This is a genomic window from Bradyrhizobium zhengyangense, from assembly GCF_022012435.1.
GTDB lineage: Bacteria > Pseudomonadota > Alphaproteobacteria > Rhizobiales > Xanthobacteraceae > Bradyrhizobium > Bradyrhizobium zhengyangense.
Genome location: NZ_JAKLUA010000001.1, coordinates 1638259 through 1753601, shown reverse-complemented (window position 1 = coordinate 1753601; position 115343 = coordinate 1638259). Strand labels below are relative to the sequence as shown.

Below are 115343 nucleotides of genomic sequence, written 5' to 3'. Positions count from 1 at the left end.
CGTTGTGCCAGTCGAGCCGGGTCACGGCCTCGGGCGCGAGCCGCCGGCGATGATCGACGTCGATCACGCGCGGTTCGGGGGCGGCCAGTTCATAGATGTCGTCCAGGATCGGCTGGTAGACCTTCGCCGCCGGAATGATGCGTTCGCCGACGCGCTCGGCCAGGCCCGCGATGGCGCTTTCCTCGCCGTGGACCAGGAACAGCCCGCGGGAAATGGGGCGGCGTGCCGCGATCCAGCCAGCCATGCCCGCGCCGTCGGCATGTCCCGAATATTCATCGATCATGCGGATCCGTGCCGCGACCCGGATTTCCTCGCCCTGGATGCGCACGGCCTTCGCGCCGTTCTGCAGAAAGCGGCCGAGCGTGCCACTGGCCTGGAAACCGGCGAGCAGCACGGTCGCGCGCTCGTTCCAGAGCCAGCGCTTCAGATGATGGCGGATGCGTCCGGCATCGCACATGCCGCTGGCCGCGATGATGATGTGAAATCCGCTGAGCCGCATGATCGCCTTGCTCTCGTCGGCGGTCTCGGTGAATTTGAGATGCGGCGAGTTGAGCAGGCGGTCGGCGTCGACGCTCGGGTCGAGGCTCGCGGCGTTCCGGCGGAAGACTTCGGTGGCCCGGATCGCCAGCGGCGAGTCGAGGAAGATCGGCGCGGTCGGAATCTCGCCGTGCTCCATCAGGTCGACCAGGTCGACGATCAGCTCCTGGGTGCGCTCGACCGCGAAGGCCGGGATCAGCAGTGCGCCTCCACCCGCGGCGGCCTCGCGCACCTCGGCGGCAAGATGCTGGCGGCGGAGCGCAGGTGTCGTGGCGGCTCGCAAGCGGTCGCCATAGGTGGATTCGGCGATGACATAGTCGAGGTCTGCAGGCGCTTCGGGATCGGGCTGCAGCAGCTTGGCCTCGGGCCCGACATCGCCGGAAAGCAACACGCGAAGCGGGCGCGGCGAACCTTGCTCGGCGATTTCGAGCTCGATCGAGGCGGAGCCGAGCAAATGGCCGGCATTCCAGTAGCGCGCACGGACGCCCGGGATCACGTCGATCCAGTGTTCATAATCGACCGCGCGAAACGATTGTAGCGATGCGACCGCGTCGGCCTGTGTGTAGATCGGCTCGACTTCCTTGCGACCGCGGGCCTTGTTGCGCCGGTTCAGCTGCGCGACTTCCGACTCCTGGATGCTGCCGGCGTCCGGCAGCATGTAGGAGCAGAGGTCGATCGTGCCACGCGTCGCCAGGATCGGCCCCGCAAATCCTTCGCGCACGAGCTTCGGCAGCAGGCCGCTGTGGTCGATATGGGCGTGCGTGAGCAGGACCGTCCGGATATCGGCAGGACGGAACGGGAATGCGCCGTAATTGAGCTCCTTGAGTGTCTTCTGTCCCTGGAACAGGCCGCAATCGACCAGGAAGCGGCCAGCGGCGGTCTGGAACAGATAGCTGGAGCCGGTCACGGTGCGGGCAGCCCCGCAGAAGCGAACGGTGATGCTCATCTCGTCGTCTCCCGCGAACGTGTCGTGCCGAGTTCGGACCGCAAGGCGGCGGCGAGAACCTCGTCGAGCGCGATCGCATTGGTTGGATGCGGCACGCTGTCGGTCGAACGGATCGACCGGATGCCGGCGTCGTTGAATGCGGTGACCATTGCGGCCGGAAACAGCGCGTGCGTCACGACCGCATCGATGGCCGTTGCGCCCATCGCCCGCAGCGCCCGCGCTGCAACCGCTAAGGTCGCTCCCGAGGACACGATGTCGTCGACCATCAGCGCCGGCCGCCCCGCGAGCAGCATCGGATCGGCGAAATCGATGTCGACGGAGCGATCGCCATGCCGTGTCTTGCGGGCCACCGTATGCTGCAGCCGCAGCCGGCCCGCGAGATCGTTCACCCAGGGCTCGGACTCGGCGTCGGGACCGATCAGGACCGTCGCGGGATCGATGCCATCAGCGGCGAGGGCATCCGCGATCGCCGGCATCGCGGACAGGTTCTCCGCCTCGATATCGGGAAATACGGACCTGATGTCGGGCGTACGATGCAAATGAGCGTCCACGGTGACGACGCGGTCCACAAGCGTTGCGAGCAGGCGGCCCATGGCGCGCTGGCTGATGGCTTCGCCGGGATGAAACGCAATGTCCTGCCGCATGTAGCAGAGGTAGGGCGCGACCAGCACCAGCCGCCTGGCGCCATCGCGCCGCAGCGCCTCCGCGGCGAACAGCAGGGCGATCAGCTTGTCATTGGGTTGATCGAGCGAGGCGAAAAGGATGGTGGTGTCTGCTGCCGGCGCGACCGTGACGCGCAGCTCGCCGTCCGGAAAGCGGTGCAGGGCGATTTCGTCGAAGCCGAGCCCAAGCCCAACGCCAAGCCGCGCCGCAAGCCGCTTTGCCGCGCTGGCGCCGGAGGGCAGGGCTTGAAGGGCGATCGTGCTCACGACTGCGCCCTGCCTTGGAGCGCCTCATGACCGTTGAGGATGTAGCCGCTCTCCTGCCGGGCGGCCGATGCGGCCAGATCATGCTCGGGCCCGTCGAACGTGTAGACGCGATAGAGCGGCTCACCCTGCTCGACGCGGTCGCCTATCTTCTTGAACAGGCGGATGCCGGCCCCTTTGTCGAGCGGCGCACCGGCGGTGCGGGCGAGGCGGTTCAGTCGCAGGCAGTCGATCGCGGACACCACGCCGTCATGCGCCGCCTTGACGTCGAAGCTGATGGGTCCGAGGTCGGTGCTGCATTTCGAGGGGCCCTGGGCGTCGATGATCTTCTGCATCTGCTTCAGCGCGGCGCCGCTCTCCAGCAGTTCGCGCGCACGTGCATAGCCGGCGCCGCCACGCAGCTTCGGATCGTATTCCAGCAGATGGGCGGCGAGGCGGAGCGATTTCTCGCGCAGATCGCGCGGTGCATCGGCTTCGTTGCCGAGCACTGCCATCACGTCGTTGGCTTCGAGCACCGGCCCGATGCCGTTGCCGATCGGTTGGCGGCCGTCGGTTGTGATCACCTCGACCGAGCGGCCGAACCGGTCGCCGACGAATTCGAACAGCTTTCGCAGCCGCATCGCGTCGATCGCGGTGGTGACTTTCGCGGTTGGCCCGACCGGAATGTCGATCAACAGATGTGTCGATCCCGCCGCGATCTTCTTGGACATGATGGAGGCGACCATCTGTTCGCGGGTGTCCAGGCTGAGCGGGCGCTCGACCGAGATCAGCACGTCGTCGGCCGGCGACAGGTTCACGTGCCCGCCCCAGATCAGGCATCCGTTGCAGGAGGAGACGATCGACTTCATCTCCTCGACGCCGACATTCACCCGCGCCAGCACCTCCATCGTGTCGGCCGTTCCCGCCGGCGAGGTGATGGCGCGCGAGGAGGTCTTCGGGATCGGCAGGCCGTGGGCCGCGACGATCGGCACCACGACCATCGAGGTGCGGTTGCCGGGAATGCCGCCGATGCAATGCTTGTCGACCACGATCGGGTCCGGCCACACCAGCTGCGTGCCGACTTGGGCCATGGCGCCGGTGAGGGCCAGCAGTTCGTCACTGGTGATGAAGCTTGCCGAGCCGATCAGGAAGGCGGCGATCTCCATGTCGGAATAGCGAAAATGGGCGAGGTCGTTGATGATCGCGCTGATCTCCGCCTTGTCCAGTGTTCGACCGCGGATCTTCGCGCGCACCGCCTCGAGGCTTTCTGGTGGCGATGCCGGCGCGACCGTGACCAGGGCGCCGACCGGCTTGCCGAAGCGGTGGAACGCTGGCTCGGAAAGGCCGATTTCGTCCTGGGCCGCCAATGCGTCGTCATCGGTGATCAGCAGCGTTGCGAGCAGCGCCTTGTCGTCCAGCCGAAGCTCGACGCGGCTGAAGCCCCGAAAGATATCGGCACGCAACGCCTTAGATCGCCTGGAAATGACGACGACGTTCTCGCGGCCCGTATCGAGATGGACACGGCGTATTTTGAGCGGGGAGGGTGACAGATCGGGATTCATGAACGGACCGCAAGCTGGGTCCGTCATGCTTAGCTGCCGCCGTCTCGACGGGCTTGACTCAGATCATGGTCCGCGAGATCGGCTGCCCGTTGCGAGCCAACGGGGCCGCGCCTTGCGCGACCGGTGGCTAACAATGGCGAGACGTGATGACGAGACGTGGCCTTACTTCGTGGCCGCGCTGATCGAGTCGAATTTGTTGCTCAGGAGAACGCTGCCGGTGTTGGTCACGACGGTGATGATGGCGAGTGCGATACCGGCGGCAATCAGGCCATACTCGATCGCAGTGGTACCCTTCTCATCGGCAAGAAAAGACCTGAGCACAATCATCGCCAACTCCTGTTCATCCGGTCCAATGTAGGCGCGCGTCGTTATCAAACTGGTAAAGCGATCGATGAGGCGCTTGTCGCGCGTCAAACTGCAGGGCCGGCCGAGCCAGCCTGCAATGTCTTAACGTAACAGCCGTTAAACGAAGGTTTCATTATCCGCTTCAAATGAGCGGAAGCAGCCCGGCCTCAGCTGCTCGTGGTGTGTCCCGGCGCACCTTTGCGCGGACGTCCCAGCGCTGCCGCGAGGCGTCCGAACAGATCGCGCACGACATGCGGCCGCGTCCGCAGCACCGTATCGGCGATGCGCTCTTCCTCGGCCGTGTCACTCACGATGCCGATGTAGTTCTTCCTTGCGTCCTGCTGCGGCACGGAGGTGCGAACCCTGGCTCAATCGATGGCGAACCATGGTGCCCGCAAAGGCAATCAGCGGTTAATTTCGTATCCCGTAGGAATACCCGGTGCGGCAAGATGGCATCGTCGTGCCAAACATGACCCCGCCGCTTAAGGGTTTGTTGAGGCTGTTCGTCAACCGGTCGGCAAGCATGCCGATCACGGCTCAATCGCGCCTTCGGTCCGCATTCAACGCGCGCAACATGCCGATGCGGGCGAACAGCAGCCAGCCGCCGCCGGTCTCCGCTGCGTTGATTAGCATCTCGATTGCGGTCTGCCAGCGCGGCTCCTGCTGCTCGTCCTCGGGCAGCCGCATAATGAAGTCAGCGGCCTCCTGCAGCGTGCGCAGGCTGCGTCCGCCGCGCAAGCCGATCGGGTCGGCGAACGGCGTCGACCAGGGCATGTCAGGCCGCTCGATCAGAAAGGGAAGACGTCACGGCGCGGCCGGCGATGTGATGCGGTCAGCCGGCCTTCTTGGTTCGTGCCGTCGTCGCGCGCACCGGCTTGTCGACCTTCTTCGGCGGGGCTTCCTTCGCCGCTGCGTCTTTGCCGCCCTTGCCGGAGATCGGCAGCAGCATCTCGCGCTGGCCCTCGGCGCGCTTCTTCGGCTTCTTGGCCTTTGCGGTTTCCTTGACGGTCTCCTTGGCGACCTTCGCCGCGGGCGCTGCGTCCTTCTCGTTTGCGAGGCTCTTCTTCAGCGCGTCCATCAGATTGATGACGTTGCCGCCGCTCTTCGGCGTGGCCTTGGCCGCGATCGGCGTGCCGGCCCGCTTCTTGTTGATGAGATCGATCAGCGCGGTCTCGTAATGGTCTTCGAACAGCTCGGGCTCGAACGCGCCGGACTTCTTCTCGACGATATGCTTGGCGAGGTCGAGCATGTCCTTCGTCAGCTTCACGTCCTGGATGTCGTCAAAATATTCGGTCTCGCTGCGCACCTCGTAGGGGTAACGCAGCAGCGTGCCCATCAGCCCGCTCTCAAGCGGCTCGAGCGCAATGATGTGCTCGCGGTTGGTCAGCACCACGCGGCCGATCGCGACCTTGTCCATGCTGCGGATGGTCTCGCGGATCACAGCATAGGCGTCGTGGCCGACCTTGCCGTCGGGCACGAGATAGTAGGGGCGGATCAGATAGCGGTTGTCGATGTCGGCCTTCGGCACGAACTCGTCGATCTCGATCGTGTGGGTCGAATCCAGCGCGATGTCGTCGAGCTCGTCCTTGGTGACCTCGATATAGGTGTCTGTGTCGACCTTGTAGCCCTTGACGATGTCCTCGGAGGTCACCTCGTCACCGGTCTCGGCATCGACCTTCAGATACTTGATCCGGTGGCCGGTCTTGCGATTGATCTGGTTGAACGAGACCTTCTCGGTATCCGACGTGGCCGGATACAGCGCGACCGGGCAGGTCACGAGCGAGAGACGCAGAAAACCCTTCCAATTGGCGCGGGGGGCCATGGGCTACTCCAAACGCAACAGGGACAGACCTATGAGAATACCATCGGGGAACACCGAATCATACAGAGGTTCGGTCGGAATCTTGCAACTGCGTTAACCAGCCGCTCATCCCAGCTGATCGGGCCGATCCAGTCCTAAAAGCCGGAACATCAAATCGGATGGGGCGTTGGCTCGGGACATAGGGCCGTGAGGAGGTCGCGGCCATCGGAGGCGACATCCAGGATTGAGGTCACCATGGCAACCACGCGCGAGGACCGTCAGATCGTCGAAACAGCGACCGAGGCACGTCAGGCCGAACCTGGGCCGTCGGTGGCCGCGCTGCTCGCCATTTCGACCGGGCTTGCGATCCTGATCCTTGCCGTCATCTGGTTCGTGTTCTTCCGGACCTGACGGCTATGTCGATGGCAAATTGACAGGAAGGGCGGACCTTCCGAATAGCCGCGATACGCGGCAGATTGCGCCCGTCACGCCGCCGGTTGGTCCGGTGGCCTGACGGGCGCAGTCGCATTGACTGAGACCATCGGTATATGACCAAAAAGTAACGCGGGCGGTTCCCCGCGTTCATATTCAGTTCACGCCGGAATTGCTCATCTGGTGCGATGTTGATGCGGCCTATTTCTGGAGAGAAGCGTGCGCCTGCTTGTTGTTGAGGACGACCCTGATCTCAATCGCCAGCTCACCAAAGCGCTGACGGACGCCGGCTACGTCGTCGATCGCGCCTTCGACGGTGAAGAGGGGCATTATCTCGGCGACAACGAACCGTACGACGCCGTGGTGCTCGATATCGGTCTGCCGAAGAAGGACGGCATCTCGGTGCTGGAGGCCTGGCGCCGCAACGGCCGCACCATGCCGGTTTTGATCCTCACCGCGCGCGACCGCTGGAGCGACAAGGTGCAGGGCTTCGATGCCGGCGCCGACGATTATGTACCAAAGCCGTTCCATCTGGAGGAGGTGCTGGCACGCATCCGCGCGCTGCTGCGCCGCTCGACCGGCCACGCCCAGAGCGAGCTCTCTTGCGGACCCGTCACGCTGGACACGCGCACCGGCCGGGTCAGCGTGTCGGGCAATCCCGTGAAAATGACCTCGCACGAATATCGGCTTCTGGCCTACCTCATGCACCATTCGGGGCGCGTGGTGTCGCGCACCGAGCTGGTCGAGCATCTCTACGACCAAGATTTTGACCGCGACTCCAACACGATTGAGGTCTTTGTCGGCCGCATCCGCAAGAAGCTCGACGTCGACATCATCCAGACCGTCCGCGGCCTCGGCTATCTCCTGACCCCGCCGCCGGCCCCTGGCGCCTGAGGCGTGTGGGCTTGACGGGCGGCCCGACACGGGCCTTGGTCCTGACATGACCGCCGACGCCTTGCCACCACCTCGCGCTTCCGGGATCATTCCGATGCCCGCCAGCTCGCTTGCGAACCGCCTGTTCCTGTCGGCGACCGCCTGGCTCGTGGTGATCCTGGCCATCACAGGCGTGGTGCTGTCGTCGGTCTACAAGAACGCGACTGAGCGCGCCTTCGACCGCCGGCTCAACCTCTATCTGCGCACCCTGATCGCCGAGGTCGCCACTCCCGACGAGCCGCCGGATCGCCAGTTCCAGTCGCTCGGCGAGCCTCTGTTCGAGCTGCCGCTGTCGGGCTGGTACTGGCAGATCACCCGCACTGACACTGAGAAGCCGGAGGTGCGCTCCTCGCGCTCGCTGTGGGACAAGAAGCTGCCGAAGCTGGAAGATCAGGGCACCGAGCTCACGGCCGCCGGCATTCGCCTCGCTTATGTCGACGGGCCGGAGGGCCAAAATCTGCGTATGGTCGAGCGTCCGGTCGATCTCGGCGCCGACGGCAAATATCTCGTCAGCGTCGCCGGCGATTCCACCGAGATCTTCGACGAAACGCGTAGTTTCGACTATTACCTCGGCGGCACCTTCACCGCGCTCGGCATCGTGCTGCTGCTGACCACCGTGTTCCAGGTCCGCTTCGGTCTTGCACCGCTCAAGCGCATCTCGGAAGCCATCGCCGACATTCGCTCCGGGCGAGCGGAGCGGCTCGAGGGCGAATTCCCGGTCGAGATTGCGCCGCTCGCGCGTGAGACCAACGCGCTGATCGATGCCAACAGGGAGATCGTCGAGCGCGCCCGCACCCATGTCGGCAATCTCGCCCATGCGATCAAGACGCCGCTGTCCGTGATCGTCAACGAGGCCGGCACGCACGCGGCGGATCCGTTCGCGGCCAAGGTGATGGAGCAGGCGGACGTGATGCGCAGCCAGCTCGCGCATCATCTGGAGCGGGCCCGCATCGCGGCGAGGGTCTCGATCGTCGGCACCGTGACGGAGGTTGCCCCCGCCATCGAGGCGCTGCGGCGGACCATGGAGAAGATCTATCGCGGCCGCGGCATCGCGGTCGAGGCCAAGGCCGATCCGTCGGCGAAATTCCGGGGCGAGCGCCAGGATCTGGAGGAGATGGTCGGAAATCTCGTCGACAATGCCTGCAAATGGGCCGCCTCGCGGGTCTTCATCGAGGTTTTGGTCGAGCCGCCTGATCAGGCGGGCGCCGGCCCCAGGCTGCGGCTGATCGTCGATGACGACGGGCGCGGCCTCTCGGAGGCCGAACGCGCCCAGGTCTCCCGGCGCGGCCAGCGGCTCGACGAATCGAAGCCGGGTTCTGGGCTCGGGCTCTCGATCGTGACCGACCTTGCCGCGCTGTACGGCGGCAGCCTCTCACTTGGCAGCGCGCCGATCGGGGGCCTGCGGGCCGAGCTGGTGCTGCCCGGAATTTAATCCTCTGATTTGCCACGATTATTTGGGTTTCCGGCAGGAACCCAAGGGTTTCGAAGCGACTTCCTCAACGGCTTCTTAAGGCGCTCCCACCTATGATCGGGGAGGACGCATCTCACGTCTGCCATTTTACCGTGCATCACCCGGGCGCATGAGCCAGACATCGATCGAGCGGCTGAGGGAATATCTCGCGCAGCTCCCGCCGCAGGCGCAGGCGCTGCTGATGCGGGAGTTCGAACGCGCGCTTGAGCGCGGCCAGGACACGGCTGTCGCGACCCTCGTGCTCGATCAGTTGCGCAGGATCGTGCGCAAGAGCGAAGCCGACGAAGCCCCGCCGCCACGAACCGATGATCTGTCACGGTTGCTGTTCCAGGTGCTGGAACCGTTCCTGGTGGAGGCTGGCGTTCCGATCCGGGTCGGCCAAATTCGCCGCTCCTCGCTGCATCCGATCTGGCAATGGCTTGGCCGCGATGGCGTCCCCGACAAGATCAGCGAATTCGAGGCGGCGCTGGCGCGCATGCCGGCGACGGACAGTTCAGGGCAGGTCGAAGCCCTGGCACTCAAGCTCCAGGCCGTGGCCGCGGACGCCATCTTCGAGCTAACGGGCCCGGGCGGCGGCGACAAGTCACGTGCGCTCGCCCGCGTCGGTCCGCCCAACGTGATCGAGGACCTCTATTCGATCGGCGCAGTGCTCACCGTTCGCGAGGCCCTGGGCACGCTCAATGAAAAGCTGCCGCGCTTCCTGCGTGCGTTCGGCGATCCCCAGATCGCCTCGGTGACCGCTGCGCTCAACATTCCAGTGCTGCAGACGCCTCAGATGCTGCCCTTTGCGCTGACCGTGGTGGTCCAGCGCATGACCGCGCCGTGGCAGATCATTCGCCTCGCCATCAAGATCGCTGCGTCCGACGACGAGATCCGCGTCGCGGCGACCCCGTATGGCGTCGCGGTCACGATGGCGTTGCACGATCTGTCCCGCGTTGCCGCCAATTTGCGCATGGACATCAAGCGCGGCCATTTCGAGACCGTCGCCGACAATCTGAAGACGCTGCACGACGGCGTCCGCGGCCTGCGCACCGAGCTCGACCTGCGCAACGACTCCCCCTGGGGCAAGCAGCTGACCTCGATCCGGGCCGACATCTCCAATGCCCTGCAATCGGAGATCGACAGCGTTCCCGGCCGGGTTCGCCGTATCCTGCGCCAGCGCCCCGAAAAGGACATCCCGCCCGGAGCACGGATCGACACCACCGAAGTCGAGGAAACCGTGGCGCTGATCGATTTCGTCGCGACCTGCCGCAACTATGCCAGCGAACTTGCGATCAACGAGGTGACGCTGCGCACCTATTCCGACCTCCAGCAATATGTCGAACGCTCGACCGAGCAGGCGGTGCAGTCGCTGCGCGGTGCAGATCACAAGGTCCGCGCCTATCGGCAGCAGCAGGTGCAGGCCGCGATCCGCTTCTGCCAAGTGCTGTTCGGCGATGATTACGCCTCGCTGATGAGCCGCGCCGCGGAGAACGCCGCGACTGGCGAGCGCAAATCGACGCGCGCAAGCTGATTCAAGCGCATCCTTTCGTGATCACAATTTGTAGTTGACGGTGCGCGTTGTGAGCCCTACGCTCACCGTGCAAGTTTTTGGAATTCTATTTGTGGGCGCATGAAACCCATTATCAGCTCCATCGAAATTGAGAACCGCGTCATTGTTGCCAAGTATCAGAGGCTGATGGTCGGCGCGAAGGTCGTGCTGGTCGAAAAGGCGAGCGGTCGGCAACTGTCTGAGACGGTCACCCGGGTTGCGTCGCCTGTTCCCGTCGGGGCCTTGCGGATCAGATTGCCTGACGCCATCGAGCCGGGAACATACTTCCTGAGGGCCTTCAACGGGCACGGCGAGGACGCGGCTCAGAGCACCGACTTCGAGATCGGCTAAGCCGTTGGATTTTCACCAGTTCGGGACGGTGTGCGCTCGCGCTGAATTGACAATTGTCAATTGCCGCATCGTCCGGCCGTGGTGTAAAGCCACGTACAGGCGCGGTTCGCGCGCTGCCGGAAGCTTGCCTGATGACGCTATGGTTCGTGTTCGCGCTGATGACGGTCGCGGCGATGTTCGCCGTGCTCTGGCCGCTCGGCCGTGGCGGGCGTCCCGACAATCAGGGCAGCGAGGTCGCGGTCTACAAGGACCAGCTGGCAGAGATCGAGCGTGACCTTGCCGCGGGACTGATCGCCGCGCCGGAAGCCGAGGCCGCGCGAATCGAGATCAGCCGTAGGCTGCTTGCCGCTGACAGCAGCGAGACCTCGCTCGCGCCGAATTCCAGCCTGAAATGGCGCCGTGCGGCATCCGTTCTCGCGCTCGTCGGCCTGCCTTTGGTGGCGGTCGCGATCTACGTCCCGCTTGGCTCGCCCGCGCTTCGTGATTTCCCGCTGGCGCAACGACAGCGCGGCACGGGGCCCGGCATGGCGCAGTCGCTCGAGAATCTCGTCGTGCAGGTTCAGCAGCATCTGGAGAAGAATCCGACCGACGGCCGCGGCTGGAACGTGCTTGCACCTGTGCTGGAGCGGCTCGGCCGCTTCGACGAGGCGGTGCGCGCCTATCGCAATTCGATCACCTACAATGGCGAGAGCCCGGAGCGCCGCTCCGATCTCGGTGAGGCGATCACGGCCGCTGCCAACGGCGTGGTGACGGCGGAAGCCAAGGCCGAGTTCGAGCGCGCGCATGCGCTGAGCGCTGATGATCCCAAGGCGAACTATTTCCTCGGCCTCGCTGCCGAGCAGGACGGCCGTAAGGATGACGCAGCCAATATCTGGCGCGTGTTGCTTGCGAAAGCGCCTGCGGATGCGCCGTGGCGGCCGCTGGTGCAGGCCTCGCTGGCGCGGGTTGGCGGTGGCGGCGTGACGATGCCGGCACTATCCGACGAGACCGTCGCGGCATCAAAGGAGATGAACGACGGCGATCGCAACGCGATGATCCGCGGCATGGTCGAACGTCTTGCCACGCGTCTCAAGCAGAACGGCGACGACGTCGAGGGTTGGCTGCGCCTTGTGCGCGCTTATCTTGTGATGGGCGATCGCGACAAGGCGCTTGGTGCCACCACCGACGCCCGCCAGGCGGTCGCCAAGGATGCCGAGCGGCTGCGCCAGCTCAACGAAGGCCTCAAGAATCTCGGGCTCGACGGATGATTGTGGCAGCGCGAGCCGAGCGGAGAACGGATACGCCATGACGCGCAAGCAGCGACGTATGACCATCATCGGCGGCTCGCTCGCCGTGCTCGCGCTCGCCGCCGCGCTGGTGCTCAATGCCTTGCGCGACTCCATCGTGTTCTTCTCGACCCCGACCATGGTGGCCGAAAAGCATGTCGCTCCCGGCAAGCGCTTTCGCCTTGGCGGCCTGGTGCAGCCGGGTTCGCTCCAGCGCGGCGACAATCTCGCGGTGACGTTCGAGGTTGCCGATGGCGGCGCCAAGCTGCCCGTCGCCTACAAGGGCATCCTGCCTGATCTGTTCCGCGAAGGGCAGGGCGTCGTCGCCGAGGGCGCGCTCGATGCCCACGGCGTGTTCAAGGCCGACACCGTTCTGGCCAAGCACGACGAGACCTACATGCCCAAGGATGTCGCGGATGCCCTGAAGAAGCAGGGGCATTGGAAAGACGATTACGCTGGAAAGCCTGCGGCGACGACGGCGCAGGGCAATTCGCAAGGAGCAGTGCGGTGATCGCGGAAGCCGGACATTACGCGCTGGTGCTGGCGCTCGCGCTGGCGCTGATCCAGTCATTCGTGCCTGTCATCGGCGCGCGCTTGCGCGATCCCGCGCTGATGAACGTGGCGCGGTCGACCGCTCTGGCGCAGCTGCTGTTCGTCGGCGCCTCGTTCATTGCGCTTGTGACGTTGCACGTGAACTCGGATTTCTCCGTCGCGAACGTCTACGAGAATTCGCACTCCATGAAGCCGCTGATCTACAAGATCACCGGCGTGTGGGGAAACCATGAAGGCTCGATGCTGCTCTGGGTGTCGATCCTCGCCCTGTTTGGCGGGCTGGTCGCGGCCTTCGGCAACAACCTGCCGCTGTCGCTGCGTGCACATGTGCTGGCCGTCCAGGCCTGGATCGCGAGCGCCTTCTATCTCTTCATCCTGATCACCTCGAATCCGTTTCTGCGCATCGCCAATCCGCCGATCGAGGGACGCGATCTCAATCCGGTGCTTCAGGACATCGGTCTCGCCGTGCATCCGCCGATGCTCTATCTGGGCTATGTCGGCTTCTCGATCTCGTTTTCCTTCGCGATCGCGGCGCTGCTCGAGGGGCGGATCGACGCGGCCTGGGCGCGTTGGGTGCGGCCGTGGACGCTGGTCGCCTGGATATTCCTGACGCTCGGCATCGCGATGGGCTCCTACTGGGCCTATTACGAGCTCGGCTGGGGCGGCTGGTGGTTCTGGGATCCGGTCGAGAATGCCTCGCTGATGCCATGGCTCGCCGGCACCGCGCTGCTTCATTCGGCGCTGGTGATGGAGAAGCGCAACGCGCTGAAGGTCTGGACCATCCTTCTGTCGATCCTGACCTTCTCGCTCTCGCTGCTCGGCACCTTCCTGGTGCGGTCGGGCGTCATCACCTCCGTGCACGCCTTCGCCAACGATCCGACCCGCGGAGTCTTCATTCTGCTGATCCTCTGCCTGTTCATCGGCGGCAGCCTGTCGCTGTTCGCCGGACGCGCGACCTCGTTGAAGCAGGGCGGCCTGTTCGCGCCGATCTCGCGCGAGGGTGCGCTGGTGCTGAACAATCTGCTGCTGACGGTGGCCTGCGCAGTCGTGCTGTTCGGCACGCTCTATCCGCTGGCGATGGAAGTGCTCGCCGACTTCAAGATGTCCGTCGGTGCGCCCTTCTACAATCTCAGCTTCGCGCCGTTGTTCGTCCTGCTGCTGCTCGCGGTGCCGTTCGGGCCGATGCTGGCGTGGAAGCGCGGCGATCTGCTCGGCGTCACCCAGCGGCTGCTGGCGGCCGGCGTCGCCGGCCTTGTCGTGATCGCCATCGTCTGGGCCTGGACGCGCGGCGGCAGCGCGCTGGCGCCGCTCGCGATCGGGCTTGGGGTCTTCGTCATCGCCGGCGCCGTGACCGATATGGCTGAGCGAACCGGCCTGTTTCGCCTGCCGTTTGCCACGACGCTGCACCGTACGCGCGGCCTGCCGCGCTCGGCCTGGGGCACCGCCTTTGCGCATGCCGGTCTCGGCGTCGCGCTGATCGGGATCGTCTGCGAGACCACCTGGAACAGCGAATATATCGCGACGATGAAACCGAACGACGTGGCGCAGGTCGCTGGCTATGATCTGAAGCTCGACGGCCTGCTCGAGCGTCAGGGGCCGAACTACCGCGAGATGGTCGCGCAGTTCAACGTCAGCCGCGGTGGCGAAGCGCTCAGCGTCATGACGCCGTCGAAGCGTAGTTTTACCACGCGCGGTTCCTCGACCACTGAGGCTGCGCTTTTGACTCGTGGCGCGAGCCAGCTCTACATCTCGCTCGGTGACGTCACCGCTGACGGCGCGATCGCGGTCCGCATCTATCACAAGCCGTTCGTGCTCCTGATCTGGTGGGGGCCGGTGCTGATGGCGTTCGGCGGCATGCTGTCGCTGTCCGATCGGCGCTTGCGTGTCGGCGCGCCGAAGCCGGCGCGGGCCAAGCAGCGCCTGCAACCGGCGGAGTGATCGATGCGCCGGATGGTGGCCGCAATTGTCGCACTGATGCTGCTGGCAGTTCCTGCGGTGCATGCCGTGCAGCCCGACGAGATCATGTCGGATCCCGTCAAGGAAGCCCGCGCGCGAGAATTGTCGCGCGAGCTGCGCTGCATGGTCTGTCAGAACCAGTCGATCGACGATTCCGATGCGCCGCTCGCGCGCGACCTGCGGCTGCTTGTGCGGGAGCGGATCGCGGCCGGCGACAGCAATTCGCAGGTGCTCGATTTCCTGGTCGCGCGTTACGGCGAGTTCGTGCTGCTGAAGCCGCGTTTCGAACGGCAGACCATGCTGCTCTGGCTGCTTGCGCCGCTGCTGCTCGCCGGTGGTGGCTTTGCGCTGTGGCGGCAAAACCGCCGTCGCGCGCGGGACGGTGCGGATGTACCGACGCCGCCGCTGACACCGGACGAAGAGGCGAAGCTCGCCGCGTTGATGTCCGAAGACGCGAAGTCCTCTTGAGTCTACGTAGTGATACGTAGGGTCTCGGGCGGAGCGCGTTTCATGCTCTGTTGACCTTTGTCTGGAAGCTTGTCGCAAGATTCGATTCCAGATCTTGAGTCCTCAAGCTATGTTCACGAACAGCAATCTGACGATCCGCTTTCTGGTTGGCGCCGTCGTCGCTGCATTATTGTTCCTGCTGGGCATCGGCGGCGGCACCGGCTTCGTCGCCGTGCTCTATCTCAACAACGAGATCACCAGCCTGTCATCTGACTTTGCCGCGCTGAGCGGCCCTGTGCGCGACCACGCGATGCAGATCTACCAGCAGGCGCAGACCGCGTTCTCCTGGTTCCTGGTTGCCTGCGGCATGATCGCAATTATCGCCGTCGCGATCTGCCTTACCACATGGTTCGCCGTGCGAAACGGTATCCTCAATCCGCTGGCGGCGATCGTGCATGCCATGCGCGAGGTCGCCGACCAGAAGTTTGAGACACCGGTTCCGGGCCTCGGCGGCACCAACGAGATCGGGTTGCTCGCCGGAGCGCTCGAGGTGTTCAAGACCAACGGGCTCGAGCGGCGGCGTCTGACCGAGCAGCAATTGCACGAAGCGCAGCACCAGGCCAAACGGTCGAAATTCCTGGACGCGCGGATCAAGCGCTTCAACGAACTCGTCGCCAGCGTGGTCGACAGCGTGGCATCGTCGGCTGTGCACCTGAAGCGCAATGCCGAGACGCTGTCGCAGACTGTCAACGACACCAGCACAAAGGCCAATGCGGTCGCGAGCGGTGCGAGCCAGGCCAGCGCCAGCGTGCAGACGGTCGCGGGCTCGGCCGAGGAGATGACGACCTCGATCGGCACGATCAGCCGGCGCGTCACGGATGCGACCCAGCGCGCCGAGGGCGCCGCAACCCAGGCCGGAAAGAGCCGCGATACCATCCACGCGCTCTCGGATGCCGCCGACAAGATCGGCGAGGTCGTTCAGCTCGTGCAGGCGATCGCATCGCAGACCAATCTGCTCGCGCTCAACGCCACGATCGAGGCGGCGCGTGCAGGCGAGGCCGGCAAGGGCTTTGCCGTGGTGGCTTCCGAAGTGAAGAGCCTCGCGGACCAAACCAGCAAGGCGACCGAGGAGATCACCTCGCACGTCGCCAGCATCCAGGGCATCACCGCGGAGACGCGCGGCGCGATCGACGCCATCTCGAAGACGCTGTCGGAGATCTCGTCGATCATGTCCGGGATCGAGGTCGACACAGCCCAGCAGCGCAACGCCACGCAGGACATCAGCCGCAGCGTCCAGGACGCCGCGCGCGGCACGCTCGACGTCTCCAACCACATCGTCCAGATCACCTCGACGTCGGCGGAGACCGGCCGCATGGCTGCCGAGGCCCGGGATTCCGCCGTCGACCTGTCGCAGCAGGCCGAAACCCTGAAGCGTGAAGTTGATGAATTCATCGCCAGCGTTCGGGCGAGCTGAGAGCGCTTCGGCGCCGATCTCCGGAACCGTGTTAAGTTCCTGTCAGATCACGATTTTCGGTCTGCGCTAAACTGCCGCATGCCGGCACGGTGTTTATTACAAAAGTTTAACCCGCCCGTCAGCGCGCGGTAAGGCGCAAGTCCCCATGTTCAGGTCCGTAAAGGTGCCGCCATCAGGCACCACATGGATTTCTAGGCCCTGGAGACCTGCATGACCGACCGTCCCGACCTCACGAACCTTCCCTCCTACCGGCAGCCCCGCCGCTCGGTGTTGTCAGCCCGCAGGATCGCGCTGATGGCCTCGGTCGTCGCCGGTCTCGGCATCGCCGTCCACGGCTTCAGCCCGTCGACGTCGCCTGCGGACCTGTTCTCGAGCCCGGCGCACGCGCAGGTCAACAACGAAGTCAAGAAGGTCGAGCGTCCGATCGGTTTCGCCGACATCGTCGAGCGCGTGAAGCCCTCGGTGATCTCGGTCAAGGTCAACATCAAGGAGAAGGCCGCGAGCAACGATGACGGCGACGACGCGCAGTCGCCGTTCCAGCCGGGCTCGCCGATGGAGCGCTTCTTCCGCCGCTTCGGCGGTCCGGATGGCATTCCCGGCCTGAAGGGCGGTGGTCGTGGCCGCGTTGTGCAAGGCCAGGGCTCAGGCTTCTTCATCTCGGCTGACGGCTTTGCGGTGACCAACAACCACGTGGTCGACGGCGCCGACAAGGTCGAGGTCACCACCGATGACGGCAAGACCTACAGCGCCAAGGTGATCGGCACCGACCAGCGGACCGATCTCGCGCTGATCAAGGTCGAGGGCGGCTCGAACTTCCCGTTCGCCAAGCTCGCGGACAGCAAGCCGCGGATCGGCGACTGGGTGCTCGCGGTCGGCAATCCCTTCGGTCTCGGCGGTACCGTTACCGCGGGTATCGTCTCGGCCAGCGGTCGCGACATCGGCAACGGCCCCTATGACGATTTCATCCAGATCGACGCTCCCGTGAACAAGGGCAATTCCGGTGGTCCGGCGTTCGACACCAACGGCGAGGTGATGGGCGTCAACACCGCGATCTACTCGCCCTCCGGCGGCAGCGTCGGCATCGCCTTCTCGATCCCCGCCGCCACGGTGAAGAGCGTCGTCGCTCAGCTCAAGGACAAGGGCTCGGTCAGCCGCGGCTGGATCGGCGTGCAGATCCAGCCCGTCACCTCTGATATCGCGGACAGCCTCGGCATGAAGAAGGCCGAAGGCGCGCTGGTTGCGGAGCCTCAGAAGGATGGTCCGGCCGCGAAGGCGGGCATCGAATCCGGCGACGTGATCACGTCGGTCAACGGCGACTCCGTCAAGGATGCGCGCGAGCTCGCCCGCACCATCGGCGGCATGGCGCCCGGCGCGTCCGTGAAGCTCAACGTGCTGCACAAGGGCCAGGACAAGGTCGTGAACCTCACCCTGGGCCAGCTGCCGAACACGGTCGAGGCCAAGGCCGACACCGATAACGATAACGGCAAGGGCGCCAGCAAGGGCACCGACGTGCCGAAGCTCGGCATGACCGTTGCGCCCGCCAACTCCGTGGCCGGCGCCGGCAAGGACGGCGTCGTGGTCACCGAAGTCGATCCGAAGAGCGCCGCGGCCGAACGCGGCTTCAAGGAAGGCGACGTGATTCTCGAAGTCGGCGGCAAGAGCGTGAGCACCGCCGGCGACGTCCGCGACGCCATCAACACGGCGCGGACCGACAACAAGAACAGCGTCCTGATGCGCGTGAAGAGCGGCGGCCAGTCGCGCTTCGTCGCAGTGCCCATCGCCAAGGGTTAACGAGGGCTGAGTCTCAGGAAGCTTACGACGTGAAGGGTGTCGCCGGCATCAGTCGCCCCCGCCGCCGGCACTCTTCCGGGGAGCAGCGCAACGCTTGCTCCCCATACCTACCTTCCGGTGGAAATACGCCCCCCTCCGTCGGAAGGCCTAGGGCGGTGAGGTCCCCCCAGCTTCACCGCCCGCCTTTTTGACTACCCGGGTCTCGTTCACTCGGCTTGCATGCGATTGCCGCTCGCGCCATGTTTAGAGAAGGTTGACCTCCTTGACCGCCGCCGAACGCACGATGCGCCTCCTCATCATCGAAGACGACCGCGAATCCGCCGACTATCTCGTGAAGGCGTTTCGCGAGGTCGGGCACATTGCCGACCACGCCGCTGACGGCGAGGAAGGCCTCGCCATGGCCGAGGGCGGCGATTACGACGTGCTGGTGGTCGATCGCATGCTGCCCAAGCGCGACGGGCTGTCGCTGATCGGCGCGCTGCGCGACAAGGGCGACACGACGCCGGTTTTGATTCTCTCCGCGCTCGGTCAGGTCGACGACCGCATCAAGGGTCTGCGTGCCGGCGGCGACGACTATCTGCCAAAGCCCTATTCCTTCGCCGAGCTGCTGGCCCGCGTCGAGGTGCTGTCGCGCCGTCGCGGCGGACCCGCCGAGGACACGCTCTATCGCGTCGGCGACCTCGAGCTGGACCGGCTCTCCCACCGCGTCGCCCGCGGCAAGGACGAGCTGACGCTGCAGCCGCGCGAATTCCGCCTGCTCGAATATCTGATGAAGCATGCCGGCCAGGTGGTGACGCGCACCATGCTGCTGGAGAATGTCTGGGACTATCATTTCGATCCGCAGACCAACGTGATCGACGTGCACATTTCGCGGCTGCGCTCCAAGATCGACAAGGGCTTCGAGCGGCCGCTGCTGCACACGATCCGCGGCGCCGGGTACATGATAAGAGATGGCATTCGATAGAAGCCTTGAGCGCCGCTGCGGCGCACTGCATTCCTGCGCCCATGTGCTCGTCGGTGGGCTGCTGCGTCTCGGTGGTTGAGCATGGTCTGAAACCGCAATTGCCATTGCGGTCAGGGGCGGTCTACTTGAGAAAAGTAAAACATACCCCTTGAAGTTGTATGACGCTCGCTGCTATTGTTGGGCGATTTTAGATTTGATCTACGTCCCCGTTTTGTTTGAAGGGCAGCTCCCGTTAGATCAGTTCACCGGCTGGTTTTGCAGCCGATGTAACCCGAAGAACAATTGTGGGCGCGGCTCGAAATAGCCAGTCGTTTATTTGCTTCTCCGATCAGGAGTATGCGCATGTTGGATTCAATAACTGTTGAGGAAAAGAATTCGCTCCAGCGAGCTTGGTCTGGCGCTGCAATCACCGAAAGTACGCCAGCCGGTCCAGAGAAGGCGGCATTTCGCGGGGTCAACTTACGGCTTGACCTTTTGAAAGCTCTCCAAGCCACGTGGGAGACGATAAAGATCGCTGCCAAAGTCAAACTTGCCCTCTATACGGCGCCCGATTTGGCGACAATGCTAGAGATTGGAGTGGAATCGATCAGCGCGGCGCACACGATTCTTGAGTCGCTTGTTCAGACGATGCGTCCAATCGACTACGTCACCTACATAGTTCTCTCGCAAAAACCTGCTGGCATGACCCAAGCCGAGCTAGAGTCGGCTGTGAACGATTTGCTGGATCATGGAGAAAATCGCGATGAACTCTCCTGGTATCTCCGCATATCCGCTGATCGCTTCGCTCGAGCTAGCCAAGCCAGGCAAGGAAAATGGATGGACAAGGTCCTGGAAAAATTGTCCGACGTCGATATGATTGAGCGAGAGGGAGATCTCATAAGATTTAAATCGCGAAATTTCAAATTTGGTTGGCAGCCAGACTGAGGGACGGAACGGCGATGTTCAGTCCCAGTCTCATCTCTATGATGATTCACAGTCTTGGGCCGGGATCAAGCGAGCAATCTCTGTTCCCTCTGCCATTTCCAATTTCTCCAAAGCCGAAGTGTTTGGTTCGGTGTTCGTTGGAAGAAATAGCTAAAGAGCTGCTGTCCGTTATTCGCCACAGACCGGGTCCATGGCCCGCGCTTCCGGTCAATGGTCGTACGACTCGCTCCGTGGAAGAGTTGCTTGGAAGCGCTACAAAAGGTGCTATCGAGTATCGGAGATTTGAGACAGGACAGTTCTTTTGGGGACGGGTGCCGCTCGATCGGCTCAGCGATCTTTTTGCATCGTCGTACGCGGTTCCTTCTGATACCGAATATCTCGACCTGGGCACGCCGGTTCGTGCGTTAGGTAGCGGCTCAACATATGATCAGCGCTGTCGCGCCTTACTGGGAAAAGCTGCTGATTCGCCAAGCAATCTTGGCGGACGTCCTGCGAAAGTTGGCGCTGCCATAGTTGATATGGGGGTTACGTCGCTCGTCGCGCCCGATGACTATGGCGGAAAACTGCGGCATGCGGTGACTTCAGGAGTTGAGCTCTCGGACCACGCGGAAAAAGTGCTTTCCGTCCTGCTGGATCGCCTGGATCACAAAGGAGATTTGAAGGATACAACGATAAGCTGCGCCCTGGTCAAACCTCCTTCGCATCAGATCGGACTTGGGCGTCCATGCTTCGATCAAGCCTGCACGCCAGAAGTACTTAGCGCCTTGCAGGCTCTCGAGCCTCAACTGACCGCGGACGGGATTCCCGTTGCCGTCAATATGTCGCTAGGCACTCACGTAGGGCCGCACAATGGCTCTTCACCGCTTGAAGATTACATAGCCACGACATTCGTCACATCCGATCGTTACGTTGTCGCTGCTGCCGGTAATGAGGGGGGCAAGGGATGCTCCGGCAAGCGGACAATATTAGCAAATGAGCCTGAGTATCTCCCGCTACGCATCGCAGCGAATTGCAAGGAAGTCCTTGTCGAATTTTGGTGGGATGAATCTTCGGCCAAGGGGGTTTCGATCGACGCCGATATCTATGAAATCGTCGGAGGTGGTTCGCCCATCAACCATGGCACGCTGACGATCGATGGGTCGATCGCAGGCTCGCTTCTCACCACTGCTTCGATTGGCCTTCCAGGAACGCTCGCGACGCACTCCCTCTTCACGGCGAAATGCCAAAACAATTTCAGTTGCATTGCTTTCGCCCTGAGCGCGATAGGACTAGCGTCAGCATTGCCCCAGATGTTGGTGCGCTTCAAGTTGGAAGCGACACAGGATGTTGCGGTCAATAGCTGGATCGTGATTGCGGAGGATGCTTCTGGCGTTACAGCATTTGTGGAGGGGGGACCGGAGGGAAGCATCTCGGTGCCTGCTACAGAGGAAAAGGTTCTTAGCGTTGCTGGCCTGCGGGCTTCCGGTCAAATGTGGGAAGGTTCATCCCGAGGGCCGTCGGCCGAGTATGATAGAACGCGAAATCCTACCGGGTCTCCTTACATGGCGCACCTGGCCGATCTTGCCGGAGGAGAATATGGAACCAGCTTTGCGAGTCCTCGTGCATGCGCTGATGCTGTCGTGACGCTTAATTCGGCCAAGCGTTCAAAGTGCACGGATGTTGCTACGTTACTGGTCGAGACCTACGGACTTAAGGCATTGCCGAATTGGAATCCTCGGTTTGGATACCATAAGCAGAAGAGCTAAATTGCGGTACTCCGTAACCCGCACCGTTGCGTTCCTTCAATTCCGATCAGCTTTGCCGATTTTGGCTTACGAACGCCAGAGCCGCGGCCGAGGACAAGGCGGCATCTGCGGTAAGCATTCTTCAAGTGTGGCGGTCCCCCGCACCCGCCACTTTTCCGGACTGCTGGTTAGAAGGGCGGCGCGACCAGAGTAGGGCGCCAGCTTTCTTCGATTTAATTTGGTTAGAGCCCAGCAACACTGTATGGCATAATTAGCGAGACTAAATCATTGAAACAAAGTCGGAAATTGGGGCGCCGGCTTTCCTGTCGTCGCATCGGGTTCTGGACGGATGTATAATCGTGACGGCATTCGGTAAACTCGTCCGCACCACGGCATTCCGGCTGACGCTGGTCTACCTGTTCCTGTTCGCGATTTTCGCGGCCTCGCTGCTCGGCTATTTCGCCTGGAATACGCGGCGGCTGATTACCGAAGAGATCACGCAGACGGTGAATGCCGAGACCTCGGAGATCAACGAGATCTACGGCCGTCGCGGCCTGTTCTTCGTCGCGCGTGCAATCGAGTACCGGTCGTTGCGGCCGGGCGCCAATCTCTACCTCCTGACCTCGCCCACCGGCCAGGCGATCGCCGGCAATGTCGGCTCGCTGGCACCGGGCGTGATGGCGACCATTGGCTGGTCCGAGACCGCCTATCGGCGGATCGAGGATACGGATGACCGCGACCATCGCGCGCTCGTTCGGGTCACCGAATTGGAAAATGGCTTTCGCCTTTTGATCGGCCGCGACCTCGCCGAGCGGCGGCGGCTGTTCGGCATCGTCGCCAAGGCCGCGCAATGGTCGATCTTGATCGTCGTCGTGCTCGGCCTCGGCGGCGGCGTCTTCGTCGCGCGCAGGGTGTTGACGCGCATCGACGCGATGTCCGGCACGGCGCACCGCATCATGATCGGCGATCTCAGCGAGCGCCTGCCGGTCGGGCGCAGCGGCGACGAGCTCGACCGCCTCGCCGAGAACCTCAACGCCATGCTCGAGCGGATCGAGGCGCTGATGTCGGGGCTCAAGGAGGTCTCCGACAACATCGCCCATGACCTCAAGACGCCGCTGACACGGTTGCGCAACCGCGCCGAGGAGGCGCTGGCGAAATCCGGTTGCGAGGCCGACTATCGCGCCGCGCTGGAGCGGACCATCGAGGAGTCCGACGGGCTGATCCGCACCTTCAACGCGCTTCTGATGATCGCACGCGCGGAGTCCGGTCAGGCGCGCGGCAACATGGACGATTTCGATGCCGCCGACGTCGCAGGCGGCATTCACGAGCTCTACGAGCCGCTCGCCGAGGACGACGGCATGACCTTGAAGGTCAAGACGGAAGCAGCGCCCATCCACGGCAATCGCGAATTGATCAGCCAGGCGCTCGCCAATCTGGTCGAGAATGCGATCAAGTACGGCAAGCCGGCCGCGCAGCCGGCGGGGTCAGTGGTTAGCATGGACTCGAGGCAGATCACGATCGAGGCGAGGCGCGAAGGCGATCAGGTGCTACTCAGCGTCACCGATCGGGGCCCCGGAATTCCGGAAGGCGATCGCAAGCACGTCGTCGAGCGCTTCGTGCGGCTGGAAGCGAGCCGCACCATGCCCGGCTCCGGCCTCGGCCTCAGCCTCGCGTCTGCCGTGGCCACATTGCACGGTGGCGAATTGCGGCTGAGCGATGCCCAGCCCGGTCTTGTCGCCACGCTGGTGCTGCCGGCACGCGCGGGGGCCGGCGACAGGGTTGCTCCTCCAGTAGCGGATGTGCCACAGAAGGTGGCATGAACCACTCCGCGCCGGGAAACGCGGACAAGCATGGTGAGAGCCTGGCCGCGCGCTTCGCGGAGGCTCCCCATATTGCCGCTTCCGCATCAGACGAACGACGCTTTGAAGGCTGGCTGGCCGGGCTCGAGCCGGCACCATCAGCCCGTCTGGACGCGCTGCTGGTCCATCCGCTTGTCCGGACTATTCTCGCCGCCATCGCGGAATTCTCGCCTTATTTGTTCGATCTGGTGCGCGCCGATCCGATCCGCCTGATCCGATTGCTCGAATGCGATCCGGATGCGCATCTCGCCGCGCTGATCGCGGAGGCGAGGGGTGCCGTGATTGCCGCACCTGACGAGGCCGAGGTGATGCGGCTGCTTCGCCGCATGAAGGCGGAGGCCGCGCTGCTGATCGCGCTGTGCGATATCGGCGGGGTCTGGCCGGTGATGCGGGTGACGGCGGCATTGACCGATCTCGCGGTTTCCTCGGTGCAGGCGGCGCTCCAGTACCTGCTGCGTCAGGAAGCCGCACGCGGGAAAATTCTGCCGCCCGATCTGGAAGCGCCGGAGGTCGGCTGCGGCCTGATCGTTCTCGCCATGGGCAAGATGGGCGCCGGCGAGCTGAACTATTCCAGCGACATCGATCTTATTGTGTTCTTCGACCCCGATGCCACGACGCTTGTGCCCGATATCGAGCCGCAGCCGTTCTTCGTCCGGGTGACGCAAGGCATGGCGCGCATCCTCCAGCAGCGCACCTATGACGGTTACGTGTTCCGCGTCGATCTGCGGCTGCGGCCCGATCCATCCTCGACGCAAGTCGCGATCTCGCGCGACGCCGCGCTGAACTATTACGAGCGGGAAGGGCGCACCTGGGAGCGCGCCGCGATGATCAAGGCGCGGGCGTGTGCCGGCGACCCCAGAGCGGGCGAGGCGCTGCTCGCCGAAATCGCACCCTTCGTCTGGCGCAAGCATCTCGACTTCGCTGCGCTTGCCGACGTGCACGACATGAAGCGCCAGATGCAGACCTATCGCGGCCAGAGCGAGATCGCGGTCGAGGGTCACAACGTCAAGGTCGGCCGCGGGGGCATCCGCGAGATCGAGTTCTTCGCCCAGACCCAGCAGCTGATCGCGGGCGGCCGCCATCCGGAGCTGCGGGTACGGCCGACGCTGGCCGCGCTCAATATCCTCGCCGCTCGCAACTGGATCACCTCTGCGGCCCGCGACGAGCTGACCACGGCCTATGAATTCCTGCGCCGGGTCGAACATCGTCTCCAGATGATCGCCGACGAGCAGACCCATGCGCTGCCGGAGGACAAGGAGGCGGTCGAGCGCTTCGCCTGGTTCTTCGGTTATGCCAGCCGCGAGGCCTTCGCGCGCGACCTGTTGCGCCAGCTCGAGATCGTCCAGGGGCATTACGAAAAGCTGTTCGAGGGCGATGATCCCACCGGCACGGCAAGCCTGCCGGCGATCGACTATCGCGCCGGTCCCGATGATCCGCGCCTGCTTCAGCACTTGACGACGCTCGGCTTCAAGAAGCCCGCTGCCGTGGCCCAGACCGTCTGCGACTGGCTCACCGGCGACTATCGCGTATTCCGCAACAAGCAGACGCGCAGCGCTTTCGTCGAGTTCGTGCCGGCTTTGATAGAGGGCCTGGCGCATGCGGAGGAGCCGGACCGCGCGGTGACGGCATTCGATCACTTCCTGAGGGCGCTCCAGCGCGGCGGCAGGCTGATCACGCTGCTGAGCCAGAACCGCGATCTCGTCGCGCTGGTGGCGCTGGTGCTTGGCGCGGCGCCCCGGCTCGGCGAGATGCTGGCGCGGCAACCGCAGTTGATGGACGGTCTGATCGATCCGCGCTTCTTCGGCGCTATGCCGGATCGTCAGGAATTGTCGGCACGGCTTGCGACCACGGTGCAGGACGCGGGCTCCTATGAGGAGTTTCTGGATCGGCTGCGCCTGTTCGGACAAGAGAGCCTGTTCCTGATCGGCACGCGCATCTTGTCCGGCACCGTCTCGGCGCAGCAGGCGAGCACGGCTTTTGCCGACGTCGCCGAGGGCATCGTTCACACCGTGCACGGTCTCGTCGCCGATCGCTTTGCTGCCCAGCACGGCCGGATCAAGGGGCAGGAGACGGCGATCATCGCCATGGGCCGGCTCGGCAGCCGCGAGATGACCGCGTCATCGGATCTCGATCTGATCCTGCTGTACGATTTCGACAGCGATAATCCGGACTCGGACGGCGAGAGGTCACTGCAGGGCGCGCACTATTTCGCTCGCCTCACCCAGCGCCTGATCAGCGCCTTCACGACCCGCACCAATTACGGCGTGCTCTACGAGATCGACATGCGGCTGCGGCCCTCGGGGCGCGCAGGTCCCGTGGCATCGAGCCTTGTCTCCTTCGCGGACTACCAGGCCAATGAGGCCTGGACCTGGGAGCACATGGCATTGACGCGCGCGCGCGTGGTGTCGGCGTCGGGAGAATTCACGGCGCGCATCGAGAGCATCATCCGCGACGTCCTGACCCGCCGTCGCGATCCGGTCACCACCGCCAACGACGTCGCCGACATGCGCCGCGCGATCGCGCAGGAGAAGGGCGAGACCGATTATTGGGACTTGAAGTACGCGTCGGGCGGCATGGTCGATATCGATTTCATCGCCCAATATCTCCAGCTCGTCCATGCCCACGACAAGCCTGACATTCTCGATGTCTCGACGGTGCAGGTGCTGGAGAATGCAGCCAGACTCGGCGTTCTGCCGCAGTCGGAAGCGGAGATCCTGCGGGCGGCCGCGCGGCTCTACCACGATTTGACGCAGATCCTGCGGCTCTGCGTCAGCGACCGCTTCAAGCCGGAAACGGCGGGCACCGATCTTCAGCGCGTGATGGCGCGCGCCGGCGATGCGCCGGATTTTTCCTCGCTGGAGGCGCGCGTGAAGGAGACGCAAAGCGAGGTGCGGAGCGTGTTCAGTGCGCTTCTGGAAGGGAAGCCGTCTGCTTGAGCGAGGTGAGGGCTTCGAGCACGTTCGGCTCCAGGCCCGCGCCGCCGGCATCGAGATGTGCGAAGATCGCGCGCTTCATCCGGGGATCCCAGAATTTCTTGATGTGGTCGGCGATGCCTGGCACGGCCTTGTCGTGGCCCTGGCTGCGGAAGAAGGTGCCGATCTGGTTGGCCATGTAGACGAGGCGGTCAGGCGACGACATCGATGATCTCCTGAGCACAATGAGCCGCGACGCGGCCCTGGTGCGTGAACACTTCAAACCCGTCGCTGCGGGCAATTGCAATCAGCGTGATGCCGGCAGCCTCCGCGGTGCGGACCGCAAGCGCGGTCGGTGCGGAGACCGCGACCATCACAGGCGCACCGATCGCAGCCGTCTTCTGCACCATCTCGACCGAGACGCGGCTCGTCAGCAACACCATGCCGGCGCTTGCATCCGTGCGGCTGCGGGCCAGCGAGCCCGCGAGTTTGTCGAGTGCGTTGTGGCGGCCGACATCTTCGCGCAGCGCCACGATGCCGTTCGGCGGCGACCAGAACGCGGCGGCGTGAACCGCGCGGGTCTGCATGTTGATCGATTGAAGGGGAGCGATCGCCTGCATCGCAATCATGATCTGTTGCGGCGTGAATATCTGACCCTCTCGCACGATCGCCGCGGGCCGTATGGCCTCGGCGATGGACTCGACGCCGCAGATGCCGCAGCCGGTGGGACCTGCGATGTGGCGGCGGCGCTCGCTGATGCGCGCGGCGTTCTCTGACTCCAACCACATGCGCAGCTCGATGCCGTCATCGAGACGGACTACATCGAGCGACTTGATGTCGTCGACCGATTTGATGATGCCTTCGTCCAGGCTGAAGCCGACGGCGAAATCTTCGAGGTTCTGCGGCGTCCCCATCATGACGGCATAGGTGCCGCCATTATAGGTCAGCGCCAGCGGCGTCTCCTCCGGGACCAGCCGTGTCCCTTCCGACGTGACACCGTCGCGCCAGTTTTCGCGGTCGATAGCCTGGACCGGCACGTGCATGCGGTTACTCCGCGGCCTCAGCGGGCGCGATGCGGCGGGAGTGCCGGGCCTGCTCGTCGTAGCTCTTCTGCCAATCGGACGGCCCGTTCGAGGGCGAGATCTGCACCGCCGTGACCTTGTATTCCGGGCAGTTGGTGGCCCAGTCCGAATAGTCTGTGGTGATGACGTTGGCCTGCGTGTCCGGGTGGTGGAAGGTGGTGTAGACGACGCCAGGCGAGACGCGGTCGGTGATTTCAGCGCGCAGCGTGGTCTCGCCGGCCCGGCTCGTCAGACGCACCCAGTCGCCGTCGCGCACGCCGCGGAGCTCGGCGTCGTGCGGATGGATCTCGAGCCGGTCCTCGCCATGCCAGACCACGTTCTCGGTGCGCCTTGTCTGCGCGCCGACATTGTACTGGCTGAGGATGCGGCCCGTGGTGAGCAGCAGCGGGAAGCGGGGGCCGGTGCGCTCGTCGGTTGCGACATATTCGGTGACGATGAACTTGCCCTTGCCGCGGACGAAGCCGTCGATATGCATCACTGGCGTGCCTTCCGGCGCCTTCTCGTTGCAGGGCCACTGCACCGAGCCGAGTTCGTCGAGCTTGGCGTAGGAGACACCGGTGAAGGTCGGCGTCAGCGCCGCGATCTCGTCCATGATCTCGGAGGGATGGCTGTAGTTCATCTCGAAGCCCATCGCCTTGGCGAGGCCGATGGTAACCTCCCAGTCGGCCATGCCGTTCTTCGGCGTCATCACCTTGCGCACGCGCTGGATGCGGCGCTCGGCGTTTGTGAAGGTGCCGTCCTTCTCGAGGAAGCTCGAGCCGGGCAGGAAGACGTGAGCGTAGTTCGCGGTCTCGTTCAGGAAGAGGTCGTGGACGATGACGCACTGCATCGCCGACAGCGCCGCCACGACGTGCTTGGTGTTGGGATCGGACTGGAGAATGTCCTCGCCTTGCACATAGAGGCCCATGAACGTGCCTTCGATAGCAGCATCGAACATGTTGGGAATGCGCAGGCCCGGCTCCGGGTTGAGCTTGACGTTCCAGAGCGCCTCGAACTGGTCGCGCACGGCATCGCCCGAGATATGACGATAGCCGGGCAGCTCGTGCGGGAACGAGCCCATGTCGCAGGAGCCCTGCACGTTGTTCTGGCCGCGCAGCGGGTTCACGCCGACGCCGGGACGGCCGATATTGCCGGTCGCCATCGCGAGGTTCGCAATCGCGATCACGGTGGTCGAGCCCTGGCTGTGCTCGGTGACGCCGAGGCCGTAATAGATCGCACCGTTGCCGCCGGTGGCGTAGATGCGGGCGGCTTCGCGCAGCACGTTCGGATCGACGCCGGTCAGGATCGCGGTCGCTTCCGGGCTGTGCCTGGGCTGGGCCACGAAGGCGGCCCATTCCTCGAATTCGCTCCAGTCGCAGCGCTCCCGCACGAAGGCTTCGTTGACCAGCCCCTCGGTGACGATGACATGTGCCAGCGCCGTCACGACGGCGACGTTGGTGCCGGGCATCAGCGGCAGATGCAGCGCCTTCACATGCGGCGATTCCACCATCTCGGTGCGGCGAGGATCGATCACGATCAGCTTTGCGCCTTGGCGCAGCCGCTTCTTCAGGCGGGAGGCGAACACGGGGTGAGCCGAGGCCGGATTGGCGCCGATGATGACGGCAACGTCGGTGTCCTCGACCGAGTCGAAGTCCTGTGTGCCGGCCGAGGTGCCGAAGGTCTGGGACAGGCCATAGCCGGTCGGCGAGTGGCAGACGCGGGCGCAGGTGTCGACGTTGTTGTTGCCGAAGCCGGCGCGGATCAGCTTCTGCACCAGATAGGTTTCTTCATTGGTGCAGCGGGAGGAGGTGATGCCGCCGATGGCATCGCGCCCGTACTTCGTCTGGATGCCGCGCATCTTGGCGGCGGCAAACGAGAACGCCTCGTCCCAGGACACCTCCTTCCAGGGATCCTCGATCCGCTCGCGGATCATCGGCTTGAGAATGCGTTCCTTGTGGTTGGTATAGCCCCAGGCGAAGCGGCCCTTGACGCAGGAATGGCCGCGATTGGCCTTGCCGTCCTTGTACGGCACCATGCGCACCACTTCCTCGCCGCGCATCTCCGCCTTGAAGGCGCAGCCGACGCCGCAATAGGCGCAGGTGGTGACGACGGAGTGCTCGGGCTGGCCGATCTCGATCACGGATTTTTCCGTCAGCGTTGCGGTCGGGCAGGCTTGCACGCAGGCGCCGCAGGACACGCATTCGGAACCAAGAAAGCTCTCGCTCATGCCGGGCGAGACGCGGCTGTCGAAGCCGCGGCCAGAAATGGTCAGTGCGAAGGTGCCCTGCACCTCTTCGCAGGCGCGGACGCAGCGCGAGCAGACGATGCACTTCGAGGGATCGTAGGTGAAGTAGGGGTTGGACTCGTCCTTCGGCATCCAGGCGGGATTGACCTCGCCATGGGTCTTGGCGAAGACGTGGTTCTCGCCCTCATAGCCGTAGCGTACTTCGCGCAAGCCCACCGCGCCGGCCATGTCCTGCAATTCGCAATCGCCATTGGCGCCGCAGGTGAGGCAGTCGAGCGGATGGTCGGAGATGTAGAGCTCCATCACGCCCTTGCGCAGCCTCTTCAGCCGTTCGCTCTGGGTGTGGACGACGAGGCCGTTCAGCACGGGCGTGGTGCAGGAGGCCGGCGTGCCGGCGCGGCCCTCGATCTCGACGACGCAAAGCCGGCAGGAGCCGAACGCGTCGACCATGTCGGTCGCGCAGAGTTTCGGGATCTGGTGGCCAGCATCCATCGCGGCGCGCATGATCGAGGTGCCCTCGGGCACCGTGACCTCGTTGCCGTCGATGGTCAGCGTGACCATCGTGGTCGATTTGGAACGCGGCGTGCCGAAGTCGATTTCTTCGATCAGAGACATTGTCGTTCTCCTATTCCGCGGCCTGAAGCGTGGTCGGGGCCGGGATAAAATCTTCCCGGAAGTGCTTCAATGCGCTGAGCACGGGGTAGGGCGTGAAGCCGCCGAGTGCGCAGAGCGAGCCGAATTTCATGGTGTTGCAGAGGTCTCCGACCAGCGCGAGGTTTTCAGCCACGCGTTCGCCGTTGATGATCTTCTCGATGGTCTCGACGCCGCGGGTCGAGCCGATCCGGCAGGGCGTGCACTTGCCGCAGGATTCGACGGCGCAGAATTCCATGGCGAAACGTGCCTGCTTGCGCATGTCGACGCTGTCGTCGAACACGACGATGCCGCCATGGCCGATCAGGCCGTCGCGCGCCGCGAAGGCCTCGTAGTCGAACGGCGTGTCGAACAGGGCGCGGGGGAAATAGGCACCGAGCGGGCCACCGACCTGCACCGCGCGCACCGGGCGTCCCGTGAACGTGCCGCCGCCGATGTCGTCGACGAGCTCGCCCAGCGTCACGCCGAACGCCGTCTCGAACAAGCCGCCGTGGCGGATGTTGCCCGCGAGCTGGATCGGCATCGTGCCCCGCGAGCGCCCCATGCCGAAATCGGCATAGGCCTTGGCGCCTTCGGCGAGGATGAAGGGGATGGCCGCAAACGACAGCACGTTGTTGATGACGGTCGGTTTGCCGAACAGGCCGTAATGCGCCGGCAGCGGCGGTTTTGCGCGCACCAGGCCACGACGGCCTTCGAGGCTCTCCAGCAGCGAGGTCTCCTCGCCGCAAACGTAAGCGCCGGCGCCGACGCGCACTTCCATGTCAAAGCTATAGGTCGAACCGCCGATCTTGTCGCCGAGATAGCCGCCACGCCGCGCTGCCTTGATCGCGGCATTCATCGCCTCGACCGCATGCGGATATTCGCTGCGGATGTAGATGTAGCCTTTGGTGGCGCCGACGGTGATGCCGGCGGTGGTCATGCCCTCGATGACCAGGAAGGGATCGCCTTCCATGATCATGCGATCGGCAAAGGTCCCGCTATCGCCTTCGTCGGCATTGCAGACGATGAATTTGCGGTCGGCCTTGGCCTGCGCCACCGTCTTCCATTTGATGCCGGTCGGGAAGCCTGCGCCGCCGCGGCCGCGCAGGCCCGACGCCGTCACTTCGTTGAGGATCGCGTCCGGGCCGAGCGACAGCGCGCGCTCAAAACCTTTGTAGCCGCCATGGGCGCGGTAGTCGTCGAGCGAGCGCGGATCGATCACGCCGCAGCGGGCGAAGGTGAGGCGGGTCTGGCGCTTCAGCCAGGGGATTTTGTCGGCGATGCCGAGCCGCAGGGCGTGCGGACCATTGTTCGCCATGGATTCAAGCACGGAGGCGACGTCCTCGGTGCCGACGGGGCCGTAGGCAACGCGGCCCCCAGGCGTCGCCACCTCGATCATCGGCTCCAGCCAATGCAATCCGCGCGAGCCGGTCCTGATGATCTCGATCGACAAGCCACGCTGCTGCGCGATCTGTTCGAGCGCTGTGACGACTTCATCGGCACCGACTGCAACGGCCGTCGCATCCCGGGGAACGAAAATCTTCATGTTCATCGCTGCGCCTCCGCAACCAGCGCATCGAGGCGCTTCTCGTCGAGCCGGCCGACGAGGCGACCGTCGAGCATCGCCGACGGCGCGGTCGAGCACAGGCCGAGGCAGTAGATCGGCTCCAGCGTGACCCGATCATCCGCTGTGGTGTTGCCAAGCGAAACGCCGAGCTTCGATTCAGCGCGCGCGGCCAGCGCATCGCCGCCGGCGGCCTGGCAGGCCTCGGCGCGGCACAGCTTCAGCACGTGGCGGCCGGCCGGCTTGTGGCGGAAGTCATGATAGAACGTAAAGACGCCATGGACCTCGGCGCGCGACAGGTTCAGCGCCTGCGCCACCATGGGAATCGCGGCCTCCGGCACGAAGCCGAATGCTTCCTGGAGAGCGTGCAGAATCACCAGCGTCGCGCCTTCCTGGCTGGCATGTTCGGCGATGATCTCCGCGCCGCGCGTCTCGTCCCAAGGTTCAAAAACCGCTGTCATTCTTCGTTCTCAGATTGAGCGTCCCTTTCGCGCAAACTATTTGGAATCATTCGAAGATCAATAAAGCTGTCTCATGCTGCGATTGCGAATTCAGATCGATTGGAAAGTGCAATCGATCGATACGATCGCGTAATGAAACTTGTATCGAGTGCCGGTTTTTGCGTGTTGGCGCAGGCCCGGCGTGATAGCTTGCATGCCACGATGGAATTCGAGAGGACGGACGGTTGATCGACAAGCTTGAACTGCTGCTGGCGCTGGCCAAAGAGCGGCATTTTGGACGGGCGGCAGAAGCCTGCGGCGTCACCCAGCCGACCATGTCGACCGGGCTGAAGCAGCTCGAGGAGATCCTCGGCGTGATGCTGGTCCAGCGCGGCTCCCGTTTCCAGGGTTTCACCCCCGAGGGCGAGCGGGCGCTCGACTGGGCGCGGCGCATCGTCGGCGATGCCCGCGCCATGCGCGACGAGATCAACGGACTGAAGCATAAGCTCTCCGGCGAGATCCGCATCGCGGCGATCCCGACGGCGCTCGGCATGGTTGCGTCGCTGACGACGCCGTTCCGTGCGCGGCATCCCGAGGTGCGTTTCAGCATCCGCTCGACGACCTCATCGGAGGTGCTGGGACTTCTCGAAAATCTCGAGGTCGATGCGGGGCTGACCTATATCGAGAACGAGCCGATCGGCAAGGTGCGCACCATTCCGCTCTACAACGAGAGCTATCGCCTGCTCACCGCGCCCGACGGGATGTTCGGGGACCGCGAGACGGTGACCTGGACCGAGGTCGGGCAGGTGCCGCTGTGCCTGCTGACGCCTGATATGCAGAACCGCCGCATCATCGACCGTGCGCTGCGCTCGGTCGGCGCCGAGGCGACGCCGACGCTGACCTCGAACTCGCTGCTGGTGCTGTTCACCCACGTCAAGACCGGGCGGTGGGCGAGCGTGATGCCGGCCAAGCTCGCCGAGACGCTCGGCCTGTCCGACAAGGTGCGCACCATCCCGATCGTCGACCCCGAGGTCAATTACAGCATTGGCCTGGTGATCCCGCAGCGTGATCCGATGACGCCGCTGATTGCAGCACTGGTCAATATCGCCCGCGAAGTGGCGCCGACGTTGCAATCGTAAGATTCAGGCCGCCGCCGATATCCCGGACGCCGCCTTGATGGCGTCGCGCGGTAGCGTCACGCGGACGACGGTGCCGACTTCCAGCCTGGAGCGCAGCTTCATCGAGCCGCCATGGAGCTGTGCCAGCGAGCGGGCGATTGCGAGCCCGAGGCCGGAGCCGTGATAGGTCTTGGTGAGCTGGCTCTCGACCTGCTCGAACGGACGGCCGAGCCGCGCCAGCGAGTGCGGCGCGATGCCGATGCCGGTGTCGGCGATCATTAGCACGATCCTGTCCTCGAGCTGCCGGCTGCGCACCACGATGCGGCCGCCGTCGGGCGTGAACTTCACGGCGTTGGAGAGCAGGTTGACGACGATCTGCTTGGTGGCCCGGCGGTCGGCGACGACGGCGATCGATTTCTCGATGTCCGCATCCAGCGTGAGGTTCTTGTCCTGGGCCCGGCCGGCGACGACGCGTAAGGATTCGGCCAGCGTCCGCGACAGGTCGAGCTCTTCCATGTCGAGCTTCATGCGGCCGGCCTCGATCTTGGACATGTCGAGGATGTCGTTGATGACCTCGAGCAGGTAGTGACCGCTGGTCAGGATGTCGTGGCAGTATTCCTGATACTTCTCGCTGCCGAGCTCGCCGAACATGCCCGAGCCCATGATCTCGGAGAAGCCGATGATGGCATTGAGCGGCGTGCGCAGCTCGTGGCTCATATTGGCGAGGAACTTCGACTTGGTCTGGTTGGCTTCCTCGGCGCGGGTCTTTTCGCGCTGGTACTTCTCGGCGAGGTCGGCAAGCTCGATGGTCTGGCGCTCCAGCGCCGCCTGCGAGCGCTTGAGGTCGATGACGGTGGCGCGCAGGCGCAGATCGTTGTCGACGAGCTTCTGCTCGTGCTCCTTGATGCGGGTGATGTCGGTGCCGACAGAGACGTAGCCGCCGTCCTTGGTGCGGCGCTCGCTGATATGCAGCCAGCTGCCGTCGTCGAGCTGGGCCTCGAAGGTGCGGGCGCCCGGACCCTGGCTCGAGTTCTCGTTGTGGCGGGTGCGGACCTCGGGCATGCGGCCGACTTCCAGCACGGTCTCGTAGGAGGTGCCGGGGATCACCGCGGTGTCAGGCAGCTTGTGCAGGCGCTGGAAGTGCGAATTGCAGAGCACGAGGCGGTCGCTGGCGTCCCACAGCACGAAGGCTTCCGGAATGGTCTCGATCGCATCGCGCAGCCGAAGGTCGGCTTCCACGGTGCGCTCGGCGAGGCTCTTCTGCTCGGTGATGTCGACTGCGATGCCGATCAGGTGCATGCCGGCATCGCTGGCGCCGCGGGTCCGCTCGCAGCGGACGCGGAGCCAGATCCAGTGGCCGTCGACATGCTGCATGCGGAAGGTCTGGTCGATGTGGTCGATCTTCCCGGAGATCAGCTGGTCGGCGATCGCGAACAGGTCGATGTCGTCGGACTTCACCAGCGCGTTGACCTCGCCGAAAGTGAGCAGCTCGTTGCGGCCGTCGAGGCCGAGCATCGAGAACATCGATTGCGACCAGAAGATCCGGCCGCGCGACAGGTCCCAGTCCCACAGGCCGCAGCGGCCGCGGTTGAGCGCGGTGTCGATGCGGCCGCGCACCGCGTCGTTGATCAGGTCGCCTTCCCTGGCGCGGGTCGACTGCCAGTGGAATGCGAAGCCGAGGATCAGGACGACGAAGCCTGTCGTCGCCGACAGCGTCACCGACAGCGCCGCGTCCGAACCCCAGATCGGCTCGTTGCGCTCCTGGATCACCGTGACGAGACCCGGCAGCGACTTGATCGGCCGCGAGGTCGCCAGCGCCGCATTGCCATCGGGCAGTGTCATGTCCACGACGTTGTTGTCGCGCGGCGGCGCCGCGAGCAGCTGTGCGGTGGTGATCGCATCGAGCAGGCGGTCGTTGCCGGCTGGATCGCTGTCGATCGGAATGCGGGCGAGGATGCGGCCGTTGACGCCGGCCGAGGTGACGACGACATGGCGGCCCGAGAGCCTGGACTTCGTCGGGATCATGTCGGGCAGCAGCGTCGGCAGGTTCTCGATGGTCTTCAGCCGCTCGGCGCGGACAGAGGCGGCGCGGTCGATCCGCTCGGCGAGCAGTTCGGCGAGCATCGAGATGTCGTTCTGGATCACCAAGCGCTTCTGGCGCGTCTGGTCGACGACCTGAACGAACGCGCCGAGGCAGATCGTGATGAGGAAAGCGATGATGAGCGTCGGCACGGCGCGACGTAGCGCCGGCTCCGCGATCAGGAGCCGATGATAGGCAGGTTTCGCGATCGATTGCGCCAATCCCTTGATCGAATCGGATTGGACGCACGCGTTCGCGGCGTCTGCACGCGCCATGCCTTCGGCCCCCTGAAAACCTGTCTGCAACTAAGTTCGAAAGCAGCCCCACAACGCTTTCGAATCACAGCGATTTGAATCCAGTTTGCGCAGGCTGTCGAGAGTCAACGAAAGGTTAACGCGAAATAATTCTTATCCAATGCAGAGTTTGCGCGCGTTCTACTCCGCAAACTCACGTGCATCGGGAGTCCGAAACGAGAACGTGTGACTCCTCGCGTTCCGCCTCACGCGCGCGGCGGCTCGGCGTGGCTGATGACGCGCTTCACGCTCGGGAACGCACGGCGCAAGCGGCGCTCGATCGCATCGACATGCTCGTGCACCTTGATCACGCTCATCGACGGCGTGGCGCGGCAGTGGAAGTTGACGATCTCGCCGGCGTCGGTGTTGCGGACACGCACATTATGGATGTCGTGGATCTCGCCGCCGGCGGCATATTCGGTCAGCGCGGCGGCGATGGTCTGCACCCGCTCCGTCACGGCATCGACGCCGAACGGCAGTTCCGGTTCCAGCGGCTCGATATGGACGTCGACTTCGACGTCAGCGCCGAACTCCTCCTGGATGCTGCGTTCCAGCGTGTTGGCGATGTCGTGGGCGGCCTCGAGCTGCATGCCGGCGTCAACCTCGAGGTCGATGCTGACGATCAGCTTGGCTCCGAGATCGTGCACCGTGACGTGGTGGATGGCGAGGCCTGAATTATGTGCGATCACCATGATGCGATCGCGCACGGTCTCGTTGTCGCGCGCGACCGGCACCGCAGTGAAGGTGAGGTCGGCATCGTCGAACGCCTTGCTGACGGCGGCCTCTGCGTTGCGCTTGATCTCCTCGACGCGGTCGATCGGGTAGGTCCTGGGTACCTTGACGATGCTGTCGATGAAGGTGGTCGCCCCGACCATGCGCACGCGCAACCGGTCGACGTCGATCACGCCGGGCACGCTGCGAATCGCGGCGGTGGCCTTTTCCTGTGCCCCTTCCGGGGCGCGGTCGACCAGCGTGTGCACCGTTGAGCTTGCCATCCGCAGGCCGAGCAGGGCGATCATCACCGCCACGGCCGCGGCGGCGGCCGCGTCACCCCACCAGAAGCCGAAGGCCGCGAGAACGAGGCCGACGATGACGGCGCACGAGCCCATCACGTCGGACGCAAAGTGCAGCGCATCCGCAGCCAGGGCCTCGCTCCTCGTCTCTCGCGCGGCGCGGTGCAGGGCGCGGGCGCGCCAGAGGTTGACGAGGATGTCGATCACCAGCACCACGAACGGCACGGCCGAGATCGTCGGCGGCGGAGTTCCCTCGCGCAGCCGGCTGTAAGATTCGACCAGGATGCCGCCGGCCAGCACATAGAGCAGCGCGGTCACGCCAAGCGCGGAGATGCTCTCGAGCTTGCCGTGGCCGTAATGATGCTCGTCGTCGGCCGGCTTGTCCGACACCCGCACCACCGCCCAGGTGATGATGGTCGCGACCAGGTCGATCGAGGAGTGCAGTGCCTCGGAAATCAGCGCCAGCGATCCGATCGCAATGCCGACCACGAACTTGGCCGCCGCCATGCCGCCGCTGGCGAGGATCGAGATGGCCGCGACCGATGTCTTGTCATGTTGTCCGCTCATGGCGCAGGATTTAGCAGGGCATTCGCGAACATCAAGCGACGATCCACAGACGTAGTCGCGAGTGAGTTGCAGGAGCGAATGCGCCCTGAAGTCCCGTCATTCCGGGACGCCGCAGGCAAACCCGGAATTTCGAGATTCCGGGTTCGATGCTTCGCATCGCCCGGGAATGACATGATCCTACACGGTCACCACGATCTTCCCCAGATGCTTGTTGGCCTCCATGTGCTCGAACGCCTTGTCGATGTCGTCGAAGGCGTACACCTTGTCGATCGGCAGCTGGAGCTTTCGCGATTCCACTGCGCCCCAGATGTCCTTCCTGACCTCCTCGAAGATCGTGCGGACCTCCTCGATGCTGCGGGTGCGGAAGGTGACGCCGATATAGGAGATGCGGCGGGCGGCATGGAGGTCGAAGTTGAAGTCGGCATGGGTGCCGCCGAGCCGGCCGACATTGACGATGCGGCCCAGGATCTTCGTTGCAGCCAAGTTCTGGTTGGCGACCTTGCCCGAGACTTGATCGACGATGAGATCGACGCCTTCGCCGCCAGTCGCCTTCAGCACCTCCTCGACCCAGTTGGGATCGGAAGAATCGACCGCGAGGTCGGCGCCGTAGTCCTTCAGCCGGCCGCGGCGATAGGGATCGGTCGAGGAGCCGATCACGAGCTTTGCGCCCTTGAGCTTTGCAATTTGCATCGCCATCAGGCCGACGCCGGAGCTGGCGCCCTGGATCAGCACGGCCCGCCCGGGCTGCACCCCGCCCACGGTGACGACGGCATTGTGCATCGTGGCGAGCGCGACGGGCAGCGTGGCGGCTTCCTCGAAATTCATGTTCGAGGGCGCGCGGAACACCCGGCCGTGGTCGGCGAGCGTGTACTCCGCGAATGCCGCGCCGCCCGAACCCATGATGCGGTCGCCGACCTTTAAGCCTTTCGCATCCGGTCCGAGCTCGGCCACTTCGCCAGCCCATTCCATGCCGAGAACGGTGCCGGCGCCGCCGGCCGCGCCGTGGGCGTGACCCTTGCGCATGCCGGTGTCGGCGCGGTTGAGACCACAGGCACGGACCTTGACGAGGACCTGCGTGCCCTTAGGCTTTGGTTGAGCGACGTCGGAAATCCGAGCGCCTTCAGCACCGTAGACATAAGCCTTCATGAATTGCTCTCGCTTCTTGCAGTGACTATTCCGCCGCTTCGCGCTGTGGCTGAACGATCATCCCTTCGAGCCGGCCGCGAATGATCGCCTCTGCTTCGCGCACGATGCGGGAGATCAGCTCGCCGCAGCTCGGGATGTCCTGGATCAGGCCCTGCACCTGGCCGGCCGACCAGATGCCTTCGTCTGAATTGCCGGTGGCATAGACCATCTTGCCGCGGGCTCCCGCAACGAGCTCGCGGATATCCTCGAACTTGGCGCCTTCCTTTTCCATCGCGACGACCTTGGTCGAGATCTCGTTCTTGGCGACGCGCGAGGTGTTGCGCATGGTGCGGAAGATCAGCTCGGTCTCGCGCTCGTCATTGGCGACGATCTTTTCCTTGATGAGCTGGTGGATCGGGCTCTCCTTGGTCGCCATGAAGCGCGTGCCCATGTTGATGCCCTCGGCACCCAGCGCCAGCGCCGCGACGAGGCCGCGGGCATCGGCAAAGCCGCCGGAGGCGATCATCGGGATCTTGACCTTGTTGGCGGCGGCCGGGATCAGGATCAGGCCGGGGGTGTCGTCCTCGCCGGGATGGCCGGCGCATTCGAAGCCGTCGATCGAGATGGCATCGGCGCCCATGCGCTCGGCCGAGAGGGCGTGGCGCACGCTGGTGCATTTGTGCACGACCTTGACGCTGTGCTTTTTGAATTCGTCGACATGCTCCTGCGGCTTATTCCCGGCGGTTTCGACCACCTTGATGCCGGCCTCAATGATGGCGGCGCGGTATTCGGCATAGGGCGGCGGCTTGATCGCCGGCAGGATGGTGAGGTTGACACCAAAGGGCTTGTCGGTGAGGTCGCGGCAGCGCGCGATCTCCTTGGTCAGATCCTCCGGCGTCGGCTGGGTCAGCGCGGTGATGAAGCCGAGCGCGCCGGCATTCGCGACGGCGGCGACCAGCTCGGCGCGGCCAACCCATTGCATGCCGCCCTGGACGATCGGGTGCTCGACGCCGACGAGTTTTGTGAACCGTGTTTGCAGCATGACGTTTCCCCCTGGGTGGCCCGCAGGCTCTGTTATCGGTTGATGACGGAAGGATGCCGCTGAGGTCGGGAAATGTCTATCGGCGGGGCGTGCGGTGAGGGCGGGGCGGCATGCAGGCGATGAGGGTGATTCCGCAGGGCGGACAATTGGAGATCCGGTGCCTTTTGGTGCGAGCTCTTTCCTCGCACACGGTCGTCATACCCCGCGAAAGCGGGGTATCCAGTACGCTGCGGCTTCTCGCTTCTAGCCTCGCGGCCTCTGGATACTGGATTGCCCGCTTTCGCGGGCAATGACACCGAGTATGGAGGTATGGAGCGAACAGCTACTCCGCCGACAGCCGCACCAGCTGGCGACCGCCGTTCATTTCCTTGAGGGCGTTAACGAAGTTTTCCGGGCGCTGCCAGCGGTTGGGGACCTTGAGGCCCATGTACTCCGCGATGTCGCCGATGAAGCCGGTGCAATTGGTGGTCTCGGCATTCCAGACCGGCGAGCTTGCCTTCAGCTTCTCGATGTGGGCGAACACGCGCTTGGCGTCGGCTTCGTTCAGGTAGACGCGATAGCTCGCGGTCAGATAGTCAGGGTCGAGATCGCCGTAACTCGCGCCGGTCTCTGATGGCACCCAGGTGAAATAGCCGAGCACGTAGGACCAGGTGTCACCGGCCGGCGTCAGGCCTGCGACCTCGACGGCGCGCTCGCTGGTCTTGCCGTACCACACGAAGGCATGGCCCCAGCTCGCCGCCGTCCGCGCGCGGAAGTCGACGTAGTAGGGGCCTTTCTCCGCCCGCGTGACCGAGCGCCGCGTCGCTTGCGCTGTGGAGCGCGATGCGGTGTCGGTCGAGACAAGCGCACTGGCATCGGCCATGCGCTTGTTCGATTCGTGTTTCGCTTCTTGGGCCGAAGCCTGCGGCATCATGCATGCGATCATGGTCGCAAGCGCGAGGCCCGCAAGGATGCAGGATCCCGATCGATCACGTTTGTTGGTCACGCAACGCCCCTTCGACTGTCGGCCGCTTACGCAAATCTTGCGCGTGGTTCGCTGAGCGCCTCAGTAGCGCGCAGCAACCGGGCCCGGCGCCTTGCCGATCGGGGCCTTGCCAACAGGGCCCTTGCCGATGGGCATCTTGCCGATCGGGGCCTGCTCGGCCGGATAGACCGGCACGGGCTGGCGGCGCGGCAGGTCCGCAGCGCTTGCAGCCGTCACCAGAGCAAGCGTCGCACCCAGAACAAATACAATCTTCTTCACAGTCATACCCCTAGCAGGTTTGGTCCAAACACGGCCGAGCCGTGCCCCCAGACACGCCTTCCACATGGGCGGCCGAATGCGACCAAGTTGCGGCACATCAGCGACATGTTGGCGGCATCTCCTGGGCGCGCGCAGATGTGATGTGGGTCGGAATGTTTCGGGCGCGCCGCGCAATCGTCAGCGATCGGCGCTCAGCCGAAAATGCATCTCGATCCTTGCCGGCGATGGCTCGCTTCCAGTGCGCCACGGCGAGAAGCCGGGCGTGGGATCCGGATCGGACGGAAGATCGATCGACCAGCGTTGCGTGGGCACATCAGGCAGTGTCAGGCTGACGGCGCGGTGGCGCGTCTTGTACATCAGCGAAACAGTGGAAATGATCGCTTTGCGGTCACCGTCATGCGCGCGCCAGTTCGGCGGCAACATGGCGTTGGCATAGCCTGACGCTTCCTCGACCTCGATGTGCACGTCCTCTTCCTTGTCCGGCAGGGTCATGCCCGGGGGAAGCCGAAACTCGACCTGGAGCGTCATGAAGCCGTGGCTGAGATTGGGCGAGCGGATCAACTCGTACCATCCCCGATAGCCCAGCCCAGCCACGACGAGCAGCACGGTGACGGCGAACGGGAAGGAGAGCCGGGAGGCGCCGGGAGGCGCCGCATCCGGGATCTCTCCAGCAGGTGCCGGCGCTGTGTTGCGGACCAGGCCGAAGCGCACGAACAGCCAGACGCCGGCGATCAGGCCGACCACGCCTCCGATCGGACCGATGTCGAAGAAGGCCCCCATGGCGATGCCGCCGTCGCGGTCCGGTCCCGCCAGCATGACCACCAGGGCAGCCAGGCCGGACCAGCCGGCGAGAGCGCCGAGCAGGCCGGAGAGGATGCCGAGAATGATGCGCATGTGCACTTGGTCGCGCGCAGATTTATCGCGGTTCGAACCTGACAGTCATTTCAGCATTCACCCGATCCGGTTCAGGCTGTTGCGGATGGTCGAGAAGATGCCGCCGATGTCCTTGCGCAAGGCGTCAAGGGCGTTGAAATTGTCGAAGATGCGGGCGAGGCGGTCTTCGACCTCGCGCTTGCTCTTGGTAAGCGCATCGACGCGCGAGGTGAGGGTGACATCGCCGCTCGCCTCGATCTCGCCGACGGTCTTGGCGAGCAGATCGCGGGTGGCGCTGACCTCGGCGATCATGGCCTCGATGCCGAACACCGGCGCCTTCAGCGGCACGAGATCGGCCTGCGATTTCGACATTTCCGCCTTGAAGGCGTTCAGCGTCGCCAGCGTCTCCTGCAAGGCGCCGAGACGCTGGCGCGACTGGAGCACGAAATCGTTCAGCGCGTTCTGGCGGTCGACGAGGGTCCTGCCGTCAGTATCGGTCTCGACCTCCGCGAGCGAGCGTTCGAGCTGGGCCTGGCGCTGGGCGAGCTCCTCGAAATCGAGCCGGATGCTTTTCAGGATGTTGGCGCTGTCGTCGATGCGGGCGAGGCGCTGCTCGATCTCGTTCTTGTTTTTCGACAGCGTTTCGACGCGTGCGTTGAGCGGCGCCTCGCCGCCGGTCTCGATCTCGTCGACGGTCTTGGCGAGACGATCGTGGCTGAGGCCGAGCTCGCCGATCAGGGCGTTGATGCCGGCGTCGGACGAGCGCAGCGGCACCAGCTCGGCATGGGATTTCGCCAGATCTTCCTTGTACTGGTTGAGTGTCGCGAACGTACCCTGCACTGCGTTCACCCGGCCGAGCAGCGTCGATACGTCGCGCGCAATATCTTTCAGCCGGTCGGCGAGGTTGTTCTTGCGGTCGTCGGTTTCGAGGTCGAGCAGCGCGCGTTCGAGCTGGTTCTGGCGGTCGCGGATCTCGGTGAAGACGGGCTCGACTGCGCGGCGCTGATCGGCGACCTTGCCGACCATCTCGCGCACCGTCTGCTGGCGGCGGCGGATCTCGGCCAGCTGATCTTGCATGTCGGTGGACTGGTTGCGGCCCTGCTGGAGCAGCGCGCGTTGCTCGGTCTCGCCAAGCTTGTCGTGCAGTGCGGAGACAGCCTCCCTGGGATCGCTCTCGATCAGGTGCTGAACGGTGGCGTCGAGGTGATTTTGCAGGGCGTGCGCGACGACGACGTCTTCCCGGGTCTTCTTGAGGCGGTCGCGCAAGCTGTCGAGGCGGCGGTCCTGGCGTGAGAGCCGAAAGACCGAGGCGCCGATCAGCGCCAGTCCGACCACGACGATCGCGCCGGCCGCGATGCGCTGCGGCACCGGCAGCGCGATGAAGGCGGCGGGCAAATGGGTGACGTCGTAACCAAACGCCTGCGGGGCGAGGAACGCGATGGCGGCGAGCAGGACAAACCAGGCAACCAGGAAAAACAGCCACATGCCGACGCCCTCACGCCCGCGCACATTTTCGCCATAATTGCTATTGGAGAGCGCAACCGAGATCAAGGGGCGCGCGGGCTGCCGGACGCGTCAGAAGGCGCCATCCACAGCCGGGCGCGTCGATATCCTCCATCGTCATTCCGGGGCGGCGCGTAAGCGCCGAGCTGCGGTGCGCAATTGCGCACCGTAGTTCGCGACTTTGTCGCGCCCCGGAATGGCGGGGAGCTACAGCCGAAACTCGTTCGTCAGCTCGCCGATGCCGTCGATCGCCACCGTCACAATATTCACCGGCTCCTTCATCACGCCGACGCCGACCGAGGTGCCGACCGCGATGAGGTCGCCGGGGAGCAGGGTCATGTCGTGGGAGATCTTGCTCACCAGGGCTTGCGCGGAAAAGATCATGTCGGAGATCGGATAGTTCTGTCGCTCCGCGCCGTTGAGAATGGTGCGCACCGTGAGCTTGGCCGGATCGAGGCCGGTCGCGATGACGGGGCCGAACGGGCCGTAATCGTCGATGCCCTTGGCGCGGGCCCATTGCGGAAAGGTGGGGTCGCTGGTCAGGATGTCGTTTGCGGTGATGTCGTTGACGCAGGTGTAGCCGAAGATGAAGCGGTCGGCCTCATCAGGCGAGACGCGGGCGCAGGTCTTGCCGATGACGATGCCGAGCTCACCCTCATAGGTGGTCTTGCCGTCGTAGTAGGAGGGACGGCGGATCACCGCGCCTGGTGTCGTGATGGTGGTGGTGGCCTTGAGCAGATAGAGCGGCGCGAGTGGCTCGGGCTGATTGAGCTTTGCCGCGAGCGCGTGAAAATTATTCCAGAGCGCGACGATCTTGCTGGGCGCGCAGGGCGCCAGCAGCTCGACCTCCGACAGCGCAAGCGTCCTGCCGGTCGCCGCGTTGCGGCCAAACATCTCGCCTTCATGCACGCTGATGCCTGACGATTCCAGCGTGCCGAAGCCGGTGGTGCCAGCGTGGCGGAAGCGCAGCCATTTTGTCGTCTCGGTGCTCATCACGCCACCGCCAGCGCGCGAGGATCCGTGGGCGCGGAGATGCCGTCATAGAGGCCGGCGATGCGCGCGCGCTGGGTCACCATCGCCAGCACCGAGTCGAGGGCAGGCGTCGGAATCTTGGTCAGGCGGCCCATCTCCTGCACGACAGTGACGAGCGGGTCGATCTCCATCGGGCGGCCACGCTCGAGATCCTGCAGCATCGAGGTCTTGTGCGCGCCGACCTTGCGGGCGCCCTCGATGCGGCGCTCGACATCGACGCGGAACTTGACGCCGAAGGTTTCGGCGATGGCTTGCGTCTCCACCATGATCGCGCGCGATAGCGCCCGCGTGGCGGGATCGGTGCAGATCACGTCGAGCGTTGCGTGGGTCAGCGCACTGATCGGGTTGAAGCAGACATTGCCCCAGAGCTTCAGCCAGATCTCGTCGCGGATGCGGTCGAGCACCGGCGCCTTCAGGCCGGCCGCGACGAAGAGGTCGGCGAGGCGCTTCACGTCGGCGGTGATTTCACCGGAAGGTTCGCCGAGCGGAAAATTGTTGCCATAGACGTGGCGGATCACGCCGGGCGCCTCGATCTCGGTCGCGGGATAGACGATGCAGCCGATCGCACGCTCGGCCCCGATCTCGCGCCACTGCCGCCCGCCGGGATCGATGCTCTCCAAGGTCGCGTTCTCATACGCGCCGCCGTGCTTGTAGAAGTACCAATAGGGGATGCCGTTGACCGCGGTGACGATGCGGGTGTGCGGCCCGAGCAGTGGCTGCATCTTCTCGATCACGCCGGTGATCGAATGCGCCTTCAGCGTGACGATGACATAGTCCTGCACGCCGAGCTCGGCCGGGTTGTCGGTGCAGCGGGGATGGACGGTGTGTGTCTCCTCGCCGGCGAGCAAGGTCAGGCCGCGCTCGCGCATCGCAGCGAGGTGCGCGCCGCGCGCGACCAGGCTGACATCGGCGCCTGCGCGTGCCAGCTGCACGCCGAGATATCCGCCGATCGCGCCGGCGCCGTAGATGCAGATCTTCATGAAATCCTCCCGGGGGTACCGGAATTTTGGGACGAAGGATCCGGTCCGGCTCGGATGCGTCCGAGCCGGGGCCGGTAGTCGCAGGGGAAGTGAGACGTTTAGGCTGCCGCTTGCGGCGCGCCGTTGAGGGCCTCGTCAACGGCAGCGGCGATGTCGCGCATGCTGATGACGGAGACGAGGCTGTAGTCGTCGATCACGGGCAGGTGCCGGATGTGATTCCGGTTCATCAGATGCCGGACATGCTCGATCGTGTCTGAGGAGGTGCAGGAGACCAGCTGCTGCACCGAGACGAGCTGCGAGACCTTGACGTTGACGGCGTTCGCGCCGTGCTCGGCGACCGCCCGCACCACGTCTCGCTCGGTGAACATGCCGACCGCAGTGTTTCCTTCCGAGCGGACCACGTCCTTCACCACCAGCGCGCTGATGTTGTTGGCCCGCATCAGCTTGGCGGCAATACCCACCGTTTCGTTCATTCGCACCGTGACAACGCGCGGCGTCTTCTTGCGCAGAATGTCTCCGACCAGCATGGCAACCTCCCTGGGGTGAACGATGGGAGAAGTGTGGTATACATAATGCCAATCGTCAAGCGCTGGATTTGGTTGATCCGAAAAATCTTGCGGCAGCAATGCTGACATTTGTCGCTGCCAGCAGAAGAACGCGGCAAAGAAAAAGGGGCGCATCGCTGCGCCCCTCTTTAACCGTTGTACCAACGCGTGGCGGCTTACGCCGTCCCGGTCTTGGCGCGAGTCTCGGCATTGGCGGTTGCGGGGTTGGTGCTCTCGGTCTCGTTGCCGAGGATGAACGAGCGGCGCAGCGGCTTGATCACGAACAGCGCCATCAGCGCGGCCGTCGCGTTCAGCGCCACGGCCACCACGAACACGGCCTTCCAGCCATAGGCCGTCGAGATCACGCTGGCGAGCGGGACCAGCAGGGAGGCGGTGCCCTTTGCGGTGTAGAGCATGCCGTTGTTGGTGGTCGCGAACTTCGAGCCGAAGGTGTCGCCGCAGGTGGCGGGGAACAGCGAGTAGATTTCGCCGAACACGCCGAAATAGACCGCGGTCGCGAGCACGAACACGAGCGGAACGTGACCGTAGGCCGATAGCGTCAGCAGCATCAATGCGGCGGTGCCGAAGGCGATGAACATGGTGTTCTCGCGACCGATCGTGTCGGACACGAAGCCGAAGAACGGGCGGCCGAAGCCGTCGAAGATGCGGTCGAGCGAGATCGCGAAGGTCAGTGCCGCCATCTGGAAACCGGCAAGCGAGACTGGCGTGTCGGCGATCTTGAAGTCGTGCGCGATCGGCGCGATCTGGGCCGCAGTCATCAGGCCGCCGGAGGCGACCATGACGAAGACGAGATACATGATCCAGAAAATAGGGGCGCGCAGTACTTGCGGTGGCGTGAAGTCGATCTTGGTCTGCGGCAGATTAAGCTGCTTCTTCTTCGGCGGGATCGAGAGTCGCGGCGGCTGGATGAAGAAGGCGAGCACGAACACGATCACGCCCTGGCCGATGCCGAAGGTGAGGAACGCGTGTTGATAGCCTGAAGATGCGATCATGGCCGCGATCGGCACCACGGTGAGAGCTGCACCCGCACCGAAGCCGGCCGCTGTCGCGCCGGCGGCGAGGCCGCGGCGATCAGGAAACCATTTCAGCGCGTTGCCGACGCAGGTGCCGTACACCGCGCCTGCACCCATGCCGCCGACCACAGCCGCGGTATAGAGCAGGGGAAGGCTATCGGCGTAGGAGTTGAGCAACCAGGACAGTGCGATCATCACGCCGCCGAACATGATGACGATGCGCGGGCCGTATTTGTCGACGAACCAGGCCTCGACCGGCACCAGCCAGGTTTCGGTGACGACGAAGATGGTGAAGGCGAGCTGGATCGCCGCGCGACCCCAATGGTACTTCGCGTCGATCGGATCGACGAACAGCGTCCAGCCATATTGCAGGTTGGCGATCATCGCCATGCAGACGATGCCCATGCCGAGCTGGAGCCAACGGAAACCTGTGCGAAGAGGCGCGGCCGTGACGGCGCCATCCGTGCCTGAAATCATCAACAACCTCCCAAGCGCTTGTCTGGTGGCGACGTCTGCCGCCTATATGACGGAGTGTCGCAAATCTTGTGGCTTATGGTCGCAAGCGCGGCGGGCAGCTTGGTATACCATATTCCAGAATGCAAGCCCTATCTTCGGATCAAGCTCAAGAAAAGTGCAGGGTTCCTTCGGGTTTGCGGTATTAAGGTATTCGGGAAAACGAAAACGCCCGGCGGTGAGGCCGGGCGCGAGGCGCGACGTTAATGTTGCGGGTGCGAGGTCAGATGGCCGATTGCGCGACCACGACCTTGCGCCAGGGTTTCAGCACCAAGAGCGCCAGCAGCGAGGCCAGGATGTTGGCGCCGGCAGCTAGGATGAACACGTTGTCCCAATGGCCGGAGCTTTGCTGCACATAGTTCGCCAGCGGCACCAGCAACGCGGCCGTGCCCTTGGCGGTGTAGAGCAGGCCGGCATTGGTGGTTGCGAACTTCGCGCCGAACGTGTCGGTGCAGGTCGAGGGGAACAGCGAGTAGATCTCGCCCCAGGCAAAGAACACGAAGCCTGAGAGGATCACGAACCAGATCGGATCGTGGCCCCAGAGGTAGAGCATCCAGATGCCGAAGCCCTCCATGCCGAAGGCGATGAACATCGTGTTCTCGCGGCCGATCATGTCGGAGATCCAGCCGAAGAACGGACGCGTCAATCCGTTGAGCACGCGGTCGATGGTCGCTGCGAAGGTCACCGCGGTCATGGTCATGCCGATCAGCGTCACGGGCACGGCGTCGACCTTCCAGTCGACCGCGATCGGCTTCAGATTCGCCGTCACCATCAGCCCGCCGGCGCCGACGATCACGAACATGAAGTACATCAGCCAGAAGATCGGCTGACGCAAAACTTCCGTCGGCTGGTAGTTGCGCCGGGTCTGCGCAAGAGCCGCATTCGCCACCACCGCCGGCACCTGGCCCGGCTTCGGCGCCAGCAGGAAGAAGGCGAGAATGCAGATGATGATGCCTTGTCCGAGGCCGAAATAGAGGAAGGTGGTCTGGAAGCCGCTATCCTTGATCATGGCCTGGATCGGCGCGACGGTGAGCGCAGAGCCGGCGCCGAAACCGGCGGCGGTAATGCCCGCGGCAAGACCGCGCTTGTCGGGAAACCATTTCAGCGCATTGCCGACGCAGGTGCCGTAGACGCCGCCGGCGCCGATGCCCGCGATGATCATGCCGAGATAGTAGCCGTTGAGCGTGGTGGCTTGCGCGTTGACCGCCCAGCCGATCGCGCAGAGCACGCCGCCGACCAGCACGACGATGCGCGGACCGTATTTATCGACAAACCATCCTTCGACCGGCACCAGCCAGGTCTCGAACAAAACAAACAACGTAAAGGCCCATTGGATCGAGGCGCGATCCCAACCGAATGTCTTCTGGATGTCGGGGACGAAGAACGTCCAGCCATATTGGTAGTTGGCGATCATCACCATCGCCGCCACGCCGATCGCCAATTGTGCCCAGCGATACGTATCGCTGACGCGTGCGGCTGAAGGGGCTGTTGTGGCCTGCACCATGTCCGTCATGAATCCTCCAATGAGCGCTTCTGTTTTTTAAGCGAGCGTTGGCGGCATTCTTGTATTCATTATGCCAAGCATCAAGCGCGCGAGGCCCATTGTGCGCTTATGACGCAACCTCGTTGGCGAGGCTGCACGAATGTGCCTGATCCCAAATAGAAATGGCTCCGCAGCGCGGAGCCATTCTTCAAAAGTAGGAATTCGCAGAAATTACAACCGGCGCGACAATTCGACGCGCGGCGACCTCAGATGGCGCTTACAGCCCGAAGCGGGGCAGGTCGCCGTTCTGGTTGGAGATCTCCGCGCTGGCCATCAGGAAGCGGTCGACGGCGGCCATGAAGCGGGCGAACAGCGAGGCGGAGGGCGCCAGCGCGACGGAAGCGGTCTTGGACATCGGAATTCCCTTTCTCGAGACAGTCAGTATTGCTGTCTCATTTCGAAGGTTGTTCTATGTATACCAGATGCCAATGTCCATGTATGCCATCGCATAGCAGCATGGATGATACCGCATTGCAGCATAATGATGCGTTAAAGCGGCCGTTCTGGGGCTAAGACCTAAGGCTCGGCCATTATTCGTCTGGTTCCGTCTCAAGCCGGCGTCGGGTCGGGAACAGCGTCAGATCATATCGCCGGGAAAGAAGGCCCCAGAGCCCGCGAGGAGCGAGCAGCATGACGAGGATCCCGAGGGTGCCGAGAAGAATGAGGTACCACGCACCAAAATCGGCGAGGTAGCGCTGCATCAGGTAGAAGACGACGGCGCCGATGATCGGGCCCTCGATCGTCCCGATGCCCCCGATCACCGTGATGAAGATGACATAGGCGGTCCAATCGAGCACCGAGAAAGCGGCGTCCGGAGAGATGCGCGCCTTCTGAAGGTAGATCAGGGCACCGATCATGCCGGTCATGGTGGCGGTCGCAACATAGACGGCGAGCTTGATGCTGGTGATGTCGACGCCGAGGCTCGCGGCCGCAGCCTCGCGGTCGCGGATCGCACCCAGCGCCAGGCCCTGGCGCGAACGCAGCAGGAAATAGACGAAGGCGAGTGTGCCGACCACCAAAGCCAGCGCCAGCCAGTACGAGGCAATGTCACGCGCGGCCGGCGTGCGCACGTCGAGCAATGTCTTGATCCACTCAATCCCAGGCACGGACGCGGTGACGGATGGAGTAAGCGAGGTCCCGGTGCCGCCGCCAAGCGCCTTCACTTGCGCGAAACCAAGACGATAGACCTCGGCCACGACCCATGTGCCGATCGCGAAATAGGCGCCACGCAAGCGGAAGACGATCAGCGCCGTCGGCAAGGCGAGTGCCGCCGACACGATGCCCGCGACCGGAATCGCGAGCAGTGGATTAAGGCCGGCGACAAGCGTCAGCGCGAACAGGACGTAGCCGCCCAATCCGACGAACGCCTGCTGGCCGACCGAGATCAGGCCGGCATAACCCGCGAGCAGATTCCAGCATTGCGCCAACGCCAGCATGTAGAACAGGAAGATCAGATCCTGAATGAGATTGCGGCCGGCGAAGGTCGGCAGCAGGACGAGCCCGAGAAGGACAATGCAGGCGATGGCCGCGGCCGGGCGCGACACGCCGTGCGCGGTCGCGATACGAAAGATCTGCTTCGGCTTGGCCGTGCCTGGATCCATCATTCCGCGCCTCAATCGATCGCGCGCGGAAACAGTCCGCGCGGCCTGATCACCAGCACCAGGAGAAACGCGAGGTGGCCCGACAGGATCTGCCATTCCGGATCGATGCGCGCGCCGATGGTCTGGGCGAGGCCAAGAATGATGCCGCCGGCAAGCGTGCCCCAGAAGCTGCCGAGCCCGCCGATGATCACGGCCTCGAAGGCATACAGCAGTCGCGCCGGGCCGATGGTGGGATCGAAATTCGCCCGCAGGCCCAGATAGAGTGCCGCGATCGCGATGACGACGAACGCGATGCCCATTGCCATCGCGAATGTGCGGTTGACGTCGATCCCCATGAGCTGCGCGACGTCGAGATCGTCAGAGGTTGCCCGAAAGGCCCGGCCGATCGACGTCCGATAGAAGATGAAGTTGAGAGCCACGATCACGGCGATCGCGGACACCAGCGTCAGCAGTGGAACGACGCCCACGGCGATGTCTCCGCCCAGCGACACAGACGCGGTTTCGATCGCACCGGACCGCAGGCGGCGGCTGTCAGCCGAGAACATCTGCAACAGCCCGTTCTGGACGATGATCGAGAGTCCAAAAGTGACGAGCAGCGGCGGCAGAAGGTCGCGTCCCAGCGTCCGATTCAAAAGCACGTGCTGGAGGCCGAAGCCGATCGCAAACAGGATCGGGGCTGCAAGGAGCACTGCGGCAAATGGATCGACGCCGAGTTTTTCCGTCACCGCCAGAATGACAAAGGCTGCGAGCACGATGAGGTCGCCGTGGGCAAGATTGACCAGCCGCATCACGCCGAACATCAGTGAGAGCCCGGTCGCGAAGAGCGCATAGAGGCCGCCGAGCAGGATTCCCTGGATGATCGCGTCGAGAAGGCCGATCATTGCATCATCCGAAATAAGCGCGGTGAATCTGATCGCGCGAGAGTTCGCCGGGGCGGCCTTCGAGCGAGACCCGCCCCTCCTGGAAGCAGTAGACGCGATCGGCGGCCTTCATCGCCTGGACGATGTCCTGCTCGACCAGCACGACGCTGGTGCCCTCGGCCTTGATCTGCGGAAGTGCGGCGTAGATGTCGGCGATGACGATCGGCGCGAGCCCGAGGCTGATCTCGTCGCACAGCAGGATGCGGGGATTGGACATCAGGGCGCGGCCGATCGCGGCCATCTGCTGCTGGCCGCCCGAAAGAATCGGTGCGGCCGACGCCCGCCGCTCCTTCAGGATCGGGAACAGGCCATAGACCCGGTCGAGCGTCCAGGGTCCAGGAAGCTTGCGGCCGTGCCCGCCGATCAGAAGGTTCTCTTCCACGGTCAGCGAGGGAAACAGCCGTCGCCCCTCCGGCACCAGCGCAATTCCGAGCTTGACGATCTCGGCAGCACGCTTCGCCCCGATCGGATGGCCGTCGAGCAGCACGCTGTCCGGGCGAGACGGGATAAGGCCTGCGATCGCCTTCAGGAAGGTCGACTTGCCCGCGCCGTTCGCTCCGATGATGGCGATGGTCTCGCCCGCATCGAAGCTGAGATCGATGCCGTAAAGTGCCTGGAAGTCGCCGTAGAAGGCCGTGAGATCGTGTGTGCTGAGCAACGGCATGCGTCACGCCTCGATGCCGATATAGATCTGGTGCACGTCGGGTCGCTGCATGACCTCCTTTGGCGGGCCTTCCGCGATCTTGCGTCCAAAGTTGAGCACGACGAGGCGATCGATGACGGCAAACAAGGCATGCACAACGTGCTCGATCCACAGGATCGCGACACCGGATTTCCGGATCTCGCCGATCGTCGCGACGAGCTCGGCGCATTCGCCCTCGGTCAGTCCGCCGGCGATCTCATCGAGCAGCAGCAGCCTTGGGGCGCTGGCGAGCGCGCGAGCCATTTCCAGCCGCTTGCGCTCGAGCAGTGTCAGGGAGCCCGCGAGCACGTTCGCACGCTTGAGCAGGCCAAGCTGGGCGAGAATCTCGCCGCAGGCCTGTGCGGCCTCGCGCTCGCTCTTGCGCCGGCCGTGAACGGCGCCGACCAGGAGATTTTCGAACACGGTGAGATTCTCGAACGGCTGCGGAATCTGGTGTGTGCGACCAATACCGGCGCGGCAGCGTCCCTGCGGCGGCAGGCCCGCAAGGTCGCGTCCGTCGAAGCGCATGCGGCCGGCGCTCGGCGACAAGCCGCCGGCGATCAGGTTGAACAGCGTGGTCTTGCCGGCGCCGTTGGGCCCGATGATGCCGACGGCCTCGGAATGCGCGATGGTCAGGTCCAGATCGTCGGCCACGACGATCGCCCCGAAGCTCTTTCTGAGGCCGGCGATTTCCAGCAGCATGGGTCTTCAGCGCGCCGCGCGATCAGGCAATCGGCTCCATCTTGCCGCCAGCGGGAATTGCCGGCGCCGTCCTGTTGTCGGTGATGACGATGTCGTACTTGCCGTCCTTGAACCGCCACTGACCGCCGACGAGCGGCGTCTTGGCGACGTTCTTGGCGGCAAAGGGCGGCAGGCTCGAAGAGCCCCATTGCAGCTTGCCGACGACGGTGTCGAGATTGGTAGCGGCGATCGTTGCGGCGATCGCTTTTCCGTCGCGATCAGGAGCGCGCTTCAGGACGTCGACGGCGACTTCGAACAATGCATGGACGAAGCCGATCGGCTGCGTCCATTGCTTCTTGGTGGCGCTTTCATAGGCGCCCGCGAGATCCTTCGCGCTCATGCCGGTCAGCGACGACTTGAAGGGATGGTTCGGTGTCCACCAGACTTCGGAGGACAAATTGTGACCGTCCTTGCCCAGTGCCTCGACGGCGACCGGAAACAGGATCGCCTTGCCGATCGATGCAACCTTGGGCTTGAAGCCCTGCTGCAACGATTGCTTCCAGAACGTGGTGAAGTCCGGCGGCAGCACGACACCGGTGATGATCTCGCAATTGGCCGACTTGAACGCGCCGATCTGCGCGGAGAAATTGTCGGTGAGATTCTGGTAGCGGCCTGGATCGGTGAGCTTGTAGCCGCCTTTGTCGAGCGCCGGCGGGAATCCAACCACCTTGTCGCCCCAGGCGTTGCCGTCGCCATCGTTGGGAAACAGTCCGCCGACGGATTTATTGGTCGCGACCTGGCTCCACATGTTGGTGAAGACGGCGATGACGTCCTCGAGACCCCAGAAGAAGTGATAGGTGTAGTTGAAGCCCTTCCACGCCGGCGGCCCGCCACCGGGATTCTCCTGGCGACCGATGAACCAGGGTTGCCAGGGCGCGACCGTCGAGATGCACGGCACCTCTTCGATCTCGCATTGGGTCGAGACCGGATTGGTGGTCTCCGGTGTGGATGCCACCAGCATGAGATCGATCTTGTCCTGAACGATCAGATCCTTGGCGACCTCTGCGGCGCGGTTCGGATTGGACTGGCTGTCCTTGACGATCACCTCGACCGGGACCGTGGCGTTGCCGACCTTGATGCCCGCCTTGGTCGCCTCCTTGAAATTGGCGAGGATGAAATTGTCGGCCTCGGCAAAGGCGGCGAGGGGACCGGTCAGCGGTGAGACGTAGCCGAGCTTGATCGCGCGCGTCTGGGCGATCGCCGGCGACTTCAATCCGACCGAGAGCGCGGCCCCGGTCGCGGCCGAATATTTCAGGAGCGTGCGGCGATTGATGGAATGACGATCAGCCAAGCTGATCCTGCTGCGAGTCATCTGCGCGTCCTCCCCTATGGATGCGCCGGATTCTCAGCGTGATTTGACACACCGGCCGGCGTTCGATATTCGAACATACGTTCGTAATTCGACCAGTGTCTTCTAGCGCCCAAACGGAGTCAACAGGCCGCCGCATGACGCAGGCATCAGAACGCCACAAGGCGGATCCCGGGCATCGCAAAAGCGAGCCCGACGATAAGGAGTTCATGACCACGCTGGCCAAGGGGCTGGCCGTGCTCGGAGCCTTCGGTCGCCAGCGCCCGACCATGACTTTGTCGGAGGCCGCCAGCGTCGCAGATCTGTCGCGTGCCACCGCACGCAGGGTCCTGCGCACGCTGACCCTGCTCGGTTACGTCGTACAGGACGGCCGCACCTTTGCGTTGTCGCCGCAGATCCTGGACCTCGGCTTTGCCTATCTGTCGACGCAGAGCTGGATCGACCGCGCCCTGCCTCTGATGCGCGAGCTCAGCGAGCGGCTCGGCGAATCCTGCTCGGCGGCCATCCTCCAGGACGCGGACATTGTCTATGTCGCGCGCGTGCCGGCGCGCCGCATCATGTCCGCCGCATTGTCGGTCGGAAGCCGGCTGCCCGCGCTACACACCGCATTGGGGCGCGTCCTGTTCGGCTATCTCGACGAGGAGGAGATCTGGCGGCGGCTCAAGTCGCGGCGGATCGAGGCCTACACGCCGCAGACCATCACCGACCTGCAAGCCCTGTTCGACCGTATCCGCGCCGACCGCGCCCAACGATTCTCGATCGTCGACGAGGAGCTCGAGCGCGGTCTTCGCGCGCTTGCCGTGCCGGTGCTCGATCGCAGCGGCCAGATCGTCGGCGCCATCAATCTCTCGACGCATTCGACGCGAACGACCCGCAACGAAATGCGCGAGCATTTCCTGCCCGAGCTCAACCGCATCAGCGAGCAGATCTCGTCGATGACCATCTGAGGCGCACACCCCGGCTTCCGACCCTTGCCATTCAGCAGGAGCGGCCGTATCGTCGCATCAAGTTCGAAATACGGACATGAGTTCGATAATCGAACAAATTGAGGGGAGATTGCACGATGGCAGGCAAGGCGCAGGGCGTCGGGGCCGTTCCGCCGGAGCACACCGGCAACGTCAAAGTCACGCGTCCGCAAAACGGCGCGGAATACCTGGACTCGCTGCGCGACGATCGCGAGGTCTACATTTACGGGGAGCGGGTGAAAGACGTCACCACGCACCCCGCCTTTCGCAACACTGCGCGCATGGTGGCCCGCCTCTACGACGCGCTGCACGACGACAAGCACAAGGACAAGCTGCTGCTGCCGACCGACACCGGCAATGGCAGCATGACGCACGCCTTCTTCAAGGCGCCGAAGTCGATGCAGGATCTGATCGCCGGGCGCGATGCGATCGCGGAATGGGCCAAGATCACCTATGGCTGGATGGGCCGCGCGCCCGACTACAAGGCCGCATTCCTCGCGACGCTGGGCGCGAACGCCGATTTCTACGATCCGTATCAAGAGAACGCCAAGCGCTGGTACAAATTCAGCCAGGAGCGCGTGCCCTTCATCAATCACGCGATCATCCATCCGCCTGTCGATCGCGACCGTCCGCCGAACGAGGTCGCCGACGTCTGCTGTCATATCGAGAAAGAGACTGACGCCGGGCTGATCGTGTCGGGTGCCAAGGTGGTGGCAACGGGATCCGTGCTGACGAACTACACCTTTGTCGCGCATCACGGCCTGATCCCGCTGCAGGACAAGAAGTTCGCAGCCGTGTTCATGGTGCCGACCAACGCGCCCGGCGTGAAGTTCATCTGCCGCACGTCCTATGAGATGAGCGCGAGCGTGATGGGAAGTCCGTTCGACTATCCGATCTCGAGCCGGCTCGACGAGAACGATGCCGTGTTCATCATGGACAAGGTACTGGTGCCCTGGGAGAACGTCTTCGTTTACGGCGACATCGAGAAGGCGAACAATTTCTTCCCGCGCACCGGCTTCCTTCCTCGCTTCGTCGTGCATGGCTGCACGCGCCTCGCGGTCAAGCTCGACTTCATCAGCGGGCTGCTGCTCAAGGCAACTGAGGCCGCCGGCACCAAGGACTATCGCGGCGTGCAGGCCAATGTCGGCGAAGTGATCGCCTGGCGAAACCTGTTCTGGAGCCTGTCGGACGCGATGGTGCGCGATCCCAAGCCATGGATCGGCGACTACGTGCTGCCGAACATGGATCCCGGCAACGCCTACCAGATCATCGCCACCATGGCCTACACCAAGGTGAAGTACCTGATCGAACAGACGGTCGCCTCCGGCCTGATCTATCTCAACAGCCATTCCAGCGACTTCAAGAATCCCGAGATCCGCCCCTATCTCGATCGATACTTGCGCGGCTCCAACGGCTACAAGGCCGAGGAGCGGGTCAAGCTGCTCAAACTGTTGTGGGACTGCATCGGCAGCGAGTTCGGCGGTCGCCACGAGCTCTACGAAATCAACTATGGCGGTTCGACCGAGGAGATACGCCGCTATTGCCTGTTCGGCGCCCAAGCCTCCGGCAATGCCGATCGGTTCAAGGGGTTTGCCGAGGACTGCATGGCCGAATACGACCTCGACGGCTGGAAGGTGCCTGACCTCACCGATCCCGGCGAGCTCAGCTATCACATGCTGCGAAAGTGAGATCGATGCTGAGCGGCGCCGTCGATTCCAAGCGCTTCCGGTCGATGATGGGAACATTTCCGACCGGCGTCGCAATCATCGCGACCGAATGGAACGGCGAACTGTTCGGCGCGACGATCAATTCGCTGACATCGGTCTCGCTCGCCCCCTGCATGCTGCTGTTCTGCACGAATGAGGGGAGTGCGACGGGAGCCGCCATCCGGCGGCGCGGCCTGTTCTCGGTGAATATTCTGGGTCAGCATCAATCCGAACTGTCCCATCGCTTTACCGGGCAGTTGAAGAGCCGCTTCGATGATTTGGCCCCGGCGTTCAGCGCCGACGGCCTGCCGCTCTTGCAGGGTGCAGCGGCCCGGCTGTGCTGTCGCGTTGCCACCGTTCACAAGGCTGGCGATCACGACATCATTCTGGGCGAGGTGATCTCGGGCGAGGAGTCCATGTGCAATCCGCTCGTGTTCCACAAGGGGGCGTACGGGAGCTTTCAACGCGCTTGAGGCGATGAGGAAGGGGGCCGGCGCGGCGGATCAAGGCCTTGCCAGCGCTATGCAAAGCCGTTAGTGGTGCGCCCCCTTTCACCCAACTGTCAGCGTGGTTCATGTCGAGCGCCTCGCCCGCCGTCTCGATCGGCATCGATTTTGGAACCAGCAATACCGTCGTCGCCCTCGCGGCCGACGATCGCCGGGTCGAGGCCATCCGCTTCGAGCACGGCGGACAGCGCCACAGCACCTACGTCTCGGCGCTGTGCTTCTGGGAGGACCGGCCGGGCGCCGGCGCCCAGGCCGAGGGCGGGCCGTGGGCGATCGAGCAGTTTCTCGAAGGGCGCCACGTCTATCGCTTCCTGCAGTCCTTCAAGACCTTCGCGGCCAGCTCGAGCTTCAACACCACGCAAGTGTTCCGGCAGCGCTTCAAGTTCGAGGATATCCTGGCGGCGTTCCTGCGCACGCTGGCGCGCCATGGCGGCGACAAATTCGGCTTCGAGGCGGCGAACATCACCGTCGGCCGTCCCGTGCGTTTTGCCGGCGGCAATCCCGACGATGATCTCGCCATGCAGCGTTACCGCGCCGCCTTTGAGCGTCTCGGTGCCGGTCATGCCCGCTATGTCTACGAGCCCGTAGGTGCGGCATTCTCCTTCGCCCGAAGGCTCGAGCGCGATGCCACCGTGCTGGTTGCGGATTTCGGCGGCGGCACCAGCGATTTCTCGGTGATGCGCTTTTCCCGCGCCGGAGGCCATCTGCGCGCCGAGCCGCTCGGCCACGCCGGCATCGGCATTGCAGGCGACACGTTCGACTACCGCATCGTCGATCACGTCGTCTCGCCGCGGCTCGGCAAGGGCTCGAGCTTCCGCTCGTTCGACAAGGTGCTGCCAATCCCGAACAGCCACTACACCAACCTCGCGCGCTGGCATCAGCTCGCAATGATGAAGAGCAATGGCGACCTGCGCGAGTTGCGCGAGCTTGCGCGCACCGCGCTCAAGCCGGATCAGCTCGAGGATTTCATCACCATCGTCGACCTCGACCTCGGCTTTTCGCTGTATCGCGCAGTCTCCGACGCCAAGGTCGCGCTGTCGGCCAAGGACGAAGTGGATTTCCGCTTCAAGGGCGGCGGCGTCGACATCGGTTCGGCCATCACGCGCAAGAAGTTCGATTCCTGGATCGCCGACGACATCGCGCGGCTCGGCGCCACCGTCGACAAGGTGCTGGGCGAAGCCCGCATCACCGCGCGCGAGGTGGAGAAGGTGTTCTTGACCGGCGGCACCTCGTTCGTGCCGGCGGTGCGAAAACTGTTCGCCGACAGGTTCGGCAATGAGCGGCTGATGTCGGGCGACCAGTTCGAGTCGATCGCCTACGGCCTCGCGCTGATCGGGCACAGTCCCGAGCCGGATCGCTGGACCGCCGATGGCGGGCTGAAGGCGCGCGCATAACCTTTTGTCGGCGTTGCGAACCGTTGACGCAGATCAATGGTGATCGATCGGATCCGACTTTGACTTTCCCTGTCGCTACGGAAGGTCAGCCATGCATCGGTTCTTCGTCCTGATCGTGATTGCGTTCGGTGTAGTCGCCGATCCGGCGCGCGCGGCCGATTGTCGGGTCACGGGAGATCCATCCGCTTTTGGCGTGGACATGGTCGCTTTCTTTGCCGTCAGATCCGGTGAAACCTGCAAGTTTCCGATCAGAATTCCCGGCATGATGACGGCTTCAGGCATCGCGCAAAAGCCCGCGCAGGGAACGCTGAGGCAGGTCAACATCACGACCTTTACCTATACGGCTCCGCGCGGCTACAAGGGCAGCGATACGTTTTCCATCTACGGATCAGGAAAAGGTCCGTATGGCTCAGGGCGGTCGGTCATCACGGTGAACGCAACGATCGAATAGGCGAAGATGCGTCGTTCGCACTGGCCGGTCGATTTGAAATTCAGGATAGGCCAAGAGATGCGTCTGCTGCGCTGGATGATCCTGGTGGGTGCGACAACGCTCTTCGGCGCTGTCCCGGCCACGGCTCAACGTTACGATCCGCGCTTTCCGGTGTGCCTGCAGAGATGGCACGAGCGGGGCCTCATCACCTTCGACTGCAGCTATCATTCGATCGATGAATGTCGAGTGACGGCTTCGGGACTCTCGGCCATGTGCCAGGAGAATCCATATTGGCAGGGACCGTCTGGCCGCAACTCCAGGCGACGACAAGGCGGTCCCAGCTAGAGCGTGATCCCAAAAGGTGCGAAGAGGCGGCTCGCTCCACTGATGCGTCGAGCCGCCCATCGCGAGGCCGGAGCAGGGAGTTACGGCTTGATCTCGGGCTCGACGAGGCGCGCAAGGTTGCGCAGCGATTCCTGCCAGCCGAGATAGCAGGCCTCCGGCGGGATCGCGTCGGGAAGTCCGGCCTGTGTGATGTCGACCTCGGTGCCGACAAGGACTTTCTTCAGGATCACGGTCACCTCGATCAGGCCCGGCAGGTTCGGATCGTCGAACCTGTCGGTGTAGCGAAGACGTTCGCCAGCGACGAGCTCGAGGTATTCGCCGCCGAACGAATGGCCGTTGCCCGTCGTGAAATTCCGGAACGACATCTTGAACGTGCCGCCGACCTTGGCTTCCAGATGGTGGACGGTGCAGGTGAAGCCGTTGGGCGGAAGCCATTTCGCCAACGCATCAGCCTCAACGAAGGCCCGATAGACCTTCTCGGGGCTGGTGGCGAGAACGCGGTGCAGGCGGACAGTGTTGGGCATGGTTGTTATCCTCATGAACTGACGGGCCGTCGAGGTCTAGGGGCCGATCATGGCCCGAGGACGAACGAGGCGTCGAAGACCCGACATGCCGTCCCGGATTTTCTGGCGAGCCTCTGCGGCGCGTCTCTACGTCTGGTCGATGGAAGCCACAATTCCGCTATCGTTGCCCGCTCAACTCCTGCGCGAAATCGGGGGGACTTCCTTTGCACAGGACGATTTGGGCTTCCGCCATCGCGCTGCTGTGTCTTGGCGTACCGGGTCTTGGCGTACCGGGTCTTGGCGTGCCGGCCAGGGCCGCAGGCATTCAGCTTCTCGATTCCGATCCGGCGCTGTCAGGCGCGATCTGGTATCCTTGCGCGACCGAGCCGACGCATGTGGCGCTGGGCAAGCTTTCAGTGGGCGCCGAGTTCGACCTGAAGGGCGCGAAGGATTGTCCGGTGACGGGCGCCAAGCTGCCGCTGGTGATCTTCTCGCACGGCCGGGGCGGGTGGTTCGGTGCAAACCATGACACGGAGGAGGCGCTGGCCGAGGCCGGCTTCATCGTCGCCGCCATCAATCATCCCGGTGACACCACCAACGATTCGTCGCGGCGCGATACGCTGCCGGTGTGGGGATCGCGCCCGGCGGACATGGTTCGCCTGCTCGATTTCATGCTGAAGGACTGGAAGGACAGGGCGGTGATCGATCCGGCCAAAGTGGGCTTCTTCGGCTTCTCGCTTGGTGGCTATACCGGTCTGGCGCTGATGGGCCTCAAGCCGGATTTCGCCTGGCTCGCCGAGCACTGCAAGGAGACATCAGGAACATGTGCCCAGCTCCACAACGGAGAAACGCTGCCTGACCCGTCGCAGGACGCTCGAATCCGCACGGCGGTGATCGTCGATCCTGCACCGGCGGTTCTGACCCGCAAGAATCTTGCCGCGGTCAAAATCCCTTTCCAGTTCTGGCGGTCGCAGTTCGGCGGTCCCGGCGTGGGCGACGGCACGCCCGTGGCGCGCGTCGCGGGTTGGCTGGAGGGCAAGCCCGAGATGCACGTCGTTCCGGCCGGCCACTTCGCCTACCTCGCCCCGTGCACGCCGGAGCAGGCCGCGGCCGTCCCGCGCATCTGCACCGATACGCCGGCGGAGTTCGACCGGGCAGGTTTTCACCGCGAGTTCAATGCGGCGGTGGTGAAGTTCTTTCATGAGCAGCTCGCCGGCGGAGATCAGTGAGCTTCACGTTCGCGAGGAGGCGGGGATGAGGCAACTTGGCTGCGTGATCGGCTTGCTTGCACTTCTGCTGTCTCCGGCCGCGGCCGATCCCGTGCTACCGGGCCTCGTTCGGCAGGATCTGATGGTGCCGATCACGCTTGCTGATGGCAGTCAAGTCAGGCTCGAGACCATGATCCTACGGCCGGATCGACCGGGGCGGTTTCCGCTGGTGCTGCTGGTTCACGGGACAATTCCCGGCACTGGCGATGCCTTTCGCGCAGCGCTGGCGCGGGAAACGCCGACCAGTCTCCTTAATCCGGCCGTGGCGTTTGCCCAACGTGGTTATGCCGTTGCATCGATCATGCGCCGGGGGTTTGGACATTCAAGCGGACCGTTTGCGGAGACACTGTCCGGATCCTGCGACGATCGCGACTATCTCGCCGTCGCGCGGATCGCGGCCGAGGACGTCACCGGCGCTCTTGCCGCGCTCCGCGGCGAGGCCTGGGTCGAGCCTGATCAGATCGTGCTGATGGGGCATTCCACCGGGGGCTTTGCCGTGACCGCGACGGCGGCGGACAATCCAGCGGGCGTCATCGGTGTTCTCAATTTCGAGGCGGCTCACGGTTCCATCCCGGGTCGCACATGCAGTCCGGATCATCTCGTCGCGGACGCCGGCATCTTTGGCCGCACTGCGCGAATTCCGGCGCTCTGGCTTTATGCGGAAAACGATCGCAGTGCGCCGCCGGCGCTCGGCCGTCGCATGTTCGATGCTTACGTCGCGTCAGGTGCGCCAGCGCAGTTTCAGATCTTGCCGCCGTTCGGTGTCGACGGGCACGCCATGGTGCCGATGGGCCCTGCTGATCTTTGGTGGCCCGCGGTGGAGAGTTTCCTCAAGCAGTTGCATCTGCCGACATCAGTGCTGGTCGATCTGCCGTCGCCCGCAGCAATTCCGCCGCCGACACCGCTCAACGCGGCGTGCGCCGGCTATTTCGATGCCTATGTGAAGGCATGGACCGACGCCAAGGCCTATGCCTGGAATCGCGATGGTCATTGTACGTCGGTTACCGCTGCGCAGCGAACCGTCGATGATGCGAAGAACGAGGCGTTGCGGCAATGCGTGGCTGCCTGGAAGGAATGCTCGCTCTATGCGGTCGGGCAGGTTGTGGCCCCGGGGTAGATCGGAACGAAATGAATGGCATGTGGTGGTCCGTTCGGCCGGACAACATTCGCCGCTTGGCAAAATCCGTTCCTCGGCTGGTGCTGACGGATCCGCCGTTCGCCGTCGAGGTCGTCGCGAGGCTTTGACCTATGTCAAGCGCTTGATGGTGCGAGCTCCCCAAAAGGGAGGGCTTCTTCATGAACGGAAGGCGGCGTGCAATGAAATTACTCCTGACTTTCCGCAGGCTCATGAACATGCGCGGTGTGCCGCTGCCTATGTCGCAGGAGCGATGCATGTCCGACGTCATGCGCGCCTGCCGCTCTTTCGCCCGTCACTGAAGCGTCCGTTGTGAGGACCGAATACCTCGCTCATCTCTCGCCACGTGGCCGCTTGAGCCTCGCGATCGTCGTCCTGGCATCGATCGCTGCGACGATCTGGGCGGTGGTGCATGTTTGGCAGACCGCTCCGTCGCGCCACATCGTCCTGGCGTCCGGTCTGGAAGACGGCCTTCTGCACCAATATGCCAAACGCTACATCGAAATTCTGGCACGTTCCGGCGTCACGGTTGAAGAGCGGATCACCAACGGTGCAGAAGACAATCTGGCAGTGTTGCGAGATCCGAAGTCCGGCGTGGACATAGGCTTCACTCAAGGCGGCCTGTCGCAGGCGTCCGACGCCAGGGGCGTGGTCATGATTGCGAGTCTCTATTATGTGCCGTTGTGGATTTTCTACCGCAAATCAGAGCCGCTGAACTACGTCGATGAATTGCGCAATCGCAAGGTCGCCGTCGGTGTTCCCGGCAGCGGGGCACGTTCGTTCAGTGAGTCCGTTTTCGCGCTCAACGGTCTGACGCCCGACAATGTCACGATGGAGCCCTTGAGCAATCTGCCGGCGCTGATTGCGCTGCGCGCGGGCGAGCTGGACGCCGTCGTCTTTGTCGACGGTGCGGACAATCCTGCCGTCTGGAACGCGCTGCGCGATCCGACCCTGAGCGTGCTGAGCTTCGCGAGAGCCGAGGCCTATCGACGACGGCTCAACTTCATCAGCACGCTCAAATTGCCATCGGGTGTGATCGACCTGGCGGACCACCTTCCGGAAAAGGATATTGACCTGATCGGGACCAAGGTGATGCTTGCAACGCGCGAGGATCTCCATCCGGCCATCACACATTTATTGGTCGACGCCGCAAGGGAGATCCACGGTCGGCAAGGTCTTTTCGAGGAGGCAGGCGAATTTCCAAGCACCGCCCAGGTGGATCTGCCTGTTTCGACCGATGCCGATCAGCATCGACGCTTCGGCCGCACGATCCTCTACCAATATCTGCCGTTCTGGATCGCGGCGTGGGGCGAGCGTGCAATCATCATATTGTTGCCTCTGGCGGCAATCCTGTTGCCGCTTTTCCACTATTTGCCTCAATTGGTCCGCTGGCATGTCCGCTCGCGCATCTACCGGTGGTACGGCGAGCTGGCTCTGCTCGAGCGGGATGTCGCCGCGCGCACAGGCGATTTGCCGAGAGACAAGTGGGAGGCTGACCTCGCCCGCATCGAAGAGGCCGTTGCCAGAATACGCACGCCGGCCGGCTTCGCGAGCGAGGCCTATACGCTCCGTGAGCACATCCGCCTGGTTCGTCGCGCCATCATCGCGCGGGGCCACTCATCGTCCGCCGTGCAGCCGGAGGTTATCAGGGTATCATAGCCTGGGTGGATCAGAACCTGTTCGTGGGCGCGCCGTCGACGGCTTTTCGTCACGTCCCCGCAGCAGTCAACCCGAGTTGCGGTACGGCCTCTTGCCACCCGGCTCAACCTGGCGCCGGCTGCGCGGCAGCAACGATGCCCATTGTCGTGCCGGGATTCATGGCATCGATCATCGCCGTGGGAATGAGGATCGTGGCGCCACGCTCCTTGGTCGTCTCATAGATGATGTTCATGGCGCGCAGCTGAAGTGCTGCCGGACTACGCGCGTAGATGTCGGCGGCCTCCACGAATTTCTGGGCTATCTCCTGTTCGGCCTGGCCGAGCAGCACGCGCGCCAGTCTCTCTCGCTCGGCCTGCGCCTGTCGGCTCATCGCGTCCTGCAATCCAGGCGGCACGCCGATGTCCTTGATCTCGACCGAGATCACGGCTACGCCCCAATCAGCGGTCTTGCGCCCGATATCATCGCGCAGCAACTGATCGCCCTGCTTGCGCTCGGCCAGCAGCGTCGACAGCAGCGACGATCCCACCATTTCGCGCAATGAGGTTTGTGCGACCTGGGTGATGGCCTGACGGTAGTTCGCAATCTCGAGCGCGGCACGCTCGGGATCATGGATCTGCCAGAATACGATCGCGTCGATATTCACCGGCACGGTGTCCTTGCTCAGCGCCTTCTCGGCATTGATTTCCGTGGTCTGAATGCGCTGATCGAGCCATGAGGCCACCTCGTCGATGAACGGTACGATCACGAACAGGCCGGGGCCGCGAATTGCCGACAGCTTGCCGAGGCGAAGCACGACCGCGCGCTCCCACTGGCCTGCAACCAGGACGGCCTGTGGAATCAGGAATGCGACGATCACGAGGCCAGCCGCGACGGCATAGAGGCTGCGAGAACCTCCGTCGTAGGCGAGCGAGGCGACGAGCGCCGCAGCTGCGAGAGCCACTGCTGCAAGGAGTAGAGAGAATCGACTTCCGCCGCTTGCCTTAAAATAGTTGTGCATGACGACTATTCCTTCTGTCTTGCGAGGGCCTTTATCCGATCGGCCAGGGCAACGGGATCGATGCCCGCGGCGGCGGCCGTAGCGAGCGTCTGTTTCGCCAGACCGTCAATCTGCTTGGCTTGTTCACGTACGCTGGTTGCGGGCGGGGGCTCCGCGACAAAGCTACCCCGGCCCCGAACCAGGGTGATGGCGCCAATTCGTTCCAGCTCGTCGTAGGCATGCCGGACCGTATTGAGGTCGATCTTCAGGGCAACTGCGACTTCGCGCATCGTCGGCATCTGGTCGCCGCGAGCCAGCACGCCCGCGCCGAGATTGCGCAGGATCTGGTCCCGAAGCTGGATGTAGATCGGAACACCCGAATTATCGAGACGAAGCGATTCTAGTAGTGTATGCATTGACTAGTACACTATATATCAGTTACTATGCCGTCAATGCCTATTTCGTCCGCGCGAAGCCCGGACATTTCGCGCTGCTGCCGTGCCGAATTCCGAAACGACGAACCACTTCGTCAAGGAGGCGCTGCAATGACCACGACCTTCAGCACGACCGCCTTTTCCGCGACGACCCGAATGAGGCGGCATCTCATCAGCCTCTTCGGAAGATATCGTGACGAGTTTCAGGAGTGGCGCAGGCGCGGGAAGCTGCGCAGGGATCTGTGCGCTCTGGATGACCGGGAGCTTCAGGACATCGCCATCGCACGCGGCGAGGTCGACTACGTTGTCTCGAGCCACTTTGTCGATCCGCGGGAGGGTGCCATGAACTTCAAAGCCAAGATCCTGATGGCTGGCCTCGTTCTGTGCCTGTTGAATTTGGCGCCGGCCATCGGCGCCGATATCAAGCAGGTCAGCGTCAACGGAAAGCAATTCGCCTACGTCGAGGCCGGGCAGGGCGATCCCGTTGTTCTGGTGCACGGTGGGCTTCAGGATTACCGCTTCTGGAATTCGCATCTTCCGGTGTTCGCCAAAAGCCATCGGGTCATCGCCTATAGTCGGCAGAACCATTTTCCGAATGCGACGAGCAAGGACGGTCTGCCCGATGGCGCCGCAGACGTGCATGGCGAGGACCTGGCCGCCTTGCTGGCCGCGCTTGGCATTGCGAGCGCGCACATTGTCGCCCACTCCTCCGGCGCGCATGCTGCGCTGTTCTTCGCCGCCAACCACCCCGAGGCGGTGCGAACGCTCGTCATCAACGAGCCTCCTGCCGCGGCGTTGCTCGCCGGAGCTCCCGGCGGGAATGATGTTCTGAAGCAATGGGGCGCGAGGTTTGCTCCCGCGCGGCAAGCCTTCGAAAAGGACGATCTCGATGCAGGGCTGCGGTTCTTTGCAGAAGCCGTCGGCGGGCCAGGCACCTACGATCGGCGGTCCGAGAGCGAGCGCAAGATGATGGCGGACAACGCGTTGTCGGCCGTTGCGGATGCAATAGCGACCCGCCCGCGCCCGATGTTTACCTGCGACATGGCGAAGCGCATCTCGGCACCCACGCTCGTGACCAACGGCGATCACAGTCCGGAATTCTTCCATCGCATCGTCGACGAATTGGTACGATGCCTGCCTCGGCGAACTCGGGTGGAGATTTCCGGCTCATCCCACACGGTGCCGGGAGAAGCCCCTCAAGCCTACGACGAGGCCGTGCTTTCCTTCATCGCCAGCCACTAGAAGCGGCCAACAGGGGACATCAGGCCGCTATTGGGCGACGAAAAAGAAGTCGAGACCCCGTTAAGCCGGAGCCGGCACCCCTGGACGCTTCACCAGCGTAAAGGCCGCAGCGGCCAACAGGCAGAGGATCCCGGCGAAAAGGAAAGCCGGCACATAAGTCCCGAGTGCATCTCTGCTGACGCCAGCGGCAAATGCCATCAGGCCGACGCCGAGCTGGTGAGCGGCAAAGATCCAACCGAACACCACCGGCCCCATCTCCCGTCCAAACGTCCCAACCGTCAATCTGACCGTCGGCGGAACCGTCGCGATGAAGTCCAGCCCGTAGAGCATCGCAAACGCGCTCATCGTCACGATCGTCGCGTTGGATTCTACGAGCCAGATCAAGGAGAGCCCACGAAAACCGTAATAGATTGCGAGCAGCCATCTGTTGTCGAAGCGATCGGACAGCCATCCCGATCCGACCGTGCCGATCAGATCGAACACGCCGATCATGGCGAGCAGGCCTGCCGATGTCACGGCCGGCAAGCCGAGATCGCCGCAGAAGGGCACGAAGTGGGTCGATGTCAGCCCGTAGCTGGACACGCCACAGATCAGGAACGTCAGAGCCAACACCCAGAACACCAGGCGGGTCGACGCCAGGCGCAGGCCGTGAAAGCTGAGCGCCACAAAATTCCGTCGCGGCACCGCGGGGATTGGCGCCATTGCCGTCTCGCCGAGTGACGCCAGTCCCAATTCCTGGGGACGGTCCTTTCCGAGCAACAGAAAAAGGATGAGTGCGAGAAGAAGACCAAGTCCGGACGGAACAAGCGCGAGGCGCCAGCCCCAATGCTCGGTGATCCATGCGCCCATCGGCACGAAGATCAAGGTGCCGGTTGCGACCGATCCGTTCAGGAGACCGACGACCAATCCACGATGGGTCGTGAACCAGCGCACCGAAATGATCGTGGCGAGTTGCAGGGCGGTGAGCCCCGGCGCGATGCCGAGAATGAGCCCGAGTCCCAGCCACATTTCGAACCGGTTCGTCATGAAGATCGTGAGCAGCAATCCCGTCAGAGTCATCGTGCCGGCGATCGCCAGCATCACCCTGGGGCCATATCGGAGCATCATGCCGCCGGCGAACGGTGCCACCAATCCGAATAGTGCAAAACGAAGTCCTTGCGACGCAGACAGCTCGCTCATGCTGACGTGGAGGTCAGCCGCGATGTCTCGCATCAGGACACTGGGCACACCGAGGGCCGAGCTCGCAAACAGCCCATAGAGAAATCCCAGCGCGGCCATCACCCAGCCATAGTGAATGTTCCGGGCCGTGGCCTGTCGCGCAATGAACTCAGCAAGCAAGGCCAAATCCCTTCGGTAAAGATGAATTCTCTGGAAACGCCGAAGGCCAGGCCTGGGCTGGTCCCGCTCAAGGTGAAACCAAGGGTAGAGGAGACCAGCCCCGGGGCCAACAAAAAAGCCGCCGAAACCGGCGGCTTTTCGAACTTGCTTTCTTCGGGCCGGACATGCCAAGCGACTGGCGTGGCTCCGGCCCGGTCAACGAGCGGTCTGCCCGCCCACTATTGCTTGTTTCGGTTCTTGCTGGCCCCTCTGAGCGGCGGCGTCGATGCCAGCGCAGTTGCGGTCTCGGTCATCTGGATGCAGGTGAGCAAATCGACATAGCTTTGAGTTCCGCCTGCTGTGGCCTCACCTTCGCAGGCGTCGCGGACAGCGGGCTTGGCTGACGACCACACGGTGCCGAGTTGCTGCTGCGCTGTCGTTTCATCACGCATGCAATCGGTAAAGCTTTGAGCCAACGCCAGTCCCATCGACTTGTCCGTTTCCGACGTCGCCTTGCAAAGCGCTTCGACCTTCAGTTCGGGAACGCGATCAGAAGCCGGTATGGCCATTGAACCCGCAAGCAGTGCAAGTGAAAGCAGGGCGCTGTTCATCTGTGTCTCCTTGCTAGAATTGCCCCGGTTGCGCGGGCGGTGAGGGCCAATCGGACCTGAGATTGTTTGGATTGGCACGATCAAACAGATCCTGTCGCAACACGAAGCCGCGCCTGGCTGGAGAGGCAGGGGACGGTGAACGCAAGACCTGAGCCTTTGCACCAGTTAGGCGATCGTGATTGTCCGTCGCATGGACTGGCGGAGCGAGCCCAATTTGAAAAGTCGCAAGCACGGCAAGAAAGCGAACGCTTGTCATGGCTGTACTCAACGATCGAGAATAAGGGGCGGATCGCTTGACAGTGCCCGCGCCGCCCGGACGCTGCAACCAATATGGGTCCTGCGCAGGGAGCCACGGTATTTCGGGATCGACGTTGATGCAGATCAACCCAAACAACGCCTGGCGATGCCGCGCCTCTCACTTCGTGATGACGTGCTTTGTCGGCGTCACCGCCGGGGGCGGTGCTGCAGGCGAGATGACAAAGGTCACCCAGGCATTCCAGCCCTCGGGCCGGTTTTCCGCGGCGAACTCCTTGTAAGCCTTCAGGTTCAGATAGCCCTGCATGTCGCCCACCGGGAAGATGAAGCCAACCTGCGGGCCCGCGGCCGCGACCTGCGAGCGGAAGCAACCGACGCGATCGCCGGAGCCGCTGTCGCAACCGAGTTGCTTGTAGACGTAACCTACGAGACCGACCTGGACTTGCTTGGTCAGGAATTGTGAGGCGCCCCAGTCGAAATGCATGTCGACGCCGCTCTGATACTGCGTGTCGGTGTTCTTGAAATTGTAGGTGAAGCCGAGCACGCCGGACAGTTCATGCCCGGTCTGCGGATTGAAATAGGTATAACCGCCACCCGTATCGATCGCTCCATGCCCGAGCCCGATATTAGCGAGGCGGGTCGACTGGTAAGCCCCGACCGGGATGTCGCCCATGACATAGGTCATGTAGTTGTTGACACCGGCATTCCAGCGCAACGCGAACTGCGGTATCAGATCGCCGAAGGCCATCACGGAATCACTGATGGAATCGGCGCGCGAGAAGGGAATCGTGCCGCCGCCCGGCAGCGTCAGCGTTCCTGTCACCGTTCCGTTAAGCGAGGTGGTGTTTGCGCCATAGATTCCTATGAGACTGGCAGACGCCTGACCGCCCAGCACCGGTGTTGCAAAAACGTAGGTCGCGTTCAACAACCCGAGATCCACGTTCGCATTGACGTTTGCGCTCAAGGTCGCCGTCAAATTCACGGGAATGCGGCCGATCTGAATTTCGCGGGCGCGCGCCACGTCGCCGCCGGCGGACACCGAGGTGTGATAGTAGATCGCGGCTGCCGTCCAGCCTGGCTGCTGAGGCGTGGCAGCGAGGCTGCCAAATGTGCCCGGAATCCAGAAGCTGATGCCGCTCTCATCGGCCGCGACGATCGTTGGTGCTGCTGCAACGGCCGCAAATGCAATGGCGGCAAATGCTCTCGTCATTCGCATGGCAATCCCCCGCCGAACCACGAGCCTCGCTCGCGTGCGCGCCCAATATGATGCTGACAATATGACAGGGCGCGCCGCGCCGGGCGATAGCCGTCATGATGGCGGGAATATTTGGCAACCAGATGTAGCAAAAGGGGCACAATACCACGCTGTGCTATCGCTTGTGCGGGTACCATCCTACGGGAAAATCCTGTCGCTGTGATTTTGAGAGCCGCTAGATACCGATTATTCCTTTACTGAACTTCACGCCGGCCGGTGGGCAGGAACACCTCGAGCTTGATCATCAGAGAAACCAAGACAGTCCTTGCCGCCGTTTGGGTGAATGTCCTTTGGTCTCTCGTCTTTCCCGCGGCAGCTGCCAACCACATCCATAGGGCCACGCAGTCTGCGTACAGCCATTCCCCAACTCACGGCGATCGCTCTGCTCCAGACGATCGCTCTTTATCCCAAGCCTAGGCTTCGCAGGAAGCTTCGGCCAAGGAACCAGTGAAATTGCTGCGACCAAGGTGATCGCGAGCACGGCGCCGGCGACCGGATGATTGAGCTTGTGAGCGAGCATGCTGTCGATCCAAGGTGAAGACCCGGAAGCTCGTTATTTGAAGTGTGAGCTCCAGACATTTCTTCCCGTTGATTTCGCTCAAGGTCCGCTGTTCGACTTGTCCGTGCAGCACGATGACGAGTGTGAGCGCATGTTCCGCTCTTCAATATTGGATGACTTTTTGCAGATGCTTGATCGGAGTGACGCCGGCAGATCCCTAGATAAGATGAGCGTGCGCCGCCGGATCGCGCAGCCAGGCGATCCAATCTGCCCTTAGGTACCTTTCGTTGCATAGGTTGATCTGCGTCAACGTCGATCCTTGCATCGTCCTTGAGAGTGATGAACATCTGCGTGATTGCGCGCGCCTCACGGGAGGGCTGCAATGAATTTTCGTGTGATTGCTTCCATACTGTTTTTGACATCGGCGCTATCCGCCCCTGCGTTTGCTCAGCAAGCGCAACCGACCACGCCGCCGCCGGGCTCGCCGGCAGCAACCATCACCATTCCCGGCGATCAGCTTCCACCACCGCCGCAAAAATTCGGTGGCAAGATCGAACGCGATGCGACGAAGTCGACACCATTTTGGCCTGCGCGTGTCGTTCCGCCCAAAGGCGCGCCGAACGTTCTTCTGATCATCACCGACGATTCCGGCTACGGCGTGCCGTCGACGTTCGGCGGAGTGATCCCGACCCCGGCGCTCGATCGGATCGCGAAGGACGGCCTGCGTTATACCAACTTCCATTCGACAGCGCTGTGTTCGCCAACCCGTGCGGCACTGATCACCGGCCGCAATCATCATTCGGCTGGCTACGGCGTCGTTGCCGAACAGGCGACCGGCTATCCGGGCTATGACAGCGTCATCACCAAAGACAAGGCCACGATTGGACGCATCCTGAAGGAAAACGGCTACCACACCGCGTGGTTCGGCAAGAACCACAATACTCCGGAATACCAGGCAAGCCAGGCCGGACCGTTCGATCAGTGGCCGACCGGCATGGGCTTTGAATATTTCTACGGCTTCATGGGCGGCGACACCAATCAGTGGGAGCCAGGCAATCTCGTCCGCAATACCACGCCGATCTATCCTTACGTCGGCAAGCCCGGCTGGAATTTGATGACGGCGATGGCCGACGAGGCGATCGACTACGTCAACCGCATCAACGCGCTCTCGCCGGACCAGCCCTTTTTGATCAAGTTCGCGCCGGGCGCCACCCACGCGCCGCATCATCCGACCAAGGAATGGGTCCAGAAGATCAGCGAAATGAAGCTGTTCGATGCCGGCTGGAACAAGCTGCGCGAGACGATCTTCGCCAACCAGAAGAAGCTCGGTGTCATTCCGCAGGACGCCAAGCTGACGCCCTGGCCGAAAGACCTGATCAAGGAGTGGGACCAGCTCAACGCCGACGAAAGGAAGCTCTTCATCCGGCAGGTCGAAATCTTCGCTGCTTATGTCGCCTACGCCGACAACGAGATCGGCCGCGTGATCCAGGCGATCGACGACCTCGGCAAGCTCGACAACACGCTGATCATCTACATCAACGGCGACAACGGAACGAGCGCCGAAGGCCAGCCGAACGGCACGCCGAACGAAGTCGCGATGTTCAACGGAGCCAATCCCGGGGTCGAGGAGCAGCTGAAGTATTTTTATGACGCCTGGGGCACCGACCGCACCTACAACCACATGTCGATCGGCTGGGCCTGGGCGTTCGACACGCCGTTCTCCTGGACCAAGCAGATCGTGTCGCATTTCGGCGGCACCCGCCAAGGCATGGCAATCTCCTGGCCGAAGGTCATCACGGACAAGGGCGGCATTCGCAGCCAGTTCCACCATGTCATCGACGTCGTGCCGACCATTCTCGAAGCCGCGCACATCAAGCAGCCCGACATAGTGGACGGCATCAAGCAGAGCCCGATCGAGGGTGTCAGCATGATGTACACATTCGACAAGGCCAACGCGAACGCACCCTCGACGCACAAGACCCAGTATTTCGAGATGTTCGCCGATCGCGCGATCTACGACGACGGCTGGATCGCCAGCACCAAGGTATTGCGGCCGCCGTGGGTGACGGCTGGAATCAAGCTGCCGGACCCGGCCGAATATCCCTGGGAGCTCTACGATCTCAAGAACGACTGGACGCAGTATGAAGATATCGCGGCCAAGAATCCTGCCAAGCTGAAGGAGATGCAGGATTTGTTCTGGAAAGAGGCGCAGAAATATCAGGTCCTGCCGCTGGATTCCTCGGTGGCTGGCCGGCTGGTCATACCGCGGCCGAGCCTAAGTGCTGGCCGCACCTCTTTCACCTGGACGCGGCCGCTCACGGGCACGCCGAACGGTGACGCGCCGAGCATCCTCAACGCCTCCTATAATTTCAAGATCGATGTCGAGATACCGCCGGGCGGCGCCGAAGGCATGCTGATTACCCAGGGCGGACGTTTCGGCGGATACGGTTTCTATATTCTCAAGAACAAACCGGTGTTTACGTGGAACTTGGTCGACCTCAAGCGCGTGCGCTGGGAGGGACCGGAGCTGACGCCGGGCAAGCATGTCATCGAGTTCGATTTCAAGTATGACGGTCTCGGTGCGGCAACGATGGCCTTTGGCGACTATAGCGGTATCGGCCGCGGTGGCACTGGCGTCCTCAAAGTCGACGGCAATGCGGTCGCAACCGAGACGATGGAGCACACGCTTCCTTTCATCCTGCAGTGGGATGAGGCGCTGGACATCGGGGCCGACACCGGCACCCCGGTCGACGACAACGACTACAGCACGCCGTTCACCTTCACCGGCACGCTCAACAAGATCTCGCTGAATATCGACCGGCCGAAATTGAGTCCGGAAGACATCAAGCGTCTTGAAGCCGCAGCAAGGGCCGCGGGGGATGGGCCTTCCGCCGATGCCGGCAAAGCCGCTGCCGAGGGCGCTGCGCCGCAAGTCTCGGGCGATATCGGCCTCAGCGTGCTGCAAAAGGTCGAGCTGCGCCTCGATAAGCGCGAGGGCTGTCGCAAACAGGCAGACGCGCTGGGTGTGGGGATGATCGAGAGGATCCAGTTCGTCCGAAACTGCATGAAGTGAGGCCGCGGCTGTAAGACGGCGCGGGGAGTTCATCAACTCCCCGCACCCGATCGCGTCCCAAAAGCGGAGCAACGAACGTCATGTTCAAACCGATGGCTTCGGCGCCGCTGACCGCCGTAGTGGTATTGTACAGTGCTGCGGCTCAAGCGCAGCAGGCAACGGTTGCAAACGAAACGCTGCAAACCATGCTCGCCGCGCAGATTCGCGCCCAGGGCTTTGTCTGCGACAAGGCGCTCGGCGCGCTGAGAGACAAGAAGCGCTCCAGGCCCGACCACGCCGTATGGACCCTGACGTGCGGCAATGCGACCTACCGGATCAGCCGTGCGCCCGACATGGCAGCAAAGGTCGAACCCGTCCCATGAGAAAGCACCACTCAGGCGGGAACTGCAAAGCGGATGTCGCCGATATCCGGAAGCTCGAGAAGGCGCGGCAGGCCGCCGCTGCGCGTGAGTGATTGTCATTCAGGTCGCGGAACAGATCCCCTGCGCCGCTACTCGGCACCAACGGAGGCTTTCAGAACTTCCGCCGCTTCGGTTTTCATGACCCGCGCGCGGTCGCAAAGATGTGGAGGTCAGTTATGCTTTCTACCGAACAGGGACCGATTTCCCTTCGTCGCCGCAATCTGATCGCAACCGCGCTCGGTGCCGGGCTGGGCGCGGCATTGTCGCCAGCAACGAGCGAAGCGGCGGGCCCGCTGCTGCGCGGGCTCGGCGAGCTGAAGGGCGATGCCGAGGAAGAGCTGGCGTATGTTCTTGCATTGGAATGCTATGTCTATGGCTTTCCGCTGGTCATGATGGATGCAACGCGAGCCGTGATGACGGCCACCTCGAAGTCCGAGCAGTACAAGGCGCCCATCAACCAGTTCGGCAGGATACGGACCTATGTCGATCCGGATTTCAAGGATTGCGTCCGCATCAGCGTCAATTCTCTCTGGGCGTTTTCGTTCATCGACCTGGACAAAGAGCCTTTCGTCTATTCGCAGCCCGACACCCAGGGGCGCTACATCGTCATGCAGGCACTCAACATGTGGACCGACGATTTCGCCTCGGTGGGCAGCCGGACGACGGGGACCGGCGCCGGAGACTTCCTCATCGCCGGCCCGACATGGAATGGTGTCGCGCCCAACGGCATCAAGCAGACGTTCCGTTCGACAACCCGCTACGCCTCGGTGCTGGTCCAGATCGCGTGCCATAGCCCCGCGGAGTTTGCTGCGATCAACAAGCTGCAGGATCAATTGCAACTGACGCCGCTCAGCGCCTGGGGCAAGCCCTACACGCCGCCTTCGGACGTACCGATCGACACCAGTGTCGATACAACGGCGACGCCGTATGATCAGGTGCGGCTCATGACCGGCGAGATGTTCTTCAAGCACCTCGCCGCAGCGTTGAAGGACAATGCGCCCTACCGCGACGACACCAAGACCATCGACAAACTCAAGCGTATCGGGATCGAGGTCGGCAAGGACTTCGACCCGTCCAAGATCGATCCGGCCGTTCTGCGTGGAATCAACCGGGCGCCGGCCGAGGTCTGGTACAAGCTGGAAACAGGCCCCTACACTGCGCCGACCGTGAACGGCTGGCAGGGCGCACTGAATATCGGTCGCTTCGGTACCGACTACACCACGCGGGCATTCATCGCCTGGTTTGGATTGGGCGCGCTGACGTCGGATGATGCGGTCTATCCAACCGCATTTGTCGATGGCGACGGCAACGTGCTGGACGGCGCGGCGAAATATATTCTCCATCTCGAGAAGGACGAGATATTCCCTTCCGAAAGCGGGGTTTGGTCGATCTCGCCCTATCGCGAGAATTTCTATGTTCGCAACGCGATCAACCGCTACGGCATAACTTCGGCGATGCCGATCAAATACAATCCGGACGGCTCGCTCGATATCCATATCCAGGCGCAATCGCCAGGCGCGGACAAGGAAACCAATTGGCTGCCGTGTCCGCCGAGCCTGCCCTTCAATCTCAGTGTCAGGGTCTATCAGCCCAAGACGGCCCTCAAGGACGGCACGTTCAAGATCCCGCCTATTCGGCGCGTCCGGAGCAGCTGAACGACGTCGAGCCTAAGGCCGGCGAGGACTTGTCCTGGCCAGCTCGGAATTAGAACCGCGACGGAAATGGAGCTATGGAACATGACCAAGATATGCGCTGGCTTGTTGCTGATCCTGGCCACGCTCGGTGTTGCGAGCGAGGCCAATGCTGTCGTCTGTGCACGCGGTGTGGTTCGTGCGGGATGTGCCGGTCCCAATGGCGCGGTTGTCGCCCCCCGTCCGGCCGTCTCGGCGCCAGTCGTCGCACCCGTGGTGCGCCCGGCATGCGCGATTGTAAACGGGGTGCGCGTCTGCCGCTGACAGAGCGCGTCGGTCGAGGTCATCCCGGCCGTTCACGCTGCGGCCATCCTGGCTTTTCGGACAGGAGAATTGCGACGATGAAATCCATAACACGGAGAGCTTTTGCCTGCGGGATGGCCCTGCTCCCGTCGTTCCGTCCGGCGCTTGCGCGCGCGCAGACCGCCGTCAGTCCCACCGAAGCCGGCGCAATTGCCAAGGAAGCCTATATCTACGGCTTCCCAATGGTGGACAGCTACCGCATTCAATATGCCTATTTCGTCGATGCGAATGGCCCCGAATATAAGGCGCCATGGAACCAGCTTCGCAACTTCTCGCGCGTCTTCACGCCGGAAGACAAGGCGGTCCAAACGCCGAATTCGGACACTCCCTACTCGTTTCTCGGTATGGACTTGCGTACAGAGCCCATCGTGCTGACCGTTCCGGTCATCGAAAAGGAACGGTATTTCAGCATTCAGCTCATTGACGCCTACACGTTCAACTTCGACTACATCGGTAGTCGCAGCACCGGCAACAACGGCGGCAGCTTCCTCATCGCTGGACCTCATTGGAACGGCTCACCCCCGAACGGTGTGACGAAGGTGATACGTGCCGAGACCGAAATTGCGCTGGCCGCGTACCGCACGCAACTTTTCAACCCCGCTGACATTGACAACGTGAAGAAGGTGCAAGCCGGCTACAGGGTGCAGACGCTTTCGGCTTTCCTTGGCGCGCCAGCGCCGAAGGCCGCGCCGGCGATTGATTTCATCAAACCGCTGACGCCCGAGACCGAAAAGACCTCGCTTGAGTTTTTCAACATCGTCAACTTCCTCTTGCAGTTCTGTACGACGAACCCCTCCGAGAAGGAGCTGATGGCGCGGTTCGCCAAGATTGGCGTTGGTGCTGGCAAGACCTTCAACGCCGGCAATCTCACGCCCGAACTGAAAACTGCCATTGAACAGGGTATGGCCGATGCCTGGCAGGCATTGGCCCAATTGCAGAAGCGAATGGATGCCGGGGAAGTGACCAGCGGGGATACTTTCGGCACCCGCGCATATTTGAAGAACAATTATCTCTACCGCATGGCCGCTGCCGTTTTCGGAATCTACGGCAACTCCAAGCAGGAAGCGATGTATCCGATGTATCTTGTAGATGCGGACGGCAAGAAATTCGACGGGGCGAACCGTTACACCGTCCGCTTTGCACCGGGCCAGTTGCCACCGGTGAATGCCTTCTGGTCGCTGACCATGTACGAACTGCCGTCGAGCCTGCTCACGGCCAATCCGATTAACCGCTATTTGCTCAATTCGCCGATGCTGTCAGAGTTCAAGCGCGACGGGGACGGCGGAATTACTTTCTATATCCAAAACGAGGCTCCGGCAGCAGACAAGCAGCCCAATTGGCTACCCGCACCCAAAGGGGGCTTCTTTGTCGTTATGCGTCTCTACTGGCCGAAAGCTGAGGCGCTCGAAGGGACGTGGAAGCAGCCTCCGATGCAGCGGACCGTTTAGTTTTCATTCGGGCCACCGGGAGAATCGAGCGACGATGGAGAACGTAATCCAGTTGGTGCCGGTAGCGCCTTCAATCGACCAACTGGCACGGATCATCGGCAACGTGGCGGCCCCGGCTTTCCTGCTGGGTGCCGTCGCGTCCTTCATCTCGGTCCTGATTTCCCGCATCAACCGGGTCGTCGACCGGGCTCGGTTGCTTCACGACATCACCGATGATGATGCCTCAAAGGCTTACCTCAAGGCGGATATTCCCCGGCTGCGACACCGGGCGTTGCTCTTGAACAGATCGCTGTTCTGCTCCATCCTCTCTGCGATCCTCACGGCGCTCATCATCATCGTTGCCTTCATCAGTGCGCTGTTCAATGTCGCCCATGAATATGGCGTCGCACTGCTGTTCATGGCCGCGCTGCTGACGTTCTGCGCCTCTCTCATCGACCTCGCCCGCGAAACCCGAATTGCGCTTCACGACAACGATCTGCGCGTGTAAGTCTTCCGGGGGCAGTGCGTGGGGTGGTTGGACGTGACGAAAGGTTCTCGGAAGAGCCGCAGGCGTCAGGAGGCCCAGGCCCGGCCCGAACAAGACCGTTCGGCTCCTGCTCAACGCCCCGCGCCAACTTTCCGATGGCGAACTGCCGCGCTGCTGGCAATCGGCGCCGGCGCGCTATTTTTTCTGCTGGCAAGCGGGCTGTCCTGGTTCAAGACGTCCGGCACCTCTCAGCCGACCCGCGAGGCAGGGCTGAGCTTTGTCGGCAGCCAGGCGTGCAGCGGCTGCCACCAGGCGGAGACGCGGCTGTGGCAAAGCTCGCAACATCGTCACGCCATGGATCACGCGAACGACACGTCCGTCCGTGGCGACTTCAACGACGCGGCCTTTGAATATGCGGGCACGCGCTCGCGCTTCTTCCGGCAGGACGGGAGATTTTTGGTCGAGACAGACGGCCCGGACGGCAAGCTCGCGACTTTCGAGGTGAAATACACTTTCGGTATCGATCCGCTGCAGCAGTACCTGATCGAATTTCCCGACGGTCGCGTCCAGGCCCTGTCCATCGCCTGGGACACGCGGCCGAAGGAGCAGGGCGGTCAGCGCTGGTTTCACCTCTATCCGGACGGCGCCATTACGCATGACGATCCGCTGCACTGGACGAAGCTGAACCAGAACTGGAATTTCATGTGCGCCGAGTGCCACTCGACCGGCGTACTCAAGGGCTACGATGCCGGCAAGGATACGTTCGCCACCACATTCTCCGAGATCAGCGTCGGCTGCGAGGCGTGCCATGGTGCCGGCTCGCGTCATGTCGCCTGGGCGCGCGGAAAGCCGGCGTCGCGCGGCGTTGACGACGGCCTGCTTGTCGCCTTTGACGAGCGCACGGGCATCACCTGGTCGGCCTTGGCTGGAACAATGACGCCGACACGCAGTGCGCCGCCAGCGGCGCTGCGGAAGGAGGTCGAGACCTGCGGGCGCTGTCATGCTCGTCGCGGTCAACTTTCGGAAGACTGGACGCCAGGACGGCCGCTCTCGGAAACCCACCAGGTCGCGCTGCTCGATCGCCAGCATTTTCATGCCGACGGCCAGATGCGCGATGACGAGGAGACATACAATTACGCGCCCTTCAAGCAGAGCAGGATGTTCGCCAAAGGCGTGACCTGCAGCGACTGCCACGACCCGCACAGCGCGACTCTGAAGGCCCCCGGGGATGGCGTCTGTGCGCAGTGCCATGCACCCGAGAAGTATCAATCGACTGCGCATCGACACCACGCCGACGTCTCGCCACCGCCCGGCTGTCCGTCCTGCCATATGCCGGAGCGGCGCTACATGGTCGTCGATCGCCGCCACGATCACGGCTTCCGCATTCCGCGTCCCGATCTCTCCGTGCAGATCGGCACACCGAATGCATGCAACGAGTGTCACCGCGGCAAGTCTGCGATGTGGGCGGCCCGGCAAGTCGAAACCTGGTTCGGCATGGAGGGGCGCGGCCACCAGACCTGGGCGTCGGCCTTTCATGCCGTCTGGAGCGAAGCCGCCGATGCTCAGGCGCTGCTCGCCGCAATCGCCGGATCGGGCGACGCTCCCGGCATCGTCCGCGCCAGCGCACTCGCCGAGCTTCCGGTACCGGATTTCGACCTGATCCGGCGTGCGCTATCCGATCCCGATCCGCTTGTGAGACTTGGTGCGCTCGACGGGCTGGAAGGGGTAGCGCCCGAACAGCTCTGGTCGCTCGCCTCCCTGCGGCTCAGCGATCCCGTGCGCGGCGTGCGCATTCGCGCGGCCGATCTTCTTGCCGCGGTGCCATCAGCACAGCAACCAGCAGCCGATCGCGATAAGTTCGCGTGGGCCGCGGCCGAGTTCGTGGCTGCACAGAGGCTGAACGCAGACAGGCCTGACGCCCGTACCGCACTCGGGGGCTTCTTTGCCCGTCAAGCCAATGCCAGCGAGGCGGAGATCGAATATCGTGCTGCGCTTCGGCTGGATCCCTCGTTCACAGCCGCCGCCGTCAACCTGTCTGACCTCTATCGGCAACTTGGACGCGAAAGCGATTGCGAGCAGGTCTTGCGCGAGGCTCTCGCCACGTCGGCGCAGGATGCATCTCTTCACCATGCACTTGGTCTGGCGCTCGTACGCAAGCAGCGCAACGAGGGTGCGCTCGATGAACTGCGTCAGGCCGCGTCGCTGGCGCCGGGTCAGGCGCACTACGCCTACGTCTATGCCGTCGGGCTAAACGCGAATGGCCGGCGCGACGACGCGCTTGCGGTGCTGAAGGAAAGTTTGCGTGCGCACCCCAATAGTCCGGAGTTGTTGTCCGCTGCGCTGAACCTCAGCCGCGAGAAGGGAGACGTCGTGGCCGCGCTCGCTTATGCCGAGCGACTATCGAAGCTCATGCCGGACGATTCGCGTCTGGCCGATCTTGTCAAGGAGTTGAAACGATAGCAGACAGGAGCCCTGGGTATCCACGCCTGCGGGAATGTCGAGCCGACTGCAGGCGTCACTGCCGATGGACGGCGCGATAATGACATACTACGCCTGTTTTGCCCGACGCTTCAACAAAAATTCGCTAAATACGAAATTTGCTCCTCGGCCAACGAGGCAGGCTACTGTGCATGGGGTTGTTTTTGGTTTTTGGCTTGTGCTCGCAGCCGCACGGTCTTGCTGACGCAAAAGGGCCGCCTCGATGGGCGGCCCTTTCGTCTTGGTCGAAGGAATGCCGTTTACTCGGCGGCCTGCTTCTGCGGCGGGTCGAGCGCGCCTGACTTGTGGATCTCGGCGACCTGATGGTCCGAGAAGCCGAGCACGGCGCGCAGGATCTCGTCGGTGTGCTCGCCGAGCAGCGGCGAGCGGGTGACGTCGCTCGGGCTATCCGACAGCTTGATCGGGTTGCCGACCGAGATGTACTTGCCGCGGGTGGGATGATCGACCTCGACCACGGTGCCGGTCGCGCGCAGCGACTGGTCCTCGGCGATCTCCTTCATCGACAGGATCGGGCCGCAGGGGATGTCGTCCTTATTGAGGATTTCCATCGCCTCGAACTTCGTCTTGGTCATCGTCCACTGCTCGATGCGGCCGAAGATCTCGTTCAGGCGCGGCAGGCGGGCCGCCGGCTTGGCGTAGTTCGGATCGGTCTTCCATGTCGGCTCGCCGATCACGTCGCAGATCTTCTCCCAGACCGGGGCCTGGGTGATGAAGTAGATGTAGGCGTTGGGATCGGTCTCAAAACCCTTGCACTTCAGGATGCGGCCGGGCTGGCCGCCGCCCGAGTCGTTGCCGGCGCGCGGCACGGCATCGCCGAACGGAATGCCTTCGCCGAACTGGCTGTATTCCTTGAGCGGGCCGTGGGCGAGGCGCTGCTGGTCGCGCAGCTTGACGCGGGCGAGGTTGAGCACGCCGTCCTGCATCGCGGCGGTGACGCGCTGGCCCTTGCCCGAATGCGTGCGCTGATAGAGCGCGGTGACGATGCCGAGCGCCAGATGCAGGCCGGTGCCGCTGTCGCCGATCTGCGCACCGGTGACGAGCGGCAGACCATCGCGGAAGCCGGTGGTGGAAGCGGCGCCGCCGGTGCACTGCGCGACGTTCTCATAGACCTTGCAGTCTTCGTAAGGTCCCGGGCCAAAGCCCTTGATCGACGCGACGATCATCTTCGGGTTGATCGCCTGGATCTTCTCCCAGGGGAAGCCCATGCGGTCGAGCACGCCAGGGCCGAAATTCTCGACCAGCACGTCGCATTTCTTGATCAGCTCGGTCAGGACTTCCTTGCCCTTCGGGTTCTTGGTGTCGAGCGTGATCGAACGCTTGTTGTGGTTGAGCATGGTGAAATACAGGCTGTCCACGTTCGGGATGTCCTGCAGCTGGCCGCGGGTGATGTCACCCACGCCCGGGCGTTCCACCTTGATCACGTCGGCGCCGAACCATGCCAGCAGCTGCGTGCAGGTCGGTCCTGACTGGACGTGGGTGAAGTCGAGAATGCGAACGCCCTCGAGCGCTTTGGTCATCGTCTATGCTCCGTACTCTGTGTCTGCCCCTGCGAACCACAGGGAATAAGGGTTGAGGGGGTGGACTTACTTCTTCTTCTGCAGAACGCTCTGCGGATTGAGGTTGCCGATGCGGCCGCTCTCCGAGCCCGCGGCCGGATCGATCACCGCGTTGATCAGCGTCGGCTTACGGGATGCCATGGCCTCGTTGACGGCGCGCTTGAGCTCGTCCGGCGAGGTCGCATTCACGCCGACGCCGCCGAAGGCCTCCATCATCTTGTCGTAGCGCGCGCCCTTGACGAACACGGTCGTCGCCGGATCGGCGTTGACGCTGTTGACGTCGGTGCCGCGATAGATGCCGTCATTGTTGAAGATGACGACGCAGATCGGAAGGTTGTAGCGGCAGATGGTCTCGACCTCCATGCCGGAGAAGCCGAAGGCCGAGTCGCCTTCCACTGCCAGCACGGGATGGCCGGTCTCGAGCGCAGCGGCGATCGCCTGGCCCATGCCGATGCCCATTACGCCCCAGGTGCCGACGTCGAGACGCTTGCGCGGGCGGTACATGTCGATGACGCCGCGGGCGAGGTCGAGCGTGTTGGCGCCTTCGTTGACGAGGATCGCCTCGGGGTGATCCTTGATCACGTTCTTCAGCACGCCGAGCGCGCCGTGATAGTCCATCGGCGACTTGTTGTTCATCAGCTTCGGCGCCATCTTGGCGACGTTCTCGTCGCGCTTGGCCACGATGGCCTTGGTCCATTCGGCCGGCGGCGCGGTCCAGCCCGTTCCCATCGCCTGGTTGAAGGCGGAGACGACCGAGCCGATGTCGCCGACGACAGGCGCGACGATCTCGACGTTGGAGTCCATTTCCTTCGGCTCGATATCGACCTGGATGAACTTCTTCGGCGCCTCGCCCCAGCTCTTGCCCTTGCCATGCGAGAGCAGCCAGTTCAGCCGCGCGCCGATCAGCATGACGACGTCGGAGTCCTTCAGCACGGTCGAGCGAGCCGCGCCGGCGCATTGCGGATGCGTGTCGGGCAGCAGGCCCTTGGCCATGCTCATGGGGAGGAACGGCATGCCGCTCTTCTCGACGAAGCTCTTGATCTCTTCATCGGCCTGCGCATAGGCCGCGCCCTTGCCGAGGATGATGAGCGGACGCTTGGCGCTCTTGAGCACGTCGAGCGCGCGCTTGACCGACGCGGGCGAAGGGATCTGCGCGGGCGCCGCATCGATCACCTTGACCAGCGACTTCTGGCCGGCCTCGGCGTTCATCACCTGGCCGAACAGCTTGGCCGGCAGGTCGAGATAGACGCCGCCCGGACGGCCCGAGACCGCAGCGCGGATGGCGCGGGCAAAGCCGATGCCGATGTCCTGGGCGTGCAGCACGCGATAGGCCGCCTTGCACAACGGCTTCGCGATCGCGAGCTGGTCCATTTCCTCGTAGTCGCCCTGCTGCAGGTCGACGATCTCGCGCTCGGAGGAGCCCGAGACCAGGATCATCGGATAGCAGTTGGTGGTGGCGTGGGCGAGCGCGGTGAGACCATTGAGGAAGCCGGGCGCGGAGACGGTGAGGCAGACGCCGGGCTTCTTGGTGAGATAGCCGGCGATGCCTGCGGCGTAACCGGCGTTCTGCTCGTGGCGGAAGGAGATCACGCGAATGCCGGCGGCCTGCGCCATGCGGCCCAAATCCGTGATCGGGATGCCCGGCACATTATAGATGGTGTTGATGCCGTTCAGCTTGAGCGCGTCGATGACGAGATGGAAGCCATCCGTCAGTTCCTGCTCGGTGCCCGGTGCTTCGGACTTGGTCGCGGTGTTCAGCATGGGCCTTGTCTCCCTGGTCTCAAGGTAGGTGGGGCGAATGGTTCGCCCTTCTGGTGAATGTTGCTAGGTGAAGAGTTCCTGGCCGTGCGCTTCGACGTAAGCGGCGAGGCCAAGGGTGTGGTCGCGGGCGCGCTTCTCGGCGAGCTCGGTGTCGCGCGCTTCCAGTGCTTCGATCATGCCGAGATGCTCGGGCAGGGAGGTCGCAGTGCGGTCCTTGCGCCCGATCGTCAGCTGGCGATAGCCGCGCACGTGCAGCAGAAGGTCGTTGGTGAGATCGACCAGCACGGGGGATTCCGACAGCGAGATCAACGCCTGGTGGAAGGCGATGTTGGCCTTCGAATATTCCTCGACGTGATCCTCGGGCAAGCGGTCCTTGCCGAAATCCTTGAAATAGTCGCGCAGCGCCGTGATGTCTTTCTTGCGCGCGGTGGTGGTGATGAGGCGGGCCGCCATGCTCTCCAGCGCCGCCCAGGCGCGGATCATGTCGACGATCTCGCTCTTGGTCCGGCGCACCACCATGATGCCGCGGCGCGGCACGGTCTTCACGAAACCGTCCTGCTCGAGCATCGCGATCGCTTCGCGGATCGGCGTGCGGCTGACGCCCAGACGTTCGGACAATGCGCGCTCGTCCAGCATGACGGGCTCGGGCGTCGAATAGATGTCCATCTTGAGGATGGCTTCCTTCAAGGCGTCATACGCCTTGTTCTTGAAGCTGCTCTCCGGGGCAATACGAACGATTGCGATGTCTGCCTCGGCCATGTTCGGCAACGCCTTGGTTGGTTTCCGCAGTGACACGACGATTCTCCTCTGATGGGAGTCGTCTTTTACAGGAATATTTACTGGAAAGTTTTTGGCATACCACATGCCAGAATGTCAAGCTGGCTATTTTTTACGGCGTTATCGGTCCTGCTCTGGCTTGACAAGTTGGCTTCTGGCATACCAAATGCCATCGCTAGCCATTTTTGATCCAAGCTGGCGGAGTAATCAAGGCCTTTCGCCGCTCCGTTCCGCTAGGTGGAACAGAGCGCGGCGATGGCAAGTATCACGGGCAGCCGCATATGCGCGCTTTGCAAAGCAAGAACTGAAGGTCAAGGGAGAAGCTCATGTCCAATTCCAAAGACGTCGTCCGCAAGGTCCTTGACCAGGTCAAGGCCGACAAACGCACCAGCCTGACCGCCCCCGAAGGTAAGGTGGTCTGCGACGCCTACGGCATTCCGGTGCCGAAAGAGGGCGTGGCGAAGTCGGCCGGCGAGGCCGGCAAGATGGCGTCGTCGATGGGCTTCCCTGTCGTGATGAAGATCGTCTCGCCGGACATTCTCCACAAGACCGAGGCCGGCGGGGTCATTGTCGGCGTCAAGACGGCGGAGGATGCCGAGAAGGCCTATGAGACCATTCTCGGCAACGCCAAGAAGTACAAGGCCGATGTCAAGATCGAGGGCATCCAGGTGCAGCAGATGCTGGCCGGAGGCACTGAGGTCATCGTCGGCTCGATCACCGACGGCTCGTTCGGCAAGCTGGTCGCCTTCGGCCTCGGCGGCGTGCTGGTCGAGGTCTTGAAGGACATCACCTTCCGCCTCGCTCCGGCGACCAAGGAAGACGCGCTGTCGATGCTCGACGGCATCCAGGCGCACGAGATTCTGAAGGGCGTGCGCGGCGGCGAGCCGGTGAATCGCACCGCTCTGGCCGGCGTCATCGTCAAGGTCTCGCAGCTCGTCACCGATTTCCCTGAAATCGTCGAGCTCGACCTCAACCCTGTCTTCGCCACCGCCAAGGACGCGATTGCGGCTGACGTGCGCATCGTCGTCGACTTCGCTTACAAGCCCAAGCCGAAGCCGCGCCCGACCGAAGAGATTGTTGCGGCGATGAGCCGCATCATGCAGCCGAAGGCCGTCGCCGTAGTCGGCGCTTCAGCCGAGGATGGCAAGATCGGCAACTCCGTGATGAAGAACCTCATCAACGGCGGCTACAAGGGAGAGATCTATCCGATCCACCCCAAGGCCTCAGAGATCCTTGGCTACAAGGCTTATAAGAGCGTCAAGGACGTGCCTGGCGTGATCGACACGGCTGTGTTCGCGATTCCCGCGAAATTCGTGGCCGCGGCGCTCACCGAATGCGGTGAGAAGAAGATCCCCGGTGCGGTGCTGATCCCGTCGGGCTTCGCTGAAGCAGGCGCGCCGGAGCTTCAAGCCGAGATCGTCGAGGTCGGTAAGAAGTACGACATTCGCCTGATGGGGCCGAACATCTACGGCTTCTATTATACGCCTGCGAACCTCTGCGCGACCTTCTGCACGGCCTACGACGTGAAAGGCCACGCAGCGCTGTCGTCGCAGTCGGGCGGCATCGGCATGGCCATCATCGGCTTCTCGCGTTCGGCCAAGATGGGCGTCTCCGCGATCGTTGGTCTCGGCAACAAGTCCGACATCGACGAGGACGATCTGCTCGCCTTCTTCGAGCAGGATCCGAACACCAACTTGATCGCGCAGCACTGTGAAGACCTCAAGGACGGCCGCGCCTTCGCGGAAGCCGCCAAGCGCGTTTCCAAGAAGAAGCCTGTCGTCGTGCTCAAGGCCGGCCGCACCTCGGCCGGCGCCAAGGCGGCCTCGTCGCACACCGGCGCGCTCGCCGGCAACGACAAGATCTATGAGGACGTGCTGGCGCAGTCCGGCGTGATCCGCGCCCGCAGCCTGCGGCAGCTGCTCGAATTCGCTCGCGGCGTGCCGGTGCTGCCAACGCCGAAGGGCGAGAACGTGCTGATCATCACCGGTGCGGGCGGCTCGGGCGTCCTGCTGTCGGACTCCTGCGTCGACAACGGCCTGTCGCTGATGTCGATGCCGCCGGATCTGGACGCGGCCTTCCGCAAGTTCATCCCGCCGTTTGGCGCGGCCGGAAATCCTGTGGATATCACCGGCGGCGAGCCGCCGATCACCTACGTCAACACGGTGAAGCTCGGCCTGTCGGATGAGCGCATCCACTCGCTGATCCTCGGCTACTGGCATACCATCGTCACGCCGCCGATGGTGTTCGCCCGCAATATGGTTGAGGTGAAGAAGGAGATGGAGGCGAAGGGCTTTGTGAAGCCGATCGTCGCCTCCCTCGCCGGCGACGTCGAAGTCGAGGAAGCCGCCGAATATCTCTACCAGAACGGCATCCCGGCCTATGCTTACTCGACCGAACTGCCGGTCGAGGTGCTCGGCGCCAAGTACAAGTGGGCGCGCGGCGCAGGGCTGCTCTGAGACGAGATGCCGCTTCGGCATGATCCGGAGCGGATGGTTGTTCGCCTCTCCCGTACGCGGGGAGAGGTCGAATTGCGAAGCAATTCGGGTGAGGGGGAATCTCCGCGAGTTTCTTTGTCACCGTCCCCGTGGAAGCTCCCCCTCACCCCGATCCTCTCCCCGCAAGCGGGGCGAGGGAGAACGGTCAGGTCGCGATGAGCAAGAACGTGATCCGGCGCAAATCGCTCGAGCCTCGCTCTCCATCGGAGGCCGAGCCCGACGCGCGTGACGGCGGCGTGCAGTCTGTCGACCGCGCGCTGTCGATACTCGAAACACTGGCTGAGGACGACGAAGGCTATCGTCTCAGCGATCTCGCGGTCCGCACCGGGCTGTCGGCCTCGACCGTGCACCGCTTGCTGGCGACGCTCGAGAGCCGCCGCTTTGTGCAGTTCGACCGCGCCGAATCCAAATGGCATGTCGGCGTCCGCAGCTTCACCGTCGGCGCGAGCTTTGCGCGGCGCCGCAATTTCACGGCGCAGGCAATTCCCTATTTGCGCAAGCTGCGCGATCTCACCCGCGAGACCGCCAACCTTGCCGTGGTCGACGACGAATTCATCATCGTGCTGACCCGCATGGAAAGCCGCGAGATCATGCGCTCGCTGACCAAGGTCGGCGGTCGCGTTCCGATGGTGACGTCAGGCGTCGGCAAGGCGGTCCTTGCGACTTATTCCGACGATGACGTCGGCGCCGTCATCCGTCATCACGGCATGCCGAGACTCACGGAAAAGTCCATCGTACGGCCGAGCGATCTTTTCAAGGAGCTGGCAACGATCCGTAAGCAAGGTTACGCGGTGGATGACGAAGAGGCCGAGATGGGGCTGCGCTGCGTCGCGGCCGTAGTCTACAACGCGCTTGCGGAGCCGCTCGCCGCGATCTCGGTATCCGGCCTGACCAGCCGCGTCAGCGACGCTCGCCTGCCCGAGATCGGACGCGTCGTACGCGAAGTCGCGGCGGAACTGACGGTTGCGCTCGGGGGTGTCACCCCGGTGGTGAAACCGGCCTAAGCTGGGTTGGTGGTCCACCGTGCCCGTTGAAGGAAATCAGCTCTGGCGGCGGGGGCCTCGACATCGGTATACCAATCCACCGTTGTCGCGTCCTTTTGGGGAATGTCATGCCTTCCGAGCTCCGTTCGCCCCGTCTCGCTGTCCTGATCGATGCCGACAATGCTTCCGCAAAGATCGCGGATGGACTGTTCGCGGAGATTGCCAAGATCGGCGAGGCCAGCGTTCGCCGCATCTATGGCGACTTCTCCAATGCGCGATCCAGAGGCTGGGCCGACATCCTGTCGAAGCACGCCATCATACCGCAGCAGCAATTCGCCTATACGACGGGAAAGAATGCGTCGGACATAACCCTGGTCATTGACGCGATGGACCTGCTTCACAGCGGCCGGTTCGATGGCTTTTGCCTGGTGTCGTCCGACAGCGACTTCACCCGGCTTGCCGCCCGCATCCGGGAGCAGGGCGTCGATGTTTTTGGGTTCGGCGAACAGAAGACGCCGGAAAGCTTCAGGCAGGCCTGCCGGAGGTTCGTCTACACGGAGAACCTGCTTGCTGGCGCGGCGAACTCCCAGGATGCCGCCTCGAAATCCACGCCGCTCCAGCCCCCTGATGCGGCTGCGCCCATTATTAAGAAGGTCATCACCCAGATGGAGAGCGAAGACGGCTGGGTCACCCTTGGGGAAGTTGGCCGGCAGCTCGCAAACCTGGCCTCCGATTTCGATCCGAGGACCTTTGGCTTCCGCAAGCTGAGCGACCTTGTGCGAAAGACGAATTCGTTCGAAATCGATGAGCCGAAAGGCCGGTCGATGCGGATTCGGGTCAAGCCCGCTGCCGCAACACCGCCGAGAACGCGGAACCCGCGCAGAGCCGCAAGGTCGCGGACGGCAGGCGGCTCGCCGCCTAAGGCGTAAGCAGGGCGTGCCGTTATATTTGGGCTTGCCCGGCGTTTCGCAGGGCGTAACCATCGCTGGGCCGTAACGTTACGCGAGAGCCCCGATGTCCAAACTCACCCGATTTGCCGTTGCGCCGCTGCACGCAATGACACGCCGTCTCGCCGGTGTCGCCTCCGGGCGGCTCGCGCCCGACCTGGTCATCTCAGGCGCGCGGGTGCTCTCGACCTATTCGGAGCGGATCCATCCGGGACGCGAGGTCTGGATCACCGGCGGTCGGATCGCCGCGGTGAAGCCATCGGGCACGGCGAAAAGGATGTGGAGCGACGTGCCGCAGTATGACGCCGCCGGCGGCATCATCGCGCCGGGGCTGGTCGATCCGCACATCCACATCGAGTCCTCGATGGTGACGGCCTGTGCCTATGCCGAGGCCGCTTTGCTGAACGGCACCACCACGATATTCTGCGACAGCCACGAGATCGGCAATGTCATGGACGTCGCCGGCGTCGAGGCGATGCTGGAGGACGCGCGCGAGGCGCCGCTGTCGATCTTCTTGACGGTGCCGAGCACGGTGCCGGCGACTTCGGCGGAGCTGGAGACCGCCGGGGGAGACCTCACGCCCGACAAGATCGCCGGCCTGTTCGACCGCTGGCCTGAAGCGGTCGCGCTCGGCGAGAAGATGGATTTCGTGCCTGTCACGATGGGCGACGAGCGCAGCCACGCGATCCTGGCGGCGGCCCTGAAGCGCGGACGACCGGTGTCCGGCCATGTTTATGGCCGCGAATTCGTCGCGGCCTACGCGGCGTCGGGCGTCACCGATACGCATGAGGCGATCGACCGCGACATCGCCGACGATCTGCTCGATGCAGGCGTCTGGATCTTCCTGCGCGGCGGGCCGCCGACAACGCCCTGGCATTCGCTGCCGCAGGCGATCCGCACGATCACCGAACTCGGGGCCTCGCACAAGCGCACCGCCGTCTGCACCGACGACCGCGACGCCGACGACCTTCTGCTGTTCGGCCTCGACTGGGTGGTGCGCGAGGCGGTGAAGGCGGGGATGTCGCCGGAGCAGGCCTGGTCGATGGGTTCGCTGCACGGCGCCACCCGCTTCGGCATGGAGGGAGATATCGGCGGGCTCGGCGGCGGCCGCCGCGCCGATCTCGTGCTGATGGATGACAATCTCACGCCGCAATCGACCTGGTATGGCGGCGAACTCGTGGTCGAGAACCGCAAGATCACGCCGCGTCTCGATCAGGCGCTATCGCAGCGCTATCAATATCCGAAGGCGGCCTACGCGACCGTGAAGCTGCCGAGGAAAATCAGGCTGACGCCGGAGCTGCCGGCGAAGGCCTGCACCGTCAACGCCATCAAGACCGCGCTGCCGGGCATTACGCTGATCCATGAGAAGGTCGCGATCGAGCCCGCCAAGGACTGGCCAGAATTGTTCGCGCGCTACGGCATGTGCTTCGTCACCGTGGTCGAGCGCCACGGCAAGTCGGCCGGCAACGTCGCTTACGGCCTGCTGAAGGATTTCGGCTTGAAGCGCGGCGCGGTCGCCTCCAGCGTCGGCCATGACAGCCACAACCTCATCGTCGCCGGAACCAATGAGGCCGATATGCAGGTGGCGATATCAGCGATCGAGGAAAAGCAGGGCGGCGTCTGCGTCGTCGCCGACGGCGAGGTGCGGGCGCTGGTGCCGCTGCCCATCGCGGGACTGTTATCCGACAAGCGCGTTATCGAAGTGGCTGAAGAGGTCAAGGTGTTGAAGAAGGAATGGGCCGGGGCCGGCTGCACCATTCCCTACATGGGCTTCAATCTGATTCCGCTATCGGTCATTCCGGAAATTCGCATCACCGACAAGGGCCTCGTGCTGGTGCCGCAGATGGAGCTGGCGCCGCTGTTCGAGTAAGCAGCTTTCACGCATGGCTCGATCTAACCGATTGAGACCGCCGTGTTTTTCCAGCGGCTGCCGCATCGTGGAAAATATAATCGATCTCGTTGAGATCGCATCCCGCGCGTCCGATGATCTCGCTCGCTGACGCAACTTGAGCGAGGTCCGATATGGCGAAGATGCGAGCCGTCGATGCAGCCGTGCGAATCCTGGAGAAGGAGGGCATCTCGACCGCCTTCGGTGTTCCCGGGGCTGCAATCAATCCGCTTTACTCGGCGCTGAAGAAGCGCGGCTCTATCCGCCACATCCTGGCGCGGCATGTCGAGGGTGCCTCGCACATGGCTGAGGGCTATACGCGGGCCCAGGCCGGCAATATCGGCGTCTGCATCGGCACCTCGGGGCCGGCCGGCACCGACATGATCACGGGGCTCTATTCGGCGATCGCCGATTCCATTCCGATCCTCTGCATCACCGGACAGGCGCCACGCGCGCGGCTCTACAAGGAAGACTTTCAGGCCGTCGACATCGAGTCGATCGCAAAGCCGGTGACGAAATGGGCAGTGACCGTGCGCGAGCCGGCACTGGTGCCGCGTGTGTTCAGCCAGGCCTTTCATGTGATGCGCTCGGGCCGGCCGGGGCCGGTGCTGATCGACATGCCGCTCGACGTGCAGCTCGCCGAGATCGAGTTCGACGACGAAACTTATGAGCCGCTGCCGGTCTACAAGCCCACCGCCACGCGCAAGCAGGTCGAGAAAGCACTGGAGATGCTCAACGCCGCCGAGCGGCCGCTGATCGTCGCGGGCGGGGGCATCATCAATGCCGACGCTTCGGACCTGCTGGTCGAATTCGCCGAGATCGCGAATGTCCCGGTCGTGCCGACGTTGATGGGATGGGGCGCGATCCCCGACGATCACGTGCTGATGGCTGGCATGGTCGGCCTCCAGACCAGCCATCGCTATGGCAACGCCACGCTGCTGGAGTCCGATTTCGTGCTCGGCATCGGCAATCGCTGGGCCAACAGGCACACCGGCTCGGTCGAGACCTACACCAAGGGCCGCACCTTCGTGCATGTCGATATCGAGCCGACCCAGATCGGCCGCGTCTTCAACCCCGATCTCGGCATCGTTTCGGACGCGAAGGCCGCGCTCGAACTCTTCGTTTCCGTCGCCAGGGAGTGGCGACGCTCCGGCAGGCTCCGCGAGCGCCAGGCGTGGCCCGCGGCCTGCCGCGATCGCAAGAAGACCATGCTGCGCAAGAGCCATTTCGACAACGTCCCGATCAAGCCGCAGCGCGTCTACGAGGAGATGAACAAGGCGTTCGGCCGCGACACCACCTATGTCACCGTGATCGGCCTGTCGCAGATCGCCGGCGCACAGTTCCTCGGTGTCTACAAGCCGCGCAACTGGATCAATGCGGGGCAGGCGGGGCCGCTCGGCTGGACCTTGCCGGCAGCGCTCGGCGTGCGCGCGGCGTGCCCGGATCGTGACATCGTCGCGCTCTCCGGCGACTACGATTTCCAGTTCCTGATCGAGGAGCTCGCGGTCGGGGCGCAGTTCAATCTGCCCTATATCCACGTCGTCGTGAACAATTCCTATCTCGGCCTGATCCGCCAGGCCCAGCGCGGCTTCGAGATGGATTATCATGTCCAGCTCTCGTTCGAGAACATCAACGCGCCGGAGATCGGCGTCTACGGTGTCGACCATGTCGCGGTCGCCGAAGGCCTCGGCTGCAAGGCGATCCGGGTCACCGATCCCAAGGACACGCAGGCCGCGTTCGCGACCGCGCGCGAATTGATGAAGAAGCATCGCGTGCCCGTGGTGGTCGAGTTCATCCTCGAACGCGTCACCAACATTGCGATGGGCACCGAGATCGACAACATCGTCGAGTTCGAGGAAGTGCTGGACTTGCCGCTCGATGAGGTCGGGGTTACGCGGCCCGGCGTTTTGCAGCCGGCAGAATAGGGGACAGTAACATGCCGAAATTCGCGGCTAACCTCACCATGCTCTTCAACGAGATGCCGTTCATCGACCGCTTCGCCGCGGCGAAGGCGGCAGGCTTTGCCGGGGTCGAGTATCTCTTTCCCTACGACTTCGACAAGGCGCAGCTCCGCGAACAGCTGGAGGCTCACGGACTGAGCCAGGTGCTGCACAATCTGCCCGCCGGCAATTGGGCCGCCGGCGAGCGCGGCATCGCGATCATGCCCGATCGCACCTCCGAATTCCGCGATGGCGTGTTCCGTGCCATTGACTATGCCAAGGCGCTCGATTGCGAGCAGCTCAATTGCCTCGTCGGCATTGCGCCTGTCGACGCCGATCCGCGTGAGCTGCAGGAGACCCTGGTCGGCAATCTCCGCTTTGCCGCCTCGACGCTGGCCCGCGAGAACATCAAGCTGCTGGTCGAGCCGATCAACACGCTCGACATCCCCGGCTTCTTCCTCAATGGCACCGAGCAGGCGATCCAGCTCATCTCCGAGGTGCGGTCGAACAATCTGTTCGTCCAGTACGACATCTATCACATGCAGATCATGGAGGGCGATCTCGCCCGCACCATGCAGGAATATCTGCCTGAGATCGCCCACATCCAGCTCGCCGACAATCCCGGCCGACACGAGCCCGGCACTGGGGAAATCAACTACCCCTTCCTGTTCCGCCATCTCGACGCGATCGGCTATCGCGGTTGGATCGGCTGCGAATACAAGCCGCGCACCACGACGCTGGAAGGCCTGTCGTGGCACGCCGCGCAGACATTTGAGACCTGAGGATATCAAGACATGATCGACATCGGCTTCATCGGACTTGGCACTATGGGGCGGCCAATGGCCGGCCATCTCTTGGCCGCGGGCCATCGCGTATTCCTGCATGACGTCGCGCCAGTCGGGCCGGAGCTGATCGCGGCTGGCGGCGTCCCTTGCAAATCGGCCAAGGAGGTCGCGGAGGAGGCGGATGTCGTCATCATCATGGTGCCTGATACCCCGCATGTGGAGGCGGTGCTGTTCGGCAAGGACGGTGTCGCGAGCGGCATTTCCAAGGGCCAGATCGTCGTCGACATGAGCTCGATTTCGCCGCTGGCGACCAAGGAGTTCGCGAAGAAGATCGAGGCGCTCGGCGCGGATTATCTTGACGCGCCGGTGTCGGGCGGAGAGGTCGGCGCCAAGGCGGCGAGCCTCACCATCATGGTCGGCGGGCCCGAACGCGCCTTTGGCACCATGAAGCCGATCTTCGACAAGATGGGCAAGAACGTCACGCATGTCGGCGCCAATGGCGACGGCCAGACGACCAAGGTCGCCAACCAGATCATCGTGGCATTGACGATCGAGGCGGTGAGCGAAGCGCTGCTGTTCGCTTCCAAGGCCGGTGCCGATCCAGCGCTGGTGCGCAAGGCGCTGATGGGCGGCTTTGCCTCGTCGCGGATTCTCGAAGTGCATGGCGAGCGCATGGTGAAGCGCAATTTCGATCCGGGCTTCCGAATCGAACTGCACCAGAAGGATCTGAACCTTGCGCTCGAAGGCGCGCGCGCTCTCGGCCTCTCACTGCCGAGCACGGCGGTCGCGCAGCAATTGTTTTCGTCCTGTACCGCACATGGCGGCAAGGGCTGGGATCATTCGGCCATGGTACGAGCGCTGGAACTGATGGCGGGTCACGAGATCGCCGCAGCCTGAATTGTTACGCGGTAACAGTCGCGGTGTTGATGTGGGTTTCATCGCGCGGGAACCGGAACAATGCTCCGGCCCCGCGGTTGATGGCGCACAACAACACTGGAGAGCGTGGATATGAAGACCCGTCTTGTGATCTCGTTGGCTGCTGCGTCGCTGCTGGCGTCGAGTGCAGCCTTTGCTCAGTCGACGACCGAAGAAGGCGCCAGGAACGGCGCACGCACGGGCGGCGAAGTCGGCGGCCCAATCGGCGCGATGGTTGGCGGTACCGTGGGTGCGGCCGTCGGCGCTGGCCTCGAAATTCCGAATGCGATCCTCGGCGGCATCCCGCGCGATGATTCTGTCGTGGTCCAGGAGCGCGTCGTGGTAGGTGAGCCGCTACCCCCGACCGTTGTGCTGCGTCCGGTACCGAATTACACCCAGTATCGCTACGCCGTGGTGAATGATCGCCGGGTGATCGTCGAGCCGCGCACACGCCGGGTGATCAAGATCATCGACTGATCGGCGCGATAAGGATTTTGAAGAAAGAGGGCCCTGCGGAGCGTCGCTGCGCAGGGCCTCAACTTGTCAGGGCCGAGCCTGCCCGAAACCGGGTCATGACCCAATCGATGACGGCCGCGAGCGCGAAGCCGATACAGGCAGTGCCGGCATCGACGAGAAAATCCTCCAGCCGCGCATGGCGTCCGGGCGCCCAGAGCTGCATCAGTTCGAGCAGGCCAATCAGCACGACCGCGACGGCCGCCACTGACAGGCGGCGCTGCCGATAGGCGAGGCCGAAGGCCAGCCCGACCAGGAGGAAGGCAAGCGCATGCTCGCCGTCCTGGCTGAGGTCGGAATGGGGACGCAGGCTCGGAGGCCCGAGCGTTGCAAAGGTCACGGCGGCGGCGAGCAGCCAGGCAAAGGCGCGAACAAGAATGGACATCCGCACCGCTTAGCACGGATCGGCCGAGGCCTGTCTCGGGATGCGGATCAGATCGCCGTGTAGTTAATGACGAAATGTTAAAGCGGCTCGCGCACGCCGAGGCCGTGCATGAAGCGCTCCCGGATCTGCACGGGATCCCGGCGGGTGGTGCCGACGCCGGGTTTGTCGTCGATGCGCAGCGCAATCAGGCTCGGCGCGTCAACCGACATGGCCTGGTCGACCAGCCGTTCGAAATCCTCTTCGTCCGCGGCCCATGCGCTGTTGGTGAGTCCCGAGCCCAGTGCAATCGCGACGAGATCGGCGACGCCCGCAGCCGGCGTCGGCTGCGCTCCAGTGATCTGGTAGATGCCGTTGTCCATGACGATCATGATGAGGTTCTTCGGCTTCAAGGCCGCGATCGTCGAGAGCGTGCCGAGCTGCATCAGCAGTGAGCCGTCACCTTCCAAAGCAAAGACGCGTCGATCGGGCTGCGCCAGCGCCACGCCGAGCGCGATCGGGAAGGCGAGCCCCATGCTGCCCAGCATGTAGAAATTCTGCGGACGATGGCCGGCGGCCCAGAGGTCGAAATTGGTGTTGCCGATGCCGCCGATCACCGCTTCCTCGTGCTTTAGTTTTGCGATCAGGCGCGAGGTGATGTCGAACCGGTTCATCACTTTGGTGTTGCGCGTGTCCATGGCGGCGCTCACTTGTCGAAGACCTTGCCGCCCGTGAGCAGCGGGTTGAGGATCAGCGCCACCGGTGCCTGTGTGGTGACGGCTTGCTTGATCGAACGGTCGGCGATGAATTCGAGCTCGTCGAGCCTGGTAATGGTGTGGTGCTCCAGCGCCAGCGAATCCAGCACAGGGCGCATGGTGCGGCAGACCAGCGACTGGCCGTAATTGAATTCGCCAAGCGTGCCGCGCTCGGATACGAACATGATCAGCGGGATTTGGTAGGGCACCGCGAGTGAGGCGAGCGTGTTGGCCAGCGTTGCGAAGCCCGAGGTCTGCATCAGCACTGCGCCCCGCCGGCCTCCCATCCAGGCGCCAGAGACGATGCCGACGGCCTCTTCCTCGCGGGCGGTGGCAAAGGTCGTGAAGAAAGGATCGGCGTGCAGATTCTTGATCAGCGGCGTCAACACCCGGTCGGGCACGTAGGGGATCAGGCTGATCTCGTTCCGCTTCAGGGTTTGCAGGACGATGCCATGCCAGCTCTTGTCGCCGGATGCCTGCATCGAACTATGCTGCTCCGCACCAGCCATTGCGTTCTCCCTTGCGCCGCGCATGCTTCTTCTTTGGCCGTCGTGGCGTTTGTCGAACTTGACGGAGCGGACGGGATTGTCAACATGTCCAGGCCAGCACCGTGATCTGCGCCAGACGGGCTGCCGTGGCCGGCATCGCCATGCCATAAGCGGGATAATGAGGAACAGGAGGAACGCCAGGAGAGGGGCGCGCGTGGCGCTGACCTTGCGAACCTCCGTGAGAGAGCCGGAAGGGTCCTGATGTCGGTCAACAGCAAGCGTGTCTTCTACGTCAAATACCTGGCCAACCCTGTGTACATCGACATCCTGAAGGCGCGGTCCGACGTGCGGCTCGACCGCATCGAGAACGAGAGCCCCGAGGATTTTTACGCCCCGATCCTGGGCGCGGCGCATGTGTATCAGATCGGTGCCGCGCGCGACGAGCTGGCGCCGCATTTCCATGTCGACGCCGCCCTCCTGAAGCGCACCCCAAACCTGCTCCTGGTCTCCAGCAACGGCGCGGGCTTCGACCCTGTCGACGTCGAAGCCTGCACGGATGCGGGCGTGCTGGTCGTCAACCAGTCCGGCGGCAACGCGCATTCGGTGGCCGAGCATGCGCTGGCGATGATGCTGACCCTGTCCAAGCGTATCATCCAGTCGGATCGCCGGCTGCGCCGCGAGGCCAATGTCAATCGGAACGAGCTCGTCGGCAACGAGGTCGAGCACAAGACCGTCGGCATCATCGGTCTCGGCAATGTCGGCCGCCGCATCGCCGCGCTTTGCAAGGGCCTGCTCGGCATGAAGGTGCTGGCTTACGATCCCTACCTCTCGAAGGAAGTGATGGCCGAGCGGGGCGGCGAGAAGGTCGAGCTTGACGAATTGCTGCGTCGGGCCGATTTCGTCTCTATCTCATGCCCGCTGAACAAGGGCAGCCGCAACATGATCAGCGTGCGCGAATTCGGCCTGATGCAGCCGCACGCCTATTTCATCACCACTGCGCGCGGCTTCATCCACGACGAGGATGCGCTGCTCCAGGCGCTCCGCGACAAGCGCATCGCCGGTGCCGGTCTCGACGTCTGGTCCAAGGAGCCGCCGCCGCCGGAGCATCCGCTGCTGCAGTTCGACAACGTGCTGGCGAGCCCGCACACCGCGGGTGTGACGATCGAAGCGCGCCAGAACATGGGTCGCATCGCGGCCGAGCAGGTGCTGGAGACGCTCGACGGCAAACGCCCGCCGCGCATCATCAATCCCGAGGTCTGGCCCGTCTATGCCGAGCGCTTCAGGCAGGCCTTTGGCGTGACGCCGGGGTAGGGGCGTGAAGCGCTGCCGGCGCAGGTTACCTGGATGACAACAGAACGCGACGGATTTTACCGATTGCGTCAGTGAACGCGTATGACTTGTCCTGTAGATCAGGGTCCATGAGCATCCTCTCGATTGCGACGTCAGGACTGTCTGCGGCGAGCCTGCGCGCGAACGTAGCCGCGAGCAACATTGCCAATGTCCGCACGACTGGGCCGCTGCCCGCGTCAAGCGGTTCGGGCAGTGGCGGCAGTTCGAGCACGAGTTCGACTTATCCCGCAGCCTATGTGCCGCTGCGAGTCGATCAGGTCTCTCAATCGAGCGGCTCGACGCCGGGCGGTACTGCCGCGACCGTGTCGACGGTGTCGCCGAGCTATGCCGCACAATCCGACCCAAGCGCTCCCTTCGCAAACCAGGACGGCCTGGTCGCTGCGCCTGACGTCGATCTTGCTGACCAATTCGTCCAGCTGGCGACCGCAAAATACAGCTTCATGGCCAACGCCAAGGTCATTCAGGCCTATTCCGAGACGGAAAAGTCCCTGCTCGACATCATGGCGTGATTGCTGACGGACGGTATCGACGGACGCATCGGTGGCAGGAACCGACGCGTTGCCTTGATCCAGCTCAAAATCTTCCTCCCCCATCCGGCCTAAATGGGATTAAAGTGCTGCCGGGGCAGCAGGAGGTCCCATGTCAACTTTTGTCGTCAGGTTCATGAAGGACGTGCTCGGGGAGTGCGGCCGGCAGAGCGAAGTTTGTCAGGGTACGCTCGAGATCGACGCTATCGACGAGATCGAGGCCACGGAGCGGGCGAAGGCAAAATTCTGCAAGGACCAGGCGTTGCATCACTGGTCGCTGCATGCCGATCGCATCCAGGTCAGACCGTCCGATTTTCCGTCGTGAGGGCTAGCGGCCCGGTGCCGTGACAGGCGGGGGTGCCGTCGTCCCCGCGCCGAGCGAACGTTGCACCATGACGGTGTCGGACCAGCGGCCGTGGCGATAGGCGACGCCGCAGAGCAGCCCAGCGCGCCCGAAACCGAACCTTTCGTGCAATGCCAGCGAGGGTGCGTTGTCAGCATCGATATAGCCGATCAGCTGGCGGAAACCCGCCGCAGCACACGTATCGATCATTGCCCCGAGCAGGAGCCGTCCGACGCCGCGGCCGAGATGGTCGTGGTGGACGTAGATGGAGTGCTTGGCCGTGTAGCGATAGGCCGGGCGCTTGCGAAACAGCACTGCATAGGCATAGCCGACGACCTCTCCGCGCCAGGTGGCGACCAGATGCGGCAGGCGGGTCTGCTTCAAATTCCTGCGCCGGTCGCGAAGATCGTCGGGCTCCGGCGCGCCGGTTCCCTCGACGTCGCGGGGCACGCCATTGCGGACGTGATGGCGATAGATCGCCAGCATCGCCTCGACATCGCTCTCGCGTGACGGCCGAATCAGGACCGGCTCGTCGTCGGTGCGTGCAATCGCTGTCTCGTTCATCGGCTCGGCTCGGCAACGACGTAGGTATAGAGCCCGATGCGGCCCTTGGCATCGATCTCCTTGTAGACGCCCTGGATTTCGACATCGAAGCCTGGGAAGGTATTGAAGCAGGTCTCGAACATCTTGAGATAATCGATCATGGGCTTGGCCCGTTCCGTCAGCCGCTCGCCGGGGACGATGGTGGCGATGCCGGGCGGATAGACCACGAAAGGCGTGGTGGCGATGCGGCCGGCGATTGCCTCAATCGGCAGATAGTCGACGTCGTTCTTGAACAGATAGCGGGCAGCATCGCGCGGCGACATGGCGATCTCAGGCATGTGCTCGGGCATGAACTGTCGTGCTTGGAGGGCGCTGACATTGGCATCCCGAAAGAAGCGGTGCATCTCGCCGCAGAGGTCGCGTAGCCGCACGCCGGCATAGCGCGCCTGACGCCGCTGGTAGAATTCCGGAATCGCGTCGCCCAGCAGCGCATTGTCGTCGTGTAGCTTCTTGAAGGCGACGAGACCGGAGATCAAGGTGCCAGCCTTGCTCGCCTCGACGCCGGGGGTCAGCAGGAAGAGGAGGGAGTTGAGGTCGTTCTTCTCTGGCACGATGCGGTTTTCGCGTAAGTATTGCGCGACGACCGGGGCGGGGATGCCGTGCTCGGCATAGGCGCCGGTGGTGCGGTCGAAGCCGGGGGTGAGCAGCGTCAGCTTATTCGGATCGGTCATGGCAAAGCCCTCGGCCATACCGGGAAAGCCGTGCCAGGTGCTGTCGGGACCGAGCTGCCAGAGCGCGGGATTGGTGGCGAGCTCGTCGGTCGACAGCGTCTCCCAGGCGACGTTGTGCGCAGCGCCTGGGCGACTGACATCGGGGATGGCGACTCGATCCGGCACGAACGGTTCGAAGAACCAGCGCCGGTCCGAATTCTGCTCCTTCTCCTCGAACTCGCGGCGCATCGCGCGGATTTTTTTCCGCAGCTCGATGCCGAGGCGGATCGTGTCGTCCCACAGCACTTCGCCGGAGCGGCCTTTCATCATCTGCGCGCCGACATCGAGCGAGGCAAACAGCGGATAGAACGGCGAGGTCGAGGCGTGTTGCATGAAACTTTCGTTGAAGCGGCGGTGCTCGACGCGCCGTTTCTGGCCGCGGATGTGGCGGTCCTTGATGTGGATCTGGGAGGCCTGCGAGAAGCTCGCGAGCTGCTTGTGGGTCGACTGCGTCGCGATGATGCCGGGCGCCTCCGGCGGAAGGTTGGCGAGACCCATGGCGAAACGGCCGGTATAGAGCGGGTGGAATTTCATGAAGCCGGCCCAGGCCTCGTCGAACAGAATGTATTCGCAGAGATGGCCGATGCGCTTCAGGATCATTTCGGCATTGTGGATCGTGCCGTCATAGGTGCACTGCTCGACCACAGCGACGCGGAACGGCCGCTCCTTGCGCCAGGCGTCCTTGTCCGTCACCAGCGGGTGATTGCGGATGGTCTCACGCAGAGCCTTCTCGTCGAGCATATCCCAGCGCATTGGGCCGATCAGGCCCCAGGCATTGCGAATGGTGGGAACATAGACCGGGATGCCGCCGCCGATCATCAGCGCGCCGTGATGGGCGGCCTTGTGGTTGTTGCGGTCGAACAGCACGAGATCGCCGTCGGTGACGAGCGCGCCGAGCGCAACCTTGTTCGAGGTCGAGGTGCCGTTGAGCACGAAATAGGTCTTTTCCGCGCCGAAGATCTGCGCCGCCTCCTTCTGCGCCTTCAGCGCCGGTCCCTCATGGGTGAGGAGGTCGCCGAGGTCGAGCACAGAATTGTCGAGGTCGTCGCGGAACACGGATTCGCCGAGATGCTCGACGAACACTCGGCCGATCGGGCTGCGGTTGTAGAACACGCCGCCATTGTGGCCCGGACAGGTCCAGAGCTGGTTGCCTTCCTCGGCATAATCGACCAGCGCCCCGAAGAACGGCGTCTTCAGCGTCTCGGCATATTGTTTCAGCCGGCTGATCAGGTTCTTGGCGATGAAGGGCGGGGTCTCTTCCGACAGGAAGACATAGCCATCGATGAAGTCGAGCAGTTCGACCGGCAAATCCTCGAAGCGCTTGCGCCGGATCAAAAGAATGATCGGGAAATCGAGACCCCGCCGCCGCATCAAATTGATCAGCGCCGAGGTCTTGCCCTCAAGACCCTTCTTGCCCCAGTCCACCACCATGCAGCCGATCGCGGCATCGGTCTGCACCGCGATCTCGGCGTCTTCCAGCTTGCGGGCCCGGACCACCTCGAAGCCCGAGCGCTGGATCTCCTCGATGATCTGGTTGAAGCGGAGACCTTCCAGGTCGTCGGCGTCGAACACAGGTGCGGCGAACAGGAAGTTGAAGCGCTTGAAATAGTCCATGGCATGTCCCGAATGTGCAGAGACAGACAGGTCTCTGCACATTCGATGACAGTTCTATGACAGTGGCGGCAATCGAGCGCAGGACGTGCTCTATCGCTTCGTCTCGCCGAACACCACGGTTGGCACGGCGCGGTTGACGACCTCGCGCAGTGCGAAGCTCGATTGCACCCGCGCGACGCGCGGCAGGCGCGACAGCTCTGTGCGATGGATGCGCTCGAAATCCTGGATGTCGCGGGCGAGCACGATCAGGATGTAGTCGTCGGTGCCCGACATCAGGAAGCAACGCACAACGGAAGGGCACTTCACCACCTCCGCCTCGAACGCCTTCAGCGCCTCGTCGCTCTGGCTCTCTAGCGCGATGCGGACCAGCACCGTCGTGGTGAGGCCGAACTGGGTAAGGTCGAGCGCGGCCTGATAGGCCTGGATGTAGCCGTCATCCTCCAGCGCCTTCTGCCGTCGCGCCAGCGCTGTGCTTGACAGGCCCACCTTGTTGGCAAGCTCGGTGTGGCTGGCGCGCGCATTGGTCGTGAGTTCCGCGAGAATGGCGAGGTCTTTGCGGTCGAGGGCCAAGGTTTCGTTTCCGGCGTGAATGGGCACTTCCGCGACCGAAACCGGCGCGGGAAGGTCCAAGCTAGCGGATATTTGCACGAAACCAAACCGGCCACCTCGCTACGATCTCAAAAGGAATCAAAAGGAGGCCAGCAGGATGCGTGTCGGTGTGCCCAAGGAGATCAAGGTGCAGGAATATCGCGTCGGGCTCACCCCGGGCGCCGTCCGCGAATATATCGCAGCCGGGCACCAGGTGACGGTCGAGACCGGCGCCGGCAGTGGCATCGGCGCGTCCGATGAGGTGTACCAGCGGGCAGGGGCCTCCATTGCGGCGAGCGCAAGCGACATCTTCGCCAAGTCCGAGATGATCGTGAAGGTGAAGGAGCCGCAGAAGGGCGAATGGGCCCAGCTCCGCGAAGGCCAGATCCTGTTCACTTATCTCCACCTCGCGCCGGATCCGGAACAGGCCAAGGGCTTGCTCGCCTCCGGTTGCACTGCGATCGCCTATGAAACCGTCACCGACGCGGCCGGCCACCTCCCCCTGCTCGCGCCGATGAGCGAAGTCGCCGGCCGCCTCGCAATCGAGGCCGCCGGCGCCGCGCTCAAGCGGTCGGCCGGCGGTCGTGGCCTGCTGCTTGGCGGCGTGCCCGGCGTGCAGCCGGCGCGCGCGGTCGTGCTGGGCGGCGGCGTGGTGGGAACGCAGTCCGCACGGATGGCTGCAGGCCTCGGAGCCGAAGTCACGGTAATCGACCGCTCGATTCCACGCTTACGCGAGCTCGACGATCTCTTCGCCGGACGTGTGCGCACGCGCTTCTCGACGATCGAGTCCGTCGAAGAGGAAGTGTTCAGCGCCGACGTCGTAATCGGCGCGGTGCTGGTACCGGGCGCGAGCGCGCCGAAGCTCGTGACGCGCGCGATGCTGAAATCGATGCGGCCGGGCGCGGTGCTGGTCGACGTCGCGATCGACCAGGGCGGCTGTTTCGAGACTTCGCATGCGACGACGCACGCGGAGCCGACTTATGAGGTCGACGGCGTCGTGCACTATTGCGTGGCCAACATGCCAGGCGCGGTGCCGGTGACGTCGAGCCAGGCCCTGAACAATGCGACACTGCCGTTCGGCCTTATGCTGGCGAACAAGGGCTTTGCCGCGGTGCTGGAAAATCCGCATTTGCGCAACGGGCTGAACGTGCATCGCGGCCGTATCACCAACAAGGCGGTCGCGGAAAGCCTCGGGCTGGAATTTGCGCCGGTGGGAAGCGGGCTCGCGGCGTAGAGCCGCGACCCTACGCTTTCGTCAGTCTGTACTGCCGTATGTCCGGATCGTGTGTCATGCGCCAGTAGTCCACGAACCGCCACGGCATCGCCGAGAACACGCGTCCGCTTGCGTTGCGGTAGTAGGTGCTCATGCCTGGATGGGTCCAGATCATTGCCTCGTGCTCGGCATCGACCTTGCTGACATAGTCGTCGAGTACCTCGCGGCGGACGTCCATCGCGGCGAGGTCGTTCTCGATCATCTTGACGAGGCAAGCCGAGATGTAGCGACTCTGGCATTCCGATTGGAAGATGACGCTGCCGCCATGCGCCGGGCCGGAATTGGGCCCGAGCATGCAGAAGAAGTTGGGAAAATCGGGCACGGTGAGGCCGAGAAACGCGGTCGGGTTGTCGTTGGCCCAGGCCTGGCGCAAATTTTTGCCGTCGCGGCCGGTGATATTAAGGCGCGCCGCCATCTCCGTCACCTTGAAACCCGTGGCGACCACGATGGTGTCGGCGGGACGGTGCGTGCCGTCAACAGTGACAATGCCGCTTTCGTCTATGTGGTCGATCGCATCGGTGACCAGCTCGACATTGTCTCGCGCCAACGTCTTGAACCAGTTGTTGTCGAGCAGGATGCGCTTGCCATAGGGCGGATAGGTCGGCACGCATTTTGCGATCAGGTCGGGCCGGTCCTTCAGCTCTGACAGGATGAAGTCGGTCAGCTCCTGACGGTGCCGGTCGTTGCCCTTGTTGACGGCGCGCTCCGGATGCGGCCAGGCCGGGTCCTTGCGCAGGAACGGCAGCAGGCCGTCGCCGTAGCGCCAGAACATGTTGAAGCGGTACCATTGAACGTAGAACGGCAGATGTGCGAGCAGCCAGCGTGCGCCTTCGGTGATCGGATCGGCATAGCCCTTCACCGGCCGCGCCCATTGCGCGCTGCGCTGGTAAACCGTGACCGAGGCGACGCGGTCAGCGATCGTCGGCACCAGCTGCATCGACGTCGCGCCTGTGCCGATCACAGCAACATGCTTGCTGTCGAGGTTGATGTTATCGGACCATAGCGCCGAATGCAGGATCGTTCCCTTGAACTCTTCCTCGCCTTTGAAGTGCACGCGGGAGGGATCGTTGAGTTGGCCGATGGCCGAGACGAGCGCGGTGGATTCGAAGGTTTCTTCGCCGTTGCTTGTCTTGAGCGTCGAGATCCAGCGCCGCTTGTTGTCATCCCAGCGCGATGTCGTCAGCTCAGTGTTGACGCGCAGATGCTCGCGGATGCCGTATTCATCGGCGACTTTCAGGAGATAGCCGAGCAGCTCCTCGCGCTGGCAGAAATAGCGCGTCCAGGCACTGCCTGAGCCGAACGAGTAGGAATAGGAGTGGTTCGGCGTATCGACGCCGCAGCCGGGATAGCGGTTGATCCACCAGGTGCCGCCCAGCTCGGCATTCTTCTCGACGATGGTGTAGGGGATGCCGAGATGGCCGAGCGCCACTCCCAGCGCGATGGCGCAGACCCCGGCGCCGACGACCAGCACATGCTGCGCCGTGAGCTTTTCGTCCGCTGGCCGCTTGGTCCATCGGGCCTCGCGCGACACGAAGCCCATCTCCTCGCGCATCAGCGGCGCATATTCTGGCGCGACGTTCTCGCCGAGACAGGCACGCATCATCTTGAGCAGCATCTCTTCGCCGGGATCAGTGATGACGGGTGTGGGCGTGCCGTCGGCAAAGAGCGCGACCACGGCGGCGCGGATCTCGTCCTGGATCTCCCGGGGGACGCCAGCCTCGGGATCGGGGATCAAGCGGATGTCGCGCTTGGGCAGGTACGGCGGTCCGAGCCAGCGCTCGTCCCCGGTCATGTGCACCAGCACCATGAGGAGGCAGCGGATGTCGGCTTCCGCAATGGCCGAGGCAAGGTCGAGGGGCTTGCGGGGAGACTCGATGTTCATCGTCTTCTTCTGATCTCCGGCGATCCAGCAACGGACCTGCGGGCGACGGCAGGCTAGTCGACACGGATGGAATCGTCCACGCGGCCGACCTCGGGGCCCCGGCTCCGGTGCCCAAATAGGGCGAAAGAAGAAAACTATTGCCGCAGGATGGTCCGGCGGAAGGAGTTTCCCCTCAAGGGGTCAAAAACGCCAATCGCTTCCATTGCCGTTTTGGGCCGAAACGACGACATTCCATCCAGAAATTGGTGGATTGACGGCCATGGAACGCACTGGATTCGAGCCCTTCGGCGAGCAACTGGTGTCCGCAACGGACAGCCAGCCGCAGTCCCGCGCGTCAAAGCTGCTGCTGCGGGCCGGCACGGGTGTGTTCTGGACGCTGGTCGCAGGCATCGTGCTTGCGCGTGCGGCGTTCTTCGAGCCCGGCGTCTATGACAGCTTCAGCCACGTGGCTTCGCTGGCCAAGAATCTGCTCTTCTAAGACCGACCTGTTGTTCTGAGCCAGATTATTCCACGTCGAGGATCAAACTTACCTCGGCCCTGATATGTCGAAAACTTATTCCCCAACCGAGCAGTGCTGCGTATAAATCTTTCTCCTCAGGGAGAGATTTGTGTCGCAGAATCAAGCATCCAGCCCGGCCGACGCCAAGCCGACCACTGCCGCTAGCCGCGTCGTCGCGCTGATTCCCGGCATTCTCCTGTGCATCGCCGTGGCGGGTGTCTCGGCCCTGTTGGAGCGGGCCGAACTCGGCGTCTTCGAGCACCCCTATGTCGAGGCCCTGGTGATGGCAATCCTGCTGGGGATGGCCCTGCGCAGTTTCTGGAAGCCGGCGCCGCGCTGGCAGACCGGCATCGCTTTCAGCGCCAAGCAGCTGCTTGAAGTCGCCGTCATGCTGCTCGGCGCCTCCATCAGCTTTGCCGCCATCGCGGCCTCCGGCATCGCGCTGCTCGCCTCGATCGCCGCAGTCGTGGTGATCGCGCTCTGCGTCTCCTTCGGTCTGAGCCGCATGCTCGGGCTGTCGACCCGGCTGTCGATCCTGATTGCCTGCGGCAATTCCATCTGCGGCAATTCCGCGATCGCCGCGGTTGCGCCGATCATCGGCGCCAACAGCGACGAGATCGCATCCTCGATTTCCTTTACCGCCATCCTCGGCGTGATGATGGTGCTCGGCCTGCCGCTGCTGATCCCGTTGCTGCAGCTCACCGCCACGCAGTACGGCATTCTCGCAGGGCTAACCGTCTATGCCGTGCCACAGGTGCTCGCGGCGACGGTGCCGGCCGGCCTGATCTCCACGCAGATCGGCACGCTGGTCAAACTGATGCGCGTGCTGATGCTCGGTCCCGTGGTCGTCGGCCTCTCGCTCGTCGCCTCGCGCTGGCAGACCGGCGCCAAGAAGACCAATGTCGGCTTCTTCCGCCTCGTCCCCTGGTTCATCCTCGGCTTCCTTGCGTTGGCGACATTGCGCTCGCTCGAGATCGTGCCGGCCACGGTGGTGGGACCGGTGACGAAGATCACGAGCTTTTTGACGGTGGTGTCGATGGCTGCGCTTGGCCTCGGCGTCGATGTGAAAGTGCTCGCCAATGTCGGCGGCCGGGTGACGGCCGCGGTGACGCTGTCGCTGATGCTGCTGCTCGGCATCAGCATCGCGCTGGTGCACTGGTTCAAGTGATCAAGGCGACACTGCCGTAGGGTGGGCAAAGGCGCGAAAGCGCCGTGCCCACGATCGGTTCTGATTGAGAAAGGTGGTGGGCACGCTCCGCTTTGCCCACCCTACGAAACCGTCATTTCCGCAGGCAGGTCGAGCTAAATCAAATCACATCCGCCAGCGAATGGCCGTGCAGCTCGATGTTGAGCCCCTGCATACCCAGGTCGTTGATCTCGCCGCCCATCGCCTTCAGGCTCTCCTCGCGGATCAGCGACATCAGTCCGCGACGCAGCGCCAGGAATTCCGACGACATCATCATCGATTGCTGCCGCGGCCGTTCCAGCGGGATCGGGATCTCCGCCTTGATCGAGCCCGGGCGCGCGGTCATGCAGTAGACGCGATCCGACAGGAAGATCGCCTCGTCGATGTCGTGGGTGACGAACAGCACCGAGATCTTCAGGCGCTGCCACATATTGGTGAGGATCTGCTGCATGATGACCCGGGTCTGCGCGTCGAGCGCGCCGAAGGGCTCGTCGAGCAGCAGCACCTTCGGCCCCGTGGCGAGCGCGCGGACGATGCCGACGCGCTGCTTCATGCCGCCGGAGAGTTTCTCCGGATAATGCTTTTCGAAGGCTTCGAGGCCTGCGAGTCCGAGCAGCGTGCGCGCCGCCCGTTCGCGCTGCGAGCGCGCCATGCCGCGCATCTTCAGGCCAAACTCGACATTCTCCCGCACCGTCTTCCAGGGAAACAGCGAGTATTGCTGAAACACCATGCCGCGCTCGGCGCTGGGGCCGTTCACGCGCTCGCCGTCGACGGTGACGATGCCCGTGGTGGGTTTGAGGAAGCCCGCGACTGCATTGAGCAGCGTCGATTTTCCGCAGCCTGAAGGGCCGACGATCGAGACGAATTCGCCGGGATTCACATGGATCTGCGTATCCGTGACGGCCTGAACCGGCCCCTCGATGCTGTCATAGCTGAGGGAGAAATTTCTGACCTCGATATGGCCCTTCGGTTTGCTCGCAAGCATCTCGCTCATCTCGTCGACCTCCACGGCATCACCAGATGTCCCGCGCCCCGGATCAGCAGGCTCGAGCCGAGACCAAGCACGCCGATCGCGATCATGCCGAGCGCGATGTCGGCGTACTGAACCAGCGAATAGGCCTCCCAGGTAAAATAGCCGATGCCGTACTGGCCCGAGATCATCTCGGCCGCAATCAGCGATACCCAGGCGACGCCCATGCCGATGGTAAGGCCGGTGAAGATGTGCGGCAGCGAGGCCGGAAAATACACCTCGCGAAAGATCGAGCGCTCGCGCGCGCCGAGACATTGCGCCGCGCGGACCAGCACCGGATCGACCAGCGACATTCCGTGCAGCGTATTGACCAGGATCGGGAAGAACGAGCCGAGGAAGGTGATGAAGACGATGCTCTGCTCGTTGGTTGGCCACAGCATGATCGCCATTGGCACCCAAGCGATCGCCGGGATTGGCCGCAGCACTTCGGCCACAGGGAAGATGATCTCGTGGACCAACTTGAAGCGGCCCATGATCAGGCCGAGCGGCACGCCGACAACAGCGGCGAGCGAAAAGCCGATGAAGATGCGCCGGCAGCTCAGCACGATGTGCATCAGGAATCTAGGATCGTGGATCGCCTTGGCGAAGCTCGCATAGACCGCGAGCGGCGAAGGCACGTTCGTGAAGCGCACGAAGAACACGACGCGATAGGTCGTGAGCAGGTGCCAGACCAGCAGGAAGGTAATCAGCGAGATCACGCCGATCGCGGTCGCACGCAGGCGGCCCTGGTTCAGCCGGTACCAGCGCAATGTAAGCGTGCCGAAAGAGGGCGGTGTGACCGGGGGTGTGACGGCGGGCGCAGGGCCCGCCTCGGCGATGGCTGTTGCCGGCATGCTGTCCTCGGGATGTCTGACGAGGGCGGGACTGCTCACGTCTTGCCTCCGCTGACGGCCGCCTTCACCGCGTCGTCGAAACCCAGCACTTTGCCGCTGATCTTGGCGGCATAAGCCTCCGCGTCCTTCTTCAGCAGGAACGGCGCGACGTCGCCATTGCCGACTGCGAAGAAGGCCTGGTCGGCGAACAGCTTGATGCCGCGGGTGGTGTCGAAGACGTAAGCAACGTTGATCTTCTTGCCTTTGGCCTTGAAGTCGGCATAGGCGCCAAGCGTGCAGGCGGCGGACGAGAACGGCAGGATGCCGGCCTCATCCACCCAGACCTCGCCGGCCTTGCGCGGATCGGTGATCGGCTTCTTGCAAAAGCTGTCTTCACCGGAGATTTCGTAATTCTTGGTGCTGGCAAGCTGCGCGTCATAGTCGAGCTTCATCTCGGCATAGGCCTTGCGGATGTAGCTGTCATCGACCCACTTCTTCGGATCGAACTCCTTCATGCGCCCGAGCTTCTGGAGTACCTTGACGTCGGTCGCGGCCGCATCGATCAGAGCCGGCTTGATCGTTGGGTCGGTGGTCATGTTGCCGCCCGGCCCGAGGAAGATGTAGACGACTTCCTTGTTGATGCCGGTCCATTCCTGGATCTTCTCGGCCGCGAGCTTGGGATCGTCGCGCAGCCACTGGTTGGCGGCGATCAGCGCCTTGAAGTAGGCGACCACGACCTCGGGATATTTCTCCGCAAAGTCGGTTCGCACGACGACGCCGTGCCAGGTCGGCAGATTGGTTTCGACGCCGTCGAAGATCTTGCGCGCGAAGCCGCGGAAGGGCAGGAGCTCGGCGAACGGGACGAAGTCGGCGTGCGCGTCGATCTTCTTTTCCTGGAGATTGGTGGAGCCGACCTCAGGGCTCTGGCTGACGAGCTGGAAGAAGTCGGAGCCGTATCCGCGGTCCTGCATCGCTTTCAGCACCATGCCGTGCGCGGCAGAGCCGAACGGCACGCTGACCAGCTTGCCCTTGAGATCGGCGAGTTCGTAGTAGGGCGAGTCCTTGTGGACGACGATGCCGTTGCCGGAGCCTTCGAGGCTGTAGGCGGCGACGCCGACCAATCGGCTCTTGCTCTCCGGATTGCTCTCGAAGGTGAAGCCGTTCACGATCAGCGGATAGTCGCCCATCATGCCGATCTGAAGCTTGTTGGCCATCATCGCGTTGGTGACGGGCGGGCCGGACGTGAAGTTCTGCCATTCCAGCTCGAACTTGATGTTTGAATATTTGCCGTCCTTCGGCAGATATTTTTCGAGCAGATGAAGCTGCCGGATCACGACGCCGGCGGTCACCGTGTTGGTGGTGGTATCCTGCGTTCCGATGCCGAGGGTGACGGTTTCCGCCGAGGCCGGATGCGCAGTTAAGAGCGCAAGCGACGTCACCGACATCGCGATTGAGAGTGTGGGAAGATGGCGGGCCATTCTCATCCTCATTCGGTTGGATGTGCTGTGGTTGCCATGATTGGGTGAGGGCATCGGCTGGGCAAACCCGGAATGAGCACCGCAGTCGATTAGTTGCCGGGAAAAGTTGATTGCATACTCCTTGGGCAGTCCTGCACTATAAAGCCGCTTGCCTGTGCACCGGCCTTGCTCCCAAATTCCCTCAGTCGGATGCGTGGCCCCGCATTTCCTCCAGTACGTCGGTCCGGCAGACCACGATCTGCGAGCGCTTGGTCAGGACGATTCCCTTTTCCTGCATCCGCTTCAGGCTGATCGTGACCCATTGTCTGGTGGCACCGACCATGTGGGCAATGTCGGCATGGGTGAACGCCGCGGCAATCACCCGGCCGTCGACATCCTCGACGCCATAGAGCTCGACGAGGTGCAGCAGCAGATGTGCGAGGCGCTGCGTGATCGAGCGCGTTCCCAGCATCTGCGCCAGCGCCGAATAGCATTTGCCCTTGAAGGTGAGGCCCTCGATCAGCCCAATCGCAAGGCTTGGGATCTCTGAGGCAAGGGACCGCAGTTCCTTTCCGGGAAGGTGCACGACGCTGCAATTGCTGGACGCGACGCCGGACCATTGGTGCACGGTGCCCTCGAACACTTCGGGCCCGCCGACGAAATTGCCGACATGCCAGTAGGCCAGTGTGATCTCACGCCCGAGCGGGGAGGTGTAGAACACGCGGATCCGACCGCTTTCGATCAGCCAGATGCCGTCATGCTTGCCGCCCTGACTGAACAGCGTCTGGCCGCGGTTGAGCACCTTTCGCCGGCCCTGCTTTAGCACCAGCTCCCGCTCTCGGGGGCTGAGCTTGTCCATCAGCGGCGGCGGCCCGCCGATCCATTGCTGGTTCTCGGTCAGCAGCAGCGAGGAACTGCCCGCAGGCCGAACTGCCGGGGGGGCGGTCCCGCGCACTGCACTTGCCGCCTGCAACATTATCTGCCTCCGGAACGTTCAAATCGTTCTAAAGAGGAGCAATGTCCGTGCCAGATGCGGGCAAACGGGCGCTTACCGCCCGGCCAGGCTCAGCAGATAGGGTTTTGGGTAAATCCCCCTGTTGTGCCCATCCGAAAACGAGATGTTCAGCCCGTAGCCGAGATCGCCGATCTCGGTGATCGCGATCCCCGGAAACGCGTCCGGGAAGCGACCGTCGAAGCGGGCGCGGGTGCAGTGGGCGCATTTGCAGGAGAGGCGGAGTGCCTCGGCGGGCACGCTGAGCGCATCGTCCTGCGCGGTGCGGACGAGGAGCGTCGCGAGATCGGCGCTTGCTTCATAGTCGGCCACGGTCGGTACCACCAGGGTCATGGTCATGACGAACCTCCGACTTCGTTCTACACGCGCGGGCGCGCGCGAATAGCAACTAATTGCCGGCGCGTACGGGACCGCGTGCCTGATCTTCGATCACCACTCGCGAAATGTGAAACTAATCGACCGGGAGTTTCACTTCCGAATTGCCGGACTCTGCTCTCTCCGAGAACCTGTGCGCAATCACGAAGGAGAGACCATGAGCGCATTTCAGAAGGAAACGGTTTTGTCGGTCCGGCACTGGACCGAGTCACTATTCAGTTTCACCGCAACGCGTGATCCCGGCTTCCGTTTCCAGAATGGCCAGTTCGCGATGATCGGGCTGGAAGTCGAGGGCAAGCCGTTGATGCGGGCCTACAGCATGGCCAGCGCCAATCACGAAGAGGCGCTCGAATTCTTCTCGATCAAGGTGCAGGACGGTCCGCTGACCTCGCGCCTCCAGAAGATCAGGGAAGGCGACGTCATCCTGGTCGGCCGCAAAGCGACGGGTACGCTGATCACCGGCAACCTCATCCCGGGAAAGCGCCTGCTGCTGCTCTCGACCGGCACGGGCCTTGCGCCCTTCGCCAGCCTGATCAAGGATCCAGATGTCTACGAGAACTACGAGACTATCGTACTCGCCCATGGCTGCCGCCAGGTCTCCGAGCTTGCTTACGGCGAGCACGTCGTCGACGGCCTGCGCAGTCACGAATTATTCGGGCCGCTGATCCGCGACAAGCTCGTCTATTACCCGACCGTCACCCGCGAGCCGTTCCGCAATCGCGGCCGCATCACCGACCTGATCGCGTCCAACCAGCTGTTCGACGATCTCGGGCTAACAGGCCTCGATATCGAGACCGACCGCATCATGCTGTGCGGCAGCCCGGCGATGCTTGAGGAACTTCCCGCGATGTTTACCGCGCGCGGCTTCGTTGAGGGCAATCACAGCCAGCCCGGCCATTTCGTGATCGAAAAGGCCTTCGTCGAGCGCTGAGGCGCAAATCGCGTCCCGGCGACAACTAATTGCTATCGCCGGACGACCAGCTGAACAAATCTGACGCAAAGGCGCCGGACACCGGCGAACCAGGAGCAAGTGATGGCACTAGATCAGATCGTCGACGGACTTTCCGAGGTTTCCTGCGACGTGCTGGTCATCGGCGGCGGCACGGCCGGCCCGATGGCGGCGCTGAAGGCGAAGCTGAAGAACCCGAAGGCCAATGTCGTCCTGCTCGAAAAGGCCAACGTCAAGCGCTCCGGCGCAATCTCGATGGGCATGGACGGGCTGAACAACGCGGTCATCCCCGGCTATGCGACGCCGGAGCAGTACACCAAGGAAATTACGATCGCCAATGACGGCATCGTTGACCAGAAGGCGGTCTATAAATACGCGCAAAACTGCTACAAGATCATTGAGGAGCTCGACAGTTTCGGCATCCGCTTCCTGAAGAACGAGAACGGCGACTATGCCGTCAAGAAGGTGCATCACATCGGCACCTATGTTCTGCCGATGCCGAACGGCGAGACCGTGAAGAAGGCGCTCTATCGCCAGCTCCGCCGCGCGCGTATCCTGATCTCCAACCGCTACATGGCGACGCGGCTGCTGAAATCGTCCGATGGTCGCATCGCCGGCGCGATCTCCGTCAACACCCGCACTGCCGAGATCCTCGTCATCAAGGCCAAGGCCGTGATCCTCTGTATGGGCGCCGCCGGTCGCCTCGGCCTGCCGACCTCCGGCTACATGTTCGGCACCTACGAGAACGCCGCCAATTCCGGTGACGGCTATTCCATGGCCTATCACGCCGGCGCTGCGCTCGCGAACCTCGAATGCTACCAGATCAACCCGTTGATCAAGGACTATAACGGCCCGGCCTGCGCCTATGTCGCCGGTCCCTTCGGCGCCTTCACCGCGAACAACGAGGGCGCGCGATTCATCGAATGCGATTACTGGTCCGGCCAGATGATGCTGGAATTCTACAACGAGCTCCTGTCCGGCAAGGGGCCGGTTTTCCTCCAGCTCAAGCACCTCCATCCCGACACCATCTCGGAGATCGAATCCACGCTGCATAAGGTTGAGCGCCCCACGCGCGGCCTGTTCCAGCAGGGGCGCGGGGTCGATTATCGCAGCGAGTCGATCGAGATGCACATCTCCGAGATCGGCTTCTGCTCCGGCCACAGCGCCTCGGGCGTGTTCGTTGACGACAATGCGCGCACCACCGTCCCCGGCCTCTACGCCGCCGGCGACATGGCGAGCGTGCCGCACAATTACATGCTCGGCGCCTTCACCAACGGCTCGGTCGCCGGCATCGACGCGATGGAGTTCGCCGACAATCACAACTTTGCCGAGTTCGATGCCGCCGACGTCGCCAGGGAGCGCGACCGCGTGCTGGCACCGACCAAGCGCGAGGACGGCATTCCGCCAAACCAGGTCGAGTACAAGACCCGCCGCCTGGTGAATGATTATCTCCAACCGCCGAAAGTCACACGCAAATACGAGCTCGGCATGCGCCGCCTCGCAGAGACGCGGCAGGACATGCAGGAGCGTATGATCGCGCGCAACGCGCATGAGCTGCTCCGCGCGCTCGAAGTGCAGTCGATCATGGATTGCGCCGATATGGCCGTGCATGCCTCGCTCTATCGCGAGGAGAGCCGCTGGGGCCTCTATCACTGGCGCACTGATTTCCCGGAGAAGGACAACGAGAACTGGTTCTGCCACACGCTGCTGTCGAAGCAGAACGGCAAGATGACCAGCGAGAAGCGTGCGGTGGAGCCCTACGTCGTTCCGATCGCCGACGACGAGAAGGATCTCTACGATAAGCAGCGCATCCGCGCCACCGCCTGATCCACCGCACAAGAGCAACAGGAGACATCAAATGCCTCTCGCATCCTATCAGACATCGGTTCCGGTGGTCGTCGACGACGCCAAATGCATCGCGGACAAGGGCTGCACCGTCTGCGTCGACGTCTGCCCGCTCGACGTGCTGCGCATCAGCGACATGACCGGCAAGGCCTACATGGCCTATGACGAGTGCTGGTACTGCATGCCTTGCGAGGCCGATTGTCCGACGGGCGCCGTCACCGTCAACATTCCCTATCTGTTGAGGTGATCATGTCGAGCCCGTTCGAATCTTACGACGATCTCGAAGATGCCGACGAGCGGCTCCAGGCCGCCGATCCCGCTGAGCGCCGCGTCGCCATCATCGCGCTCGGCCATTCCGGCGATC

General features: G+C 63.4%; 105 protein-coding genes (2 of these 105 only partly in view). 53 read left to right on the top strand and 52 right to left on the bottom strand.

What is annotated here, in order from left to right; translation table 11 throughout:
• The 7 genes from L6637_RS08295 to ku all read right to left on the bottom strand — a co-directional run.
• Positions 1-1483 carry the 5' portion of an MBL fold metallo-hydrolase gene (locus L6637_RS08295; RefSeq protein ID WP_237859312.1) on the bottom strand. 113 nt of this gene lie to the left of the window's left edge, so only the first 1483 of its 1596 coding nucleotides appear in the window; it begins with the start codon at positions 1481-1483; its stop codon lies beyond the left edge, outside the window.
• Positions 1480-2412 carry a ribose-phosphate pyrophosphokinase gene (locus L6637_RS08290; RefSeq protein WP_237869955.1) on the bottom strand — a complete coding sequence of 311 codons (933 nt, stop codon included), beginning with the start codon at positions 2410-2412 and terminating at the stop codon, positions 1480-1482. The genes L6637_RS08295 and L6637_RS08290 overlap by 4 nt, the downstream gene beginning before the upstream one ends.
• On the bottom strand, positions 2409-3950 hold the full coding sequence (locus tag L6637_RS08285) for a thymidine phosphorylase family protein (protein WP_237859470.1): 1542 nt from the start codon (positions 3948-3950) through the stop codon (positions 2409-2411). Before L6637_RS08285 ends, L6637_RS08290 begins: the two co-directional genes overlap by 4 nt.
• 162 nt (positions 3951-4112) lie before the next feature.
• Complete coding sequence (locus L6637_RS08280; protein ID WP_237859468.1) at positions 4113-4277, bottom strand: Flp family type IVb pilin; 165 nt, start codon at positions 4275-4277, stop codon at positions 4113-4115.
• 185 nt (positions 4278-4462) lie between these two features.
• The gene (locus tag L6637_RS08275) at positions 4463-4645 is read right to left on the bottom strand and encodes a hypothetical protein (protein WP_237859309.1); all 183 of its coding nucleotides are present in this window, start codon (positions 4643-4645) and stop codon (positions 4463-4465) included.
• A gap of 187 nt (positions 4646-4832) precedes the next feature.
• Complete coding sequence (locus L6637_RS08270) at positions 4833-5069, bottom strand: hypothetical protein (RefSeq protein WP_237869953.1); 237 nt, start codon at positions 5067-5069, stop codon at positions 4833-4835.
• Between the two features lie 58 nt (positions 5070-5127).
• Positions 5128-6117: a non-homologous end joining protein Ku gene (gene ku / locus L6637_RS08265; RefSeq protein ID WP_237869951.1), complete on the bottom strand. Its 990-nt coding sequence runs from the start codon at positions 6115-6117 to the stop codon at positions 5128-5130.
• Between the two features lie 234 nt (positions 6118-6351).
• On the opposite strand from ku, the gene L6637_RS08260 reads away from it, so the two are divergent.
• The 16 genes from L6637_RS08260 (at position 6352) to L6637_RS08185 (ending at position 26706) form a co-directional block, all read left to right on the top strand.
• Entirely contained in the window at positions 6352-6507 is a 156-nt protein-coding gene (locus tag L6637_RS08260; RefSeq protein ID WP_200299342.1) for a hypothetical protein, read from the top strand.
• Positions 6508-6747: 240 nt separating this feature from the next.
• A complete protein-coding gene (locus L6637_RS08255; protein WP_014496705.1) occupies positions 6748-7422 on the top strand; it encodes a response regulator transcription factor in 675 nt (224 codons plus the stop codon).
• A gap of 94 nt (positions 7423-7516) precedes the next feature.
• Positions 7517-8893, top strand: coding sequence for a sensor histidine kinase (locus L6637_RS08250; RefSeq protein WP_237859302.1), 1377 nt, complete (start codon positions 7517-7519; stop codon positions 8891-8893).
• A gap of 148 nt (positions 8894-9041) precedes the next feature.
• On the top strand, positions 9042-10445 hold the full coding sequence (locus tag L6637_RS08245) for a hypothetical protein (protein ID WP_237869949.1): 1404 nt from the start codon (positions 9042-9044) through the stop codon (positions 10443-10445).
• Positions 10446-10544: 99 nt separating this feature from the next.
• Positions 10545-10814, top strand: a complete 270-nt coding sequence (locus tag L6637_RS08240; RefSeq protein ID WP_237859298.1) for a hypothetical protein — start codon at positions 10545-10547, stop codon at positions 10812-10814.
• 131 nt (positions 10815-10945) lie between these two features.
• The gene (gene ccmI / locus L6637_RS08235; RefSeq protein ID WP_237859295.1) at positions 10946-12061 is read left to right on the top strand and encodes a c-type cytochrome biogenesis protein CcmI; all 1116 of its coding nucleotides are present in this window, start codon (positions 10946-10948) and stop codon (positions 12059-12061) included.
• 37 nt (positions 12062-12098) lie between these two features.
• Positions 12099-12590 carry a cytochrome c maturation protein CcmE gene (gene ccmE, locus L6637_RS08230; protein WP_237869947.1) on the top strand — a complete coding sequence of 164 codons (492 nt, stop codon included), beginning with the start codon at positions 12099-12101 and terminating at the stop codon, positions 12588-12590.
• Entirely contained in the window at positions 12587-14569 is a 1983-nt protein-coding gene (locus L6637_RS08225) for a heme lyase CcmF/NrfE family subunit (RefSeq protein ID WP_237859292.1), read from the top strand. Before ccmE ends, L6637_RS08225 begins: the two co-directional genes overlap by 4 nt.
• 3 nt (positions 14570-14572) lie before the next feature.
• A complete protein-coding gene (locus tag L6637_RS08220) occupies positions 14573-15055 on the top strand; it encodes a cytochrome c-type biogenesis protein (protein WP_237859290.1) in 483 nt (160 codons plus the stop codon).
• Between the two features lie 109 nt (positions 15056-15164).
• The gene (locus L6637_RS08215) at positions 15165-16508 is read left to right on the top strand and encodes a methyl-accepting chemotaxis protein (RefSeq protein ID WP_237869945.1); all 1344 of its coding nucleotides are present in this window, start codon (positions 15165-15167) and stop codon (positions 16506-16508) included.
• A 210-nt stretch (positions 16509-16718) separates the two neighbouring features.
• Positions 16719-18299 carry a Do family serine endopeptidase gene (locus tag L6637_RS08210; RefSeq protein ID WP_237869943.1) on the top strand — a complete coding sequence of 527 codons (1581 nt, stop codon included), beginning with the start codon at positions 16719-16721 and terminating at the stop codon, positions 18297-18299.
• Positions 18300-18582: 283 nt separating this feature from the next.
• The gene (locus L6637_RS08205; RefSeq protein ID WP_237869941.1) at positions 18583-19263 is read left to right on the top strand and encodes a response regulator transcription factor; all 681 of its coding nucleotides are present in this window, start codon (positions 18583-18585) and stop codon (positions 19261-19263) included.
• Positions 19264-19605: 342 nt separating this feature from the next.
• A complete protein-coding gene (locus tag L6637_RS08200) occupies positions 19606-20187 on the top strand; it encodes a hypothetical protein (protein ID WP_237859287.1) in 582 nt (193 codons plus the stop codon).
• A 230-nt stretch (positions 20188-20417) separates the two neighbouring features.
• Complete coding sequence (locus tag L6637_RS08195) at positions 20418-21932, top strand: S8 family serine peptidase (RefSeq protein ID WP_237859286.1); 1515 nt, start codon at positions 20418-20420, stop codon at positions 21930-21932.
• A gap of 338 nt (positions 21933-22270) precedes the next feature.
• Positions 22271-23731, top strand: coding sequence for a sensor histidine kinase (locus tag L6637_RS08190; RefSeq protein ID WP_237859285.1), 1461 nt, complete (start codon positions 22271-22273; stop codon positions 23729-23731).
• Positions 23728-26706, top strand: a complete 2979-nt coding sequence (locus L6637_RS08185; RefSeq protein ID WP_237859284.1) for a bifunctional [glutamine synthetase] adenylyltransferase/[glutamine synthetase]-adenylyl-L-tyrosine phosphorylase — start codon at positions 23728-23730, stop codon at positions 26704-26706. The genes L6637_RS08190 and L6637_RS08185 overlap by 4 nt, the downstream gene beginning before the upstream one ends.
• Here the strand turns inward: L6637_RS08185 and L6637_RS08180 are convergent.
• From L6637_RS08180 to L6637_RS08160, 5 genes are read right to left on the bottom strand one after another with little or no spacing between them, the layout of a single operon-like run.
• A complete protein-coding gene (locus L6637_RS08180) occupies positions 26672-26908 on the bottom strand; it encodes a formate dehydrogenase subunit delta (RefSeq protein WP_237859283.1) in 237 nt (78 codons plus the stop codon). The two genes, L6637_RS08185 and L6637_RS08180, sit on opposite strands and share 35 nt — an antisense overlap.
• Positions 26895-27725 (bottom strand): formate dehydrogenase accessory sulfurtransferase FdhD, encoded by an 831-nt coding sequence (gene fdhD / locus L6637_RS08175; RefSeq protein ID WP_237859282.1) that lies wholly within the window; start codon positions 27723-27725, stop codon positions 26895-26897. Before fdhD ends, L6637_RS08180 begins: the two co-directional genes overlap by 14 nt.
• 4 nt (positions 27726-27729) lie before the next feature.
• The gene (gene fdhF, locus L6637_RS08170; RefSeq protein WP_237859281.1) at positions 27730-30603 is read right to left on the bottom strand and encodes a formate dehydrogenase subunit alpha; all 2874 of its coding nucleotides are present in this window, start codon (positions 30601-30603) and stop codon (positions 27730-27732) included.
• A gap of 10 nt (positions 30604-30613) precedes the next feature.
• Positions 30614-32170, bottom strand: a complete 1557-nt coding sequence (locus L6637_RS08165) for a formate dehydrogenase beta subunit (RefSeq protein ID WP_237859280.1) — start codon at positions 32168-32170, stop codon at positions 30614-30616.
• Complete coding sequence (locus tag L6637_RS08160) at positions 32167-32643, bottom strand: formate dehydrogenase subunit gamma (RefSeq protein ID WP_237859279.1); 477 nt, start codon at positions 32641-32643, stop codon at positions 32167-32169. The genes L6637_RS08165 and L6637_RS08160 overlap by 4 nt, the downstream gene beginning before the upstream one ends.
• A 224-nt stretch (positions 32644-32867) precedes the next feature.
• Here L6637_RS08160 and L6637_RS08155 point away from each other — a divergent pair, with 224 nt between their 5' ends.
• Positions 32868-33761, top strand: coding sequence for a LysR family transcriptional regulator (locus L6637_RS08155; protein ID WP_237859278.1), 894 nt, complete (start codon positions 32868-32870; stop codon positions 33759-33761).
• A gap of 3 nt (positions 33762-33764) precedes the next feature.
• On the opposite strand, the gene L6637_RS08150 is transcribed toward L6637_RS08155, so the two are convergent.
• The 19 genes from L6637_RS08150 to L6637_RS08060 form a co-directional block, all read right to left on the bottom strand.
• Positions 33765-36095 carry a PAS domain-containing sensor histidine kinase gene (locus tag L6637_RS08150; RefSeq protein ID WP_237859277.1) on the bottom strand — a complete coding sequence of 777 codons (2331 nt, stop codon included), beginning with the start codon at positions 36093-36095 and terminating at the stop codon, positions 33765-33767.
• 224 nt (positions 36096-36319) lie between these two features.
• On the bottom strand, positions 36320-37693 hold the full coding sequence (locus L6637_RS08145; RefSeq protein WP_237859276.1) for a cation-efflux pump: 1374 nt from the start codon (positions 37691-37693) through the stop codon (positions 36320-36322).
• 177 nt (positions 37694-37870) lie between these two features.
• Positions 37871-38839, bottom strand: a complete 969-nt coding sequence (locus L6637_RS08140) for a quinone oxidoreductase family protein (RefSeq protein WP_237869939.1) — start codon at positions 38837-38839, stop codon at positions 37871-37873.
• Between the two features lie 25 nt (positions 38840-38864).
• Complete coding sequence (locus L6637_RS08135) at positions 38865-39860, bottom strand: NAD(P)H-dependent flavin oxidoreductase (protein ID WP_237859273.1); 996 nt, start codon at positions 39858-39860, stop codon at positions 38865-38867.
• A 322-nt stretch (positions 39861-40182) separates the two neighbouring features.
• Positions 40183-40845: a hypothetical protein gene (locus L6637_RS08130; protein WP_237859272.1), complete on the bottom strand. Its 663-nt coding sequence runs from the start codon at positions 40843-40845 to the stop codon at positions 40183-40185.
• Between the two features lie 60 nt (positions 40846-40905).
• Positions 40906-41109 carry a hypothetical protein gene (locus L6637_RS08125; protein WP_237859271.1) on the bottom strand — a complete coding sequence of 68 codons (204 nt, stop codon included), beginning with the start codon at positions 41107-41109 and terminating at the stop codon, positions 40906-40908.
• A 171-nt stretch (positions 41110-41280) separates the two neighbouring features.
• A complete protein-coding gene (locus L6637_RS08120; RefSeq protein WP_237869937.1) occupies positions 41281-41997 on the bottom strand; it encodes a hypothetical protein in 717 nt (238 codons plus the stop codon).
• Positions 41998-42054: 57 nt separating this feature from the next.
• Positions 42055-43461, bottom strand: a complete 1407-nt coding sequence (locus tag L6637_RS08115) for a hypothetical protein (protein WP_237869935.1) — start codon at positions 43459-43461, stop codon at positions 42055-42057.
• A gap of 225 nt (positions 43462-43686) precedes the next feature.
• A complete protein-coding gene (locus tag L6637_RS08110) occupies positions 43687-44472 on the bottom strand; it encodes a fumarylacetoacetate hydrolase family protein (protein ID WP_237859268.1) in 786 nt (261 codons plus the stop codon).
• Entirely contained in the window at positions 44472-45491 is a 1020-nt protein-coding gene (locus tag L6637_RS08105) for a 2-dehydropantoate 2-reductase (RefSeq protein ID WP_237869933.1), read from the bottom strand. The genes L6637_RS08110 and L6637_RS08105 overlap by 1 nt, the downstream gene beginning before the upstream one ends.
• A gap of 98 nt (positions 45492-45589) precedes the next feature.
• A complete protein-coding gene (locus L6637_RS08100) occupies positions 45590-46018 on the bottom strand; it encodes a CBS domain-containing protein (RefSeq protein ID WP_237859266.1) in 429 nt (142 codons plus the stop codon).
• A gap of 194 nt (positions 46019-46212) precedes the next feature.
• On the bottom strand, positions 46213-47547 hold the full coding sequence (oxlT, locus tag L6637_RS08095) for an oxalate/formate MFS antiporter (RefSeq protein WP_237869931.1): 1335 nt from the start codon (positions 47545-47547) through the stop codon (positions 46213-46215).
• Positions 47548-47806: 259 nt separating this feature from the next.
• Entirely contained in the window at positions 47807-49096 is a 1290-nt protein-coding gene (gene oxlT / locus L6637_RS08090; RefSeq protein WP_237869929.1) for an oxalate/formate MFS antiporter, read from the bottom strand.
• A gap of 247 nt (positions 49097-49343) precedes the next feature.
• A complete protein-coding gene (locus tag L6637_RS08085) occupies positions 49344-49481 on the bottom strand; it encodes a hypothetical protein (RefSeq protein WP_237859263.1) in 138 nt (45 codons plus the stop codon).
• 175 nt (positions 49482-49656) lie between these two features.
• Positions 49657-50730: a branched-chain amino acid ABC transporter permease gene (locus L6637_RS08080; RefSeq protein ID WP_237869927.1), complete on the bottom strand. Its 1074-nt coding sequence runs from the start codon at positions 50728-50730 to the stop codon at positions 49657-49659.
• A gap of 8 nt (positions 50731-50738) precedes the next feature.
• Positions 50739-51605 carry a branched-chain amino acid ABC transporter permease gene (locus L6637_RS08075; RefSeq protein WP_237870037.1) on the bottom strand — a complete coding sequence of 289 codons (867 nt, stop codon included), beginning with the start codon at positions 51603-51605 and terminating at the stop codon, positions 50739-50741.
• Between the two features lie 7 nt (positions 51606-51612).
• Positions 51613-52311: an ABC transporter ATP-binding protein gene (locus L6637_RS08070; protein WP_237869925.1), complete on the bottom strand. Its 699-nt coding sequence runs from the start codon at positions 52309-52311 to the stop codon at positions 51613-51615.
• Between the two features lie 3 nt (positions 52312-52314).
• Complete coding sequence (locus L6637_RS08065) at positions 52315-53031, bottom strand: ABC transporter ATP-binding protein (RefSeq protein ID WP_237869923.1); 717 nt, start codon at positions 53029-53031, stop codon at positions 52315-52317.
• Positions 53032-53053: 22 nt separating this feature from the next.
• Positions 53054-54382 (bottom strand): ABC transporter substrate-binding protein, encoded by a 1329-nt coding sequence (locus L6637_RS08060; protein WP_237869921.1) that lies wholly within the window; start codon positions 54380-54382, stop codon positions 53054-53056.
• A 134-nt stretch (positions 54383-54516) separates the two neighbouring features.
• Between L6637_RS08060 and L6637_RS08055 the strand changes: the two genes are divergently transcribed.
• The 6 genes from L6637_RS08055 (at position 54517) to L6637_RS08030 (ending at position 59725) form a co-directional block, all read left to right on the top strand.
• Positions 54517-55326: an IclR family transcriptional regulator domain-containing protein gene (locus tag L6637_RS08055; protein ID WP_237869919.1), complete on the top strand. Its 810-nt coding sequence runs from the start codon at positions 54517-54519 to the stop codon at positions 55324-55326.
• 116 nt (positions 55327-55442) lie between these two features.
• Entirely contained in the window at positions 55443-57032 is a 1590-nt protein-coding gene (locus L6637_RS08050) for a 4-hydroxyphenylacetate 3-hydroxylase N-terminal domain-containing protein (RefSeq protein WP_237859256.1), read from the top strand.
• A 5-nt stretch (positions 57033-57037) separates the two neighbouring features.
• Positions 57038-57523, top strand: coding sequence for a flavin reductase family protein (locus L6637_RS08045; RefSeq protein ID WP_237869917.1), 486 nt, complete (start codon positions 57038-57040; stop codon positions 57521-57523).
• A gap of 101 nt (positions 57524-57624) precedes the next feature.
• Positions 57625-58950, top strand: a complete 1326-nt coding sequence (locus tag L6637_RS08040; RefSeq protein WP_237869915.1) for an Hsp70 family protein — start codon at positions 57625-57627, stop codon at positions 58948-58950.
• 91 nt (positions 58951-59041) lie between these two features.
• On the top strand, positions 59042-59401 hold the full coding sequence (locus L6637_RS08035; RefSeq protein WP_237859253.1) for a hypothetical protein: 360 nt from the start codon (positions 59042-59044) through the stop codon (positions 59399-59401).
• Between the two features lie 6 nt (positions 59402-59407).
• The gene (locus L6637_RS08030; RefSeq protein ID WP_338076841.1) at positions 59408-59725 is read left to right on the top strand and encodes a DUF3551 domain-containing protein; all 318 of its coding nucleotides are present in this window, start codon (positions 59408-59410) and stop codon (positions 59723-59725) included.
• Between the two features lie 80 nt (positions 59726-59805).
• On the opposite strand, the gene L6637_RS08025 is transcribed toward L6637_RS08030, so the two are convergent.
• Positions 59806-60249, bottom strand: coding sequence for an SRPBCC family protein (locus L6637_RS08025; RefSeq protein ID WP_237869913.1), 444 nt, complete (start codon positions 60247-60249; stop codon positions 59806-59808).
• A gap of 374 nt (positions 60250-60623) precedes the next feature.
• Between L6637_RS08025 and L6637_RS08020 the strand changes: the two genes are divergently transcribed.
• The 3 genes from L6637_RS08020 (at position 60624) to L6637_RS08010 (ending at position 64290) form a co-directional block, all read left to right on the top strand.
• Positions 60624-61457, top strand: a complete 834-nt coding sequence (locus tag L6637_RS08020) for an alpha/beta hydrolase family protein (RefSeq protein WP_237869911.1) — start codon at positions 60624-60626, stop codon at positions 61455-61457.
• A gap of 25 nt (positions 61458-61482) precedes the next feature.
• Positions 61483-62613, top strand: a complete 1131-nt coding sequence (locus L6637_RS08015) for an alpha/beta hydrolase family protein (RefSeq protein ID WP_237869909.1) — start codon at positions 61483-61485, stop codon at positions 62611-62613.
• A 372-nt stretch (positions 62614-62985) separates the two neighbouring features.
• Positions 62986-64290 (top strand): TAXI family TRAP transporter solute-binding subunit, encoded by a 1305-nt coding sequence (locus L6637_RS08010; RefSeq protein WP_237869907.1) that lies wholly within the window; start codon positions 62986-62988, stop codon positions 64288-64290.
• 103 nt (positions 64291-64393) lie between these two features.
• Here the strand turns inward: L6637_RS08010 and L6637_RS08005 are convergent, their stop codons facing one another.
• Positions 64394-65287, bottom strand: a complete 894-nt coding sequence (locus L6637_RS08005; RefSeq protein WP_237869905.1) for a slipin family protein — start codon at positions 65285-65287, stop codon at positions 64394-64396.
• 5 nt (positions 65288-65292) lie between these two features.
• Complete coding sequence (locus L6637_RS08000) at positions 65293-65682, bottom strand: GntR family transcriptional regulator (protein WP_237869903.1); 390 nt, start codon at positions 65680-65682, stop codon at positions 65293-65295.
• Positions 65683-66096: 414 nt separating this feature from the next.
• Between L6637_RS08000 and L6637_RS07995 the strand changes: the two genes are divergently transcribed.
• On the top strand, positions 66097-66942 hold the full coding sequence (locus L6637_RS07995) for an alpha/beta fold hydrolase (RefSeq protein WP_237869901.1): 846 nt from the start codon (positions 66097-66099) through the stop codon (positions 66940-66942).
• A gap of 60 nt (positions 66943-67002) precedes the next feature.
• Here the strand turns inward: L6637_RS07995 and L6637_RS07990 are convergent, their stop codons facing one another.
• The 3 genes from L6637_RS07990 to L6637_RS07980 all read right to left on the bottom strand — a co-directional run bounded on the left by L6637_RS07990 (position 67003) and on the right by L6637_RS07980 (position 70335).
• A complete protein-coding gene (locus L6637_RS07990; RefSeq protein ID WP_237869899.1) occupies positions 67003-68280 on the bottom strand; it encodes an MFS transporter in 1278 nt (425 codons plus the stop codon).
• Positions 68281-68498: 218 nt separating this feature from the next.
• Positions 68499-68870, bottom strand: coding sequence for a hypothetical protein (locus L6637_RS07985; protein ID WP_237859239.1), 372 nt, complete (start codon positions 68868-68870; stop codon positions 68499-68501).
• A gap of 415 nt (positions 68871-69285) precedes the next feature.
• Positions 69286-70335, bottom strand: coding sequence for a SphA family protein (locus L6637_RS07980; protein WP_237869897.1), 1050 nt, complete (start codon positions 70333-70335; stop codon positions 69286-69288).
• A gap of 563 nt (positions 70336-70898) precedes the next feature.
• Here L6637_RS07980 and L6637_RS07975 point away from each other — a divergent pair.
• The 8 genes from L6637_RS07975 (at position 70899) to L6637_RS07940 (ending at position 80721) form a co-directional block, all read left to right on the top strand.
• The gene (locus L6637_RS07975; RefSeq protein WP_237859238.1) at positions 70899-71156 is read left to right on the top strand and encodes a hypothetical protein; all 258 of its coding nucleotides are present in this window, start codon (positions 70899-70901) and stop codon (positions 71154-71156) included.
• Between the two features lie 105 nt (positions 71157-71261).
• Positions 71262-73952 (top strand): arylsulfatase, encoded by a 2691-nt coding sequence (locus L6637_RS07970; protein WP_237869895.1) that lies wholly within the window; start codon positions 71262-71264, stop codon positions 73950-73952.
• An 80-nt stretch (positions 73953-74032) separates the two neighbouring features.
• Complete coding sequence (locus tag L6637_RS07965; protein WP_237869893.1) at positions 74033-74314, top strand: hypothetical protein; 282 nt, start codon at positions 74033-74035, stop codon at positions 74312-74314.
• Between the two features lie 215 nt (positions 74315-74529).
• The gene (locus L6637_RS07960; RefSeq protein ID WP_237869891.1) at positions 74530-76008 is read left to right on the top strand and encodes a DUF1254 domain-containing protein; all 1479 of its coding nucleotides are present in this window, start codon (positions 74530-74532) and stop codon (positions 76006-76008) included.
• Between the two features lie 81 nt (positions 76009-76089).
• Positions 76090-76308 carry a hypothetical protein gene (locus L6637_RS07955; protein ID WP_237859235.1) on the top strand — a complete coding sequence of 73 codons (219 nt, stop codon included), beginning with the start codon at positions 76090-76092 and terminating at the stop codon, positions 76306-76308.
• Positions 76309-76421: 113 nt separating this feature from the next.
• Positions 76422-77795 carry a DUF1254 domain-containing protein gene (locus L6637_RS07950; protein WP_377802688.1) on the top strand — a complete coding sequence of 458 codons (1374 nt, stop codon included), beginning with the start codon at positions 76422-76424 and terminating at the stop codon, positions 77793-77795.
• Between the two features lie 55 nt (positions 77796-77850).
• Positions 77851-78282 (top strand): DUF2721 domain-containing protein, encoded by a 432-nt coding sequence (locus L6637_RS07945; RefSeq protein ID WP_237870033.1) that lies wholly within the window; start codon positions 77851-77853, stop codon positions 78280-78282.
• 33 nt (positions 78283-78315) lie between these two features.
• Positions 78316-80721, top strand: coding sequence for a tetratricopeptide repeat protein (locus L6637_RS07940; RefSeq protein WP_237869887.1), 2406 nt, complete (start codon positions 78316-78318; stop codon positions 80719-80721).
• A 278-nt stretch (positions 80722-80999) separates the two neighbouring features.
• On the opposite strand, the gene frc is transcribed toward L6637_RS07940, so the two are convergent.
• The 3 genes from frc to L6637_RS07925 form a co-directional block, all read right to left on the bottom strand.
• A complete protein-coding gene (gene frc, locus L6637_RS07935; protein ID WP_237869885.1) occupies positions 81000-82277 on the bottom strand; it encodes a formyl-CoA transferase in 1278 nt (425 codons plus the stop codon).
• Positions 82278-82343: 66 nt separating this feature from the next.
• On the bottom strand, positions 82344-84077 hold the full coding sequence (oxc, locus tag L6637_RS07930; protein WP_237869883.1) for an oxalyl-CoA decarboxylase: 1734 nt from the start codon (positions 84075-84077) through the stop codon (positions 82344-82346).
• 63 nt (positions 84078-84140) lie between these two features.
• Entirely contained in the window at positions 84141-84836 is a 696-nt protein-coding gene (locus tag L6637_RS07925) for a GntR family transcriptional regulator (protein WP_164933761.1), read from the bottom strand.
• A 344-nt stretch (positions 84837-85180) separates the two neighbouring features.
• On the opposite strand from L6637_RS07925, the gene L6637_RS07920 reads away from it, so the two are divergent.
• The 8 genes from L6637_RS07920 (at position 85181) to L6637_RS07885 (ending at position 95284) form a co-directional block, all read left to right on the top strand.
• Positions 85181-87310: an acetate--CoA ligase family protein gene (locus L6637_RS07920; RefSeq protein WP_237869881.1), complete on the top strand. Its 2130-nt coding sequence runs from the start codon at positions 85181-85183 to the stop codon at positions 87308-87310.
• A 194-nt stretch (positions 87311-87504) separates the two neighbouring features.
• A complete protein-coding gene (locus tag L6637_RS07915; protein ID WP_237869879.1) occupies positions 87505-88353 on the top strand; it encodes an IclR family transcriptional regulator in 849 nt (282 codons plus the stop codon).
• Positions 88354-88460: 107 nt separating this feature from the next.
• Entirely contained in the window at positions 88461-89261 is an 801-nt protein-coding gene (locus L6637_RS07910; RefSeq protein WP_237859220.1) for an NYN domain-containing protein, read from the top strand.
• 85 nt (positions 89262-89346) lie between these two features.
• Positions 89347-91149, top strand: a complete 1803-nt coding sequence (locus L6637_RS07905) for an adenine deaminase C-terminal domain-containing protein (protein WP_237869877.1) — start codon at positions 89347-89349, stop codon at positions 91147-91149.
• Between the two features lie 152 nt (positions 91150-91301).
• A complete protein-coding gene (gcl, locus tag L6637_RS07900) occupies positions 91302-93092 on the top strand; it encodes a glyoxylate carboligase (RefSeq protein ID WP_237869875.1) in 1791 nt (596 codons plus the stop codon).
• 11 nt (positions 93093-93103) lie between these two features.
• The gene (gene hyi, locus L6637_RS07895; protein ID WP_237859217.1) at positions 93104-93889 is read left to right on the top strand and encodes a hydroxypyruvate isomerase; all 786 of its coding nucleotides are present in this window, start codon (positions 93104-93106) and stop codon (positions 93887-93889) included.
• A 12-nt stretch (positions 93890-93901) separates the two neighbouring features.
• Positions 93902-94789, top strand: coding sequence for a 2-hydroxy-3-oxopropionate reductase (locus tag L6637_RS07890; protein WP_237859216.1), 888 nt, complete (start codon positions 93902-93904; stop codon positions 94787-94789).
• Positions 94790-94900: 111 nt separating this feature from the next.
• A complete protein-coding gene (locus tag L6637_RS07885) occupies positions 94901-95284 on the top strand; it encodes a DUF1236 domain-containing protein (RefSeq protein WP_128952734.1) in 384 nt (127 codons plus the stop codon).
• Between the two features lie 58 nt (positions 95285-95342).
• On the opposite strand, the gene L6637_RS07880 is transcribed toward L6637_RS07885, so the two are convergent.
• The 3 genes from L6637_RS07880 to L6637_RS07870 all read right to left on the bottom strand — a co-directional run bounded on the left by L6637_RS07880 (position 95343) and on the right by L6637_RS07870 (position 96945).
• On the bottom strand, positions 95343-95705 hold the full coding sequence (locus L6637_RS07880) for a VanZ family protein (RefSeq protein ID WP_237859215.1): 363 nt from the start codon (positions 95703-95705) through the stop codon (positions 95343-95345).
• Positions 95706-95782: 77 nt separating this feature from the next.
• Positions 95783-96379 (bottom strand): thiamine pyrophosphate-dependent enzyme, encoded by a 597-nt coding sequence (locus L6637_RS07875; RefSeq protein WP_237869873.1) that lies wholly within the window; start codon positions 96377-96379, stop codon positions 95783-95785.
• Between the two features lie 8 nt (positions 96380-96387).
• A complete protein-coding gene (locus L6637_RS07870; RefSeq protein ID WP_237859211.1) occupies positions 96388-96945 on the bottom strand; it encodes a thiamine pyrophosphate-binding protein in 558 nt (185 codons plus the stop codon).
• A 240-nt stretch (positions 96946-97185) separates the two neighbouring features.
• On the opposite strand from L6637_RS07870, the gene L6637_RS07865 reads away from it, so the two are divergent.
• The 3 genes from L6637_RS07865 (at position 97186) to L6637_RS07855 (ending at position 99126) form a co-directional block, all read left to right on the top strand.
• Positions 97186-98235, top strand: coding sequence for a hydroxyacid dehydrogenase (locus L6637_RS07865; protein ID WP_237859209.1), 1050 nt, complete (start codon positions 97186-97188; stop codon positions 98233-98235).
• A gap of 107 nt (positions 98236-98342) precedes the next feature.
• Positions 98343-98783 (top strand): flagellar basal body rod protein FlgC, encoded by a 441-nt coding sequence (locus tag L6637_RS07860; RefSeq protein WP_237869871.1) that lies wholly within the window; start codon positions 98343-98345, stop codon positions 98781-98783.
• Positions 98784-98913: 130 nt separating this feature from the next.
• Positions 98914-99126 (top strand): hypothetical protein, encoded by a 213-nt coding sequence (locus L6637_RS07855; protein WP_237869869.1) that lies wholly within the window; start codon positions 98914-98916, stop codon positions 99124-99126.
• A gap of 3 nt (positions 99127-99129) precedes the next feature.
• Here the strand turns inward: L6637_RS07855 and L6637_RS07850 are convergent, their stop codons facing one another.
• The 3 genes from L6637_RS07850 to L6637_RS07840 all read right to left on the bottom strand — a co-directional run bounded on the left by L6637_RS07850 (position 99130) and on the right by L6637_RS07840 (position 102641).
• Entirely contained in the window at positions 99130-99708 is a 579-nt protein-coding gene (locus tag L6637_RS07850) for a GNAT family N-acetyltransferase (RefSeq protein WP_237859203.1), read from the bottom strand.
• Positions 99705-102071, bottom strand: coding sequence for an Orn/Lys/Arg family decarboxylase (locus tag L6637_RS07845; protein WP_237869867.1), 2367 nt, complete (start codon positions 102069-102071; stop codon positions 99705-99707). The genes L6637_RS07850 and L6637_RS07845 overlap by 4 nt, the downstream gene beginning before the upstream one ends.
• 90 nt (positions 102072-102161) lie before the next feature.
• On the bottom strand, positions 102162-102641 hold the full coding sequence (locus tag L6637_RS07840) for an Lrp/AsnC family transcriptional regulator (protein WP_237859201.1): 480 nt from the start codon (positions 102639-102641) through the stop codon (positions 102162-102164).
• A gap of 136 nt (positions 102642-102777) precedes the next feature.
• Between L6637_RS07840 and ald the strand changes: the two genes are divergently transcribed.
• Positions 102778-103893, top strand: coding sequence for an alanine dehydrogenase (gene ald, locus L6637_RS07835; protein ID WP_237859200.1), 1116 nt, complete (start codon positions 102778-102780; stop codon positions 103891-103893).
• 10 nt (positions 103894-103903) lie between these two features.
• Here the strand turns inward: ald and L6637_RS07830 are convergent, their stop codons facing one another.
• On the bottom strand, positions 103904-105814 hold the full coding sequence (locus L6637_RS07830; RefSeq protein WP_237869865.1) for a flavin-containing monooxygenase: 1911 nt from the start codon (positions 105812-105814) through the stop codon (positions 103904-103906).
• Between the two features lie 259 nt (positions 105815-106073).
• On the opposite strand from L6637_RS07830, the gene L6637_RS07825 reads away from it, so the two are divergent.
• Entirely contained in the window at positions 106074-106292 is a 219-nt protein-coding gene (locus L6637_RS07825; protein WP_237859198.1) for a hypothetical protein, read from the top strand.
• Between the two features lie 130 nt (positions 106293-106422).
• Positions 106423-107481: a YeiH family protein gene (locus L6637_RS07820; RefSeq protein ID WP_237859197.1), complete on the top strand. Its 1059-nt coding sequence runs from the start codon at positions 106423-106425 to the stop codon at positions 107479-107481.
• 139 nt (positions 107482-107620) lie between these two features.
• Here the strand turns inward: L6637_RS07820 and L6637_RS07815 are convergent, their stop codons facing one another.
• The 5 genes from L6637_RS07815 to L6637_RS07795 all read right to left on the bottom strand — a co-directional run bounded on the left by L6637_RS07815 (position 107621) and on the right by L6637_RS07795 (position 112143).
• The gene (locus tag L6637_RS07815; RefSeq protein WP_237859196.1) at positions 107621-108493 is read right to left on the bottom strand and encodes an ABC transporter ATP-binding protein; all 873 of its coding nucleotides are present in this window, start codon (positions 108491-108493) and stop codon (positions 107621-107623) included.
• Positions 108490-109401, bottom strand: coding sequence for an ABC transporter permease (locus tag L6637_RS07810; protein ID WP_237869863.1), 912 nt, complete (start codon positions 109399-109401; stop codon positions 108490-108492). The genes L6637_RS07815 and L6637_RS07810 overlap by 4 nt, the downstream gene beginning before the upstream one ends.
• The gene (locus L6637_RS07805) at positions 109398-110819 is read right to left on the bottom strand and encodes an ABC transporter substrate-binding protein (RefSeq protein WP_237869861.1); all 1422 of its coding nucleotides are present in this window, start codon (positions 110817-110819) and stop codon (positions 109398-109400) included. Before L6637_RS07805 ends, L6637_RS07810 begins: the two co-directional genes overlap by 4 nt.
• A 181-nt stretch (positions 110820-111000) precedes the next feature.
• A complete protein-coding gene (locus tag L6637_RS07800) occupies positions 111001-111774 on the bottom strand; it encodes a Crp/Fnr family transcriptional regulator (RefSeq protein ID WP_237869859.1) in 774 nt (257 codons plus the stop codon).
• A gap of 72 nt (positions 111775-111846) precedes the next feature.
• Positions 111847-112143, bottom strand: coding sequence for a gamma-butyrobetaine hydroxylase-like domain-containing protein (locus L6637_RS07795; protein WP_237859460.1), 297 nt, complete (start codon positions 112141-112143; stop codon positions 111847-111849).
• Between the two features lie 199 nt (positions 112144-112342).
• Here L6637_RS07795 and L6637_RS07790 point away from each other — a divergent pair, with 199 nt between their 5' ends.
• The 4 genes from L6637_RS07790 to L6637_RS07775 all read left to right on the top strand — a co-directional run.
• The gene (locus L6637_RS07790; protein WP_237869857.1) at positions 112343-113116 is read left to right on the top strand and encodes a ferredoxin--NADP reductase; all 774 of its coding nucleotides are present in this window, start codon (positions 112343-112345) and stop codon (positions 113114-113116) included.
• Between the two features lie 102 nt (positions 113117-113218).
• Positions 113219-114961: a fumarate reductase/succinate dehydrogenase flavoprotein subunit gene (locus L6637_RS07785; protein WP_237869855.1), complete on the top strand. Its 1743-nt coding sequence runs from the start codon at positions 113219-113221 to the stop codon at positions 114959-114961.
• 31 nt (positions 114962-114992) lie between these two features.
• A complete protein-coding gene (locus L6637_RS07780; protein WP_008141081.1) occupies positions 114993-115226 on the top strand; it encodes a 4Fe-4S dicluster domain-containing protein in 234 nt (77 codons plus the stop codon).
• Positions 115227-115228: 2 nt separating this feature from the next.
• Positions 115229-115343: the beginning of a HEAT repeat domain-containing protein gene (locus L6637_RS07775; RefSeq protein WP_237869853.1), read on the top strand. It continues 863 nt past the right edge of the window; only the first 115 of its 978 coding nucleotides appear in the window; the start codon lies at positions 115229-115231; its stop codon lies off the right edge, out of view.

Excerpts from the sequence above, each read along its gene's own strand:
- L6637_RS08285 (WP_237859470.1), bottom strand. The coding sequence starts at position 3,950 with ATGAATCCCGATCTGTCACCCTCCCCGCTCAAAATACGCCGTGTCCAT.
- L6637_RS08280 (WP_237859468.1), bottom strand. The coding sequence starts at position 4,277 with ATGATTGTGCTCAGGTCTTTTCTTGCCGATGAGAAGGGTACCACTGCG.
- L6637_RS08270 (WP_237869953.1), bottom strand. The coding sequence starts at position 5,069 with ATGCCCTGGTCGACGCCGTTCGCCGACCCGATCGGCTTGCGCGGCGGA.
- ku (WP_237869951.1), bottom strand. The coding sequence starts at position 6,117 with ATGGCCCCCCGCGCCAATTGGAAGGGTTTTCTGCGTCTCTCGCTCGTG.
- L6637_RS08260 (WP_200299342.1), top strand. The coding sequence starts at position 6,352 with ATGGCAACCACGCGCGAGGACCGTCAGATCGTCGAAACAGCGACCGAG.
- L6637_RS08250 (WP_237859302.1), top strand. The coding sequence starts at position 7,517 with ATGCCCGCCAGCTCGCTTGCGAACCGCCTGTTCCTGTCGGCGACCGCC.
- L6637_RS08245 (WP_237869949.1), top strand. The coding sequence starts at position 9,042 with ATGAGCCAGACATCGATCGAGCGGCTGAGGGAATATCTCGCGCAGCTC.
- L6637_RS08240 (WP_237859298.1), top strand. The coding sequence starts at position 10,545 with ATGAAACCCATTATCAGCTCCATCGAAATTGAGAACCGCGTCATTGTT.
- ccmI (WP_237859295.1), top strand. The coding sequence starts at position 10,946 with ATGACGCTATGGTTCGTGTTCGCGCTGATGACGGTCGCGGCGATGTTC.
- ccmE (WP_237869947.1), top strand. The coding sequence starts at position 12,099 with ATGACGCGCAAGCAGCGACGTATGACCATCATCGGCGGCTCGCTCGCC.
- L6637_RS08220 (WP_237859290.1), top strand. The coding sequence starts at position 14,573 with ATGCGCCGGATGGTGGCCGCAATTGTCGCACTGATGCTGCTGGCAGTT.
- L6637_RS08215 (WP_237869945.1), top strand. The coding sequence starts at position 15,165 with ATGTTCACGAACAGCAATCTGACGATCCGCTTTCTGGTTGGCGCCGTC.
- L6637_RS08210 (WP_237869943.1), top strand. The coding sequence starts at position 16,719 with ATGACCGACCGTCCCGACCTCACGAACCTTCCCTCCTACCGGCAGCCC.
- L6637_RS08205 (WP_237869941.1), top strand. The coding sequence starts at position 18,583 with ATGCGCCTCCTCATCATCGAAGACGACCGCGAATCCGCCGACTATCTC.
- L6637_RS08200 (WP_237859287.1), top strand. The coding sequence starts at position 19,606 with ATGTTGGATTCAATAACTGTTGAGGAAAAGAATTCGCTCCAGCGAGCT.
- L6637_RS08185 (WP_237859284.1), top strand. The coding sequence starts at position 23,728 with ATGAACCACTCCGCGCCGGGAAACGCGGACAAGCATGGTGAGAGCCTG.
- L6637_RS08180 (WP_237859283.1), bottom strand. The coding sequence starts at position 26,908 with ATGTCGTCGCCTGACCGCCTCGTCTACATGGCCAACCAGATCGGCACC.
- fdhD (WP_237859282.1), bottom strand. The coding sequence starts at position 27,725 with ATGCACGTGCCGGTCCAGGCTATCGACCGCGAAAACTGGCGCGACGGT.
- fdhF (WP_237859281.1), bottom strand. The coding sequence starts at position 30,603 with ATGTCTCTGATCGAAGAAATCGACTTCGGCACGCCGCGTTCCAAATCG.
- L6637_RS08165 (WP_237859280.1), bottom strand. The coding sequence starts at position 32,170 with ATGAACATGAAGATTTTCGTTCCCCGGGATGCGACGGCCGTTGCAGTC.
- L6637_RS08160 (WP_237859279.1), bottom strand. The coding sequence starts at position 32,643 with ATGACAGCGGTTTTTGAACCTTGGGACGAGACGCGCGGCGCGGAGATC.
- L6637_RS08150 (WP_237859277.1), bottom strand. The coding sequence starts at position 36,095 with ATGGCGCGTGCAGACGCCGCGAACGCGTGCGTCCAATCCGATTCGATC.
- L6637_RS08145 (WP_237859276.1), bottom strand. The coding sequence starts at position 37,693 with ATGAGCGGACAACATGACAAGACATCGGTCGCGGCCATCTCGATCCTC.
- L6637_RS08140 (WP_237869939.1), bottom strand. The coding sequence starts at position 38,839 with ATGAAGGCTTATGTCTACGGTGCTGAAGGCGCTCGGATTTCCGACGTC.
- L6637_RS08135 (WP_237859273.1), bottom strand. The coding sequence starts at position 39,860 with ATGCTGCAAACACGGTTCACAAAACTCGTCGGCGTCGAGCACCCGATC.
- L6637_RS08125 (WP_237859271.1), bottom strand. The coding sequence starts at position 41,109 with ATGACTGTGAAGAAGATTGTATTTGTTCTGGGTGCGACGCTTGCTCTG.
- L6637_RS08120 (WP_237869937.1), bottom strand. The coding sequence starts at position 41,997 with ATGCGCATCATTCTCGGCATCCTCTCCGGCCTGCTCGGCGCTCTCGCC.
- L6637_RS08115 (WP_237869935.1), bottom strand. The coding sequence starts at position 43,461 with ATGTGGCTGTTTTTCCTGGTTGCCTGGTTTGTCCTGCTCGCCGCCATC.
- L6637_RS08110 (WP_237859268.1), bottom strand. The coding sequence starts at position 44,472 with ATGAGCACCGAGACGACAAAATGGCTGCGCTTCCGCCACGCTGGCACC.
- L6637_RS08105 (WP_237869933.1), bottom strand. The coding sequence starts at position 45,491 with ATGAAGATCTGCATCTACGGCGCCGGCGCGATCGGCGGATATCTCGGC.
- L6637_RS08100 (WP_237859266.1), bottom strand. The coding sequence starts at position 46,018 with ATGCTGGTCGGAGACATTCTGCGCAAGAAGACGCCGCGCGTTGTCACG.
- oxlT (WP_237869931.1), bottom strand. The coding sequence starts at position 47,547 with ATGATTTCAGGCACGGATGGCGCCGTCACGGCCGCGCCTCTTCGCACA.
- oxlT (WP_237869929.1), bottom strand. The coding sequence starts at position 49,096 with ATGACGGACATGGTGCAGGCCACAACAGCCCCTTCAGCCGCACGCGTC.
- L6637_RS08085 (WP_237859263.1), bottom strand. The coding sequence starts at position 49,481 with ATGTCCAAGACCGCTTCCGTCGCGCTGGCGCCCTCCGCCTCGCTGTTC.
- L6637_RS08080 (WP_237869927.1), bottom strand. The coding sequence starts at position 50,730 with ATGATGGATCCAGGCACGGCCAAGCCGAAGCAGATCTTTCGTATCGCG.
- L6637_RS08070 (WP_237869925.1), bottom strand. The coding sequence starts at position 52,311 with ATGCCGTTGCTCAGCACACACGATCTCACGGCCTTCTACGGCGACTTC.
- L6637_RS08065 (WP_237869923.1), bottom strand. The coding sequence starts at position 53,031 with ATGCTGCTGGAAATCGCCGGCCTCAGAAAGAGCTTCGGGGCGATCGTC.
- L6637_RS08060 (WP_237869921.1), bottom strand. The coding sequence starts at position 54,382 with ATGACTCGCAGCAGGATCAGCTTGGCTGATCGTCATTCCATCAATCGC.
- L6637_RS08055 (WP_237869919.1), top strand. The coding sequence starts at position 54,517 with ATGACGCAGGCATCAGAACGCCACAAGGCGGATCCCGGGCATCGCAAA.
- L6637_RS08050 (WP_237859256.1), top strand. The coding sequence starts at position 55,443 with ATGGCAGGCAAGGCGCAGGGCGTCGGGGCCGTTCCGCCGGAGCACACC.
- L6637_RS08045 (WP_237869917.1), top strand. The coding sequence starts at position 57,038 with ATGCTGAGCGGCGCCGTCGATTCCAAGCGCTTCCGGTCGATGATGGGA.
- L6637_RS08040 (WP_237869915.1), top strand. The coding sequence starts at position 57,625 with ATGTCGAGCGCCTCGCCCGCCGTCTCGATCGGCATCGATTTTGGAACC.
- L6637_RS08035 (WP_237859253.1), top strand. The coding sequence starts at position 59,042 with ATGCATCGGTTCTTCGTCCTGATCGTGATTGCGTTCGGTGTAGTCGCC.
- L6637_RS08030 (WP_338076841.1), top strand. The coding sequence starts at position 59,408 with ATGCGTCGTTCGCACTGGCCGGTCGATTTGAAATTCAGGATAGGCCAA.
- L6637_RS08025 (WP_237869913.1), bottom strand. The coding sequence starts at position 60,249 with ATGCCCAACACTGTCCGCCTGCACCGCGTTCTCGCCACCAGCCCCGAG.
- L6637_RS08015 (WP_237869909.1), top strand. The coding sequence starts at position 61,483 with ATGAGGCAACTTGGCTGCGTGATCGGCTTGCTTGCACTTCTGCTGTCT.
- L6637_RS08005 (WP_237869905.1), bottom strand. The coding sequence starts at position 65,287 with ATGCACAACTATTTTAAGGCAAGCGGCGGAAGTCGATTCTCTCTACTC.
- L6637_RS08000 (WP_237869903.1), bottom strand. The coding sequence starts at position 65,682 with ATGCATACACTACTAGAATCGCTTCGTCTCGATAATTCGGGTGTTCCG.
- L6637_RS07985 (WP_237859239.1), bottom strand. The coding sequence starts at position 68,870 with ATGAACAGCGCCCTGCTTTCACTTGCACTGCTTGCGGGTTCAATGGCC.
- L6637_RS07980 (WP_237869897.1), bottom strand. The coding sequence starts at position 70,335 with ATGACGAGAGCATTTGCCGCCATTGCATTTGCGGCCGTTGCAGCAGCA.
- L6637_RS07975 (WP_237859238.1), top strand. The coding sequence starts at position 70,899 with ATGCTGTCGATCCAAGGTGAAGACCCGGAAGCTCGTTATTTGAAGTGT.
- L6637_RS07970 (WP_237869895.1), top strand. The coding sequence starts at position 71,262 with ATGAATTTTCGTGTGATTGCTTCCATACTGTTTTTGACATCGGCGCTA.
- L6637_RS07965 (WP_237869893.1), top strand. The coding sequence starts at position 74,033 with ATGTTCAAACCGATGGCTTCGGCGCCGCTGACCGCCGTAGTGGTATTG.
- L6637_RS07960 (WP_237869891.1), top strand. The coding sequence starts at position 74,530 with ATGCTTTCTACCGAACAGGGACCGATTTCCCTTCGTCGCCGCAATCTG.
- L6637_RS07955 (WP_237859235.1), top strand. The coding sequence starts at position 76,090 with ATGACCAAGATATGCGCTGGCTTGTTGCTGATCCTGGCCACGCTCGGT.
- L6637_RS07950 (WP_377802688.1), top strand. The coding sequence starts at position 76,422 with ATGGCCCTGCTCCCGTCGTTCCGTCCGGCGCTTGCGCGCGCGCAGACC.
- frc (WP_237869885.1), bottom strand. The coding sequence starts at position 82,277 with ATGACCAAAGCGCTCGAGGGCGTTCGCATTCTCGACTTCACCCACGTC.
- oxc (WP_237869883.1), bottom strand. The coding sequence starts at position 84,077 with ATGCTGAACACCGCGACCAAGTCCGAAGCACCGGGCACCGAGCAGGAA.
- L6637_RS07925 (WP_164933761.1), bottom strand. The coding sequence starts at position 84,836 with ATGGCCGAGGCAGACATCGCAATCGTTCGTATTGCCCCGGAGAGCAGC.
- L6637_RS07920 (WP_237869881.1), top strand. The coding sequence starts at position 85,181 with ATGTCCAATTCCAAAGACGTCGTCCGCAAGGTCCTTGACCAGGTCAAG.
- L6637_RS07915 (WP_237869879.1), top strand. The coding sequence starts at position 87,505 with ATGAGCAAGAACGTGATCCGGCGCAAATCGCTCGAGCCTCGCTCTCCA.
- L6637_RS07910 (WP_237859220.1), top strand. The coding sequence starts at position 88,461 with ATGCCTTCCGAGCTCCGTTCGCCCCGTCTCGCTGTCCTGATCGATGCC.
- L6637_RS07905 (WP_237869877.1), top strand. The coding sequence starts at position 89,347 with ATGTCCAAACTCACCCGATTTGCCGTTGCGCCGCTGCACGCAATGACA.
- gcl (WP_237869875.1), top strand. The coding sequence starts at position 91,302 with ATGGCGAAGATGCGAGCCGTCGATGCAGCCGTGCGAATCCTGGAGAAG.
- hyi (WP_237859217.1), top strand. The coding sequence starts at position 93,104 with ATGCCGAAATTCGCGGCTAACCTCACCATGCTCTTCAACGAGATGCCG.
- L6637_RS07890 (WP_237859216.1), top strand. The coding sequence starts at position 93,902 with ATGATCGACATCGGCTTCATCGGACTTGGCACTATGGGGCGGCCAATG.
- L6637_RS07885 (WP_128952734.1), top strand. The coding sequence starts at position 94,901 with ATGAAGACCCGTCTTGTGATCTCGTTGGCTGCTGCGTCGCTGCTGGCG.
- L6637_RS07880 (WP_237859215.1), bottom strand. The coding sequence starts at position 95,705 with ATGTCCATTCTTGTTCGCGCCTTTGCCTGGCTGCTCGCCGCCGCCGTG.
- L6637_RS07875 (WP_237869873.1), bottom strand. The coding sequence starts at position 96,379 with ATGGACACGCGCAACACCAAAGTGATGAACCGGTTCGACATCACCTCG.
- L6637_RS07870 (WP_237859211.1), bottom strand. The coding sequence starts at position 96,945 with ATGGCTGGTGCGGAGCAGCATAGTTCGATGCAGGCATCCGGCGACAAG.
- L6637_RS07865 (WP_237859209.1), top strand. The coding sequence starts at position 97,186 with ATGTCGGTCAACAGCAAGCGTGTCTTCTACGTCAAATACCTGGCCAAC.
- L6637_RS07860 (WP_237869871.1), top strand. The coding sequence starts at position 98,343 with ATGAGCATCCTCTCGATTGCGACGTCAGGACTGTCTGCGGCGAGCCTG.
- L6637_RS07855 (WP_237869869.1), top strand. The coding sequence starts at position 98,914 with ATGTCAACTTTTGTCGTCAGGTTCATGAAGGACGTGCTCGGGGAGTGC.
- L6637_RS07850 (WP_237859203.1), bottom strand. The coding sequence starts at position 99,708 with ATGAACGAGACAGCGATTGCACGCACCGACGACGAGCCGGTCCTGATT.
- L6637_RS07845 (WP_237869867.1), bottom strand. The coding sequence starts at position 102,071 with ATGGACTATTTCAAGCGCTTCAACTTCCTGTTCGCCGCACCTGTGTTC.
- ald (WP_237859200.1), top strand. The coding sequence starts at position 102,778 with ATGCGTGTCGGTGTGCCCAAGGAGATCAAGGTGCAGGAATATCGCGTC.
- L6637_RS07830 (WP_237869865.1), bottom strand. The coding sequence starts at position 105,814 with ATGAACATCGAGTCTCCCCGCAAGCCCCTCGACCTTGCCTCGGCCATT.
- L6637_RS07825 (WP_237859198.1), top strand. The coding sequence starts at position 106,074 with ATGGAACGCACTGGATTCGAGCCCTTCGGCGAGCAACTGGTGTCCGCA.
- L6637_RS07815 (WP_237859196.1), bottom strand. The coding sequence starts at position 108,493 with ATGAGCGAGATGCTTGCGAGCAAACCGAAGGGCCATATCGAGGTCAGA.
- L6637_RS07805 (WP_237869861.1), bottom strand. The coding sequence starts at position 110,819 with ATGGCCCGCCATCTTCCCACACTCTCAATCGCGATGTCGGTGACGTCG.
- L6637_RS07800 (WP_237869859.1), bottom strand. The coding sequence starts at position 111,774 with ATGTTGCAGGCGGCAAGTGCAGTGCGCGGGACCGCCCCCCCGGCAGTT.
- L6637_RS07795 (WP_237859460.1), bottom strand. The coding sequence starts at position 112,143 with ATGACCCTGGTGGTACCGACCGTGGCCGACTATGAAGCAAGCGCCGAT.
- L6637_RS07790 (WP_237869857.1), top strand. The coding sequence starts at position 112,343 with ATGAGCGCATTTCAGAAGGAAACGGTTTTGTCGGTCCGGCACTGGACC.
- L6637_RS07785 (WP_237869855.1), top strand. The coding sequence starts at position 113,219 with ATGGCACTAGATCAGATCGTCGACGGACTTTCCGAGGTTTCCTGCGAC.
- L6637_RS07780 (WP_008141081.1), top strand. The coding sequence starts at position 114,993 with ATGCCTCTCGCATCCTATCAGACATCGGTTCCGGTGGTCGTCGACGAC.